Source organism: Paenibacillus sp. UMB7766-LJ446 (assembly GCF_030226665.1).
Classification (GTDB): domain Bacteria; phylum Bacillota; class Bacilli; order Paenibacillales; family Paenibacillaceae; genus Paenibacillus; species Paenibacillus vandeheii.
The window spans coordinates 634,385-749,727 of record NZ_JASOYM010000002.1; the positions used below are offsets into that span (position 1 = coordinate 634,385).

Consider the following 115,343-nt stretch of genomic DNA (forward strand, 5'->3'; position numbering starts at 1 on the left):
GGTGTCATACGGGGGCAGTCATTTTATGAGCTCAGCCAGCTTTTACTGGTTGAGCTTTTTGTTATGTGCCCAACATGGGCGCTATCTCTAGGGTTCAAGTCCCGAATGGCAAAGGCAGTAGTAGCCACGACATCAGATGGGCGCTGGTAACATGTCGCGGGACAAGAACATTGTGTCATTTCTGATTAAAGTGTTATCTAATTATTATCATGACAGAAATTATGTGGCAAGATAAAAGCACAATTCACTTTCTGAAGGCAAGAACTCAGTTCCATTGCTGAAAAGATTGGGAGTATGGTATCAATGTCGATTTAAAAATTATATCTATTACATTAAGCTCCCTCAAAATGATTCAGTTTCCTCACTCAGGCTCATGAATTCGCAGGATTTCACCCTGTGGTAAGTGTTCGGGAAGAAGTCATGGAGCAGCTTTTGGCTGGGGTGAGTAGAAAAGGGCATGCGCAAACAAAGGTGAGGCATCCATCACCTAAATTGTTCCATATATTGCACGTCTCCACTTCACCTTAGCGATTCTCGCTCCCATGTCTCAACGGGTCAAAGCCCTATCATTCCTTCGTCACATCTATCTAAGGGGTGGAGGTCGGTCTTTCTAACGGAACGGGTCCGAGCCCTTTTGCGTAATGTCTCCCGATACTCCGTGCTTCTTGAAATCCTACGAATGCATGAGCTGGTGAGGGTCGATTGATTCTATGCTGCCTGTGGGAAAACTTTGGTCGAATCGTAAGCTTCATTGTTTTTGGCCAGACCGACAAGCATACGCGCTAATTTACCGCACAGTTTCATAATGGATTTCATCTTTTTTAATTTCTTTTCCTCGACGTTGTAGTGGTGTAAAGCCCGAATTTCCGGGTTAGTCATCACCATGCTCATCGTCATGAGATACAGAAAATGGCGCAAACGGGGGCGCCCCCGTTTGCTCAGTACCATCTTTCCTCGCCATTTCCCGGAACTAGCTTCGGCTAGATTCAAGCCGGCGTGACGTAACAGCGAATTGCCGTGTGAATAACCACTTAGATCCCCAGCCTCACCAAGAATACCCGCTAAATTTGTTACATGGATGCCTCGGATTTCAAGCAGCTTCTGTGCGTAAGGAATAGGTTCGAGAATAGTATGGAGCTCATGCTCAATCTGCTCAAGTTGACGCTGAGCCAAGTCATATTCTTGAAGCAGTTGACCCAGATGAAGCTTGTAAGAACGGAGTGCTTGAGTCGTGCCCACACTGGATTTTGCAAGGGAAATAAGCAGCTCAGCGCGCTTTACTCCAGCATGGCGCTTCACATATTGCTTCCAGCCCAAAATAACTTGATTCGTAGTTAATTGACTGATCTCACTCGGTAACGGGAAGAGTCTGAGCGTGGCAATTGCACTGGTGCAGGTAAGGATCTTAAAGACCTGCCGCAACTCAGGAAAGACAATGTCTACCCAGCGATGAATCTGATTGACGGCACTGTTGAGGCGCTTGGTAACTGTTTCTCGATTAGCCATGAGAATACGTAGTTCTTCGTAAGTCTCGGAATGAAAACGAACAGGGGAGTAGTACCCATTTTTAATCATGTCCGCAATAACAAGCGCATCTTTGTAATCGCTTTTAGAGGGCGTATTATCTCGGTTTTCCTTGTTCTTTTTGACAAGATGAGGATTAACTAGAACAGCCTCAAAACCTTGATCGGAGAGCCAGCGTGCTAGGCTGAACCAGTAGTGACCGGTGGGTTCCATGCCAACCAAGATTTTGTTCAGTTGGTGGGTTTTGAGTAAGTCCTCAATCCAACGTTTGAAAAGCTCGAAGCCTTCACGATGATTTCCAAATTGGAGCGGATTCCCTAGAGCAATCCCACGAAAGCTGACGGCCCTGGCTACATTGTTGTTCCTTATACATATGTACAAAATACGAGTTTTGTGAAACAGTAATCAATCTAATAAAGATCATGATGATTTTTAACCCTTGTGATGATGAACCCTTTCAACTCACTGATTCAATTCGTTCCAATTGCAACTCTGTTCACATGGATAAATGTGGCTTATTCTTTTTACAACCCTCGAGATATTTTTAATTTCGTATGGATAAATATGTGATCCTGCATGTTTCTGTTACCAAACAAATAAGTTATCTCAAATATAATATGCACCCATTCCAACTTTAAAATGAGCACACATTATATTTGATACCGAATCTTTTAATTTATGCTACATCAATTTATTTCGCATGCACCCAAAACTCTATAATACTGTTCCAGGTATTGGATTCGTTTCCTTGCCCGACATAACGAATGAATTTTACCTGAATTGGTTCAAATTCAAATGTTTCATAGGCAGCCTGTTTTTGACTGGCCACGTTATTTAATACCTTTTGGTAATTAATACCATCTGTTGAAACTTCCAAATCGAAATAATTGGATCGCGTATGACCATTATAGAATTGAAAGCTTACCTGCCCTACTTGAGTCTGTTCATCAAGCTCCAACTGCAAGTATTGTCCCTCACCATCTGCAGACCATCTGGAGTCTGGATCTCGGTCGATCGTATGGATCGGCAGATTGCCGTCATCTGCACTTGCCGTAACCTTGGTTACGTTGACGAACGGTCCTTCCGGTTCGGCTATAGGCTCTTTGACTTCAAATTTCTCCCGTGCCTCGACCGTTACTCCATTAAAGACGCAGCTCACAATGACGTCGACAATTCCCGCTTTTACCGCATGGAAGGTAGTTCCGTCCGTATATCCGATCGTCTCATCACTCGACGTATACGTGACAGGAACGTTCAATTCCTCAATGTTCACGATCTCACCATTATCTAAAGTTAGAAATGAGGATAATTCCCCGCTCGTGCCTGCACTGATCGCATTACCTGCAACTCTCCATCCCGGAAGCACTTTATTCGGACTTATGGAGATATTCTCTGGAAGTACCGGTGTATCCGCTACCTTAAAATTCACTCGCACGTTCTGGGTATGACCCCGATACGATACAGTGATCTCTCCAGTTCCATTGGTCCCTTGAGGCTGTTTAATTTTAACCTTCGCTTCCTTCGTAAATGGTTTCGCAGAAATGATGGGCGTTTCCGTTGTGCCATAAGGTAAAGTGTGAACGTAATCCGTTCTTAAGAACTGCATCCCTGCTATAGCTTCGCCATTCACCAATAGGGATTGAAGCCCCAGTTGAATATCTTTGATTCGCTTCTTGCTCTGATCCTGATATAAACTTTGCGGAGATAAACGATCGCCTTCTCCAATACCTTCCGCCATATCAAATGGCTGCGTATTCGCATCCGGAATGGAACCAACAATATTGACGCTCACGCCGGTGTCCTTTCCTTTTGTTCCAATGACATAACCATTTCCGAATTGTTCTGATTCTACAATAACGCCGGATTTACTGCGATGTGCCGCCTGTCCGGTCGTATTCCAGAACACACTTTCCGTGGTAACGACTCCATGACGATTCGTTTCGGATGATCCATAATCCCGCGTAATGGCGGATATTCCGTCTCCGTTGACTACCAGGTTGTCGATCAGGTTCGCCATGCTCAGATACATATGGAAGTCGGTCATTAATGAAGGATTCTCGGAATACGACCCTTGCAGCACATTCCCGTTCGCAGAGAAGTTGGCATAAGTGAAGCTGTGTCTTGCGCCTATTGCCTTACTGTTCTTGATGAGATTATCATTGCCTATAAATTGATATAAATAACCGTTTCCATTCGCTCCACGATACTGCGGGTACTGCATGGTTACATGATCCACTGTGACGTTCTTCGTACGGTCCAGAATAATCCCCTTGGACAACAGATGATAATCTGCATTGCCAGCTGGCTTATACGTGTTAATATTACGAATCCAGCTGTTCGCCACTGCGATCACATTGACCGCTTTAGCATTATCAGCCTCGTATCCAGCCGTTCCAACGACTTTGAAGTCATCCTCACCAAGTCCAGGTTTCGAATTCTGATTGTTTGCGATTGAGAAATCCTCCAAACCAACCTCGACAATCGGATCAGCCGTCTGACTAATGGTAATGTCATCGCGCAGCTTCATTGGATAACGCGTCGGAATGTCTAGCGTAATCGTGTTATTCTCCGGATCTACCCCCACGATTTGGCGATAGAATAACGGTTCTACTTTACCGAGACGTGAAGACCATTTGTTTTGCATGCCCAACTCACGTAAGAACCCAGGCGTTGTTTCGAATGAAATGACCACATAATCATTCACCGCAAACCCGCTCGTATCATCAACGGGCAGCAGGACGGTTGGATCGGTAACGGACTTGCGCAGTTTCGTAGAGATCCCCGTTTTCTTCCAATCCCCGTTACCGATCCGGATAATATCCTTGTTTTTCATATTTTGCTGTGCATTATAGATATGAGTCTTGTTCATCCCGTCACCTTTCAGGACTACCCGACTTGCAGGAATGGTTAGTGAATAATCCTTGCCTGCCTGAGGGTTAACCTGATATGTACCTTTGGGAAGATACACGACACCCCCACCCAACGCAACCGCAGCATCAATTGCCTTTTGAATCGCCTGGGTTGCATCACGGCTCCCTGAAGGATCGGCAAAATAAGGTGATTTGGTAACGTCAATACGTTTGTTCTTGGTCGTTTTAGGTAGTTCTTCTTCCCCACGTCGATAACCGGCATACGAAAAGTCATGCAGAACTCTTCCTTGTTCATCCTTAAATCCTGGATACCAATCATTTGGGTAGAGTCTGCTTCGGCCATCCGTCCCTAGAGACAGGTTCTCACTCGCACGTTCAATAGACTGCTGTGAGTCACTCTCTGATGCTCGAACCTCATGGGTTCCAGGTACAGACAACCCAACAGCCAACGTAAATGCCAACCCTAACAAAGGCCATTTTTTCCGCATTCTTTCGTTCTCCTCCTTTTGGATTTCAGAGTATGTGAGCGGTTTCAAGAAAACCTGTAGTCACCTCCAATCCTGCTCAAGCAAGAGTCATGTGCATGCCTTCTCAGCATGTCATAACCGATTGTAGAGTACGAGGAAACGAAATTACATGAACAAAAACGACACTCCAATGCCCATTTTATACAATATAAGGATTTATTTAGAGGACACTGCGCGATTATACCGTTCTAAAGCCTGCTGTTGAATCTCAATCGCACGTTCAATCTGCAACGACTTGATTTGCTCGACATACATATCAAAGGAATCCACCGGCTCCATGCCAAAAATGATTTTAAGTGACATCTCATCCACCACCTTGTTCACTTCCTGCATGATTACGGACAACTCCGTGCTTTCTTTCTCGGTCTTGGGCAGGGTTGGCACCTGATGGAGAACAGCATCCGTGTTGGACCATAGCTGCACCGCCTCTTTCTGTTCCGGTAAAATATAATATTGTTCCATATATCGCGTATCCTGCACAAATGGACCAAAATAACTTGCTCTGGTGTACATCGCAAGAGCTTGCGCTGGCGACCACTTATCAGGGTTTTTCAGAATAGTATCCGTATACGTCGGATACCCGTCTTTCATCTCAAAGCTAACACCTTCTATTCCAAAGTTGAACAGCAAATGCCCCTCAGGCCCATACCCATAATCCAGCATGCGTGCTGCTTCCTCCACATGACGGCTGTTGCTGGATATGGCGACTCCACTGGAACCGATAGCCGGAGCGAGCTGACCGAATTTGGGGCGATCTCCTTTGTTCATGACAGGATATGGCGCTGGTACAAGCTGTGCATGGGGATCCGTCTCCTGCAAAATGGGCAGCCATGTACCGATCCCCGCTCCTGCATTCCAGATGCTCGCGCCGCTGCGTCCTGTTGTCATGTTGGTATCCTGAGTCTCCGAATCGACGGCAGCCAGATTCTTGTCAATGAGTCCTTCCGCATACCATTCACGAAACAAGGCTAGAAACGCCTTATATTCAGGTTCCTGTGCCCCAAACTTAATGTGGCCATCTTCCACGAAGAATCCTTTTTTAATGCCAAAAGCGCCAATAAAACCGCCGCCTTCGATACCGAACAACGGATTCGGAACACCGAGGAAAGTAAGCGGGGCATCAGCCCCCTTTTTGTCCTTGAATGCCCTAAGCATCGTATGCCATTCGTCGATCGTGGCTGGTACATCAAGACCGAGCTCATCCAGCCAGTCCTTTCGGATAATCGGCCCTTGATAGGTTCGCAGCTTGTCTTGTCCCTGAATAAAGGGAAATGCGTAATAACTTCCACTGGCTGTGCGAATCTGCATATCAATGTCCGGATGCTCGCTCAGGTATTGCTTCAGATGAGGTGCATGTTGATCAATAATATCGTTTAATCGCAGAATGTATCCGTCTTTGATCGCTTTCTCTGGTCCACCAGGATAATTACTCCACTCATATTCGATCATATCCGGCAGCTCTCCGGACGTAAGCAGCACATTAATCGCTTCTTTGGCCTGATTGGCGGGAGGCCGGATGAATTGAAGGTTGACCCCGGTTCTTCGCTGCCATTCCTGAAAAAAAGGAACATCATTGAAGCTGGATTTGATGCTTGCTGCATTGCCATTCAGTTCTGCCCAGTAGGTTAATCTCCCATCGGTGTTGAAAGCTGTAGTAGAAATAGTTCGAGATGCTGAAGCATCGGGTTGGTCATCCATCGCGGCATCCGAATTTGTCCCGTTCTGATCGCAAGCAGTCAGCATGCCGAGCAGCAGGAGTAGTCCTGCCACCTTTGCTATGAATGCCAACTTCCACTTTACATTCATATTCCGGTCTCCTTTCAAATCAACTGATTTCTTTATATTTACCAGGCGTAATGCCTTCGTATTTCTTGAATACCCGGATGAAAGTGGCTGCATCATTATACCCGACCAATCGGGATATTTCGTTGATGGATACCTGTTTATGCTCAATCATTTCTTTAGCCTGACGAATACGGCACTTATGAATACAGTCCAGCAGACCCTCACCGGTCTGATTCTTGAAGAGTTTGGACAAGTAACTGCCCTTCAGTTCAAAATGCTCACCAATGGCGTTGACGTTCAAATTCACGTCCGTATAGTTACTCTCAATATACTGTGTAACCTGGGTACTGAGATGACGCAGGGAATCCTCACGTTCTTGTGATACATTCGTTGCGCGCTTATCAGCGGCATAGGCACATACCTCCTCTAGCAAGGTCTGCAAAGCCTCCTGCATCTCCTGGATGGTATCCCCGGCAATAATGTCATCAATCCGGTACGGATATTGGGTTAATGTGATGTTATCCTTGTCCCCCAGATCATTGATGGCCTTTATCATCGTACCTACCAGGTTGAAAATCAGGCAACGAGCGAGTGTGAGCGACATGATCGGTTTATCAAAATTCCGCGCTGTAATCTCATTCATATAAGCGCTGGCTTGGTCGGTATCTCCAGCTTTGATAAAATTAAGAAGCTGCTGTTCCACCTGAAGCGGATAGTAGTAGCCAAACGGATCATCCGCCACTGCGTCGCTCCGCACATCCCCATAGGTAATGATGCCTTTCTTGCCAAGCACCATTTTATATTCCATCGCGTCCACTGCTTCCTGATATGCCTCGGCGATACCAATCCACGACGTATGGCGGCCGCTGATGGAAATCGTCAGTTCCATATCATAACGTTCCAGAAAGCGTTGTGCTTCTGCCGCAATGTGATGAAGATCCTGATTCCAGTCAGAAGAATCCGCTTTCATATTTACAAGGCAGACCATCATATCATCGACTTCCGCTACATATCCCGCGTGCTGACGTTCTGAAGTCAGTTCTTCAACAACGTTGGAAATAATGAGATGGATTAACTTGTTTCGTTCATTAATATCAATGCCCGGCAGCTTTCCATAGAGATTCTCTTCATTTTCGATGACAAATAGGATTACGGCAAACTCACTTGAATACAGCGGCATATGGAAAGAACGGAATGCATCTTCGTAGGGAACGAGTGTGTCCTGTTTTCCTTTCAGAAGCCGGTTAATCATATTGGAGCGCAGCACCTGTTGATGTTTCTGCAGCTGCTGGGCAATCTCATTCTTTTCTGATCGTGTGTTCATAATGACCTTTTGAATAAACCTCAGTTCGTTCCGATCAGCAGGTTCGTTCTGCGTAGTCTTGTCTTGTAGTGATTCCACGAGCTGCTGGATTGGAGAGTAATTCCGGCGCATGAAGAACCAGGTCAGTACACCCGCACTAATGAGACTTACCAAGATACTAATATACGTAAAATTGCGGACATACACTGCCTTTTCCCAATACAGGCTGCTGGGAATAATTAATGCGTACTTCAGATCGGATACCGCCGAGTCCATGTAGAACATCTCCGACTTACCTACCTTGGCGTTATCCAACTGAACCTGGTTGCCATTCATGAATGGCTTCAATTCCTCCGATCCCGGGCGATTGCTCATCAGAATCTCGTTATTCTGGTTCAGGATAAGCAGTGTTGCATCACTAAAACCCGAAATGCTCTCAATCGCTTCCTGGAATCTTCGCGTATCGGCCATGACCACAACTGTACCCGTCTCCTGACCATTCAAATCATCAGGCAGACGTGTAATGTAAGCAATGGCAGACTCCGCCGGACCTGCATTCTGATGCGGCAGAATGACGAATTGATTCGTTTCTGCACCCAGGATCTGATCCCGCCACGCTTCAAAAGACATTGCACCTGTGTTATGTAGGGTATGAAATGCCGTCCGCATATCCCGAATATTACCTGAACGGAGAATGGATTGGTCTTTTTTCCACACGACGTAAAATTCATCGATGGATGCGTAGGATGTTTTGTAGAGACGAAGTTCCTTTACCAGTTGGTACGCCGTATACGGCGCCTCCTTGGCCGGCTGATTGGAATACATCAGCGTTTGCAGGTTCGGACTCCACGTCATCTCCATATTTAACCGCTTCATGAGATCAACTTGTGTATCGATCGTATAACGCATTTGCTTCAATAAGGAATCGTTTGCCCGATGTATTTCACTCTTGAGTGTCTCATTGGCTTGCATGTAAATAACTAGGCTGATCAGAATGGGCACTATTAAAACAGCACTGTAGGAGACAAGCCAGGTCACGATTATACTTTCTCGTTTTTGCCACAAATATCGAATATTTAGCAACAACTCATCACCCAACTCTTCGTAGATTATCGATGTTTGGATCAGGAATTTATTATAACGGCAAGAGCACGATTCGGATATAGATAAAAAGTTCAATTCAATTGACGAAAAGGTGAGCAAGCACCGATTTTCCCCGTCAAATCAAGCACAAATAGCCCGAATAGACTAATTTCGTCTATCGGGCATTCGGTATCAAAACGTCAATGTATTTCATTTAATTTTTAAATAGATGAGAATGTTTTTTTTGAATATTCTTAGAGCATTTTTAGAAAATGCGATGCTTCCATCCGTTTAATTTGGCGCTGGCCTCCACGTAGAAATAGTCACCGTAAATGAGAGAGACATTCACGTTCTGACCTGCCGGTTTATGACCGGTTCCCTCCAGAAGCATACCTTCGTGCTCAGGAAGATCCCATGTTCCATAATGATCCCGCAGGGAATTCAGGATACGTTTGGCAACGGAAGCATAAAGCCTGCCTTCAGGATCAGTGAGTACATCTGCAAGTTCAAGCAATCCGGAAGCAGCAATTGCACCCGCGGAGCTGTCCCGTGGAATCTCTTCTCCTTCTTCGGGCTCTGCCCGGAAATCCCAATGTGGAACGCTATCCTCAGGCAAGTTGGAAATGAAGAAGTTCGCCACACGCTGTGCAGCAACCAGATATGCCGGGTCTTCTGTATAACGATACGTATTCGTTAATCCATATAAAGCCCACGCCGCTCCACGACTCCAAGCTGAATCTGGCCCTGCTCCCTGTCCCCCTATCGCTTCTACCCGTCCACCTGTCTCGGGATCAAATGAAACGATATGATGCACAGAACCATCTTCCCTGACAAAATGCTTCATGACCATATCCGCATGAGCCTTGGCGATATGGCTGAAACGGGGATCTCCACTTTCCTCCGATGCCCAGAAGAGTAAGGACAGATTCATCATCGTGTCGATGATTGACCAGCCCAGCATGTCTCCATTCCAGGCCCGGATGAAGCTGCCTTTGGTATTGAAGCGGCCAGCCAGGAAGTTGGCAGCAAATAAGGCACGTCTAGCTGCATCGGCATCTCCGGTGAGCTTGTATTTGATGACGGCCGTGGGCAGGAAATGAAAGCCCACATCATGGTCGAAGTAGTTATTTTCGAGAAACCGTTCCGATAGCCGTTCATCCCAATTCCATGCAGCCTCTTTATATTTCTCATCACCCGTCATATCGTACACTATCCATAATATGCCCGGCCAGAATCCCGAGGTCCACCAATCGATCCTCATGTCGTCATAAATGCCATTCGTACCTGCGACATGTGGAGACTTTTCACCTATAGCTGCAAGCATCTGGTCGGCTTTGGTCTTGATCTGATCCCACATGTCCTTGTCCACTTCATTTAATACGTTCATGTAACGTCATACCTCCTTACCATTTTTTCAATTCTCCGGTTTAACCTTTCAATGAACCTACCATGACACCTTTCACGAAAAAGCGCTGCAAAAACGGATAGATGCACAGGATCGGTATCGTCGCTACCATAATCGTTGCATACTTGATGGTTTCCCCGATCTGAAAGCGATCCCCGGCCGAGGCACCTGCTGACATGCTCTCCGTGGAATTGGCAATCAGTATCTCACGCAGCACCAATTGCAGCGGGAACAGCTCTCGGCTTTTGATAAACACCGATGCATAGAACCACCCGTTCCACTTATCTACCGCGTAATACAGAATCATCACGGCAATGACGGGCATGGACAACGGGATAATAATACGGAACAAAATGGTAAAGTGATTGGCTCCATCAATCTTGGCTGATTCCTCCAGACTGTCCGGAATGCCCATGAAAGACGTTCGCATGATGATCAGGTTAAATGTGCTGATGGCAAAAGGCAGAATGGTCGACCACAGCGTATCTAACAGACCAACGCCTTTGACAACCAGATACAGCGGAATCAACCCGCCGCCAAAGAACATCGTGAACACGATAAAGAACATGAACACCTTGTTCCACATCACGTTTTTACGTGATAGCACATACGCACCAAGCGCTGTCATGAACAGGTTAACGATGACGCCAAACACGAGAATAAACAAGGTATTGCGGAAACCTGTGGCTATGCCTGGGTTGGCAAGCACGCTCTTGTAAGCTTCCAGACTGAACCCGACCGGCTTCCACAGAAGACCCTTGTTCGCTAACAGCTGCGCCGAGTCACTCAAGGACGCGAATAACACGTAGAGCAGTGGATACAAGGTGACGGTAACAAGCAGGATTAGAAATGTATAATTCAAGATCGTAAAGATTCGGTCAAACCAACCGCTTTCCTTAATCAAAGTTACCACCTCACCATAAGCTGTTTTGACTCACTCTGCGGCTGATATAGTTCGCCGAAATCAGAAGAGCGAGATTGATGACCGAATTGAATAGACCGACTGCCGAGCTGTAACTCCATCCGAACTCCAGCAATCCCTTTCGATACACGAAGGAAGAGATCACATCTGCCGTTTCATAGGTTACCGGATTGTAGAGGAGAATGATTTTCTCAAACCCGACATTCAGCATATTCCCCATCCGGAGAATGAACATGATTGTAATAATAGGTAGTAATCCCGGCAGTGTTATGTGGAACATTTGCTTAAGACGGCTCGCACCGTCTATCTTCGCCGCTTCATACTGCTCCAGATCGATGCTCATTAATGCAGCGATATAGATAATCGATTCCCAACCGATCCGCTGCCATATTTCAGACAAGACATAGATTGGACGGAACAGCTCCGGCTTTTGCAGCATCGCCTGACCGTCATATCCGAGCATCATGATGAGACGATTAATTAATCCATCCGCGTTTGTGAAATCCGTAATAATACCGCATATGACAACAAGAGAGATGAAATAAGGCATATACGTTATCGTTTGAACGACCCGCTTGAACGTGCGCTTGCGTACTTCATTGATGAGCAGCGCCAGAATGATCGGTGCAGGGAATTCAAAGAGCAGCGTATACAAACTGATGAGCAGGGTGTTCTTAAGAACCCGCAAGAAATAGTAACTGTTAAAAAACTCTTCAAAGTGCTTCAGCCCAACCCAATCACTCCCCATAATACCCTTCATCGGAGAATAATCTTTAAAGGCAATAATTGCGCCGTACATCGGACCGTAATGAAATATTAAATAATATCCAATAACGGGAATCATCATGATGTATAAGTACTTGTTCATCATGAAGTCCCGCACGAACCGGCTTCTAAAGGATTGACGATTGCTCATGATGTACCTTTTCACCTCTTTTCCATCGGGAGGGCCAGTGCCCTCCCCTTTTACAATTACCGGTTGTTGTAGCGTTCGAGTGCAGCTGTCTGGATTTCAATAGCTCGATCCAGATGTAACGACTTCATCTTCGCGACATAACTCTCGAATTGATCCACCGATTCGTTACCCAGAATGATCTTGATGGTCATCTCATCGACGAGCGTGTTGATATCATTCATGATGGTTGCGTATTCCGAGCTTTCTTCAGGTGTAGGTGTGATTGAAGGCAGATTATATTTTGCAGCCTGCGTATTCTTCCATACATCAATGGCATCACGCTGGGTCTGCAATGCAAAGAATTGCTCGGCATAACGTTTGTCTTGAACGAATGGACCGTTATAACTGCTGCGGGCATATAGTGAAATCGCCTGTGCCGGAGCAAGTTTATCCGGATTTTTCAGCAGCAATTCTGTGAATTTCGGATAACCGTCTTCCATGTTGTAGCTGACACCCTCTTCACCGAAGTTAAAGAACATGTGTCCTTCCTCACTGTAGCCGTAATCCAGCATGCGAACGGCAAGTTCCGGGTCCTTGGCTGCCGATGTAATGGCAACGGTGCCTTCCGAGGCATAACCCTGGTTGAGCTGCCCGAATTTTGGAATGTCGCCTTTATTAAGCACCGGATATGGTGCAGCGACCAGAACGGCATCCGGATCATTTGCTTCTACGAGCGGCTGCCATTTGCCGATACCTCCGCCTGCGTTGCCGACACTGGCGCCAGTCGCACCAGAAGCGAGGTTGCCGTCAACCGATTTGGTATCCGCTGTCGAGATGTTTTTATCGATCAGCCCTTCTTTGTACCATTCCTGGAATAACGTCAAGTATTCTTTGAATCCCTCTTCTGACGGGCCAAATTTGACCTGTCCGTCTTCCTGATAGAATCCGCGGTTTACACCGAAGGCGCCAAGGAAAGCACCGTTACCGGAATCATTAAAGAAACGTGGCTTACTTACAACAGAGAATGGAGCGGCAGCGCCTTTTTTCTCTTTAAAAGCTCTCAGAGTCGTTGTCCACTCATCAATCGTTTCTGGAACGGGTAGTCCCAGTTCATCCAGCCAATCCTTACGAATGATTGGACCCTGGAAGACACGAAGATACTCATCTCCCCGAACGAACGGGAATACATAGTAGCTGCCACTGTCTGTTTTGACCATCTTGTCGATGTCCGGATTCTCCTGCAGGTATTTCTTCAGATTTGGCGCATACTGGTCAATCAGATCGTTCAGCTTGAGAATGTAACCATCGTTGATGGCTTTCTCCGGTCCACCGGGGAAATCTCCGATGAAGTTGTACTCCAGCATGTCTGGCAAATCCCCGGACGCCAGCATCACGTTAAAAGATTCTCTGACCTGACCTGTCGGAGGTGCCGTGAATTTGAGTGGCACGCCGGTTTTTTTCTGCCATTTTTGAAAGAATGGAATTTCGCTGTGCGAATTTTTGACCCCGATCAGGTTTCCGTTAATTTCACCCCAATACGTAAGCGTCTTATCCGTTTGAATCGGATAGGTAGTTGCTTCCGTTGATCCGCTCGGTGTCCCTTTATCAGTATCGCCCGCTTTACTGTCTCCGGACGAACACCCCAGGATCGTTGTACCTAATAACAGGATCATCAAACTCGTAGATAACACTTTTCTTCTCATGGACCTTATCCTCCACCTTTTGGGAATGTCTGTGCTCTACCTCAGATTAAGGGAGAGGTCACTGTAGCGATATTCGCAAAAGATCAAATGTCATGTTGATTTCGTCAGAAGCAAATGATCATTTAGCCAAAACGATAGACGAATTCTCTATGTACTCATCTGCAATGTCTTGAAATTGCTGTGTTGGCGCGGGTTTGTGACTGTACTTCTGACATCACAGAAAAACAGACCATGAACACTGTTCATAGTCTGTAACGTGGGTGAATATGAGTGAATTGGAACATAACGAATATATTGCGCCAGGGCTCGCCTTCTCATTTTTAGTCCCAGACGACTTCGGTACCTGCGATGAAATCATGTATTGCACGTTTGTCTTCTCGTACAGCAACCATGATGACACTTGCAATGAAACCAATGCCAAATGTGATTGCATATACAAGCCCAGCAACAACTACACGCATCAGCATCGTTCCGATTCCAGGGGGCTCATGTGTATCATATTTTCGAATTCGAATTCCGCAAATCCGCTTTCCTATCGTTCTACCGTACCAGAAAACGGGCAATAAAATGGAATACAATCCACTGATCAGTTTTGCTAGAGGCTCGTCATTATCGTAATTCCCTGTCAAGACACCTACAATAATAGCTAAAGGCAATGAAACGATGAGCGCATCCAAAAAGCTTGCCCCGAGCCTTATCCAAAACCCTGCTTTATACAAAAAGTTTCCTCCAAACTTTCTTTACTGAAAAACTAAAAAATACGTTATTCCTAACTCCTTTCATTCATTTGTTCTAACTCAACATATGTATGTACATATACGGAGAGTATAACAGAAAAATTTACAATATAGCCCAACAAAACACAATCAAATTCCCTTTCCCTATCTAAACACTTTTCATATGTATTAGGTTACAGAAAGAGACCATATTGAACATATGGCCTCGGCAATGCGGTGAATGGGAAGGTTACAGTTACTCGTGAAAAGCTTTCCAGAATGAACCCTCTGTATTAATGATATCCTTGATTTGGGCAAAAGGAATCGTAAATGTCGGAAATCCCGCCACGTAAGGAGCGATTTCATAAGGACTGAAATACACATGCAATGCATCACGTGAGACAAAAAACGGCTGATCCGGGCTAATTCCCTCATACGTGTCCGGAAAAACATAAGAGTATTGCGGGTCATTTTTGATCTGATCGCCTATAATTTTGCTGAGTACCTTCACATAGTCACTGTTTGGTTTAAATAAATCCTTGAGCTCATACATCTGACCGCTACTCAGATTAATAATCGCATAGATCATCGTAGGCATGCCATGTGCTGCACCAGCCGGGTAGTTATAACCCGTGAGTTTGAGTTGAAGCAATTGCTGCTGATAGAACGTAATATCAAAATCCCCTGTATACGTGTAATCCAGCTTCTGATTCGCAGGGATGGGCCTCACTTGAGATAGTGCCTTTAACTTGGCGTTGACTGCAAGCTGAACTGCTTGATCCGATAACCCTTCCAATTGCGGATAATACACGAGGTAATCGGGGTTGGGCTTATATTTCTCTTCGCGTACACGATAAGGTGGGTGAAGTGTAACGATTGTATTTTGCCGCCAGATGATCTGCCCTGCCCGGTTTACATAGGATACACGCTGGTCGACATAAGCCTTGATTAGATCCGGAGCTACCCATTCAAGTGTGCCCGAGCCTTCAACACGAGGGTATCCTGATGCAGGTCGCCCATTGAGATCCAGAAAGAACGTTTGTGTTCCATTCGTTGCTGAAGCCAGCCCTCCTTTGTAATTCGATACATCCGTATATACAAAATCCGAAAGCCTGCTGCCGCTGACATCCGCAATCGCATAGACCGAACCCATAAAAGACTGTTTGGGATCAATCGCTTGCCCCAGGGCCAGACGATGTTCTCCCAGATCTCGAATATCATTGTAGCCGGGTTGGATGGTAAATGTGCCCTGTGTATTAATAACGCCATAGCTGGAGTTGTAGTCCTCCGCTGTATTCACAATTGCGTACCCACCATTAAACGGAAAAGCCGAGGTGAAGCTAGGCTGAATTCGGACATGACCACTTTCGTCAATATAACCGTATTTACCCGATGTTTCTTTCTGAAAAGGAAGTAATCCGTCACCCACAGGTCCCACATAGGCATACGGGTACGTCGCCAGTCGCTGACCATTCCGATTGATTAACGCATATTCATTATCCTTGATCTGCACAACGGCCTTGCCATCCTGAAAATCGTTCGCTGAAGTGAACTGCGCCCGAATGACCTCATTTCCGGCTGTGTCCAAATAACCGTAACGACTGACTTCCCCACCTGGCTGACTGCTGTCTGAAAGGTAAAACAGCGCTCGGCCATCCTTCACATCGGCAATAAACGGATATGCCCGTTTGGTCAGCACATTACCCTGTTCATCAATCATCTTGAACCCTTGAGAGTCAATAACAATGGCCCGACCTTCTGCAAAAGAATTAATGGAATCGTATACAGGTTGAACAACAAATTGGCCGCTAAGATTGATAATGCCTGTCTTCCCGTTTTTTACTACGACAGCCATGCCATTTTGTTGAAAGTCTTGGGCATCGTCAAGGATCGGTTCAAGTCGAATACGACCTTGGGCATCCATATAACCCCACCGGGTTCCGGTTGTTGTTCTGACCGATATCGGAAATAGCCACGTCGTTTCACGTGCATGACCCTCTGTGCTCATCGCTTGTCTAATCTTCTTTTCCAGCTCAAGCAGAGCTTCCCGTGAAGGGTATGGGTCATTGAAACTTAGCGTTTTTTGGACAGAAACGAGTGCAGCGGTAAATAATCCGGCTTTATACTGAGCGTCCGCAAGATAGTACCAATAGAATGTATAATCTGGATGCTGTTCTGCCAATTGTTCGTAATACTTCACGACCTTAGGAAAGTAATACGGGTATACATCTGTTGCGGGAACCCATCTCCCATTCTGCCAACGGATGATCTCGACCCGATAAGCTTCACCTGTATCATGAATCCAGAGTGCAATCTCCACTTTGCCATCTCTGCCGTGGGGACCAGGCATATCAATGATTTCCGCATGGCTGTAATACAAATCTTCTGGCGCCAAATCTGTCAGTCCCGTTTCCGTCCAATCGTATACAGCAAGCTTCGACCAGATCGCACCGATCTGCCAGCCGACAATGAGATTATTTCTCGCCGTAGATGTCACAGATGCCGCTGTCAGCAAGGTAACGCCATATCCCAAGCCTTTAGTCAAAGACATCTTGATCCAGTGACCTTGGTAAAATTTCAGAACAAGCAGCATTAATTCTCCGCTCTGCTCATATACAGCAGCAATCTCCGGCATTCCGTCTCCGGTTAAATCTGAAGCATAAATGGCCGGATGTTGGACCGGTTTATCAATGGTGACGACAGTCGCGTCAGCCGGGATATGTTGATTAACAATTTGTGTTAACAGAGGTTCGCTCATGGACATGCCTGTTTCCTCCTTAAGACAGCATTCGCCTACTGGTATGGGTATGCATCATAAGCGAGGATATATGACATCTGAGCCAATATAACCGTTAGCTTTGGAGGTTCCAAAACCTGATTTACTTAAATGAAATAAAAAAATAGCAGAGGCTCACGCTTCTGCTATTCTTTATGTGTGAATCGGTTCAGGAGGATTCCTGAGTGCTGAGCTGTACATACTGTGTGACGCGGCAAAATTGAAGCAACATAAGATATTGCCTTTTTCCAAAGCGGTTTTTCGGCCCTCATCGATCATAAGTTCCAAAATTTCACGAAGAAAAGACATTTGGAATCTCGACGTTTCCGCAATTAACTGTTCCAACACTTTACTATCTCTCAATGTTCGAGTGTTCTGGTTGAATCATGAAGATGGCCTTTAAAATTAACTTGAACTCACGTTGTTGTTGTAGAAAACTTCAATTATAGGCCATATGACCCTGTGGATTATTAAACGATCTGTATTTTGAATCTAATCCTTGCCCCAAACGCTACTCCATTTAAATATGAAGCTTTTTATACCATATTTGTCAGTCGAAAACAAGGTTTCAATCGCCATAATATTGAATATATAGATGGTGCAGGCTTTTCGTATGAAGCCACTGGGATGAACATATACTCTCTTAGATAAGATTCGTAACATTACGAGTTTTTGATGAGAGGGGATCAACCAATGGTTAATGATACTTCACAGCCTAAATTCTTCACCCAAGAATTTACACAGAATCCTTATCCGGTATATGAAAAACTGAGACAGAATGATCCCATTCACAGAGTCCTGTTCCCTCACGGTGATTTCGGTTGGATTATTACCCGATATGAGGATGCGGTCGAGGTATTGAAAGATAATCGCTTCAGCAAGGATGTCATTAAACGTTATGGGCCGGATCAAGATAATATTTTTGTGCATAACATGCTTTTTTCTGATCCACCCGATCATCGTCGGCTGCGTGGACTTGTACAGAAGGCATTCACTCCAAGGCTGATTGAAGGCATGAGAAGCCATATTCAGGATATTGCCGACGATCTTCTGGATAATCTTAATTCCCAGGACAAGATGAATCTGATTGATGAGTTCGCTTTTCCGTTACCGATTATTGTCATCAGCGAAATTCTCGGTGTTCCTCTTGAAGATCAGGACAAATTCCGTCTGTGGTCGAATTCCATCATCGACGCGACAAGCGAGGAAAATTCCGAAGTGTTTGAGAAGCATGCCAAAGAGTTCATTGATTACCTGAATGCCTGGTTTGCCAAAGTACGTGAGCAGCCGGGCGACGATCTGATCAGTCAGCTTGTTGTGGCAGAAGAATCAGGAGAGCAGCTTACTGAAAAGGAACTGCTTGGTGTAGTCGCGCTGCTCATCATTGCCGGACATGAAACAACCGTTAATCTGATCGGCAATGGTGTACTTGCCCTACTGGAGCACCCGGAACAACGCGAGCTGCTGATTAAGCGGCCCGAGTTAATCCATAACGCTGTTGAGGAAATGCTGCGTTATAACGGTCCGGTTGAATTCAGTACGTCTCGCTGGGCATCAGAAGACATCGAATTTCATGGACATCATATCGCTGAAGGTGAACTTGTTATTGTAGCGCTGGATTCTGCCAATCGAGATGAAGCGAAGTTTAAGGATGCGGATGTGTTTGACATCACTCGCGAGAAGAGCGCCCATCTGGCTTTTGGCAAAGGCATTCATCTCTGTCTGGGAGCCCCTCTTGCGCGACTGGAAGGTGAAATTGCTATCAACACGTTAATTCGCCGTTTTCCCGATATGCAGCTTCAGGCGGATGTGAATGAACTTGAATGGAGACCTGGCATGATTGTTCGCGGTGTTAAGGAAATCCCGGTACAGCTTAAATAGAAATGTATTGGAGTAAGGAAAGCGAGGCACCTGGCTGCATGGAAATAAACACCATTGTTTTAGTCGTTTTTTTAATTCTTATTCTCATCTTATTGGTTCGTGTCATCAGCTTGCAGACCCAGCTGAATGAACTGAAGAGGGATGTAGAGCGCCTGGAGAATGGAGCAGGTAGTACTGTACACTTCCAACTTAGTCATAACGCTTCTTCAGTGAATGTGACTCCACCTCCACCGTCACAGGCTAATCTGACCGAACTTGATATGGAGCTGCAGGCACTTGCACAACAGGGCAAGAAAATCATTGCAATCAAAAAGGCTCGTGAAGCTAGAAACCTATCACTGAAAGATGCCAAAGAATACGTCGAGTCTCTCGAACGACAATAAGAGTGAGTTTGAATCGACCTTCCAACTCCCTGCAAAGGTTTTTGCTTCAGTTGATTCATTTTCGACTGAAAGTAACGATCTTCTTCGTAGGGAGTTTACTTTTTTCAAAAGACATGATAAAGTTATTTCAATATTTATAGAAATAAGAAATAAAGACGAAAGGAACGATTTTGATGCAATCCAATACGATTGATGAACAGGCCGTCAAAATTCATAAAGCTTTGGGCGAACAAACGCGATATAAAATTATTCAGATCCTTTCGGGTGAAAGCAACCTGTGTCCAGCTGATTTGGAAAATAGGCTTGTAACGGTAGCGCTCTCCACCCTATCTCATCACCTGAAGCAGCTATCCGATTGTGGTTTGTTGACCTCACAAAAGAAAGGCACGTATATTTATTACAGCCTGAACACAGAAACTGTCCAGAGATTCGCTCCTTATCTGTTGGATAGATAAATTTTTTGTCCAATATTTCTATAATACTAGAAATATAAAATCAACAATTAAATATTCGTTCTGGCACATTGGAATGCAGAGACTCATCGTAGTTGCATAACTATCCTTTTGTCAAAACACCCAGTACATTGGATGGTTTAACTGCTCAACCATGTCTCATCGGTTCATTCATAATATTGTGTTCCCGTTCTCTCGTCTTTATTTCTATATTTCTAAAAATATAATAATAACAAACAGAAAGAGGTTATATGCTCATGTCTAACACATGGAAAATCTATGTTCTCGCCTTGGTCAGCTTTCTTGTAGGGACCTCCGAATATGTCATTGCGGGTATTCTGGACAGGATCTCTGACACCATGAATATATCATTAATTGCTGCGGGACAGCTGATTACGATCTTTTCACTGGTTTACGCGCTCGGTACGCCCATCATAATCGCCTTAACATCCCGTATGGACCGACGCAAGCTGCTGCTCTACTTCCTTGGACTATTTGTCATAGGTAACGTCTTGGCCTTCTTGCTGCCTGGATACGGACTGTTCATCGCCGCACGAGTCTTGATGGCTCTGGGAGCCGGGGTGGTGGTTGTTACATCCTTGACGATCGCGGCCAAAATAGCGGCTGTGGGTAAACAGGCCAGCTCTATCGCAACGGTTATTACCGGATTTACCGCATCCTTGATCGTGGGAGTTCCTCTGGGAAGAATGGTTGCTGCAGCTTGGGACTGGAAACTTGTTTTTGCAGGTATCGCGATTCTGGGTGTCATTGCCATGATTGTTATTGCCATTACGATCCCGCCATCTGAAGGCGAAGCACCGGTACCTTTGAAAAAACAATTAGCCCTTCTTAAGCAACCTCGTATCGGCTTGGCGCTGCTTGTCAGCTTTTTCTGGTTAGGAGGCTATTCCATTGCGTATACTTATATTTCACCTTACCTGGTATCTATTGCGGGCATGAGTGAAGCGTTATTAAGTTCCGCTTTGCTGGCTTTTGGTATCGCAAGTCTGATTGGTTCCAAATCCGGAGGATACAGCGCCGATCGTATGGGAGTAAAAAGAACACTCCTCATGGGTATGGCCCTGCATGTCATAAGTCTGCTTATGCTGAATGTCACAGCTCATTCGGGTGCGGCCGTCTTCATTGTATTGATTCTGTGGTCCTTTTCCGCTTGGTCTTCCGGTCCAACACAGCAATATAATCTGGTGACGATGGCTCCAGAATCGTCTGGGATTATGCTGAGTCTGAACAGTTCGGTTATGCAACTCGCGATGGCTGCCGGTGCCGGTATTGGAGGAATTGCCGTCAGTGCTGTTTCATTGTCATCCATCACCTGGATTGGAGCTGTGGGGGTGGTCATTGCCATGATGATTATCATTCTTGCCTATGTCCGGGAGTTACCACTACGCCTCAGACCGAATCTTCCCATGTGGCATGATGGATTGTAAGGCCAACAATAAAAATCATCAAACGCAAAAAGAGAGGCACTGTGACTTTACAGTAAGCCTCTCTTTCTTATTCAGTCTGATGGATGTATTAGTTGTGCGGTTCGAAACGGTGCGTCAAGACTAAGGCGAACGTAAGTCTTATCTGAGCAAATTGGTCTTTGCGAACTCAATCAGCTCATCGCCACGTCCATTCAATACTGCCTTCATCATCCATAGGGTGAAGCCTTCGGCCTGTTTGATATTAATCTTCGGAGGCAGGGACAGCTCCTGTCGATTCACCACAACATCAATCAGAACAGGACCATCATGCATTAATGCACGCTCTACAGCCCCTTTCAGATCTGCCGGATCTTCAACCCGTATTCCTTCCAGACCCATCGCTTGGGCTACCATAGCAAAGTTCGGATTCACAAGCTCGGTACCGGACTCAAGCAATCCGGCAGCTTTCATCTCCAGTTCAACAAAACCCAGTGCTCCGTTGTTAAACACGACAACTTTAATAGGGAGATTATGCTGTTTAAGAGTCAAAAGATCACCCATCAGCATAGCAATGCCTCCATCACCGGACAAGGATATGACTTGTCTACCTGGATCAGACACCTGTGCTCCAATCGCTTGTGGTAGAGCATTCGCCATGGTGCCATGACTGAATGAACCCAGCAATCGGCGATTGCGGCTCATTTCAATATAACGAGCTGCCCATACGGTAGGTGTACCTACATCGCAGGTGAAAATCGCGTTTTCGGCTGCAGCATCGCTAATGACCTTGGTTAAGTATTGGGGATGAATTGACATTTTTCCGGGTTTCCCAACAGCAAGCTCATCCAATTCTTTACGAACTTTTTCGTAACGTTCCACGCTTTTATGCAAATGTTTGTCGCTGTGCTCTTCCGTCAGATAGGGCAATAACATTTCAATGGTAGCCTTCACATCACCGCACACGCCGTAATCCAGCTTCGTACGGCGACCAAGGTGTGAAGACTGAATATCTACTTGAAGTACGACTGCATCCTCCGGGAAGAATTGACGGTATGGAAAATCTGTTCCCAGCATCAAGAGCACATCACAGTCCATCATGGCATGATAACCGGATGAGTAACCGATTAGTCCCGTAAGGCCTACCGAATACGGGTTATCGTATTCCAGATATTCCTTGCCTCGCAGCGCAATAACCATTGGGGATTTCAAGCGATCACAGAGCTTCATGAGAGGTTCACGCGCACCAGCGCAGCCTGCCCCGCACAGCAACGTAATTTTTTTACCTTGATTCAAAAACTCCGCCAGTTTCCGCAATTCAGGTTCGGAAGGATGTACAACCGGATGGGTGGGATGGTATACATGCTCCGGCACTGGCAGATCAGCCGCTTCCAGGGCCGCTACGTCTCCTGGCAATATAATGACGGAAACGCCAGATCGCGCAACTGCGGTCTGCATCGCCATCGTAAAGGAACGCGGCATTTGTTTGGCCGTTGTAATGACCTCACAATAATGACTGCATTCCTGAAATAAATACTCTGGATGAGTCGCTTGAAAATACTCACTCCCAATCTCATCACTAGGAATATGAGCAGCGATGGCAAGTACCGGTACACGGTTCCGATGACAATCGTACAGACCGTTAATCAAGTGCATGTTTCCCGGTCCACTACTGCCCGCACATACAGCGATACTTCCACTCACTTGGGCATCTGCCCCGGCCGCAAAAGCAGCCACTTCTTCATGGCGGACATGAATCCATTCAATTTTACCCGAGCGACGGATGGAATCCAGTACCGCATTCAAGGAGTCTCCAACGATACCATAGATGCGTTTGATGCCTGCGTTCAATAATGCTTCGACCAGAACGTCTGCAATTGTTTTTTTCATGAAAGGTCGGTCTCCTTTATTCGCTTATTTTGAGTTATGTTTCCACCGCGTTAAACTACCTATTCTTTTACCCCAATTTTTTGAAATTAGAAACAAAATCATATGTATTTATGGATATATACAAAAATCCGCTTGTCATGGAACTGACAAACGGATCATGGTTACACGATGGTTTATAATGCTGTTCATTCATACTTTTGAATTGATTTACATCATTAAATTCACAATTAAATAGCAGGCATCACATTGCCGCCACTGACCGGGATATAGGCCCCAGTGATAAAAGAGGACAGGTCGGATGCCAGAAATGCTACCGCATTGGCAATTTCCTGATCTTCTCCCCTACGTTTCAACGGCACCGTTTGGATATATCCCTCATCATGTCCTGGCTCACTGTTGCGGTCACGTTCACTGATCGTCCATCCAGGCGCAACTTGGTTGACCGTTATCTGATGCTCGCCTACCTCTTTTGCCAGCACACGGTATAACCCGTCCATTCCGCGTTTTCCCGCCGTATATGCAGACTGGGTAGCAAAATTCTGCATCGCACATTCCGTATTAATACCAATGAATCGACCCGCTCTGGCTTCCTTCATAGCTGGAATGAAAGCTTTGGCAAGATATACACTTTGCATCACGCATGATTCGAACTGGCTTATATAATCGTCCGGTGATTGTTCCATCACTGTTGTCCAGGCATATTGAATGACCGCATTGGCAACCACGATATCTACATCTCCGAGGCTGGATTGAATTTCATCACGCATCCGAAATGCCGTATCCTGCTTTGTGATATCACCTTGAATAATGACCGTTTTCCGACCGATGGCTTTGATCTCACCTTGAAGCTCCCTGGCCTTCGCTTCATTATTTATGTAATGCAGCGCCAGATTTGCACCACAGTCTGCCAACGTACGAGCGATGACCCTTCCTAATTGACCAGTTGCTCCGGTCACCAGCGCCGTTTTACCTGTAAGATCCAATTTCATAGGGACAGTTTCCCTCCTCTGAGCTACATGTGTAGTATCGAAATTTAGTGATAAAGAAAGAAGGATTACAAAATAGATTAACGCTCGTTAGCATCAAAACAGAAAACGCTTTCGAGTTTTATGTTATTTCCCGTGCAGAACGAGATCGATTTCCTGGAAGCGACTAACTTCCTTTTCCCACCGTTCTTCTACATATTTGCGATGAACCGGGTGAACATTATATGCATCATACGCAGCCTGATCTGCAAATACCATTGAAAAACTGTAGTCAAACTCATTTTTTTCGCTCACCTGACGCAGGACCTGGAATTGCTCCACACCTGGAATATTCGTCAGGGCATCCGTACTTTCTTTCAGAAATGCCTCTGCTTCAGGTGTATCTTTGCCTGCGTAAAGTGTAAACGTTACCATATGATTGATGCTGCTCATCTCTATTTCCTCCTAAAGTATGATCTCACTCTGTTTCCTAGTGTACCTCCGTTTGATATGTAAGCGCAATAATTGTATGCAATTTTTTATTTATCGCTGTCAAGACACAAAGAAACCCCGAGGACAAATCCCCGAGGTTTCTTCGCAATCTATGGACAGACTAGTTTTTGATGTTGTATTTACGGTTAAAGCGATCAACACGACCACCGATGTCCACGTTTCTTTGTTTACCTGTGAAGAATGGGTGGGATGCGGAACTAGTGTCCACACGGATTACTGGATAAGAGTTACCATCTTCCCATTCCATAGTTTCGTTCGAGAACTTAGTCGAAGAACTCAGGAATTTGTAATCAGCACTTGCATCGAAGAAAATTACTGTTTGTGTCTTTGGATGGATGTCAGCTTTTGGCATAATCTATTTACACTCCTTTAATATGGGTACTTCTTAGAATAGAACTAAATTTTATTATACTCTTTTTTTGGACGAAGTACCAGTCGGAATTGAACAAACGATAAATATTTTACAATTCACTGCGATTTGCACAGGTTTTAGACTTCAAGTTAAGCCCTTTTCCAGCACATTCAGCATATATTCCAACGCTTCAAGTTCATCTCTTCCCCGTGTCTGCAATCTCACCACACTGCCATGTCGAATGGGAAGAAGCGCCATTCCGAGCAGGCTTTTGACATCTACACGATGTTCATGGTCAGCATCGGTAAATGACAATGAAATATCCGAGGAAAAACGCGACGCTTGAGAAGATACAGACATCAGATCATCCCGGTGGAAATCAGAGTGAATCCTAAATTCATGTGTTCTCACAACCTTCAGTTCCTTTCGCTAAGTTGCTATTCAACAAAATGAGTGTGTATGATTTTATATGTTAAAATCTTCAAGCATTATACCACGTTATGGAAGCTTGTTTAATCCTTTTATGGCGAAAAATACAAAAAAAGAAACCCTGAACATCAGGGCTCCTTCGAATGAATTCATTTTCCGTTTGGATACACCATTACTTTCAGACTGCCACTCTTGTTGTGCAATGCTCGTTCCATGGCTTGTTGTGTCTCCTCAAGAGAATAACGATCGGTGATCAGGGACATCACATCATGCTGGCCAGAGCTCAGAAACTCAATTCCTGCAGGATAGGTGTTGGCATAACGGAAGATTCCGTATATATCCACCTCATTGTCCGCGATAAAAGGAACATTCAGAGCAATTTCGTCCTGAGCAGGCAGTCCTACAATAGCAAGCTTGCCTCCTCGGCGGAGAGAATATAATGCAGACTGAAGCGCTTTCGGATTACCCGCAGTTTCCCACGCCGTATCTACACCGTCACCGTTCGTTAACTCACGGATTACCGCCAGCGCATCCTCGTTCCGCACATTAATGGTATGAGTGGCGCCCATACGACGAGCGGCTTCCAGCCTCACTTCCTCCAAATCTGTGACAATGATGCGCTCCACACCAAACGATTTGGCAGCTGCAACAGCCATCAATCCCACAGGTCCCATGCCCATAATGGCAAGCGTGGTTCCCGGAGCGAGTTTACTACGTCTTGCCGCATGAATGCCCACCGAGAAAGGTTCGTTCATTGCGGCCTCTTCAAAAGACAGATGATCCGGGATGGGGAATACCATATCTTCACGTATGGTCATGTACTGCACAAAAGCCCCATCCACCGGAGGTGTCGCCAGAAATTGCACATCGGGACACAGGTTATAACGGCCTTCTTTACATGCCGTACATCGTCCGCAGGTTACCCCAGGCTCAATCGCTACCCGATCCCCCGTTTTGAGCCGTGACACGTTCGAGCCAATCGCCGCAACAATCCCTGCACATTCATGTCCAAGTATAATTGGTTTCTCAACCACAAATCGGCCAATTCTGCCATGTTCAAAATAATGCACATCCGATCCGCAGACGCCAACGGCCATCACCTGAATGAGCACCTCGTCTTCGGCCGGCTGGGGTACAGCCTGTTCCTCGATGATAATGTGCCCGGGCTCTGTCATGACAGCAGCCTTCATGGTTTCTGGTAATTGATGATGTCCCATATGTTCCCTCCTTCTCGTGTATGCCAACGTTGTTCTTCCTCCGAAGGTGATACAGGTGAACGCTCCACTTCCTCAGATTTGTTCTGGCTCGTAGTTATCTTGTAAATGTTTAGTTCAGCTTATATCACTCTCGTATCCAGATTAATATATCGTTCTTCCTTGTTCATCTGCAATACCGCTTTTGCGATAGAAGTACGTATTGATCATATCTCTCCATTCCTTGGCATGCTCCGCCTGCCCAGCCTGTAACGTAGCTACCTTATCAAAAATAGTCGGATCAATCTTGCCTTCCAGCTGTCCCCATGTTTGTGCTAACACCGCTGCCTGCTCTGCTCCAGCAAAGTGTGTATCATAAATGTGCTGAATGACCGTTTTGCCAGAATGCAGGACATGGGTATACGGGACATGATGGAAAAATAACAATAGCTCGTCTGGACAGGAGGCTACGGATTCATATCTTTCGGCATTTTCCTGGTGGTATTGCGATGTATATCCCGTTCCACTGCTCACTGTCCGGTCCACGCCAATGCCGTCACAATCGGCAAAGTGATACGTTCCCCACTTGGAATATTCATAGCCATCCACATTCGGTCCATAATGATGCTCTGGATTAACCATCCAGCCTACACCGAGCGGAGCCGTATAATTTTCATAGATTTCCAACGAATTCAGAAGCATGCCAGAGATTAGACGAACGACCTCTTCGTCATGTCCAAACGTAAGTCTGACCCATTCTTCCGCGATCTCTTCCGATGACAGCTCCGGATTCCAGGCCAGTCTTCCATATCCATACAGATTCGCCTGAGCAAGCGGGTGTCCCGTCCAGCAAGCGTCTGCGCCGATATTGGAGACTGCGGCGAAGCCGCTATAAGGCCTGTTGTACAGAGAGCCGTCAGCAATACGTTTAATTTCAGAACCCGGCCCTTTGGCAAACGTATCAAAATTCAATACTTCTTTCCACTGTGGAATCAGATAACACAAATGCCGCTGCTGGCCCGTATACTCCTGCGTAATCTGGAATTCCAATACCTGATTCGTGTTCTCCATGGCCCCGAACAGCGGGGATACGGCCTCCCGAACCTGGAAGTCCATCGGTCCATTCTTGATCTGCAAAATGACATTTTCTGCAAAGCGCCCATCCAGTGGCTTAAAGTGGTCATATGCCGCCCGCGCGCGGTCCGTGGAACGGTCACGCCAGTCTTGCTTGCAGTTATAGACGAAGCAGCGCCAGATCACCAGTCCACCAAATGGACGAAGGGCCTCAGCCAGCATATTGGCTCCATCGGCATGATCCCGGTTATACGTAAATGGGCCAGGACGATTCTCCGAATCTGCTTTGATCAAATAGCCGCCAAAATCCGGGATTGCCGCATAGACCTTGGCTGTCTGAATGTTCCACCATTCACGGACCTGCTCATCCAGCGGGTCTGCCGTAAGCAATCCACCAATCTCTATCGGACTTGCGTAGTTGGCGCTCAGGAACATTCGGATGCCGTAGGCTCTGAATTCGGCAGCAACCTTTGCAACATCACCCAGGAAACGTTCCGTCAGGAACAGGCTCTCACGCTGGTGCACGTTAACGTTATTAATCGAAATAGCGTTAATACCTGTGGAAGCAAGCAATCTGGCATAATCCCGGATACGCCCAAGATCACGAGTGAATTCTCCATTTTCGTAGAAAATGGACTTCCCCGCATAACCACGTTCAATGCTGCCATCCACGTTATCCCACTGATTGATCATGCGTAATGCATTCACGGGCTGCTCCGCAATGTAGCTTAACCTTCCCGCAGCCGGTTTCGCATCGTTAGCGCTTTCTTGATCCAGGACAAGCTCTCTTAACAGATGAAAAGTACCATACAGCACACCTTGAGGGGTTTCAGAACCAATAAACAGTCTGCCCCGCTCCATATCTTCGCGGATCATATAGCCTTCCCCGTGTACAGCTGAGCGCTCCGTTTCGCTGAAGGCCTGAGCTACAGCTTTCGAGCCTGTCCATGTGCCAAGCCATATCCCTTGGGCCTCCTGATTGGCCAAATCCGGATCACCCACCTGGCTGGTAACTTCCTGACTAACTTTCGGCTTGATGCCAAAAAGCTTATCCAATCCCTGAGTCAGTTCAGTTATGGCTGTTGATATCATTTCCTGATCTTCCGCCGCCGACACGGTATGGGCCCAGACTGGAGCTGCCTTTCGGGCAGCTCCCTTCACTCCGGATTGACCTTGAAGATATCCAAGCCACGCATCATACTGCGGGCCAGAGATATTGGATTGAACGGTTGTGTTGCTCATTGTACAGCCTCCTTGCTGGCATAAATCTGCTCCAGACGATTACCTTTGCCTTCGAGCAGCCATAGAATTGATGTTACACCGCGCGGGTAATACTTGCTTCCGACCGCCACACCTGCCAAGATCTGGTCACTCCAGCACCAGTAGGATTCCTCTGGATGCAACAACCAGTTTACATGGGCAGCGTCAGCAGCCTTCCCTGTTTCATCCCATTCCACGTCGAGTAGTTCTCTTGTAATGAACTGGGACAGATATATTTTGCTAAGCCATGAGTTATTGCTCGTAGAGGACAGCTTCCAGCCTCCATCCTCAAATAGACAAGTACCAGGTACAAGAACTGTCTTAAGGTGGGTTCGAAGTGCTTGCAGGTAAGGTCCGAAACGGCCATTTACATCCAGCGCACCTTCACAGCCTGTAAAGTATGGGAAAACCAATCCTTCTATGGCCGGAATGATGCGGGAATCATTATTTTCAGCGATAACTGCCGGAATGTAACCACTGTCAGTTAACTGAGCTGCAATACTGGCTGCACAGCGATCTGCCTGACGTCCTGCGTGATGAGACAATTCAGCCAGTTTCTCCGCAGCAAACAGCTTCTCCAGTGCAACATAGACGGCCCAGCATTTGCCTGCCAGATAGATGTTATTCCGAGATTGTCCAAGCGATACATCCAAACTGTCATAGGTGGTAATTTCAGCTCCACCCTTGGTACGACTGCTATCCAGTCCCATCAGGCCATTGCGCTGTTGTTCATCCGGATGATCCCGGTTCAACATGCTTTCGAAGCAATCACGAATGACGGGAAGCATTTCTTTAACAAACTGCTGATCCTGTGTCTGTTCAATATATACAGTCGCACAGCAAAGCCAGTTCACAAGTTCCTCGTGGCTCATTTGGGAGAAGCAGTTATCGATGCCCACCAGTTCATAAGCCGAGTGTCCGGGACGCGAGAATACATTGGCTACGCCAATATCATGCGTGAACGTAATGCCGCCCGGGTATTCCTTTTCTTCGCCCGGGAAACGTACTTGATCCGTATAACTGTAACGCTTCACAAACCACTCCAGCTCATTACGCACCGTCCAAGGATTCAAAGCGAGCTCGAAATACAGCTGATCTGCGGTCAGATCCAGAGTATTCATCATCCGGTATTCGCCTTCATTTACGATCCAGAACGGTTCGCCGTCTGCATCCAGCAGCTGTGTACTTGCATAGTAGCTATGAATGGAATGGGCAAGCATAAATGACTGGTCCTCACTCAAAGCAGATACGCCAAGACGTTGTTCCACTTCAGCACAGGAAGCAGTCAACTCGCAAAAACGATCAAGCGCATATTGCCCAGCTTCCAGAATATCCGCAAAATAACGGGTATACCAGTAGGTCGTGTCCATACCCGAAGTAACGATCCCACCACGATAGAAACATACAGCGAATTGATACGTACGCTTCTCTCCGGCTGGAACGTCCATCATCAATGCAGCTGTTTCACCCAGACCGAAAGCCAGATTCTCACGATGTTTCTCCTGCAATATTTTCTCCAGCGTGAACCCGCGAGCAGGCCATAGTCCCTCATCCGCAGACAAAATTGCGGTTAGGCGCCCTTGTCCAACACCCGTTAACGCTCCACCCTCTGGTCCTCCGATGATACGCATCGCAGAGTAAGGATCATTCCCCTGATAGCCAAAATATGCTTTGCGCGATTGCTGCCCTTTCGAGTTATCAATCGTCATCTCGACCAGGACTGCAGGTACAAGCGCATCCATTAACGCATCACGATCGCCGCTGAGCGGTTCGGGTACAGGCCGCACAGGTGAATAAATACGGAAAGTCAGATCACCCGCCGTCCACGTATCTGTTCCCGAAGTGAATTCACGGGTGATATCCTCATCCCGAAACGCAGAAATCAGCGGACGAGACGTTTGAGCTGCAACTGCCGCTGGCGTGCTCGATTCACTTTGTAACGAGGCCGACGACGCCAGATCTGAATCCGAATTCTCTACTTTTTCAACATCGTACCGAACGCTCGCATCCTCAACGGCTTCGAAAAATGGTAAAGCTTCATAGTTTTCACTATCACGAGATTGTAAACCGATATATACATTCTGATCTGCTGGCTTGCCAAGCTCCAGGCCTAGTCCGCCTTTGGCTCCTTTGTATCCAAGCGTAAAGCTGGCAAAAGCCCCGATCGGTGAGTGATGGGCATTATAAAAGATGGATTTGGAAGTGCTCATGAACGATGACCCCTCTCAAAATGGTTTGCATACGTTTTCATTAGCCCCATCCTACCACGGGCATTCCACCATAGACCATGGTCAAATCAATCGGATATTTACCCAAATCAAGCTAATAGATTATAATACAATAAAGCGGTTACATCTGTTTCGATTCATATCTCCATCATTCCGTTCAGAAGCAACTTATAGATTCCACTATAATATATAATGATTGAGGGGGCCTTCCATGTCTTCCACCTATTTGCCTCCCGCTTTGGGAGAAAGTGTGCATGAGGTATTTTACCCGGATGTACAAACAACGGTGAATCTGTTCGCCATTCATTTGCGAAGTGTCGGGGCGAATTGGGATTATCCGGCGCATGAACATCCGCAATATGAGCTGAACTATGTAACGGAAGGCGAACAACACATGACTGTGAATGGCAAGCTGTATATTCAAAAGGCTGGAGAATTGCTCCTGATTCCTCCAGGAAGCATTCATTCCAGCCTGAGCCATAATGGCAAGGGTTTTACGTATTTTTGCATGCATTTTGATATAGATGACCAGTTATTTCTCTCCTTGCTTGCACGAATCAAGCAGGTTTTGTTCGATGCAGATAGTCCGGTTACCCGCCAGATCGAGCCTGTACTTCGCAAATTAATGTCTTCTGCTGACAATCGGGCAGCGAGTACGATGGTACAACGCATGCAGCTGCAATCGGCGGTATTTGAACTGTTTGGACATTTATGGGAAGCGGTCTCTCAGGAAGCCGCTCAATTGTTCACGGACGGATATGAGAAAATCGAGCTGGCTCACCAGATTCGTAATCGGCTGCAAGGGCTGGTAAGTCAACAATTCAAGCAAGGACGTGAGTCCGACAGCCATTATGGCATTGATGATATTGCAGCAGAGCTGGGCATCAGTTCCTCCCATTGTAACCGTGTATTTCGACAGGTGTATGGTCAATCTCCGCGCGTATATTTATCTGAAATGGTTCTGCATGAAGCCAAAGTTCTGCTGGGTAACCCCAAGCTGTCGGTTCAGAACATTGCTACCATGCTTGGTTATAAAGATATTGCCCATTTCAGCCGTCAATTCAAGCGCTGGTCGGGTGTTTCCCCAACATGCTACAGACAGGAGCAGCCTGCTCCCGAATGAGTATTATTCATCCAACATTAGTCCAGTCCAGAACTTAATTGCTATATGGTTAAACGTCGGTTCTTTTATTTTAACAGACGTTTAATCGTCTTCAGTTTGTTATCATACGGCGGATATAAAATTGAGAAGTTTAATCTGGTGCTCTTTTTAAGCACACTTTTCATATGAGAGAAGGCCTCCAGACTATACCGTCCATGATAAGCGCCCAAACCTGAATGTCCCACGCCTCCAAACGGCAGCCTTGGATTGGCTACATGCGTAATCGTATCGTTAATGCAGCCGCCCCCAAAAGAAACCTCTCGCATCACTTGATCCTGTAACTGTGTATCCGATGTAAAGAGGTAGAGCGCCAGCGGTTTGGGTCGCTTTACAATACCTGCAATCGCCTCACCAATATGGGTATAACTGATAATCGGCAGAATCGGACCAAAAATCTCGTCCTCCATCGAGGCGGCTTCCCACGATTCGGCATCAATAAAGGTCGGTTCTATAAAACGATCTTCCTCATCGGATTGACCGCCATAAATGACATGAGCCTGATCGCGTTCAATAAGGGTCGTGAGACGTTTGAAATGGGCCTTGTTGACGATTCGCCCATAGTCTCTGTTGTGCTGGATATCTGTACCAAAGAACGACTCTACCGCTGCTTTCATTTCGGCAATCAATGGAACTTTCACCTGTTCATGTACAAGCAGATAATCTGGTGCGATGCAGGTCTGACCGGTATTGAGCAGCTTTCCCCATATAATGCGCTGTGCAGCGACGTTTAGATCGGCATGCTTATCCACAATAACCGGACTTTTACCGCCAAGCTCCAGCGTAACTGGAACGAGATTTTTGGCAGCAGCCTCCATGACGATTTTGCCCACCGGGACACTTCCTGTAAAAAAAATATAGTCAAATGGGGCGTTAATAAGTGCCGTGGTGGTGTCTTTCGCTCCTTCAACCACGTGGACATAATTTGGTTCGAAGATGGAGGTTATCATCTCACGAATAACGGCGGAGACGGCTGGTGTGTTTTCAGATGCTTTGAGAACTGCCGTATTGCCTGCTGCCAACGCGCCAACCAGAGGTTCAATTAACAGCTGGAATGGATAGTTAAAGGGCCCAATAATCAAGACCGCACCATAAGGCTCAGGAATGATATAGCTTTTGGAACCGATCAGCGCGAGTTGAGTTTTAACCTTGACCGGTTTGACCCATTTCTTCACTTGCCGAATGGTATGCGAAATGCTATCCAGCATAAATCCGATCTCCGTTGTATACGATTCGAACTCACTCTTGCCCAAATCCTGATAGAGCGCCTCGGTAAGACGGGACTCATACTTTTGAATCGCCTGTTTCAATCGGGTTAAATGTGCAATGCGAGCCTCAGCGGAACGAGTAGCCCCTGTTCTAAAAAATTGCCGCTGCTGCTGTAAAATTTCTTCCACTTCAGGTTCGCTTAATTCCTGTATTGTACTCACGTAATCCAACTCCTCTATGAGTTAATGATGATCCGTTTAAACAAACGAACGAATCGCCTACATGCATGGGCATGTTAGCTGCTCTTGTCTATAAGCACTCCTCTTCCATCGCGGCCACCAGTTCCTTCAAAAGTTCCACCGAGGACTTTAACGAAGCAGAATAATATCGCTGTGTTCCCTTCTGCTCCACGGAGATAAGTCCTTTTTCAAGCAACAGCTTGAGATGATGGGATATTGCAGGCCGGGACAGGCTGAATTGTTCTGTAATTTCATTCACCGTCATGCTGCCCTTCTCGCTGAGCGCAAGTAAAATGGCCTGACGATGGTTGTCACTTAGTACCTGGAATAAGGGGATGCAGTTTTGAAAGATGGATAATGCTTTTTGTCCCATGGTTTCACCTCTAATAAGTTTCTAAAGATATTGTCTGTAGCGTCTATTCGTTTAAACATTTAAACCTAATGGCTATATTTTACTCCTCAAACCTGTGAAGAACAAGCTATGCCCGATAAATTATATATAAGTTAGATAAAAGCGCTTCCATACTACCATACAAGTATGGTAGTATGTCTTTGAAGGAGTTGAAGTTATGGAATATCCCCCTAGGTCTTCATCCAAAGCCGATTTATTATCATCCTTAATAAGCCCATCTTCGCTGAACAAACAGGCATTCTCTTCACGTGAGGCTGTCTACACGACGTTGAAGCAGTTGATATTGAGTTTGAAGCTGCCTCCCGGTACTGCTATCTCGGAAAAAGAGATCTCGCTCGAGTTCAATGTGAGTCGGACCCCTGTTCGAGAAAGCTTTGTCCGATTAGCACAGGAAGGTCTGCTGGAAATATATCCGCAGCGGGGTACCTATGTATCTCTGATTCAAGTGGATCTCGTGGAGGAAGCCCGATTCATGCGTGAACAGCTTGAGCGTGCCGTCATACGGCTAGCCTGTGTGCAATTTCCAGATGAATATATGAAAAAAATGGAGCAGAACCTTGAACATCAGCAGGAATGTATACTTGAACCGGATGATGAACGAATGTTCGGATTGGATGAGGAATTCCATAGCACTCTCTTTGCAGGCTGCAACAAAAAAAACACCTGGTCCGTGATCCAGCATATGAATGTGCATCTGAACCGGAGCCGAATGCTCCGCCTGTCTTCAGATCATCATTGGGATCACCTGCTTGAGCAGCATCGATCCATGGTTCAGGCGATACAACAGCATGATGCTCAAACGGCGGAGCACATTATGCAGGAACATCTGCACTTAACCGTCACAGATCTGGCTGTCCTGCGGCATACATACCCTTCCTATTTTCAATGATGATGGATGGATCTGTTCTGTTCTTTAAACTAATCTTGATGAGGTGAATGTGATGAGAATGGTTTTTCGCTGGTTTGGTGAAGGCAATGATACCGTAACGCTTGATCATATCCGGCAGATTCCCGGTGTCGAAGGCATTGTATGGGCACTGCACGATGTTCCGGCAGGTGAGGAATGGCCCCTGGACAAAATTCTGGCCGTCAAAGCTGCAGCGGACAAGGCCGGGTTACATCTGGATGTTGTTGAGAGTGTTAACATTCATGAAGACATCAAACTCGGTCTGCCTACACGTGATGAATATATTGAGAATTATAAAAAAACGATGGAAAAACTCGCCCAGGTAGGCGTTAAAGTCATCTGTTACAACTTCATGCCGATCTTCGATTGGCTGCGTACCGATATGCATAAGGAGATGGAAGATGGCTCTACAGCCCTCTTCTACGAGCACAAGAAACTCGCAGATATTGAGCCTCTTGAACTGGTGCGCCGGATTACCGAGAATTCAGCATTAACCATGCCTGGCTGGGAACCGGAACGATTGCAGTATTTAACAGGTCTGTTCGAAGCATATAAGGATGTAACAGAGGATCATATGTGGGAACACGCCCGTTATTTCCTGCAGGAGATCATTCCAACCGCTGAACGACTAGGTATTCGAATGGCTATTCATCCGGATGATCCGCCATGGCCGATCTTTGGTCTGCCCAAGATTATTACGAGCCAAGACAATATTCGCCGATATCTGAACCTGTATGATAGCCCTTATAACAGTGTAACTCTGTGCAGCGGCTCGCTTGGAGCCAATCTGAATAATGATATTATCGGCATGATTCACGAATTCAAGGATCGTATCCCTTTTGCCCATATCCGTAATGTCAAAATCTACGATAACGGCGACTTTATCGAGACCTCTCATCGCAGTCAGGACGGAAATGTCGATATTGCAGGTGTTGTGGAGGCCTATCACGATACTGGATTCGAAGGTTATGCACGACCGGACCACGGACGTCATCTCTGGGGAGAACAATGCAGACCGGGATATGGACTCTATGATCGGGCTCTGGGAATTATGTATCTGTGGGGCGTCTGGGATTCCCTGCAAAGGAGGTCAAAAGCATGAATGACTTTGTCAAAGAAAAATCAACCCGACTGGAAGGCAGAACAGCCGTAATTACTGGCGGAGCAGGTGTTTTGTGCCGCTCTATGGCTGAAGAGCTCGCACGGCATGGCGCAAGTGTAGCTATTCTGAACCGGACTGTATCCAAAGGGGAAGAAGTCGTTGCGGCAATTGAGGCTCAAGGCGGAAAGGCGATTGCTGTAGCTTGTGATGTAACCCAGGCCGATAGCGTTATAGCGGCAGCAGCCATTGTTCTGGAGAAGCTGGGCCCTTGTGATATCCTTATTAACGGAGCAGGTGGCAACCATGCCAGCGCCAATACCACAAATGAAATTTTCAAACAGGAAGATTTGGAGCAGCCCGATATCACTACTTTTTTTGATGTAAGTGTAGAGGGATTCCGTCAGGTGATGGATCTGAATTTTGTCGGGTCGCTCATCCCTACCCAGATTTTCGCAAGACAAATGATTGAACGTGATGTTCCAGCTACTGTCATTAATATTTCGTCGATGAGTGCCCCTTCGCCCATGACCAAAGTTCCTGCGTACAGTGCAGCCAAAGCCGCGATTAACAATTTCACGCAATGGCTTGCCGTACATTTGGCAGAATCGGGAATCCGGGTAAACGCCATTGCACCAGGGTTCTTCCTGACGGAACAAAATCGTAATCTGCTGCTGAAGCCGGATGGCTCCCCGACCGAACGTTCAAGCAAAATCATTGCGCACACGCCCATGCGACGCTTCGGTAAACCGGAAGATCTCTTGGGCACGCTGATGTGGCTGGCTGATGAACGGCAGTCCGGATTTGTTACAGGCACTGTTATTCCTGTGGATGGCGGCTTTATGGCCTACTCGGGTGTATGACCTCTATTCTATTTTACTTTTACATGAATTGACTGAATTGAAGATATGTATTGAATTAACCGAAGCCTGAAGCACGTATCCAGGTTTCGGTTTTTTTGCGTTGAAGAATAAGATGATCCAGCCTAGGAAAAGCTTGTTATAGTCCACAAATATGCTGGTGGAGCAAGAGCTAAATATTGGCTCCAAGCATTAACGTTTTCAATTTGTAAGATGAAGCGAAGGAAGGTGATACATACATGATGGAGGAAACATGGGTTGTTGCTGTGCGATCTATTATCGCCTTTCTGACCCTGATCATCTATACCAGGGTACTGGGCAAACAGCAAATGGGTAACTTGACGTATTTTGATTACATTAATGGTATTACGATTGGTTCCCTCGCAGGTACATTTGCGACCGATCTATCTTCCAAGGCATGGATTCATTTTGTGGCCTTGACCATTTTCACTATTATCACGATTATCTTTCAGTATATTACGCTGAAAAATCGTACCATCTCCAAGCTGATGGACTCCGACCCGACCCTGATTATCCAGAACGGTAAAATCCTTGAACAGAATTTGCATAAAATGCGTGTGAAATTCGACGAATTGACCATGATGCTGCGGCAAAAGGATGTATTTGACATCACCACACTGGATTATGCCATTCTGGAGCCGGACGGCAGCCTCTCTGTTGTTTTAAAACCTGAGAATCAACCGGTAACCGCGAAGGACATGCATATGCATCCTGCCAAGAGCAAGCTGATGACCGAGATAATCATTGATGGCGTGCTGATTAAGCAAAATCTGGCCGAGCGAAACAAGGACACGAATTGGCTCAGCGAGCAGCTGAAGAAGCAAAAAGTGACGATACAGGATATTGCTTTTGCCGCCATATTGCCTAACGATAAATTGTATATTGATTTGTTTAAGGATAAGATCACCGATAAAACTGATATGGGAGATTACGAAGGGCCTTTCTAAATTTACATGAAGGAGGCGATTGAATGAAAACGCGTTTCTGGTTGCTGTATGTGCTTCCGATATGCCTGTTACTTGTGTTCGTCGCGATCATGGCTACGGGAGCTATGCTCAAAAAGCCCTTTGGCGCTGATGATCGCTTGCTTGAATCTATACAAAAATTGGAGAAACAAGTTGAGGCCAAAAAATGGACTGAAGCCAAGTCTCAAATCGATTACGCGATGAAAGCCTGGGACAAAATCGTCAATCGTATTCAGTTCAGTGTGGAGCGAGAGACGATTTACGATATTCTGGGTACCCTTGCCCGGATAAGGGGCGGTATTGCCGCTCAAGATGATAAGGCGATCATAGAAGAAATTTATTTCTTTTATGTGCTTTGGGAAAATCTTGGAGATTGATTGACCTAAAGACAAGCAAAAAGGCACTTTCCTTTAACAATAAAGGAGGTGCCTTCTCTGTTTTTCTAAACGTTACGTCCGCGTAATCTACGAGATGTTGACGGCCTTGCCATGCTTTCTTTTCGGAAAAAGAGCGTAAGTGCTCCCTTCGCACACCACAGTGCAAACAGTGCAAATAACGTTCCCCAGAACAGCGCTGGGAGGAATGTCTGCTGAGCCAGATTCGCCGCGTCCCCCGCCCGCGAAGGTTGTGTCCAGGACATCAGCCCAACGTAGATGGCACTAACTACCGACTCTTCCAGTGTAAGAAAAGCCAGTAGCAAATAATAGAATTTCGCGATTCTGGCGCCAAAAATCATGATCACAATATTCAGGGCACTAAAGCCTGTAAGCCAGAGCATGCCGAATTCTCCCCTTACATAGAAGAGAAGCGACACCAGAGCTACACCTGTCATAATGCCAAGCCCCCACATATGCCGTCCTTTTCGGTATAGATAGAATAGCAACCAAGCAAAGAGGGATGCAGTAACATAGCCCGCCAAGGAAACCAAAATGGATCTGCCTGGTGTCAGCATGGATGAGTACGTAACGCCGCTGTGATCAGCATATAATTCAATGCGCAATACTTTCCCGGATAACACCAATGTCATCAGCGCATGGCCAAATTCGTGAATCATCGTATCCAGGTTACGGAACAATGAAGAAAACGGGATAAAGCGGGTCAGTATCGCTGAACCCATCAGAAACAGTATGGTTTTGAGCCATTTATTCAATCCGGTCCTACCTCCCTTGCCTCCGAGTAAAACTGCCTATCACTATATTACGTGGCTACGCTGTGTTCGTTTAGATCCATAAAATGTGCGGCGCAATATTGCATCCACCAGCAGAAACTCCGGTTATGTCCGATGAAAAAAGAAGACAGATCATAACGCCCCGTTCCTGTCTCCAGTGTAACCAGCAATCTGTTGCGCATCTGCGTCAGAGCATAAGTCACAAATCGATCGGCTACCTCATTTTGTACAAGTGTAACATAGGCATAAAGAGAATGATCCACCGGTTCATCGAGAGGGCTTACACCAGCGCAAGAAAACTCGGTACGTACGCCTGCTCTGTGAAGCAAAGTCAAGGCATCGACCAGCTCAGCATCCACTTCAACATCATTCCAAATCTCCGTTCTCTTCGCTGCCATCGTCTGCTTCTCGCGTTCCGTCCACTGCATTAACTCCTGTTTGCGTCTTCTCCATAGATGGGCAGGCTGTTGACTTAACAGCACTTCTTGTTCTTCAGGTAAATCCATTACATTTCCTCCCGTTCCCCGCATAATCTCCGTCACCTTGAACAACGAAAAGAGCACATCCCTGTGCTCTCTGCGTGGCAAAAGGCAAAGGAATGGCTGTGCCATTCCTCAGCATGTTGTATTATTGTACCTTTTTCGATGACTGGCATCAAATGGACTATCTTTTTCGTGAATTCAGCTTGTTACTGAAGCATAAAGTGCTATTCATTCAGGGCCAGTTTCAGCGCCTCCAAATTCTGCCGCATTACACCGATGTAGTCCATTCCTGCCGCGATTTCCTCTTCCGACAAACTTTCGATCGGGTTCAATACGGCCGTTTTGGCTCCTACTTCATTGGCGATGGTCTCTGACACTTTGGATGAAACCAACGTTTCGAAGAAGATCGTCTTCACCTGATGCTCCTTGGCAAAATCAATAACGGCAGCCATTTGCGCTGCGGAAGGCTCTTGTTCTGGAGACAGCCCGGCAATCGGTACTTGCTGCAGACCATATTCCTGTGCAAGATAGGCGAATGCAGCATGCTGTGTGATGAAATCTTTACGTTTGCTGTCTGTTACAGCCGCTTTGAAATCCTGATCCAGTGCTTCCAGTTTGGCAACGTAAGTGTCGGCATTTTGCTTAAATTGCTCAGCATGTTCCGGTGCAGCCTTTGCCAATCCAGCCTCGATATTACGTACTTCCTTCACGGCAAGTGCAGGTGACAGCCACACGTGGGGATCAAGTCCGCCGTGATCGTGGTCATGTGTATGTGCCTCTTCTGCTTCAGCGTCATGATCATGCTCCTCTGTCGTGGCGTCATCCGCATGATCGTGGGTGTCTGTTGTGTCAGCATGTTCATGCTCATCTTCTTCTGAGCCTTCCAGCAGATCAATTCCATGGCTCGCTTCCACTTGAATCAGTTTGGCATTGGCGAGACTGTCTGTAACTTGATCGATCCAGGATTCCATACCCGCCCCATTATAGACAAGTACATCCGCTTTCTCGATACTTGCAATATCCTGTGGTGTCGGCTCCCAGTCATGCGGCTCGGTACCTGCAGGAACGAGTGTATGAACATTAGCCAGATCGCCTGCCACATTTTTGGTGAATTCGTACATTGGATAAAAGCTGACTTCAACATTTAGTTTGGCCTCTTCGGTCTCCGCCGAAGCTGGCGTGTTAGCCGAGTTGGTACTGGAATCGGAAGCAGACTGGTTTTGTCCACAACCGGAGACGATGAGTGTAAGGCTGAATAACAGTGCGAGTGCTGATCTTTTATTAAATTTCATGTCGTGTATTCTCCCTTGAATGTATGAATAGCGTTGCGCGTTGTTGTTTTCTCGCTTTGCGATGGCGTTTACGGTTATATCTTGCAATCAGCTTTTGAGCTGATATTCCAATCAATAGAAAGACCAGCAGGATGAGAGCAATGGTTCCTCCCGGTGGTGTGTTTAAATGGTAAGAGGTGGTCAGTCCACTAAAAATACCGATTAAACCGGTAACGACGGCGATAACTATCGCTGCTGCAAAACTGCGTGACAATCTCAGTGCGAGGGCAGCAGGAAGCACGATTAATGCAGACACGAGCAACACGCCGACAATCGGCATGGCTGAAGCAACGGTCATTCCTGTCAGAACGGCAAATGCAAATGATAAACCTTTAACCTGAATACCTCCGATGGAAGCTGTCTCTTCATCAAACGTGAAATTGTACAATGGTCTTCTGAGCACGATGAAAAAAATCAGACCGATAACACACACAGCTGCCATAATCCACAACTGCATATCACTAACTGCAACGATGGAACCGAACAGATAAGAGCTAAATGTCTTGGAGAGACTCGTTTTCAGACTCATGAGTACCACAGCAAGGGCAAGCCCGGATGTCATAATGATCGCTACAGGGACCTCGCTATACGTCAGGTAATTTCTTCGGAGTTGTTCCACCAGCAATGCACCGATAATCGCAATCGCAAATCCACAGATTACCGGATCCAGGTTCATCACGGAACCCAGGGCAACTCCAGCCAATGAAACATGGGATAACGTATCCGCCATCAGCACCTGGCGTCGAAGCATCAGGTATACTCCCAGAATCGGAGCAATGACTCCAATCAGTCCGCCTGCCCAGAAGGCACGCTGCATGAATTCGTACTCAAACACTGCCATTCCTCACTTTCTTGCCGTTCCAGGGTAATGGTCCGGTCCAATCGGTCGCCCATTTCTTCCAGTCCGTGGGTTACCATAATAATGGTCAGCCCATGGACATCAGCATAATGGCGCATCAGATCATAGAACCCTTCACGGCTGCGTCGGTCCATCCCCGTAGTCGGCTCATCCAGCACGAGTACCTGGGGCTCGCCTGCCAAGGCTCTGGCAATGCAGATCCGCTGCTTTTGTCCACCCGACAGTTCACCAACTCGTGCGTTGCGGTATTCCCACATGCCAACTTCCCGCAAGCTGCGTTCCACAACAGCTTCCTGCTCGGAAGTGAATCTGCGGAACAAGCCGAGCTTACGGTAACATCCGGATCGCACCAGTTCGATCACCGTACTGGGAAATCCACTATTGAACGATGCGACCTGTTGGGGTACATACCCGATGTTCAGCTTACTGCCACGTACGGACTGTGCATCCATATGTACCGTGCCGCTCCAGGGCTGTAACAGCCCCAGCAGCAATTTCAGGATAGTTGTTTTCGCAGAACCATTGGGTCCTGTAATGCCCACGAACTCCCCAACATGGATATCCAGCGACAGTTGGTCAATGACAGGCTCTTTGCCGTATCCGAATACCACATCACGCATGGAAGATAAAATCATGGTTTTTCCTCTTTTCGTAAATATTACGATGTAAAAACGACAAAAAAATTTATCTTGTTTCCCGGTGAATCGTCATCTTCTTCAATCGTGGTGAATACTTCTTCAATTCGATCCGTTCTGGATGGTTACGCTTGTTCTTGGTTGTTGTATAGTTGCGATCTCCGCACTCGGTGCAGGCTAAAGTTACAATGACTCTCATGGATATGGCCTCCTTCTATTTATCTAATCGTAATGATTACTGTTTAATGATATTAGCCCATGCTTTTTCTTTTGTCAACTCCATGCTGGAAATGGATCTTTCAATTCTCGCCAATTCATCAGCATTTCTTTTTCTGTAAGAAGTGTCTCATCCAGCGTTCGTTCGATCTCCGCGCGGTCCATGTCTATCCCGATGAACACCAGTTTCGTTACCCGATCTCCCCACTGCTCATCCCAATCCGGAATAGGTGGAAGTGTATCACCAAAATGCATTTGTCGTTCTTCCTCACTCATCGCACCCACCCATAATCCGGCAGGCCCCAACTGCTTGGATGTTCCTGCGTGACTAAAAGACACCGCCATATGATTACGTGTTGCCAGCCACATTAAGCCTTTGGAACGTACGATACTTTCAGGCCACTTCGCAATCCAGCGCAGCAAACGTTCCGGATGAAACGGTCGTTTCCGGTGGTACACAAACGAGTGAATGCCATATTCCTCTGTCTCGGGTGTGTGTTCTTCTTTCATTAATTCGCGGATCCAGCCCGCAGACTGGCTTGCTTTTTCAAAATCAAATCGTCCGGTATTCAATATCTCTCTGGGGTCAATCTGTCCATGGGTTGTACGAATAAGTCGGGCCTCCGGCTGCATCGCATGTAATGCTTTCTCTAGCTTGATCAGCTCGTCTTCCGATACCAGGTCACACTTGTTCAAAATCAGCACATCACAGAATTCAACCTGATCCGTCAGCAGATGAACGATTCCCCGTACATCGTCCTCTCCGGCTTCCTGCCCCCGATCCCTTAACGTTTCTTTGGAATAGAAATCGCGCCAGAACTGGGCAGCGTCCACTACCGTTACCATCGTATCGAGCCGCGTAAATTCCGTTAAATCAATCCCCAGTTCTTCGTCAATGTACGTAAATGTCTGGGCAACGGGCACAGGCTCCCCAATGCCTGTAGATTCAATCAGTATGTAATCAAAAGAACCGTCCAGCGCAAGCCGCTCTACCTCTTTCAGCAAATCCTCACGCAGCGTGCAGCAGATGCAGCCATTGGACATCTCCACCAGCTTCTCATCAATGCGTGACAATCCACCGCCATCCCGGATCAAGCCAGCGTCAATATTAACTTCACTGAGGTCATTTACAATTACAGCAACTCGCATGCCCTCCCGATTATGGAGTACATGATTAAGCAATGTCGTTTTGCCTGCACCCAGATATCCACTTAATACGGTCACCGGAACTCGGGGTTGTACCTGTTGTTCTGTCATTTCAATGACTCCCTTCTATTTATCCTCCCAAAACGAATGACGGAATGCTATGTAGCTTCCACTCGACAATAGGCTGAATGTAACAATTGATTAATCGTAATCATTACGATTAATAATCCAAACTATACCTGAACCTTGTTTCTTTTGTCAACATGTTGGCATCCTCAGAAGTCTAAATCGTAAAAATGTTGATTAATTAAAGTGAACGAGTATGATGCGGACGGTACAAGCATATATTTTACCAAAGTCCCGGTTCTGGAGGTCTATCCCATGAAATTGGCAGCTAATCTAAAGCTCCTGTCATTCCTTATACCCTGTGCATTTCTTGTTCCCGTATTGATTACGATGGCTCCCGATCTGCAAGAGGCATGGAACAGTGAAGCCTTGCAAAATATGAAAACCATATTCATAAGTATTTTTCTCGAAGCGGCTCCATTTCTGCTCATCGGAGTGTTGTTATCTTCATTTATGCAATGGTTTGTATCTGAAGAAATGGTGAGAAGACTAACTCCCAAAAACCCCATTGGTGGTGTTCTGGTAGCGGGTCTTCTGGGTATTATCTTTCCCATCTGTGAATGCGGCATGATTCCGGTTGTCCGCCGATTAATGAACAAAGGCATGCCCGCCTACATCGCGGTCACGTTTATTCTAAGTGGTCCTGTCGTAAATCCAATTGTATTTACCGCAACCTTGCTTGCATTTCCGTCCCACCCGGAAATTGTGATTGCCCGTATGTTGCTTTCTTTTGCCGTAGCTGCCTGTATAGGGATGCTGACGTATATGTTCGTTCATCAAAATCCTTTGAACATGTCTAAACGACATGGATCAGCGAATGTGCATACTCATTCCGGATTTAAAATGGCAAAGCTTCATTCACATTCAGCCGATCATGATCACGTGCATGACAAAAACTGGCGCAGCTTTTTCATCCATGCCGGTGACGAATTTGTCGATATGAGCAAATACTTGGTGATTGGGGCACTCATTACAGCCTGCATCCAGACTTTTATCAGCCGCAGTGATCTCATCTCTCTGGGTAACGGGCCTGTTGCCTCTTATGCATTCATGATGGGCTTTGCGTATGTATTGTCTCTCTGCTCGACATCCGATGCTTTCGTAGCCTCTGCCTTCTCTCACACGTTTGCGTTAGGGCCGCTGTTATCCTTTCTCGTCCTCGGTCCAATGCTTGATTTTAAAAGCACACTGATGCTGCTCTCCACCTTCCGCACCCGGTTCGTTATTGGCTTGAGCCTGGCCATTATTATATTGGTTTTCGCCGGGTCGTGGTTGATTAACCTTTTGGCATGAGCATTTAAGAGTATGTTTAATCCCGCTTATCCGAGAAAGCAATTGCGAAGTCACGATCTGATCAAAAGAGGTGATTGATTACATGAACCATCCTGGTTATACGATGTCCAAAGCTCCTGTTTCAAAATCTCCCCCCATCCAATGGCATAACCTAATTCGTGCGTTGTGGATCGGCGGGTTGGCTGTATACATCATTCATTTGAATTCAAGCGATTCTCTTCATTATTATCTGGCACCAACAATGCAACGATTGCTTCTCTGCTGCCCTGTTCCCTTTTTGTTTATTGCTGCTATCATGGCCTGGCACGGACTGTTTGGCAATAGTCAGCTCCATTGTGATTGTGAGCACCCGCCTCCTTCGGGATGGATACGCAGCTCGCTGATTTATGGCTTGATTGCCATTCCCTTAATCTTAGGTTTTCTTTTGCCTGATCAGGCGTTAGGTAGTTCCATGGCCAGTCAAAAAGGTATGTCACTATCCTATGGAACTCCAGAGATTCGTCGAAAAGAGCCTTTGCCTGATGCAGCAGAACTGGACGTTAAGGATCTTTCAAAAAAAACAACGACTGTTGAATTAACAACGCCTGCCGCAAAAGTACAATTCGTACCCCCGGATGAGTACAGTCGTGAATTTGCTGAACTGGCAGAGAAGTTATATGCGGAATCGGTCATCAAGGTATATCCCGAAATCTTCTCCGAGACATTGGGTTCCATTGATATGTTCCAACAGCAATTTGCAGGCAAGGCTATCTCCCTTACCGGGTTTGTATACCGGGATAAAAGTATGGATCATGAATCTCATTTTGCATTAGGACGATTTCTGGTCATGTGCTGCCCCGCAGACGCGGCACCCTTTGGTGTGATGATTCATGTCCCGAATGCAGACAGCTTCCCTACAGACAGTTGGGTACAAATTGATGGCACCATTGGATCTGCTCAAGTGAACGGCGAGGACACCATTGAGATTCGTGCAACGAAGGTAACACCTGTCGATCAGCCCTCCACACCATATATTTATACCAATGCAGATTCCGTTATGGCATATGATAAGTTGAAGAAAAAATAAGAAAAACCCCGAAGCGATGGGTTACATCACTTCGGGGTTTTGAGTTTAATTTGAACATAAGATTAAACCTTGTTTGCCTGATCTTTGCCTGATCTATTATTCCGTTACGATATCATGTACCAGCACAGGTGCATCGGCATGATCCGAAATTGTAATGTTTTCTTTGATCTTCGCGATTACGTCTGCCACGTCTTCACGATTCGCATGGATCGTTACGAGGGATTCGCCAGCTTTAACCTGGTCACCCACTTTTTTGTTGAGCATCAAGCCCACAGCGAGGTCGATCTCGGATTCCTTCGTTGCACGGCCTGCGCCGAGCAGCATTGCTGCAGTACCGATTTCGTCAGCCACGATACCAGCAACATATCCGTCTTTATCCGCTGGCACTTCAACCAGATACTTCGCTTGTGGCAAGCGATCCGGATGATCTACAACCGAAGCGTCTCCGCCTTGGTTTGCCAGGAAGTCCTTGAATTTCTCCAGTGCTTTACCGTTCTGGATCACTTCTTTCAATTTCTCCTCAGCATGCTCCAGGGAGTCTGCTTTGCCAGCAAGGAATACCATTTGACGTCCAAGTGCCAGACAAAGTTCTTCCAGATCCTTCGGTCCTTTACCTTGCAGCGTGAGAATGGCTTCTTTCACTTCAAGCGCGTTACCGATAGCCAGACCCAGTGGTTGGGACATATCGGAAATGACAGCCATCGTTTTGCGGCCTACATTGTTACCGATGCTTACCATGGCATGTGCCAGTTCTTTTGCATCTTCCGTAGTCTTCATGAATGCACCAGCACCCGTTTTGACATCCAGTACGATGGCATCGGCACCTGCTGCAATTTTCTTACTCATGATGGAGCTGGCGATCAGCGGGATGGAGTTCACGGTAGCTGTAACATCACGCAATGCATAGAGCTTTTTGTCTGCCGGTGTGAGGTTGCCGCTTTGACCGATAACCGCGACTTTATGTTCGTTAACGAGTCGGATGAACTCTTCTTTCTCCAGCTCTACATGGAAGCCTGCAACGGATTCCAGTTTGTCTGTTGTACCACCAGTGTGACCCAATCCACGTCCGGACATTTTGGCAACAGGAACATCGAGAGCTGCAACGAGTGGTGCCAGTACCAGCGTTGTGGTGTCGCCTACGCCTCCCGTGGAGTGCTTGTCTACTTTGATGCCTTCAATTGCGGACAGATCAATCGTCTCGCCCGAGTTCACCATGGACATGGTCAAATCTGCGCGTTCCTTGTCCGTCATATCCTTGAAGAATATTGCCATCGCCCAAGCGCTGACTTGGTAATCCGGGATTTCACCTTGTGTATATCCTTGAACAACAAAATCAATCTCAGCTGTTGTCAGTTCTTTTCCGTCGCGCTTCTTAGCAATAATGTCTACCATTCTCATGATGATCTCTCCTTCGTTGTGGGTGTTTTACACGGGTCACTCCGATGGCAGAACAACCTTCCAACCGCTGTTATCCCCAGATTTTTCTGATTCCCTTTTCTAAAGGGAAAATCCGGTGATAAAGGCGGACGCTTCGCTTCTTCAGGTTTTTTCTGCCCTCTTCGTTATCGTGTAAAATTTATGGTTTTTGTAATTTGGAAACTTGGAGACAAAGGTGAACGCTTCGCTTCTTCAGAATCGATTCCGTTTCCTTCACTACGCTCGTGGAACAAAAGTTTCGATCAAAATCAATTGATTATTGAATATAAAATGCAACAATTACAGCGTAATTGCTGTTTCCAGTGCTACCACCATCATGTCGTTGAACGTTTTTTGGCGTTCTTCGGCTGTAGTTTCTTCACCTGTCAGCAAGTGATCACTTACAGTAAGGATGGTCAATGCGTTCACGCCAAATTTAGCAGCGAGTGTGTACAGTGCTGTTGTTTCCATCTCCACGCCCAGTACGCCGTGCTGCATCAATTTCTCAGTCACGGAACGGTCGTCACGATAGAAGGAATCGGAGCTGAATACGTTACCGACATGGATTTTCATGCCTTTGGCTGTTGCACGGTCATAGGCTTCTTTCAGCAGGGAGAACGTCGCGATTGGGGAGAAATCATATCCACCAAATACAAGCTTGTTCATGCTGGAATCAGTACATGAAGCTTGAGCAAGGATAACATCCCGAACACGTACATGCTCTTGCATGCCTCCGCAAGTTCCTACACGAATCAGGTTTTTTACGCCATATTCGCTGATCAGTTCGTTGGCATAGATGCTGAACGATGGAATCCCCATGCCAGAGCCTTGCACCGAGATGCGGTGCCCTTGATATGTACCCGTAAACCCGAGCATTCCGCGAACCTCGTTGTAACAAACAACATCTTCAAGGTACGTATCCGCAATAAATTTTGCACGCAACGGGTCCCCTGGCAAAAGGATTGTTTCTGCGATATCTCCGGGTTTAGCTCCAATATGTGTACTCATGATTAAATCTCCTCCAGTTATCCATCAGTTTGAATGAAGGCCAGGGACCGGAGCAGCCGAAGCTGCCCCAATGGTTGTCCTGTCCAATTGTATGTTCTAAGAAAATAAAAGCTTTCCCCAAGTTCAGTTAAAGATAAGAATTCGGACTACTTCAAATCCTTCAGGAAGCTTGTACCGTATTCCGGCAGTTTCACGCCGAAGTTCTCAGCTACTGTTGCACCAACGTCTGCAAACGTGCTGCGCAGTTCAAGCTTTTTACCCTCGCTGAAGCGCGGAGAGTACACAAGCAGCGGAACATACTCACGGGTATGGTCCGTGCCACGGTAGGTTGGGTCATTACCATGGTCAGCTGTGATGAGCAGCAGATCCTCGTCCGTCATTTTGCTGAAAATCTCAGGCAGACGAGCATCATACTCTTCCAGTGCTTGAGCGTAGCCTTGTGGATCACGACGGTGACCGAACAAGGCATCGAAGTCGACCAAGTTCAGGAAGCTGAGTCCAGTGAACGCTTCATCCATTGTTTCGGACAGTTTGTCCATACCATCCATGTTGGAAACGGTACGTACAGACTTCGTTACGCCTTCTCCATCGTAGATATCTGCGATTTTACCCAAAGCAATTACATCAAATCCACCATCTTTGAGCTCATTCATCACGGTACGGCCAAACGGTTTAAGTGCGTAATCATGACGGTTAGCTGTACGCTTGAAGTTACCCACTTCTCCTACAAACGGACGGGCAATAATGCGGCCCAGCATGTACGGATCGTCGAGAGTAATCTCACGACAGAACTCACAGATTTCATACAATTCTTTCAGTGGAACAACATCCTCATGGGCTGCAATTTGCAGAACCGAATCTGCGGATGTATATATAATCAGGGCACCTGTTTTCACATGCTCTTCGCCCAATTCATCGATGATTTCCGTGCCGCTGGCCGGTTTGTTCCCGATCACCTTGCGGCCTGTTTTTTCCTCAATGCGCTGAATCAATTCATCCGGGAATCCGTCTGCGAACACACGGAAAGGAGTATCAATGTACAGGCCCATCAATTCCCAGTGACCCGTCATGGTGTCTTTCCCTCTGGATGCTTCCTGCATCTTGGTATAAAAGGCTTTTGGTGCATCCGCTACAGGGACACCCTCAATTTCCTTGATATTGGACAGTCCAAGACTGGCCATATGAGGCATTTTCAGCCCTCCGCGTTCACGTGCAATGTGACCAAAGGTGTCGACATCGAAATCATCGAATTCTGCCGCATCCGGCGCTTCACCGATTCCCACTGAATCCATAACGATCAGATGTACTCTTTTGAATGTTGACATAACTTAAGCACTCCTTCCAATAATCCGGCTTTACAAGAACAGTCCGGCGATGATCGCAGACAGCACGCTGACAAGCGATGCACCGTAAAGCAGTTTCAGACCGAAGCGGGCCACCACGTTACCTTGTTTCTCATGAAGTCCCTTCACCGCACCGGCAATAATACCGATCGAAGAGAAGTTGGCGAACGATACGAGGAAGACGGATACGATCCCTGTTGTTCTGGCAGACAATGTAGTCTGTTTGGTCAGATCAAGCATGGCAACGAATTCGTTGGATACCATTTTGGTAGCCATAATACTTCCCGCTTGAATCGCTTCTTTCCAAGGAACACCCATAATGAAGGCAAATGGTGCAAACACATAACCAAGCAGTTCCTGGAACGAAATACCGAGTACTGCACTAAAGATCCCGTTAACAAGTGCGATCAAAGCCACAAAACCGATCAACATCGCTGCTACAACGATTGCAACTTTGAAACCATCCAAAATGTACTCGCCCAGCATTTCGAAGAAGGATTGTTTCTCCTCTTCCTGTACTTCCAATATATCTTCTTCCTCGGTAACCTCATACGGATTCACGATGGAAGCGATGATAAAACCGCCAAACAGGTTCAGCACAAGTGCCGTAACCACATATTTCGGATCAATCATGGACATATAGGCACCGACAATCGACATCGATACTGTGGACATCGCCGAAGCACACAAGGTGTACAGCCGATGTTTTGGCAGCAACCCAATTTGTTTCTTCACAGAAATGAACACTTCAGATTGCCCCAATACAGCCGAAGCAACCGCGTTATATGATTCCAGTTTGCCCATTCCGTTGACTTTGCTTAATACCAGACCAATATATTTTATAACAAAAGGCAAGATTCGGATATACTGCAATATACCAATGAGCGCTGAGATGACAACGATCGGCATCAATACACTGAGGAAGAATGGCGCGCCCCCACTGTCTGCACCAACGGTAGTCAAGCCACCGAATACAAACGAAATACCGTCATTAGCATAGCCAAGCAAACTTTCAAATACGTTTGCGAAACCGCTAATCAAAAAGGTACCCACTCCTGTATTTAACAATGCGTATCCCAATATAACTTGCAGAACAATCATGATAATTAGTGGACGATATCGGATCTTCTTCTTACCGTTGCTGACTAGATAAGCTAGTCCAAATACAACAAGTATACCAAGAAGGGCAATTAGGAATTTCATTCTATCTCTCCTTTGAAGGTAGTTAAGCCGGATGTTCATTCAGCTCAAAGGTTTCCCATAAATGTGAAGAATTAACCTTTCAGAAAACGGTTGAAGCGCTTACAATAAATTCGGTCTTTTGTGATCCTGTTATAATCAAAAAATGGAAAAGGAAAATCCGAATCAGATTTAAAACTTGTTCTTCACATCCGTCCAAAGCGAGATATGAAGAACAAGTTACCTTTTAAATCATCCAAGCATTCCATCTGCTGGAATTTATCGTGCTAAGTTACTCACGAATTAATAATTAGATGTAGATTGTTCGCCTTGCATGATTTTCACACCGGAACTTGCGCCAATGCGAGTTGCTCCTGCATCGATCATTTTTTGCATATCTTCCAGACTGCGCACGCCGCCGGAAGCTTTAACACCCACATCTGGACCAACGGTACGACGCATCAAAGCGATATCTTCTGGCGTTGCTCCACCCGTAGAGAAACCTGTGGACGTTTTGACAAAATCAGCTCCAGCTTTTACTGCTGCCTGACATGCACGTACTTTCTCTTCATCCGTCAACAGACAAGTTTCAATAATGACTTTCACCAAAGCTTTACCCGCTGCTGCTTCAACAACTGCACGGATATCCTGTTCCACAACGTCATCTTTGCCGTCTTTCATCGCACTAATGTTGATGACCATATCCACTTCAGTAGCACCTTTGGAGATAGCGTCTTTGGTTTCGAACACTTTGGTTTCGGAAGTGGAAGCTCCCAGAGGGAAACCGATAACGGTACAAATATCTACGCCAGTACCTTGAAGTTGTTCAGCAGCATAAGCTACCCAGCCCGGGTTAACACATACAGAAGCAAACTGATATTGTTTCGCTTCTTCGGTCAATTTTGCCATTTCACTTTGTGTTGCATCTGCACGAAGCAAGGTATGATCTATCATTTTGGCTAATTGTGGTGTAGTCATTTGAATCTCCCCTTATCTGAACTAGTTATTTTCTATATCCCTACCCTAACATGAACATATGTAAAAATCAATATGAACTTTTGTTCATCGTTGAAATCTTAATACATTCCATGAAAACTTCATTAAACAAAAGACTTCCCTTACCGGGAAGAAATCGTACAGTATAGCTTTTGTCTAAGAAAGCAAAACATCCGCCCATGTCGCGTGGCAGATGTTGTCATCCATTGAATTATAATCGGAGCAGAGCCTGAGCTGTGTATTGATCTGTTACCAAAATGTTGGCGTAATGACCTTTGAGCGCAGCATGAATGGCCTCTATTTTGCGCTTTCCCCCGGCCACGAGAATGGATTTCTCCTTATTTCGCAGCTCGGCCAGATCAATTCCGACGGTTCTGTTGTTAATTTCTTCACTGATCAATCGGCCCTCGGCATCAAAAAAACGTGAACAAATGTCACCCGCACCGGAATGCATCAGCAATTGTTGTTCTTCATCATTAAAATACCCCAGCCTGAACAAAAGTGCATCTTCCTTCACGGTACCTACCGTAAACATGGCAATATTCGCCTGTCGGCCAAGCTCCACAATTCTGCCAATATGTCGGTCTGCTTCCACCATTTTTTTGACTTCAATATTGTCGAAGATCACTGGCAAAGGCAAATATCGGGGAACTGTATGGAACGCTTCCGCAAATAAATGAACAATTTCTGCAGCATACGTATTCACATGGGAATGGCTTACGCCTCCCTTAAGTTGAACCACTTCCACGCCTTTAACTTGCTTGGGACGAAGCTGACGGGCTACGGCGTTCATCGTTGTCCCCCAGGTTACGCCAATAATATCCGCATCCTGCACCGTATCCTGTAAGTAATCTGCTGCTCTCTTGCTAATATGTTTCAAAATTTCTTCATCACTCTTCAACGGGGCAAAACAAACAAGCGCAGTATCCAGATTATACTTGGTCTTGAGCTCCCCGGCGATAATGTCGATATCCTCCAGCGGGTCCATAATTTCAATGCGAACGTAACCGCGATCTTTCGCATACTGAAGTAACCGCGATACGGTTGGACGTGACACACCCAGCCTGACCGCAATATCCTGCTGGCTGTAATCCGACTGATAATACAATTTCGCTGCTTCAATGCTTAATCGTTGCTTCTCCAGATCCATTCCCATATGCGCTCATCTCACTCATTCCTGTTATCGTTCGGATTTCACCTACACCTTTATATTATACATGATTGAGTACCAGGTCACTATCCAGGTATAAAACGTTACTAACGATGCATACTACATCGGTCGCTTGTTAATGTGAGCCCTTTGGGGCAAAAACATCATAGAGAGGAAGAACCGCATGTCTACATTATTGTATATTACTGCCCATCCTCATGACCATGAAACCTCCTTCAGCATGGCTGCAGGTAAAGCGTTTGTTGATGCATATCGTGAAAGCCACCCTTCGGATGAGGTCATTCATCTGGATCTGTATCGCTCAGATATTCCTCATATTGATGCTGATGTGTTCAGTGGATGGGGTAAACTTCAATCCGGCAGCGAATTGACTTCTGGAGAACAGGCCAAAGTTCAACGTTTGAATGAATTATCAGACCAATTCGCTTCTGCTGACAAATATGTTTTTGTGACACCGATGTGGAACTTCTCCTTTCCTCCAATTATGAAGGCGTATGTTGACTCCATCTGCGTGGCTGGCAAAACGTTCCGCTATACGGAGCAGGGCCCGGTCGGATTGCTTTCCAACAAAAAGGCACTGCATATTCAGGCCCGTGGCGGCATTTATTCTGAAGGACCTGCGGCCCAAATGGAATCCGGCCATCGTTATTTGAGTATTATTATGTCTTTCTTGGGTGTTCCGAAGCTTGAGGGGATTTTTGTGGAAGGACATAACCAGTACAAGGAACGCGCTGAAGAAATCAAACAGCAAGCCATACATGAAGCACGGACGCTCGCCAAACAGTTTTAATGCTTAAAATGCTTAAATAGAACAAGTACAGCAACAAACACAAAACCCGCATGCCAACCCATGGAATATTAATTCCATAGGGCGGCACGCGGGTTTTTATTTTTTTATAATAAACGTTAGAGCTTTATTGATGTCCAGCACTGGAACGGCTCATAGTTTCAAGTTTGCGAGTAATGGCATTGCGGTCTACCTTCAGTCCCCAGATGGCTTCAATAATCTGTTCTTTCTCTTCAGGACGATCAGCATGTTTGAGTTGCATTAACAGATCATGCATCTGTTCGTTAATTCCTTCAAATTGATTCCAAAGATCCTGTCTAACCTCGGTTGAATCCAGATGATGATTAGCATCCACTTCTTCTTTCAGTGCCTGCAGAATGGCCTGTTTCCACTCCTCATCACCCAGTTGTTTTGCTATGTTCAGGAGATCCAGATAATCGTCAACAAGAAGTGAGTTCAATTCAGCATGTGTTTTCATCGTTTATTGCATCCCCTTTTCATCTATTTACCCAGTATTATACTCGGTATTTCGGGATATGCAATACTTGTCGAAAAAAATTGTGGTCCTTTGTGCTTAACCTGAATCTCCAAGTTTTACTGGAAGTAGCGGTTTATATTGATGAATAAGCATTTTCATCTCGCTCACTTCACTATAATGATTTAGGACTTTAGTTGTCGCAATAGCTGCACGCGGTAGGCTTCACTTTCAAGAGACTGAATCTCTTTGTATTGTTCCGCAGTAAGCACTTTGGGCTCCCCTACTGCCTTGGCGATCATATACACCTTGGCGCTTTCCTCCACTACCTGGGTGCGGTAGTAGGCTTCGCGCAGGTTTTTGCCTGTGGTCACCAACCCGTGGTTTACTAGAATAAGCGCTGTGTGCTCTTCAACCTTTGCAGCCACCGCATCGGCAAGAAGTTTGGTCGTTGGCAGAACATAGGGGACGAAGCCAATATCGCCTACAAGTGCGGACTGATCAGGGAATAAATGTGGCAATTCATCGAAAACGAGACTTAGTGCGATGGTGTATGCCGGATGTGTATGCACAATGGCCTGAATATCAGGATTTACACGATAACTGTAGAGGTGCATTAATATTTCGGAAGAAGGACGTGTCGATCCGGCACGTGTCTCTCCAGTCGCAATATCAATTGCAATCCATTCCTCGGGTTCCAGATCCTCTAGTGCATAACCACTCGGGGAAAGCAGCATCGTTCCTTCGGAACGAGCGCTCAGATTCCCCCCTGGGCCAACCACCAATCCCTGAGCAACTGCTCTGCGGGCATATTTGGTCAATTCTTCCCTTACCTGTTGTTCAGACATGTTCTGCTCCACTCCTTTGACTTTTTCTATTCAGCAGTTTGCAGAATCGATTTTATCGTTCTAGTGCAAAATGCTCTTCTAATTGAATCTGTTCGCCAAGGTTTGATTCAAGTTCTGATAGATTTCGTAAGCTTCCTTCCACCTTGTGGTTTCTTCGGGCTCATAAGTCTCGGGAGAAAAAGAAGAAGCCATAATCTCCCGCACCTCGGACAAGCTGCTCACTTCACCGTGGGCCAGGAATTGCAGCATGCAATTGCCAGCCGAGGTTGCCTCTGCTGGGCCGGCTATCACCGGAACACCTGCTGCATTTGCCGTGAATTGGCACAATAAGCGATTATGCACGCCGCCACCGACCATATGAATTACCCGCGGTCGCGTACCCGTAATTAGCTCCAATTCATCCAGAGTCTGTCTGAACTCCAGCGCCAAGCTTTCGAGAATACAACGCACAATGGCTCCGGTCGTTTCAGGTATGGTTTGCCCGCTGGAACTGCACTGTTGCCGGATTCGCTCGGGCATGTTACCCGGTGCCAAATACACTCCATCTCCAGGCGATACATAACATTGATGAGCGGCTGCCGATGCAGCAAGCTGAACGAGTTCCTCATGGCTAAAACATTGATTCTCCCGTTCCCACTGTCGTTTGCACTCCTGCAATAACCACAGGCCTGAGCGATTCTTCAAGGTTCGCACTTTGCCATTTACCGTGCCTTCATTGGTGAATCCCAGTTGGCGGCTGCGATTATCCAATACAGGGGTGTCACGTTCCACGCCCATGAGTGACCAGGTGCCACAACTAATAAAAGCAAATTCCGAATCTGTCGCTGGAATAGCTGCCAGCGCAGATGCTGTATCATGTGATCCTACAGATATCACTTGCATCGGTCCAGTTCGCAACTCCTCACACAAGTCATCCGTTAACTGCCCCAGCACCGTGCCGGGCTGTACGAGAGGTGGGAATAGCGTCTCCGGGATACCCAGTCGGCCAATCAGCTGTTCATTCCAACGGGCCTGCCCGGCATGCAGCAGTCCGCTTGTACTCGCAATGGTGTACTCACAGGCCTGCTGACCTGTTAGATAATAGTTAAACAAATCCGGCATTAACAACATGCGCACATCCTGCCGGAGATCTTCAGCGTGCTCGCGTACACTTCCAAGCAGCTGAAATACGGTATTGATCTGTTGTGGCAGGACGCCAGACATGGAATATAGCTCTTCTTCATTCACCATGCGCAGGACTTCTTCCATCCACTTGGCATTGCGTGATTCCCGGTAATGACGCGGGTTAAAGCACAACCTTCCCGCCCCGTCCACCAATCCATAGTCGACTCCCCACGTATCCACAGCAATGGAACGGACAGGATGCGAGGTTCCTTGCATGCCCTTCACAATACCTTGTTTTAATTCGTGGAAAAGTCGCAGGAAATCCCAATACAACCCCTCCCCCAGCTGCACGGGTTCGTTGCTGAATCGATGCATTTCCTGTAACGAGAGCTTGCTCCCGTCAAAAGTCCCCCGGACTACCCGACCGCTTCCGGCGCCATAATCGGCAGCAAGCACATGTGTTGTCTGAATCCCCATTTCTCATGCCTCCTCGCTTCAGCGTCAAGCCGTTTGGATATTATCGATACAAAGGTCCAAAGACGCTGCATGCCCGGTAATCGGCACTCTCCGGTTCACTTGTACCGAATAGTCCCCAGGCACGCGGACGGAAAATCTCGGATTCCGGCACATTATGCATACTTACCGGGATACGAAGCATGGAGGCCAATGTCAGCAGATCCGCTCCGATATGTCCATAAGAGATGGAGCCATGGTTCGCGCCCCACTGATTCATCACTTCATAGACTGAAATAAAAGCCCCTGAGCCCGTCAGAACAGGTGCAAACCAGGTGGATGGCCAAGTCGGATCTGTCCGTTGATCCAGCGTATCATGTACATCCTCAGGCAGATCGACGGTGTAACCTTGAGCCACTTGCAGTACCGGACCAAGTCCTTTAACCAAATTGAGACGCGTCATCGTAACAGGCATGCCGCCCTTGGTCAGAAAATCAGCCGAATAGCCGCCGCCCCGGAAATATTCCACAGATGCTGGCCGCCAGGAGGTAGCTTTCAGGCAGTCCTGAACCTCTTCGTCTGTAATTTCCCAGAAAGGCTTGAGCACAGGTTCACCCGCTCTTGACTGTTGCCCCGTACCATCCAATGCTGCAGAACCGGAGTTGATCAGATGCAGAATACCGTCCTTTGCGTTTCCTTCCAGCTGATGTCCTGTCACGCGTTTTACCGAATCCGGACTCCAATAGGTGCGTACATCTGCGAAGATCTGCGCGGTATGTGTAAGCAGGGAGCCGAATAACATTGACACACCATTCAGGCTGTCGTTCTCCGTTGCCACCAGATAAGGTGATCGTTTGCCATTCCAGTCAAAGGAAGAGTTCAGGATGGACTCCAGAAAATCTCCGTTGGGTGAATGATCAGTCCATTGCCTTTGTCCCTGAAATCCCGAGACAATCGCGTGGTGGCCCATGGATTCCTCAGTGAATCCGAGCTCAGCCAGCTTGGGATTGCCAGCCATCAGATCCCGTACGATCTGGGTCATTTTCACAACCGTTTCCCATTCATACTCTTTGCGTTTGCGATCTGTCTGCAGATGGGCAGGATTGTTATCCGGTCCTTCACTGCAGTTCTCCTTCACCCAGGCCAGTGCCAGTTTATACTCCTCGGGATCGTAGATCTCCTCTTCTATCCGACGAGTCAGCTCACTCATATCCACATATTCGTTCCGCATGCCCAGATACTCCTGGAAAAAAGTATCGTTTACGATGGAGCCAGCAATGCCCATGGATACCGATCCGATGGAGAGATAGGCACGTCCCTTCAGGGTTGCAGCGGCAAGCCCCGCACGGCTGAACCGTAGCAATTTCTCGCGAACGTCATCAGGAATCGTCGTATCTCCTCCATCCTGAACATCCTCGCCATAGATGCCAAAAGCCGGAATTCCCTTCTGTGCATGGGCAGAGAGTACCGCTGCCAGATATACTGCACCCGGACGTTCAGTCCCGTTAAAGCCCCAAATGGCCGTAGGAATGGAAGGTGACATATCCATCGTCTCTGTTCCATAACACCAGCATGGTGTAACGGTAATCGTCACACCTACGTTTGAACGACTAAATAGTTCTGCTGCTGCCGCTGCCTCGTTAACACCGCCAATACAAGACTCGGCCACGACGCATTCAACCGGCGATCCATCGGGATAACGAAGTTCTGCTGCGAGCAGCTCGGCAACGGACGTCGCCATACGCATCGTCTGCTCTTCCAATGATTCGCGAACACCCTTGCGTCTTCCGTCAATCGTGGGACGAATACCAATCTTCGGAAATGCCTGTTTATAACGGTAATCCTGATGTGTCATACTAAAACGTCCTCCTTCAATGGTTTCATGGAATAGGTACGAATGACTTGTGACTTGTCCGTGTGCAGTTGGATGGGGAAAATTAAGGATACTCTTCCTACAGTTCACCGATACCCGAGGTAACACACTACCGTTGCATGCCACAAGGGCCACTTCTCTTTCTTGTTATGAATGCGTTTACAAATGCTTGATTAAATAAAACCGCTCTATATCATTGACTCCGTTATGCTGTCCTCTTATTGGGTATGAAGGAAGCGATGTGAGCAAAAATGAAGAGCGGTTAGACTGAAATAAATCAACTTTTTTATGATTAGGGTTATCGGTAACCCTAAGATAGCATGAGCTTATGTTGCTGTCAATTGGCATTATCCTATAGAATGGAAAGACTATGTTGCGGAAAGGTTAGATTCCATTGATCACCATTTATGATATTGCCAAAAAAGCCAACGTCTCCGCCATGACCGTCTCCAAAGTCATTAATCAAACAGGTCGCATCAGTCCGGCTACACGAGAGCGTGTGCAGCAGGTCATTGAAGAACTTGGTTATATCCCCAACTCCAATGCACGAAGTCTCGTGCTGCAACGGACCCAGATGCTGTCATTGCTGATTACGGATATTACCAACCCCTTCTATACAACTCTGGCCCGAGGGGCTGAGGACGCTGCCAATCTGCGCGGTTATCGTCTTTTGTTCAGTAATAGTGACGAGGATTATGACAAAGAGAAAAATTATGTGGACACGATCTTGTCTACCCGTGTGGATGGTGTACTGTTTGCACCTGCAGGAGATCGCTCGCTGAATCACTTGAAGCAGCTGCAGGAACGCAACATTCCGTTTGTCATTTTGGACCGTACTGTCCCGGGAATCACATCGGACGTTATCGCTGGGGACAGCCGAGACGGTGCGCTTCAACTGATTCGATATCTGACGAATCTGGGGCATCGCTGCATTGCTCTGGTCAATGGTTCTTCCGAGGTTTCGACTGCACGGCTGCGAGAAGAAGGATACATGGAGGGACTCCGAGAAGCCGAACTTCCTTTTAATTCAGGTTTAATCCTTCGAACAGGATATCGGGATTTCAGCGATGAAGAGGGTATTGACCGTTTGCTTGCACATCAGCACAAACCTACAGCCATATTTGCAGCAAACAACATGCTCGCCATTGGCGTCATTCGACTTTTACGTAAACGGGGGCTTCGAGTGCCTGAGGACATCTCGGTCGTCTGTTTTGATGATCTGGATCTGGCATCCGTCTTTGATCCATTTCTCACTGTTGCTGCACAGCCTGCCTATGATTTCGGGGCCATCGGCATGCAAATGCTGATCGATCGAATTGAAGGCAAGGCTCCTGAGGAGCCACAGAGCGTCATTATGCCGTCTGAACTGCGCATTCGCGCGTCAGCCTCGGTGCCTTCTGAATAAACAGGAGAGCAATTGAAGATCACCCCTGACTCGTGAGAAAAATAGTAGGTTGAAGCAAACACAAACAGGACGCATCGGAGAAGACCTCTCTGACTGCGTCCTGTTTTCTTTGTATGAAATGTACCTTATATACATGGATTCTATTCTATAAATTGAACTATCATTTACACGATAACAGCGATCGGAGCGTAAATATTCTTTAGTTCAATCTAGCCCTCGGATTGAAGTGCCAGAGCCACTTCACGAACCAAACCGGGGAACCAATCCATTAATGCTTCGAACGTATATCCTGCCTGCTCTGCTTTGGAAGTATCCATTGTCCAGGATTCCAAAATTCCGAAAGGTGACATATCTTCTTTGATCGTTTCGGACAGTACCTGGGATTGCATGCCGGTTACCGTTTCAATCAATTTCATCATAGAAGAGAGTGTTATAGCCCCTTTGGATGCAGCATTCACGGGTCCTGTAATGGATGAATGTCCCAGCCAGGCGAGAAATCTCGCGGCTTCCGTGGAATTAATGAATCCAATCTCGGCTTCCGGATTTGGCATGCCGATAGGTTTTCCTTTTTGCACATGTTCAATATGAAAATGAAGTCTTCGCGTGTAATCATCAATTCCGAGTACAATCGGAATACGCATCGCCGCCACCGGGAAATCCGCTTCCTGGAAAAACACAGCTTCCGCAAGACGTTTGCCCTCTCCATACGAGAAATCCTCATGGCTACCATATTGCACCGGATAGGTGTACGGATCAAAATCAGCTTCCGTAAATCCAGGTTTGGGATCTCCATATACCGAAAGAGTTGAAGTCAAAATGTATCTTTGGGTACGTCCTGCAAAAGCTTCGCATGCCGACTTCGCCGCATCTGGCGAGTAACAGATGTTGTCATAGACAATATCCCACATGTCGGTCTGCGCAACCTCGGCGAGAGATTTCGGATCTTCACGATCCATTTTAATCCGGTTAACCTCAGGTCCAAAGTCTACATCCGTTTTGCCGCGAGTTGCGACGGTGATCTGAGACTTACCTTCCCAAAGCAAATGATCAACCAGACGTTTGCCAAAGAAACGTGTCCCACCAAGTATAAGTACTTTTTTCATCCGATAAATCCTCCTAACCTGTTCTGGTCATGCGTATCTTATTGAAACCTTCATGAATGAAGTGCTGGCTGTGTTGTTGTAACTCACCGGGATTTCACAATATGGAGCATCGTATGTGCTCCCCGCTGGAATTCGTATGAAGTTTTCTCTTCACAAGTGATATATCCGCGTTCTTCCAGTATAGCCTTTAGTTCATCCATATGCTCATAACGTTTGCCAGACAAGTCTACCGTAGGAAAAATCCGCAGCTCCCGCTTGGTCACACGCAACAGCTCAAGAATCGTCTGAAGATGGAAACCGGCATCCAGGCGATCTGCATATGTAAACAGAAAATGCGCAGACAATGTCAGATCGAATTGTTCATCGACAAAAGGCAACTCCGGCAGTATAGAAGCCACATAACGGTCAGGAAAACGTCTCATATCTGCTACACAATCGATGATTGCACGTCTACGCTCTTCTTTCAAGCCCTGGATCGAACCGAAATCATCCCATCTATATTTGTCTTGTACCTGTTCCATTTGTTTCATCGTATGCTCTATGTCCTGAAGCCCCTTCACTTCCAGTCGGCCGCTCTCGTATTCATAAGCAATATCCGCTGCCATGGGATCTACACCCCACTCTCGCGCATGGCTACTGAAAGAACAAGCCCCGCCCGGACAATCGAGAATGGACTTGCCTTTAATCTCATCCACAGTCAGGTTGAACATCTTCATATATTCCTCGAAGGTTCGCCCGATAAAAATAATCTGTGCCAGCTCCAGGCCGGCTGCTCCGCTCTTCTGCTCATCTCTGCTCATCTCGTCTCAGCTCACTTTCCAGAATTAATCGTTAGGAAAAACAAGACCAATCTGCTGCCGGATCTGATCCATCACCTGCATGGTAACATAGGAACGTTCATAGGTGTTCATGTCCGATTCCCTTTTGCCCTGCTGAATCAGATTCACAAATTCCTCTACCTCATAATACATCGATGGGTGAATTTGCTCGGCAGTAAGTTTCTCTATCGTACCATCATTGTAGCGTATCTCTGCATGTTCAGGTGAACCAATTTTGTCAATGATGATGCTGCCGCGTTCGCCCATAATTTCGCTTGGAACATGAGAATTGGAGATTTTGGAGTACGTCACTACCGCTTCCATCTCATCATAATTCAGGATGACACTGCCTTGTCCGTCTACCCCGGATTCCAGCATCATCGCCTGGGATTGAACTTGGTTAGGCTCACCAAACAGTGTTATCAATGGATAGAGACAATACACACCAAGATCCATTAACGCACCATTAGCTAGATCGGGTTTGAACGCATTCAGGACGATTCCTTCTTTATACTTGTCATATCTGGAGGAGTACTGGCAGTAACTCGCCACATATTTACGAACCGGGCCAATCTTATGTAGGTGAGACTGTACCATTTTGAACGAGGGAACAAGGGTTGATTTCATCGCCTCCATGAGCAAAACTTCATGTTCTCGCGCTGTATCAATCATACGACGAACCTCTGCCCCATTGGCTGCCAAAGGCTTCTCGCACAAGACATGTTTGCCGTTTCTCAGAAACAGCTCTGCCTGTTCGGCATGAAAGGTATTCGGTGTAGCAATGTACACGGCATCAAACCCATCACTCGCCGCCATCTCTTCCAGATTGGTGAATCGATATGCAGCATCAAATTGATCTGCGAATGCATTAGCTTTATCTTCAGTTCTTGAATACACGGCGGTCAATTCGAATCCTTCGACTTGTGCAGCGGCCTCAAGAAGCCTCTCTGTAATCCAGTTGGTACCTACCACTCCGAAACGAACCATTCAATCTACCTCTTTCGTAAATAAATTACACACTTAAAACAGCTTGCCACCCTGTACATTGTAGCCTATATTTCATTCAGATTGAAGGGAGGCAGATTTCCAACATATTGATATCTTGCTTTTATGTATGATAATCCCTCGATTTCAACGAATCAGGGGTATAATGAGAGTTGAGGTGATCTCTATGGAAAGTTATAACCCCTATCAAATAGATCCTGTTCCTATAGACGACAAACAGTGGAAAGCCATTATCCACAACGACAGCAACTTCGACGGCAAATTCTATTACGGAGTCAAGACAACAGGCATCTTTTGCAGGCCTTCCTGCAAGTCGAAAGCACCGAAATATGAGAATGTCTCTATGTTTAATAACCCTGAAGAAGCATTGGAACGACATTTCCGTCCATGCAAACGATGCAAACCAACAGGTGAGCGAGTCCCCGATCAGGAGTGGATTTCCGTTGTAACAGACTATATTGAGCATCATTTTGCCGAGTCCCTGACACTTGATATTCTTGCAAACGTTAGTCACGGCAGTCCGTATCATCTGCATCGTGTGTTCAAACGGATTACCGGCCAAACGCCTGTGGAGTATATTCAGGAAAAACGAGTCACCGAAGCCCGCAATTTGCTCGAAAGCACCGGGCTTACGGTCACCGATATTGGCCGTCAGGTCGGCATAGCCAATCCGGCATATTTTATTACGGTTTTTCGAAAACATACTGGATGCACACCTGCAAATTACCGTGAACAGAGGCGTGATGAATCATGAAGACCAGCCTATTATACAAAGTACCCAAAACGTTGCTGAACAAAGGAACCGGGTTCCTTAATGGCTATACGCATACACTGAATCCCTACACAGGCTGCGCTTTTGGCTGTTCCTACTGTTACGTAAGGCAAATGCCAGTATCTTTATTTCGCAATGAGCCTTGGGGAAGCTGGGTTGATGTGAAACAGGAAGCCGCCAGTGTACTTGTCAAAGAAATGAAACGTGCGAAAACGAAAGGTAAAGTCACGATCTTTATGTCATCCAGTACTGATCCGTATCAGCCTGTTGAGTATAAGGAGCAAATCACGCGTTCCTTGCTGGAAGTTATGGTTGAACAACCGCCCGATTTTATATTGGTTCAAACCCGAAGCCCACTCGTGACTCGAGATATTGATCTGCTGCAAAAGTTGGGTGACCGTGTGCGTGTAAGCATGACCGTGGAAACGGACCTGGACGATATCCGCAAAAAGTTCAGTCCGGCAGCTCCACCAATTGCAGGCAGATTGCGTGCATTGGAACAACTTCGGGATGCCGGTATCCCCACACAGGCTGCTATTGCACCCGTATTGCCCAGCAGCGAACACTTTGCCGCCGTCCTGAGACCGCTTGTCCAGCGGGTATGCATTGACGATTATTTCATGGGGGATGGCAGTGAGGGCAAGCGAACACGGAGACTTGGCATGGAATCGCTCTACCAGCAAGTGGGCAAGGAAGATTGGTACAGCCCTGAAGCATACAAAATTGTAGTTCAACGAATGAAGGCTCATTTTGCGGAACATGAAATCTGGATTAGCCAGGCTGGATTCGAACCCTAATCATGCTTGAACATAAAATGAAAAATAGCCCTGCTTCCCACGTATTGGGAGTCAGGGCTATAGCTTTATCTTGATCGATTATTGATCGAGCGTGTACAATGGCAGATTTGCAGGCAGTGCAGCCGGGCGCTGACACGTGCTGTCCATTTTATAGAAAGTCTGTTCATCCGAAGAGTCATGGAACGCCCACATGGCTTCGAGCACATGATAGGCTAATTCTCCACTCGCGCGGTGATTGCGACCGCTGTTCAATGCATAAGCCATATCAGCGACACCGATACCGCGTGTATTTTCCTGATATCCCGGCAGAAGTGGAACTTCAGTCCACTCCTCATCACCCAGCAAACGGTAACGAACCGGACCGCCGAATGTATTTGGATCAGGAACCTGGAGGGTTCCATGGGTGCCATATACTTCAATCGGTGGCAATACACTGCCGCCAAATACGTCAAAACTCGTGATCAGCGTACCAATCGCTCCCTGTTCAAATTGCAGTAATCCAGCTACATGTGTTGGAATTTCGACAGGTACGGTTTGACCTCTCTTTTTCTCACTCGTAATCGTCCGCTGTTCCATCGCTTTGCCTGTCATGCCAGCAATCGACTTGATTGGCCCAAGCAACTGTACGAGCGCAGTCAGGTAATAAGGCCCCATATCAAACATCGGCCCGCCACCGGCTGTATAATAGAACTCCGGATCGGGATGCCAGTGCTCATGTCCACGGCTCATCATGAATGCCGTGGCTGCCACAGGTTTGCCGATGACCCCATCCTCCACCACTTTGAGAGCAGTCTGAATGCCCGAACCGAAGAACGTCTCTGGCGCACAGCCTACGAGCAGACCTTTGCGCTTGGCCGTTTCCAGAACTGCCTGACCCTCTTCACGTGTAACAGCGAGTGGTTTTTCCACGTAGACATGTTTGCCTGCTTCGAGCGCTCGCAAGCATACATCCGCATGAACGGCAGGAATCGTCAAATTAATGATCAGATCGATCTCGGGATCTGCCAAAATTTCATCTACCGTGTACACGTTAGGAACTTTATAGGCAGCTGCCTGCTCCTCAGCCCTGTTCCGGTCAAGATCTGCAACTGCAACAAGATCAAGCACCTCAAATCGATGACAGTTCTCCATATAAATACCGCTGATTTTACCACAGCCTATAATGCCTACTTTCATTGTTTTCATGCCAGGGCTCCCCTCGTTTTCCACTTGATATAGCGCTTCCAGAATGATTCTCAGATCACTGTTATGTGGGCCAATATATTTATCTCAACGGATACTATTTAGAATTAAATCAGTTGTTTTGGTTATCTGCCATTCCTGTGTATACCTCAGCGACTGCATCTGTGCGGCTTTGCGCGAGCGCTTTGCCTGCTGCAGTCCATTTGAAACCACTGCGCATCATTTCAGTAACTTGCTTCATTTCCACGATGTCTGCATGGTGTCCGAGCGAGTTGTAGAATACACGGCCAGCGCCCCAGCGTTTGGTCCAAACAACAGGCATATCCACCGGGCCATTTGCTGCATGAGGACCGTTAACGACTGGAAAACGAGTCGTTGCCAGTACTTCCACAGCAGGGTCCACATGCAGATAGTACTGTTCACTTTTCACCTGGAAATCTTCAATATGATCCAAGAGCGGACTGGAACCACGCTTCATGTTTACCGTGTACTCCACGCCGTCGTTCCCCGGATGCGCAACCCACTGTCCCCCCGTCATGAACTGCCAGTCGACGTTGTTGCGGAACGCATCACACATCCCGCCATGAAGACCCGCAAGGCCCACGCCGCTCTGAACAGCCGCAGATACGTTATTGACCAGTTCCTGTTCAATCTGCCCCATCGTCCACAGGGGAACGATCAGATCCAGACCCAACAGTTTGTCAGCGTCCGCATAAGCATTCAGTGTATCTGAAACCTCGACCTCGAATTGTTCTTCCTTCAAAATGCGTTCAAATATCGCTGCTACCTGCTCCGGTTCATGTCCATCCCAGCCGCCCCATACGATTAGTGCTTTGCTCATCACCGATCACTCGCTTTCCAGAAGTTAAGTTATTGTCATTCTAACGGACCTTGCACAAAATTAAGACCTCTCACAGGCCAAAACATCCAGGCTTATATCTAGTTCTTATTTCAAATGAGTGCCAACATGACGTGCACTTCACAGTTCCAGTGGTCGGACACTTACATTTCTTCTAGCGATACCCAGCGGCGCTCTGTAACGGAACGTTCGACCGCTTCCAATACCGCTTGACAGGCAACGCCATCTTGGAAACTTGGCTCAGGCTGACGTCCTTCGGAGATTGCAGTCACCAGCTCCAGCATTTCATGCGTAAACGTATGCTCGAACCCAATCGTATGACCTGCAGGCCACCAGGCCTCTGAATATTTGTGTGCCGGATCGGTTGCCAGAACACGGCGGAAGCCCTGCACATCTTCCTCGTCCTTTGTAAAATACACTTCCAGTTCATTCATCCGTTCAAAATCAAACCGGACACTGCCCAGACTGCCGTTAATCTCAAACGAGTTAGTACTGCGGTGACCTGCTGCGAAGCGTGTAGCTTCGAAGCTGCCCAGCGCACCATCTGCAAACCGCGCGAGGAACAAAGTGGCATCATCGACCGTTACCTCACCCTTTGGAGCATCTGCGTTCGAGCTGCCTTTGGCGCTAAGTCCGGTCATTTCCGAAGCAAGCGGCCGCTCCTTAATGAACGTTTCGCTCATCCCGATCACTTCCTTGAATTCGCCAACCAGGAAGCGTGCCAGATCAATCAGGTGTGCGCCTAGATCGCCATGGGAGCCGGAACCTGCCACTTCCTTTTGCAGACGCCATACCAGCGGAAACGAAGGGTCCATAATCCAGTCCTGAAGGAAAAACGCGCGGAAATGATAGATTTTGCCCAGACGTCCGCTTTGCACCAATTCTTTGGCCAATTGCACAGCCGGAGAGAAGCGGTAATTAAATCCAACCATGTGCGCAACTCCAGCTTCTTCTGCAGCCTGGAGCATTTCACGTGAATCAGCGAGCGATAGAGCCAGCGGCTTTTCACAGAACAGATGTTTACCCTGACGAGCGGCTTCCAGAGCGATTTCCTTATGAGCATCACTTGGAGCATTAATATCGATCAGATCAATATCATCACGTCGTACCAACTCACGCCAATCCGTTACACTTTCAGACCAGCCAAACTGGCTGGCAGCCTCCTGAACTCCCTGCTCGTTGCGTCCACAGATTACCGACATCTCGGGCTGCAACGGGGCAGACGGGAAAAACATCGGCAGGCTACGATAAGCATTGCTGTGGGCTTTCCCCATAAATTTGTATCCAACCATTCCGACACGAAGACGATTTGACATGGTCATTTCCTCCTTTGAGATAAAGCTATACAGGTTGAACTAAGAATATTTACACTGGTCACTACGATGACAGAACAACCTTTCGATCGCTGTTATCCCCAGATTTTTTGATATCCTTTTCAGAAGGGAAAATCCGGGGATAAGCGTATTCTTCCGAAGCAGCTTTCTTTCAGAAAGCTTTCAGGCGAACGCTCCGCTTCTTCAGGCTATTTCTGTCCTCTCCGTTTTGTAAATGTTTAGTTCATTCTATATAGCAATGTATTAATTGCGGATTGAAGATGCACGGATAATCAGCTCCGTAGGCAACAACTGCCTTGCAGTTACTGGGGCGAATTCAGGACTGGCAGTTGAAGCTCTTGCTCCCAATGATCCATGAATCAGCTTGGATGCAGCCAGTTCTCCCATTTCATAAAAGGGAACCCTGACGCTGCTCAGCGGTGGAACCGCCATCTCCGCAGCATCGGAGTCATCGTAACCCACGAATGCGGGGAAATCCTGAACCTTGATTCCGCGCTCGCGCAAACCATGCATAACACCGATCGCCATCCGGTCATTCGCAGCAAATACAGCATCAATCTCGTTAAGCCTGGCTGCAATGGTGGCAGCTGCCTCCACCCCGCTTCGTCTGCCGTAATTCCCCTCAAGCAGCAGGCTGGAATCTATATTCATTCCGGCCTCATTCAGTCCGATCTGAACGCCCTGAAGCCGCTCCTGACTGTTGGAATAACTATCCGGACCATTGAGAAAGGCAATATTCCGGTACCCCTGATCGGTTAAGTGGCGTATTGCAAGCCTGCTGCCCTCCACATGATCAGCATCCACTTCCATGAATGATTCGCCTGCATAGTGCTGATTCATTACGCAGAACGGATGCCCCTCCTGCTGAAGCTGCTGCATGGCTGCCAATTCCCCGTGATCATCTCGCGCGCCGAGAATGATGCAGGCATCCACTTTCTGACGGCGGAACAGATCCGTATAATTCATCACTTCACCCGGTGTCCTGAACATGACCAGCAGGTCCATGCCGCTGTCCCTGGCTTTGCTCCCAATGCCGCTCAGCATTTCCGAGAAGAAATATGCCGAGAACAAGTGCGCCTTCGGAACGTAGGGCAACACCACGCCAAGGTTACCGCTTTTACTTCTCGCAAAGCTGCGGGCCAGTGCACTGGGCACGTAACCCAACTGCTCGGAAGCTTCGAGCACCTTGCGACGGGTCTCTTCTTTAATAGGACCAACGCCATTAAGAACTCGGGATACTGTAGCTTCCGAAACACCGGCAAGATCAGCAACTTCTTTACGGGATGCCATGGATCTCACCTCCTTCATGTTTCCTGAACACATGCAAAACCGATGCAATCTATAAAATATGATATTTATGTACGCGCGTACATCTTCTCATGTGTTGTAACCGTTGTCAATGCTTTTAACATAAAAAAAGATGAGGATTTGTGTAAACAAATTCCCCATCCTTTTCTTACTATATTCTCCTGTAACTTGTCCCATATTAACAGCCGAGAACAAATTTAATTTAGGTCGTCACACCGTTACCAACGGATGATTGACTGAACTCCGCCTGTTCCAATATGGTGACATGACTCTGAATGCGATCCGAAGGTTCAGGTGTCGATTGAAGCTTCCGCACTTTGTGCAACACTTCTTTATTAGGAAGGAAATGCTGAGAACGGATGAAACGGATGGTTTTAGTTTTGGCACGCATAACGATGGAATCCGTCTCAGCCCGGTCATCTGCGAGGTAACGCACACCGCCTAAAATCTCACCCGGGGTTACACCCGTTGCCGCAAAAATAACATCCTCCGTGCCGATCATATCCTGCATCGTTAATACTTTGTAGGGATTGTCGATCCCCATCTGCAAGCAGCGCTGGAATTCATCTGCGTTGGCAGGCATCAGGCGACCTTGAATCTCTCCACCCAGGCAAGACAGTGCGGCTGCAGCAAGCACGCCTTCCGGCGCTCCACCTGATCCGACATACAGATCAATTCCCGCCTCCGGGAACGCAGGTGCCATCGCACCAGCAACGTCACCATCACTAAGGAACTTGATTCGCACTCCAACCTTTCGTAAAGTTTTGATCGTGCTCTCATGCCGGACACGGTCCAGAATCATAACAGTTAGATCTGAGATGTTTTTGTTCAATGCTTCTGCGGCTTTCTCCAATGTCACCTCAACCGGGTCTTCAATACTGACCTTGCCGACTAGAGCCGGCCCAACTGCCAGCTTCTCCATGTACATATCCGGTGCGTGGAGCAGGTTGCCTTTTCCCGCCACTGCAATAACCGATAAAGCGTTGTTCAGGCCCTTGGCTACAATCTCTGTACCTTCCAAAGGATCTACAGCCACATCAACCTCGGGTCCCTCAGCGTTGCCGACTTCCTCGCCGATATACAACATGGGTGCTTCATCCATTTCTCCTTCACCGATTACCACCGTGCCGCGAATGGACACGGAATCGAACATGGCGCGCATAGCCAAAGTAGCTGCCTCATCTGCACTATTCTTGTCGCCCCTCCCCATCCAGGGAGCTGAAGCTAACGCAGCCAATTCTGTTACTCGGACAATTTCCAACGCCAGTTCGCGTTCCATTTTTCCCACTTCCTTTCCAGTTTACAAAAGCATACATTGAAAGCGGTACTAAATCCATCGCAAATCCATATGAAATTGATCTAAAACGGGCGTAATAGCTCGCTTTTGGGAAAACGACCCATTCGTTCTCTCCTCGATAAATGCACACAGTTAAACACCTTTGAACATGCTATTTTACAGTTCTAATCCACCAATAACACTGGTTTGAAGCGGTCGATTCATCTTATATTTTTTGAAACTCCATATTCATCGCCTTGAGAGTCTAAAAAGGCAAATCCGAACAAATTAATGCAGATAACAAGGTATTAATAATATATAAACTGAATCTACTGAGAAAAATACTATACGTTCTCACATTCATCGAAAACGATTTTAATAGGCTCATTACAGCCATGATGCACTACTATAGGAACAATATTGATGAGGTTATGTGCAAGGTATGTTCTTCAAAGATTCGATCTGAAAAACCACCCAAATCCAGCTCTATACTCCCTTTGGACATGACTAGCAATATAGATACAGCTTATGGAGGTCATCGAAAATAATAAGTTTACATAATAATTACTACGTAAAATAATCACTTCGATTTTTAATGTTTTCCCTCAATAGGTCAATTTTTTCTACATTTTTATTCAGTACACACATATGATCTGAATTTTTGCCAAAACTTTGCAGGCTAGCAGGTTTCTATCTCAGTCCCCAGCATGGCAACTGCAATTTTCAGGAAATCCTCTCTTTGAATCTGCAAATGCCCATATCTAAAATGATATCCCCAACGTGCCTGTCCCCGAGTAAGGATCAGTTGGTCCAGCAGATCAGCGATCTTCACCTGCTGACAAGGATAATACTGGATATTCCTCCGATATGGCACAAAGGAATCCGACATGCGGTAGGTGTACACCTGATTGTCTGCTACACGTCCTATGGCGGTAAATGCTTGAAGCACTTTGCCCCCATGCAAGCTTGTTCGAGGCGAATAATAGATCAGCCAGTCGCCTGCATTCATTCTACGCAGAGGTGCTGCCTTGCCGTGACAGAGCTGAGCAAAGCCACCCTCTACGCCTTTCTCCACATGAGAGGCTGACACAACGCCGATCCAGTAGCGGTTTCCTTTTTCAGATTCCGCCTCGACCTCTAACTGAGAAGCCAGTTCACTCGTATTAATTTGCTTTATTTCTTTACTGGTGACCATCAAATTATGTTTTTCCAGTTCATTCATCCCTCTGCTCCCGTTCTTCCCATGCCGTCTTCAGACGCTCAAGCTGCAAAAAATGATGACGATAATGCATCTCGACCAGTATAAACCACTCGTCTGCATTCAAACCGCCGAATCTTGGATGTGGCAGCGTACATTCCGACGTTTTTCCTTCCAGCAGCAAGTCCATTTTCCGCATTTCATCCCTTACCTCAACCAACCCTTGAATTATTGATTCTCTTCCATCCGGTTGAAGCGGAGTATACTCCGGAGAAGCCGGAACGTGAATACGGATCGGCGGAAAACTCGCTTGTGCAAAAACAGCTTCGCCTGCTTCTGTTTTGCCCTGATTTTTCTTCTTATCAGCGTCCTCGTCTGCACTTATACAAGTTCGAACATTGGCTAAATGCATTTTCATCGCAGACTGAATTAAATGCTGGTACATCTGGCCGACCGACCACTCCATATCACTGGGTTTGTACCTTAACTGAGCATCACTCATCTTATCCAGTTCTTGTAAATAACGTTCCAGCGTCATCTCAAAATGACGTCGAATCTCACCTTTGTTCGTTGTTCTTGGCGTATTCATACAAATAAACAGCTCCTTCAATCGGTTATAAACCGATCATACACAAACACTACTGACAGCGTTATGTCAGTAGTGTTTAAGAAGATTACTTGCTTCCTCGCGAATACGTATCCTCAACGATTCGGGCTCCAAAACCATAGCTGACGCTCCCCAGCCAAGTATCCAATGCAGAACGTCTTCTGGATGCCTTACACGAAAATCTGCATATAATCCATCGGATTGCAGATCTGCTTTCTCCATGTAGAAATTGTTTGCTTCAATCACCCTGTCTGCAATTCGACCATGAAACCATACACGGACATGAACATCACGATTGTCAGGTGGTGAGTAGCTATGAATATCAAAACCCGAAGGAAGTTCGAACGGATCAGTGCTGATCTCCAGATCGCTCATGCGGGATATACGAAAATGACGAATCTCTTGTCGCAAATCGCATCGGGCAATCAGCATCCATGAGCCTTGCATCCAAAGCATCCCGTAAGGGGAAGACATACGAGCCGTCTTTTGCACGCTCTCATTAACCGTTCCAGGCTTATGATAATGAAAGCGGATTTTGAGCTTATGCTGCATTGCGGTTCGGATGACACCCATATGTTCGATTTCACGCTCGCGTGAATCACTGTCCGCTGAACGAAGTAGACGGATACCCTGTCGTATTTGTCCAACCTCTTCTCGAAGAGGGCCGGGCAGGATGGCCTCAATTTTGGAGCGGGATGTGAGGGATGTGCTCTTGTAATAGCTATCGAAGCGCTGCTCAACAAAATCAAGTCCGATCAGAAGAGTTACCGCTTCTTCAGCGGTCAAGCTGACCGGAGGCAAAAAGTATCCTTCCATAAGAGAATATCCTACTCCTGGTTCTCCCACTATAGGGACACCTGCCTCACATAACGCCTGAATGTCCCTATATATAGTTCGGACACTAGTTTCAAACAAGAGGGCTAAATCTTCCGCACGTTGCACCTTCCCACGCTGCAGCTCAAGTACGATGGCCAGCATACGATCTGATTTGTTCAAGAACCACCCCTCCTTGTATGTAATATCAATTACACCATCTTCATTGGACATTTATTATAAGTAACATATGGACAAATGAAAAGCATATGGACTGACAAGTCCTCACTGTGCCCGTGTCTACTCTTTTCGTAAGATATTTCATTGAACAACAAAGACCAACCCGCAGAGCGTAAGTTGGTCTATAAAAATTCTTGTGATACTGAAATTCAGATACAGTCTTTGTCCCCCTACTGCCATCACATTGCTCTATCCGCACCTTAGAGATAGTTAGCAAGCAATATAGATATAGCTTATGGAGGTCATCGAAAATAATAAGTTTACATAATAATAATTACGTTATTTTAAATTCAATTTTTTGATATTTTCTTTTAAAAGGTCAATTTTTTCCCCACCTTTATTCACCACATAAATATGGTCTGGCTTATCGTCCAGACTTTTACCGCTAATCATCAATTGATGCCCGCCTTCTATGTTGTATTTTCGAATATATAATCCCGATCCTTCATCTTCATAAGGGTACGCTGCAAAATCATTCCATGTCAGGCTGTCTCCTTTCTCAGCCAGAGTATTCAGTTCTTTTAAGGGAATGGATGAACCCGACTCCTCATGATCATTATTTGCCTGACATCCTGAACAAAACGCAACCAAAAGCAACAATACTAAACTGAGTTTTCTAGGAATAAGTTTTTCCATTATTGTTCCTCCTTCAAACAAAAAAATATTGGAATTATTTGTAATAAATATCTTACTTTCTTCAACATTGTACCAAAACATGAATACCGCATATTACATTTTTTTGAAATCATGTTGAACACATCCACGTATTCTGGACATAAATTACAACCAGGTGAACTGGCCGGAAAAGTATTTACAAGTTTAACTTCTTCGAGCATCATTAGTGCTTCTAAGCTTGACATGCCATATTTAAATAAATCCTTACGAACTTCTACATATAGTGAAGTTCCGGGGTACAGAGAGTATAAGGTAGCACTTGTTATTGCACCAAACTATGATTATCATTGGTACAGACAGGATGCTGATGGTGGCTGGTCACATAAACGTGGACTAACTGCTATTGATTTTAGAGATGCCAGCGGCAATTCGGTTCGTAATCCTCAAACAGCTGATCGTAATTATGGAAATGGCCTTAATTATTCCACTTGGGGCGGATGGTACATTATCAAATATTAATCGTTAACAATAAAGACCGGGCGAAGGAGGAGATATGCCCTCCTTCGCCCGGTCTTCTTTAATTCCGTTTTTCAATTACAGGTCATTCACTTTCTTCTCTTCCGTTGTTAAAAAGGATGTTGATAAACAGGTTTCTCGTGCAGTTCTTACCGCACGAAGTATTCCTCCATATCCGGTGCAGCGGCACAGATTGCCGCATAATCCCGCTTCAATCTGTTCCTGACTAGGCTGCGGATAGCGGTCCAGGAGCGCCTTGGTGGAAATCACCATTCCGGGAGTACAATACCCGCATTGGAAGCCGCCTTCCACGACAAAAGCCTGTTGAATCGGATGCAGCTCGCCTTCTTTTTCACCATGTAACCCTTCTATAGTTATGATCTCACTGCCAACACATTGATAAGCCATAACGAGACACGAATTGACCGGCTCTCCATCCATCAGCACCATACATGCACCGCAGCGGCCTACTTCGCAGGAAACCTTTGTTCCGGTCAGATTCAAATGCGAGCGCAGTACATCCACAAGGCGGGTTGTTTGGGCGATCTGCAATGGCTTCTCTTCCCCATTAACAACGGCTGTCCAGAAATTGTCCAACGGTTCAGTCATGATGGAATCACTCCTTCCCGAAGTGGTACGTCCAATGGTTGAATCAATTGATCTCTCGGAACAGGCAAACGATTAACCCATACCCCTGTAGCCTGATGAATTGCAGCAGTTATGGCTGGAGCAAGCGCCACCGAACCGATCTCGCCAATCCCCCGCGGTCCAAACGGATCACCCTCAGGTAGATCTTCAATGGCCTCAACCTCCAGATTCGTGTGAATATCCCGAATCGTCGGAATCAGGTAGGTGTCCAGATTGGTTGTCATATAGCGGCTATCCTGCATAACGGCGTCTTCGGTCAATGTAAAACCCAGAGCCATTACACTCCCGCCTTCGATCTGTCCGATGAATCCCATTGGATTGATGACAGGTCCAGCCGCCACCACATGTTTGGTATCCAGCAATTTGGCTTCCCCGGTTAGCGTGTTTACCTCCACCTCTGCGGCTACTGCCGCATACGTATATAGATAATGCCCGCCCACAACATTGTCCGGCGTGGTCGGATATTCGAAATGAGTATCAAAAGTCCATTCTTCCGCTTCTCCATGCTTCGCCAGATCTACGTAAGAAACAACAACTCTGGTATCCATCGTCGTATCATTCGCTGTACGTTCTGGAGGAAGCTGTCCCTTGCGCCATACACCCCCTATTCCAGTAATCAGTTCGTCAGCCGGAATTCCTGACAAGGTAGAGGCTACCGACAAAATTTTGGAACGAAAAGGACCCTGTAATCGCTGAAGAGCCATCCAGGCCATCGTTGTTGAACGCGAAGCGGTACTTGAACCACTATGCGGAACTCGATCCGTATCCCCAATGATGATGCTCAGATCGGATGTGGAGCACTGGAACAGATCGCAAAGCATCATTTCAAGAGTGGCAATGAGTCCCTGACCGAATTCTTCGTAACTAAAAGCCACTTCAATCTTACCTTCGGCATTCAGGGACAGCCGGCCCCCCGCCGGATCGGGAATGCCATAACCCAGGCCTGCCCCGTGCATCGCGATGGCTGCACCCACACCACGTTTGATCCAGGGAGGCAGAGCGAGATTTGCCGTGGGATGTTTATGTTTCTGCCATAACTCGGAACGGTCCATTGCCTCCCATACTTGCGACAGTCCATCCGTGACCAGAATCCGTTGATTCAACGGTCCAGGATCGGTCTTTTCCCTCATGTTGCGTCTCCGAAACTCCCAGGGGTCCATATCCATAATCTCGGCGAGTCGATCCATTTGCCCCTCCATTGCAAAGATCGCCTGATTACCACCAAATCCGCGAAACTCTCCCGACACCCCATTATTTGTATACACCGATACACCTTCCACATCCACATGGGGAATGGAATAAGGTCCAAGACAATGCTCTGTGCAGAAATTCAGGACAGGTGCTCCCAGCGTGGCATATGCCCCCGTGTCTGCGGTAATCCGGACCCGGTGAGCCTGGATCATGCCTTCACGGCTGATACCTGTCTGCATTTCAATTTTCATCGGATGGCGTTTCAGGCCTGCACGTACAGATTCTTTGCGGGAGTTGTGCATTTTCACGGGACGTCCGCTTCGTAAAGCAAGAAGTGCACCATACGGCTGCACATTCAGCTCATCTTTTCCACCAAAGGAACCGCCAATCGGAGACGAGACAACCCGGATATCCTCTTCGGGACAACCGATGATTCGGGCAAGCTGCATTCTATCCTTGTAACCATGCTGTGTAGCTGCATAGACATGAAGTCTCCCACTTTCATCAGGCACAAACAACCCGCCTTCAGTCTCCATATAAGCATGCATCTGGCGAGGGGTATAATACGTCTCACTCACGATATGTTCGCATGCAGCAAAGCCCTCATCCACATAACCACGCTTGATTTCGGTACGGTGCAGTACGTTGCCGGGGCCATGTTCATGGAGCTCTGGTGCACCAGGTGCCAGTGCAGCCTCCGGGCTGTCCAGCGGAGTCCATTCCTCATACTCTACCCGGATTGCCTCCAAAGCGAGTGCTGCACGTTCCGGGGAATCCGCAGCAACTGCGGCAATGGCATCTCCGACATAACGAACAACATTCTCGCAAAATACAGGCTGATCCGGGGTGGCAATGCCGAAACGGTTCAAGCCGGGTACATCTTTGGAGGTAAGTACGGCAAATACACCCTCCATAGCCGCAGCTCCGGTAATATCAATAGACAATATGCGGGCATAGGGGTAGGCGCTTCGAAGGACCCTTCCGTGTAACATACCAGGCAGCGTCATGTCTGTCAGATATTGAAGCTGTCCTGTCACTTTGCCAACCCCATCTGGCCGCAGATGCCAGCGTTTTCCACTACTATCCCGATTCAAGAGCATGATCTCTCTCCCCTTTTTCTTCAGAAAGCGGTTAGGTTCACGCTTCGCTTCTTCAAATTGGTTTTTCTCCTATGAGCGAAGAGCTTCCCAGAGTCCGGCACCGAGCATATTACCTGCTGTCTGCTTACGGTACTGTTCTGTAGCGAATGCATCACGATAAGTTACAAATTCCGACACGACTGCAGCAGCCAGTGCTGGAGCCTGCATGATAGAAACCTCGCTGCCAAGAAGCAGCTTTTCCGATTCGGGAAGCCGCATGGCCATGCCTGAACCTCCACCTGCAGCAATCGCGATCTTATTCCAGCGGCCATCTGTGCCCACTTCACCGTGAAATGCAATCGTCACCAGTGATGCTGTAAAGGTCTCCCGTCGACCCAGCTTACGGTAAAATGAAATCTCACGCGCTATAGACATCGGTTCACTAATGCTATCAATGAAAGGTATACCTTTCATTGGAATATGAATGGCGATTAACACATCATTCGGGTTGCGACTACCGTCACGGCCACCATTCAACCATGATGAAAGACTGTGCATCTCCATGCCATGGTCCGACATCCAGTATAACTGTGCATCGTATACGAGGAGTGCAGGGATGGCGTCCCCCACTCCGGATACAATGTTTCCGCCAATCGTCGCCAAGTTGCGAATAGAGGGAGCTGCTATGGCATTCATTGCAGACTGTACTAAGGGCAGTTGTTGCAGATGAATGTCTGTAGCACATTGATTCAATCGCGTCAGTGCTCCAATGACCAGATCATCTCCATCCACATATACGCCGCTTACACCTGGAATACGAGCTAGGCTAATCATGTGCTCAGGTACAGGAATAAGTCCGCTTTCCCACTGAGTACGCAATAATGTCGCTCCTGCTGCAAAACAATACTTTCCTGACAGCTCACTCTTTAAAGATTGAAGTTCGTCCAGACTAATTGGCTGCCAAACCGTTGGCTGCGCTCCAGACCCGTATGCCGGCATAACCATCCTTCCATCTCCCTTCTCTACCTGGAATCCGCGGGGTGTTGGATACGACCGAATGATCCAAATAATTCTTCAAATCATATGGGACTGCAACCATAAGGTCAATTATCTTTACATCATTTTGGATAAATGTATAAATCCATTGTTTGATTTGTGCCTGATGCATGGTTTACTCTCGAAAACTAACACAAGCCAATTCATAACTAACCGGATAAAAATAATAAAGAGGCCAACCAGATGGTCTGGCTGACCTCATTACAGCAAGAAATAACACACTAGGAACCGCTCCTTCTGCTGTATTCTCCATTCATTTTATCCCATTCACATACTCCAAAATGCGCTCCAGCTCTGGTTCGGTATCCGCATCCCAGAAGCTAAAATCAGATAACGATACATGCTTGCCCGCATATTTGCTATTACGCATGATTTTTCGTGCTCCCTCATCACCACTGAGCGACAAAAGAGCCCCTAGCATATGCACACGAAAGGCAACCGGAGGCTTGCCTCCACCACCATCCGTAGCTGCTGCATAATCACACAGCTTGTTGGCGGTTAACGCCTCAGCAACCCTGTTTATATCCTGTGCCTGTAACAGCGGTTGATCCGCCAAAATCATCATGACACCTTCTGGTCTGTATGCCATTGCAGACAGAATGCCACAGTGAAGGGACATAGCCATACCGTATGCATAATCTGTACAGATTGCAATCTGAAGCCTCTTCCCCGTACCTGGAGTACCGCCATAGGATGCCCCATGAAGCCATACGGAAGGGATCCATGCCAATGAATCCTCAGGTTTGACCACACAGATGACCTGCTCCAAATCGGAATTCAAGGCAGCTTCCAGGGTCCATGCCGCCAAACATCTTCCATCAGGCATGACAATAGACAGTTTATCCCTCCCCAGTCGGCTGCTCTTACCCGCCGCTAGCACGATGCCCGTCAGTCGCATGCCTAATCCCCCTCTGTACATTGCGACGCTCTGCAGCCGCCGCCGCACGTTTACAGGCAATAAGTTCTGCTGCGATACTGATCGCGATCTCTTCCGGCCCATCGGCACCAATGGTCAAGCCGACAGGTGAATGCAGATGTTTTAGTGGAGGGAGATCATTCAGCAAACGTGCTGTCCGCGTTCTGGAGCCCATAATGCCAAGATAGGCATAACTCCGACCCTCAAGTAATTCAAGAAATTCCCGTTCTCTCGGAAATTGATGACTCATCAATAGGATATAATCCCCAATTTGGATATCCAGTACAGGCATAACCTCATGAGGAAAACCGCAGACAAGCTCAACATCCGGAAACCGTTCAGCAGTACACAAGCTTTCTCTCCAATCAGCCACCACCACACGAAATCCTGTTGATTTGCCCAGACGGGCGACAGGAATCACATCGTTTCCGGCTCCAATAATAATCAGACGGGGTTTGGGTGCAAATTGGGCAGAGATCTGTTGTGGGATACCCCAGCGATTAACCTCTGATAAACTCACTCTCGGAGGCGCATTCTCTCCAGAAACAGATGCAACAATAGAAGATTCAGATGGATGAATAGCGACCAAGGAATGGCGTAATACGGTCTGGCGTTCCGCATCCTCAGCGAGCTTTATCTCATAACGAATCCGCGAATAATGATTGTAGAATGAACGGGTTAGCTCCACAACTGATCCAGATTGAAAATACGTATGCATATGGGACAAGATCGACCTAAGTTCACCACATACCGGCTCTATAAGCACTATAATTAACCCGCCGCATCCTATCATTCCCCCCCAGGACAGATCATCTTCGGGACGCATATCATACTCCACGAATTCCAACTGCTGCGAATCCAGCACACGGAGCACCCTGTCCTGCAGATCACTCTCCAGACAACCCGGACTGATGCTGCCATACATCGCACCTTCTTCGGTTAAAAGCATAGAGACTCCCTGCTTACGGTAAGCATGACCTTCTACCCTAACCGCTGTTGCTAGGACACAACGCGGTTCACGCGCTGCAATTGCACACAGATCATGCATTTCCATGAATGTCTCCATCCTTTCAGGGATTTAATTAGATGCGTTTCATCAATCTTGCAATACTTTTATCCGATTCACGAAGCACGATGCCACGATCAATCGTTTGAATCTTCCGGCTTTTGAGCACGATGCTTCCATCAATAATAACGGTATCCACACAGCTGCGAGTTGCGGAATAGACTACACGGGAGTACACATCGGTCTCATAGGAAGGATACGTATGGAAATCATCCAAATCCAGCAGCAGCATATCTGCCTTTTTACCTATTTCAAGACTGCCGATCTCCTTGGACATGCCGAGCACTTCTGCTCCACCCATTGTAGCCATGCGCAGCACCGTCCGGGCATCCATCACTGTTGGGCCATGAGGTATCTTTTAAATAAGCGCGGTCAGGCGCATTTCCTGAAACATATCGAGGTTGTTGTTACATGGCGCACCATCGGCACCTATTCCTACCGCAATCTGGCGATTCAGCAGATCAGGAATATCTGCTATACCCGAGGAAAGTTTCATATTTGACCCAGGACAGTGGGTGACTTTCACGCCGCGTTTGCGAATAATCTCCTTCTCTTCCTCACTAAGCCACACACAGTGTGCAAGCACCAGTCTAGGGGTAGCCAAGCCAATATGATCCAGATAGATGATGTTGCGCATGCCGCGTTCGTGTTCAACCAGTTCGATCTCGCCACGGTTTTCGGAGGCATGGGTGTGCACTTTCACATGGTATTTATTCGACAGGTCACGTACCTCAACCAATAATTCCTCGGTGCACGAGACGACGAAGCGTGGACAAAATGCATACTGAATGCGGCCACCACCGAATCCGTTCCATTTCTCCAGCAAGTCCACACTCTGCTGCAGCGAAGTAGCTGTATTTTCTCGCAGCGGTTCAGGAACTTCATCCCCGTGATCCATCATCACTTTGCCGGAAATCACCCGAATGCCGCTCTGTGCCATCGCCTGAAAAGCCGAATCGGTATGATGCACCGTCTCCATATCCAGAATGGTCGTTGTACCGCTGGAGATCAATTCACCCAAGCCGAGCATCGCAGAGTAATAGACAGATTCCTCATCATGCGCTGCCTCAAGCGGCCAGATGCGTTGACGCAGCCAATCCATCAGCTCCAGATCGTCCGCACGTCCGCGGAACAAGGTCTGACATAGATGAATATGCGTCTGGATAAATCCTGGCAGCAGCACTTTGCCCTGAGCATCAATGACCTGATCTGCCTGAACATCAATATGCTCTGCGATCTCTTTAATTTTGTTGTCCTCAATCAGCAGATCTCCCGTAAATACATCCTCTTCTGCATTCATTGTGACGAGCTGAGCGCCTTTCAGCAGGATTGTTCCCATGATAATCTCCCCTATCCGTATCTATCTGCGTACATTTTATTATTTTTACGATCCGCACATTGAAGTTTCTGTTCACACTCCCTCAGGAACGTTACCAGCCGATAGCCATTCCATCTCCCCTGGGGTCTGCTGCGCCGCTGATCATGCCGTCTTCACGGATGACGATGCCCTGCGACTGTCCCATGATCCCATCCCACGGTACTCTGGATTCGACGTTATGCCCCCATTGAGCCAAGGTGATACATACGTCGTCATGATAGCGGTTCTCCACTCGCATCGTGTCGCCTTCCTCGCCCCAGGTGCGTCCGTACACCCAACGTGGGAGAGCGATCGCTTCCTGAATGGTCAGGCCATAATCCAACACGCCCGTAAGAACCGATAACTGTGTCTGAGGCTGGCCCTCTCCGCCTTGTGTGCCAACAAGCATATAAGGCTTTCCATTACGTGTGACAAGACCAGGCATTAGCGTGTGAAAAGAGCGTTTATTCGGCTCCAGCACATTGGCATCCTTTGGATCAAGCGAGAAAAAGGACCCCCGGTTCTGCATAATCACCCCAGTATCCCCAGGCACATAGGCAGCCCCAAAATCAAAATACAGGCTTTGAATAAACGAAACAGCATTGCCTTCATTGTCCACAATCGCCGCATATGCCGTATCCTGGCCCATCGTTTTGGACAGAAAAGGCTGCGCCACAGGGGGGGCGGACTGAATCTCGTTCCACAATTCATCTCCATAAACCTTGGATAACAGATCCTTCACCGGAATATCCCTGAACTCCGGGTCTGTGAGATAACGATCACGGTCACGAAAAGCCTTTTTGACCACTTCAGCCATCAGGTGATAAAACTCGGGGGACGTGCGCGCCACGGAAGATAGATCAATATGTTCCAGCATATTCAACATCATTAGCATCGAGAAGCCCTGTGAATTGGGCGGCATCTGGTGAACTTGATAGCCACGGTAATCGGTAGTGATTGGCTTCACCCACTCTCCCTTGTGAGCAGCGAAATCCGCTGGGGCAAGCATGCCGCCATCTTCACGTATAGCCGAAGTTAGCTGCTCCGCCAATTCCCCGGTATAAAAAACATCGCGTCCACCTGCCTGAATCAGGCGAATGGAAGCGGCCAGCTCAGGCTGCAAGAGTAGTTCACCTTCCTGCAAAAGTGTACCAAAAGGGGCAAATACCGCTCGAAGCGGCGTATGCCCCATAATGAAATCCTCATCACGCTCCAGCCACAGGCGCAGATTCCGGGATACAGGACATCCCTTTTCCGCATACTGCGCAGCTGGTTCAAGCAGCTGCTCCCACTTCAACTTCCCGTAGCATGACCAGACCTCCCACCATGCATCCACCATTCCCGGAACGGTAATGGCACTGAGCACGCCTCGTTGAGGAATGGTATTCATCCCCATCGCTTTGAACGTATCAGCATGAATGCCTGCTGCGGAACGGCCGCTTCCGTTGTAGGCAGTTATATCACCACTTGCTCCGTCGTGGATCAGAAAGAACGCATCTCCGCCAAGTCCTGTCATGTGCGGGTAGACTACGCCCAATGCGGCACTTACAGCAACAGCAGCATCATAAGCGTTACCTCCCTGCTGAAGGATTGAGCTGCCCACCGCGCTCGCCAAATAATGCGGGGAGGTGACCATCACCTCTCTGGTTATCGGCATTTGATTCAGCATAAGGCCTCCTCCTTCCCGGCATATACATCCAGCGCTGCCTGTACCGCATCCCCTGCCGGCAAGGCGTGACGATGACGCAATAGCACTGCTTCCAGTGCACCTAATACATGCAGTACATTTTTCCGCTGGCAGCTGAATCCCATCGTACCAATACGCCAGATTTTTCCCTTCAACGGTCCGAATGAACTAGCTATCTCAATACTAAAATCATTCAGAAGCATGCTGCGTACCGATTCTCCATCCACACTGTCTGGAATTTCAATACAAGTGACCACCGGAAGTTTACTGGACATATCCCCATACAGTTTGAGCCCCATTCCCTGAATCCCTGCAACCAACGCTCGTTCATTGATCCGATGTCTCTGGAAACGGGTCTCCAGCCCTTCCTGAAGCAGAATACGCAATCCTTCGTGAAGTCCGTAAAGCATGGAGGTGGCTTCCGTATGATGATTCAATCGTGCTGAGCTCCAGTAATCTTGCAACTGGCTCAGGTCAAAATAGTTACTGGCAATCGTGCGACCTTCAGCCCGAGCACTAGTTGCATCCCGCAGTCCGCGCTCAACCGTTTTACGGCTCATGAGTTTCTTCTCCACACGACTGTTATACGTTAAAGGCGCCATCCCGGATGGAACGGACAGACACTTCTGTGTTCCGCCCATCACCGCATCCAGATGCCATGCATCTGTCTTGACCGGTGTACCGCCAATGGTAGCAACTGCATCTACAACAAGTAAAATATCGAGTTCACGACAGGCTTTGCCAATCTCAGCGAGAGGCTGCATTTGCCCGGTTGATGTCTCGCCATGAACCATCGCGACCAGACTTGGCTTATGGACATGGATCACCTTCATTACCTCTTCCGGATCAAATACCTTTCCCCATTCTGTTTCAAAAAAAATAACTTCGGCACCACAACGTTCCGATATTTCCACAAGTAAATGCCCGAAGCGTCCATAGATCGGGACCAGCACCTTGTCCCCTGGCTGGATCAGACTGACCAGCACGGCTTCAATCCCTGAGCGGGATGTACCATCTACTGGATAACACCACTCATTATCTGTCATGTATAGTTCACGCAGCATCGCCATCGTCTCATTCATCAGGGAAGTGAACTCCGGATCAAACTGCCCCAGGATCGGGAAGGATAATGCCCTCAGAACTCTTGGGTCGACCTCAACTGGCCCCGGTGTCATGATCGTCCGCAAGGAAGGGGACAATTCTTTATAGTTGGACATCTTCACTCAACTCCCGTAACCGTATTTATAGAGCAGCTGCACCAGGACCCGAAAGCCTTTCATCAGGTCCTCTTCAGCTGTATATTCAAGGGGATTATGGCTAATGCCATCTTGGCTGGGCACAAAGACCATCGCTGTTGGGCAAGCCGGCTGAAAGATCTGCGAATCATGTCCTGCGCCGCTTGGCATGTGTATATAGGACAGCTGCTCCACTTCACAGATAGTGCGAATGTCTGCAGTCATCTGTTCGTTCATCGGAATAGGTGTGACTGATAAGTGTTCTTCCCAGTTCAGTCCGAGCTGCTGCTCGGCTGCGATGCGGCTAAATGCCTGAAGCATATCCTGCCAGCATCGGTCAATGCTCTCTTGCCTGATGTGCCGGATATCCAGTGAGAATACAGCTCGTGAAGCAACAACGTTGCCGACACCCGGTTCTGCGATTACTCGTCCCACGGTGGCTACAAGCGGTTCTCCTGCTTCCAGCGCGATACTTCTTACAGCTGTAATCATCTCGGCTGCACCTGCAAGTGCATCCTTGCGCCAGAGCATTGGTGTAGTTCCGGCATGATTGGCCTCACCACTTACTGTAATGCTAAAGCGTTTCTGACCTACAATATCCGATACAATACCAATTGAGTGGCCCAATCGTTCAAGGACTTGGCCTTGCTCGATGTGAAGTTCGATAAAGGCACCGTACGTGTGTGAAGCCGCTCTATAACAACTATCTGGTCCAAAGCCTGCATCACGCATCGCCTGTGCAAAGGTGATGCCCTCTTGATCCTTCAAATGATGGACATCTTCCAGAACGGAGACGCCCGTTATACTTCGCGATCCCCAATAAGCAAACGGAAATCGGCTGCCTTCTTCTTCACAGAGCGAGACCACCTGAAGTGTTCGTTTCGGGGCACCGAAATGGTTTTGCAGATACTCCAGTGCAAGAACTCCCGCAGCTACGCCATAAGCACCATCATACTTTCCGCCATGTACGACAGTATCGATATGTGATCCTGTAACAATTGGCGCATCTTCCATTCCTGTTAATGGACCTGTTCCCTTCAATGTGCCATACAGGTTGCCAGATTGATCGAATTCGGGAGCCAACCCTTTCTGCTGCATTTTTGCCGCAAGCGCATGCTGCGCTTCACACCATGCTTTGTCGTACAACAGACGTGTAACTCCTCCCTGGGAATCAGCGCCATATGCGGACAACCAGTCCAGCATGCTTTGCATCTTCACCTGCTCCAATAGCGGCAAAGGCTGGATGGGACATTCCGTACCAGACGGCGTGTGCATTTCAAAGTCCGTCATAATACCCCCTCCGTTCCTTCTATACCAGCTGGAACAGATGAGTTAGCACGGACAAACCGTCCTACAGGTGGATCGGATAATCCTGTTTTTGAACTGTATACTCGCTCACCCCGGCAGAACACATCTGCAATGCAGGAAGAAAACGTACGTCCCACATAAGGACTCTGTTTATGGGTGTAGAGCAGGTCATCCGTATTCAGGGTTGTAGTCTTCTCCCAATCAATCAGTACCAGATCCGCATCCTTGCCGATGGCGATTTCACCTTTACTATCCAGCCCAAGCCTTCTGGCAGGTTGCAGAGCCAGAACTCTTCCAAGCAACGGAAGGGCTATATTTCGCCGAAGATGTCCTTCCTCCAGCATAAGCAGCAGCGTACTTTGCGCCCCGGAGATTCCACCCCAGATTTCGAAGAAATGATCAGATTTTTTCATCGAGGGAGGACAGGGTGAGTGGTCGGAAGCAATAACATCTATCAGGCCCGCTGCAAGGGCATCCCATAACTGATCTTGCTCAGCCTGACTACGCAATGGCGGCGCGCACTTAGCTACAGCACCCAACCGGACAACATCCTCATCAGTCAGACTTAGGTAATGCGGGCATGTTTCAGAAGTTACATCCTGTCCGCGCCGTTTCGCCTCTGCAATCAGATCAAGCGCTTCCCGTGTACTGATATGAACAAAATGCAGTGCACATCCGGTCTGCTCTCCATATTGCAGCGCTCGGGTTACCGCTCGAACTTCTGCTTCAGCTGGACGAGATTGCACGTAATCCATTGGGCCGATGCGTCCTGCTGCAATACTTCTGGTCGCAAGTTCAGCAACCATCGCTTCGTCTTCGGCATGGAGCGCCAACACGCGGTTTAGCTTTGCAATCTCGTACATGCCATTCAAGAGTGTGTCCTCATCGGCTCTGGTGAAGATATCTTCCCCTTCTCCGCCGGGTTCGGACATAAATGCCTTGAATCCAGCCGCTCCCATATGGGCCAAAGGAGCAAGCTCGGCCCGATTACCGGGAACAAGTCCTCCCCAGAACGCATAATCAACATAGGATTGACCGTCGGCTGCTTTCATTTTCATCTCCCACGCATCCGGTCTAATTGTTGGGGGGACACCATTGAGCGGCATATCAACATACGTCGTAATTCCGCCAGCAGCCAGCGATGCTGATCCCGACTTGAACCCCTCCCAACTCGCGAGTCCGGGCTCATTGAAATGAACATGAATGTCCACTGCCCCTGGCATTACAGTAAGGCCAGCCGCTTCTATCATTTCCGTATCTTCATCACCCACCAGCTGTGGGGACAAAGCGATTATTTTTTCACCAGCAATCCCAATATCCAGTTCTGCTACGTTATCTCTCAATACAACCCGGGCCCCCCGGATGATCCTATCTATTTTTGCCATATGGATGCCCTCCCTGATCAGAACCGGATTCATGCATTTCAGCTTCCCCGGTATGTACTGTAACCTCCTGGAGCAATCAATAAAGGTATGTGGTAGTGGCTTGCAGCATCGGATACGGCAAACCGAATCGGCACAACTGTCCATAACACCTGCCCTAGTTCCTCAAGAGATCGCTGTGCATAATAATCCTCAACGTTGAACTGAAGCTCATACACCGCCTGCTCAAGCCTGCCGCTGTCCAGCAATGGCGCATTCAGACGCCCATCGGCATTGGTAACCGATTCAGCTACTTTTATTTTGGTTTCTTTTTCACCATCTCTGCGCAATACATACAGTTCAACCCGCACGCCTGCAGCCGGAACGCCCTTGGAAGTATCCAGCACATGCGTAGTAATCCGTCCTCCAGCCACTGACATCATGCCTCCCCTTCTTTCTTAGAGAAACCGATGTCATTCCCCAGATCGTCCCTTGTCATCGAGAAGCCTTGGAACCCATAAGGTGGTCTGGGCTCGGTAAATACTTTGCCCTCTCCTTCTTTTACTTCCTCCAACACCGTCTCCCATGTCCGATTGTTGGATTCGAATGATACTTCACTGAGCTGTCCAAATCGACGCAAGAGCCTTGATCCAATCTGATAAATCAGATGCTGAATGGATGCGGAACGACACGTATGGAACACTGCAGCAGCTACATCTCTTACCTGCTCTGCCGCTACATAACGCCCGCGCTGATCATCCATGCCATCTCTCGGATCTTCATAACGCCAATTGATATTCAGGAAAATGAATAGCGGACGGTCCCACGTCTCTGGTAAGGTGGTGTATTCATCCTTGACAAAACCGGCAAATTCGCTGCCCTTGACCTTAATCAGTCTGATATCTGCAACACCACTGAAATGATTGCTCAGCTCAACCCGACTTCCATTTCGCTGCGCTTCAATGGCAGCTGTCGCTCGTTCATTCTGGGAATAACGGAATACCAGCTCGCTTGCGCGAAGGCTTCCCTCTCTGCGAACAGGCACATCTTCAAAAGGGATCTGATCTGCTGTCATCTGAACTTTGCTCATCTGTGGATAGGTCTCCAGAAAACGTTGGCTGACGTAAGCGAGGAAGCCCTCCACTGTAGCTCCGGTGTAATCCGCAGCATGTACTAGAATGAAATTCTTCATTGAATCCGTGGCAACAACAGGGGAATTATCTCCTTCTATAAAAGAAGGCAGAAATTCGTCACCTTGGACGGCTACTTTAATGTTCAAACCGAACAGGATATTATTGCGTCCGGTAAATGGAGATTCCGGAATCGGCTGGATGCCCGTCAACGGCTTGGCGTATGAACGGTACACCCATACATCCCCTTTGCCGTAATACATCGTCCGCTGCTTCACTTCGGATGGTTTAAACTCACTTTCATGTTCATGACCAATCTGTACCAACCACTGCTCCAATCGAATGGAAGCAATCTTGAATACCTCTTTCAGAGCGGTTTGGAATTCTTCCTGCCTGCCACGCTGATTGCGCCTACGCATGGACTCCAGGATGGACTGAGCCGTATGGCCTTTCACGGCTAATATAAAAGGAAAGCCGAATTGGCTTGTATATTCTTTATTTAACTTACGAAGTTCGTTATACTGCTCCGGCGAGAGTGAATTAAGCCCTGCACCAGCTTGTTCTTGCACGGAATTGCTGCTCATACTGATTCGCGCCCCGAGATCCGGGTGATTGCAAAGCAACTGCAGCTTCATCTTTTCATCGGATGTCTGAACCACGTTCTTCATCACATTCATCATTTGTTCAAAAGAGTCAAATGGCCGTAAAGGCCAGGAACGCTCCGCTACCCAGGGTGATTCTTCGAATAGTCCGCCAAACGTATGTACGAACTGTGTGATAGACCAGCTGTTAACGAGTTTAATGAAGTCGCTCATGTTAGAACCTCCGGTCTTCAGTAGATTATTGTTCTTCATTTTAAGTGTCCCTCTGTATTGCGACAACAATATTTACGCAATTTTGTAATATAACATAACATCAGATATGTGATTTGTTTGCAATGCACGGGATTTGATTCATTGAATGCAGTAAAAACCCAAAAAACCGCACTTCCTCAAGGGAAATACGGTTTTATCTGACATGCCAACTTCATTGTTATGCTGCACAATGCTTTTTCTATGGCCCAACTTTAGATTAATGATGCTGCGCCTGAAGTCTTGCTGCTGTTTTGTCCCGCACAAACTTGCGGAAGGTGAACACCAGTTTTAATTTCAGCAAATCATTGGTCTTCTTAAAGTCCATTTGCAGCAAACTTCCGACTTTCTCCATCCGATAGGTGACGGTGTTCCGATGCACAAACAGCTGCTTGGCAGCTTCGTTAATGAGTCCATCATTCTCGATAAAAGATTCCAACGTATTCATCAGCACCTGATTGGGATCGCCATCCCTGGCCAGTAAAGGTTCAAGTACTTTATTGCAGTAATTCTCCATGATGTTATCCGGTACATGTTGGAATACATAGGCGAATTCCAGCATCTCGAACTGGAGAGCCCGATCCTTCATTCCAAAACGGCGAGCCAGTTGGCGGGTATCCAAACATTCCTGATAGGCTTCACGCAGCGACTTCGGCTCATGCTTCATTTTACTGATCCAGAATCTTGGTGCGGATTCTCCCTTGGCTTCCTGTGCAGCAAGCACATCTCCGAATCGACTCAGCAGGAAAGCTGACAATTCCTCACCGTAGTCTCGCCCCGTTGGACAGGTGTAAATGGAAAATATGCCATCTTCGATCTGAAAATGCTGTGAGGCCGTGAATTGCATAAGCGGATTGTACTGCAATTCACGGTGGATCTGCTTCAACAGCTTCCCTTCTGCAAAAACAGACGGTTCCAACGTGATCAACACGCATTGATAGGTTCCCTGGAACAGGTGAACACCTTTATTCTCGCTAAGTCTCGTTAGTTCATCTACTGTCATTTTGTTATCCAGATACTGGCTCAGCAAAGTACGCATCTCATCCTGAACGGTCGGGTTAATGTGCTCCCGATAGGTCATATCCATATAGAATGCCAGGACATCCGCAGCCTGCTGAAACAGTTCTTCTTCCGCTCTAAGTGACAGCGCCGAGTCTGTAAAGACGAGCAAAAATCCGTATTCTTCATCATTCTGCTTGATGGGTACCCGGTGGCAGCTTCCCTGATTCCATTTCACCCGGTGCATGACGGATTTCCAGGGCCAGCCCTGCACTACCGAGTCTCCGGCAATGCCTTCACTGCCATATAACACATGTCCACGGGAGCCAATAACTGCAAGGGGGTAATTCAGTACGGTGGCAAGCTCGGCAAATACATTCCGATGCTGTTGTTGTTGCAGTGCAAACTGCATCAATTTTTTCTGTTTCTGCACCACTTCATGCAATAAACGATTGCTGCGTTCATGTTCAGCCTTGAATAACGCATTCATCTGGTCGGAAAAGGTGAACTGAAACGGCAGTTCGAGCAGCGGTAAGCGCAGCCGGTCCGCTTCTTCAATAATCCCTTGGGGAATGGACTGCCAGAAACGTCCCAATTTAATGCCGAGTCCGGCACAACCGCGTTCATTCAGACGGCGCATCAAACGAAGTGCATCGGTCTCATTGTCTTTCATAATGAACGCGGTTGTGAACAGCAGCTCTCCGGATTTAATCCAATCCGCTATATCTGGAGCGTCCATGACGTTAACGGATTTCATCATCCGTGAAGTCCCTTCCCCACCTGCAACCAGTCTGGCCTCAGACAACGGGTATACCTGTAAAGCCTCTTTAACCGTAAGCTGCATGGACATTACCTCCCATATATATAACGCATAAAGCGGTTTTAATCCTTGAAATGGACATGAATAAAGGATAAACTCTTGATTTGTCCCCATATTTTTGAAATTCGCCTTGTTTATTGTTAAGTATTATAACATCATTTTCAATTGAATAGCTTACATGAGAAAAAAAATAAAACCCATGACATCATTGCAGCAATCGTTGCGCAACTGGCATAGGTTTTATTTTAGAGTTGATACATATTGAATTCCCAAACGAAAGATCAGATTTCCAATGTTTCATGACTCAACCACAGTTTCATCCGGGACAGTACCTCTTTCATATTCAGCGGTTTACTAAGATAATCCGAGGCTCCTGCCGCGATACATTTATCGCGATCCTCTTTCATGGCTTTGGCAGTCAGAGCAATAATAGGGAGCTGCTTGAGATTTAATCTCTCCCGGATCTGGCGAGTGGTTTCATAACCATCGAGCTCTGGCATCATGATGTCCATCATGATAATATCAGGCTTTGCTTCCCCACGATCCAGCATCTCCAGACATTCGTATCCATTCTGTGCGGTGATTACATTCATCCCATATTGCTCAAGGGCATTCGCTAAGGCATATACATTTCGAATATCATCATCGACAACCAGGACTTGGCGCCCATTTAGTAACGATTTTTCCAGTGGAGTCAGCAGCATCTCGACGTTTGTTGAGTTCACTCCTGTCGTGCTGTGCACTTCAGGAACAGTGACAGCAACCTCGTTCAAGAATAATCTGGAGTTCTGCATAACCTCAGGCTCTTCTCTTCTAAGCGGTAGGAATAGGGTGAAGACACTTCCTTGTCCCTCGCGGCTCGTTGCCGAGATTGATCCACCCAGCAGATTGGCAAGGGATTGAGAGATCGACAGTCCTAGTCCGGTTCCGCCGTATTTTCGGGCTGTGGCTCCATCTGCCTGCTTGAACGCATCAAAGATCTGCAACAGCTTGTCTTCAGAAATGCCAATTCCGGTATCACTAACCGAGAAGGCAATGACTTCCGCCTCTACCCCGTTTTCTTCAGGGTTGGGCAGACCGACTCTGGAGATCGTTAAGGCGACTTCACCTTCACTAGTGAACTTGAATGCATTGGAGAGTAAATTTCGCAAAATCTGGTGTAAGCGCATCTCATCGGAAACAATCGTTTCTGGCAAAGGACTTTGCAGCTGAATCCGGAAATCAATTCCTTTTTGCTCAGCCGTTTTCAAGAAATATTGATTCATCGCTTCGGGCAGGCTCCCAAGATAGACATCATCAAAATCAACTTCCATCTCCCCGGCTTCCACTTTGGAAAGATCGAGAATGTCGTTAATCAGGTTGAGCAGATCCTTGCCTGACGCATGGATCACCGAAGCATATTTTTGTTCTTCACTATTTAAATGCTGATGCTTGTTCTCAGCCAAAATCTCAGACAGAATCAGCATACTGTTCAGCGGAGTGCGCAGTTCATGTGACATATTCGCCAGAAACTCAGACTTGTAACCAGAACTTGTCCGCAGCTGATCAGCTACTTCTGCAAGCTCGCTGGCAGAGGTCTCAGCCACATCTTTTTGCAATTCCAAACGCTCGTTCAGCATGTGCAGTTCTTCTGTCTGCATATGTAACTCTTCCGTCTGAGACATCATCTCTTCGGTCTGTGCTTGAAGCTTCTCCGATTGTGTCTGCAATTCTTCATTTAATACCTGGGACTCATCATACAAATGCTGTAATTCCATCCGTGTGACGGTGGAATGAAGCGATACTCCGAAGATTTCAATTAGTTCGGTTAGCAGCTTAGTCTCCGTTGATTGGATCGGCTTCATAGAAGCCAGTTCGATGACAGCTATTGTTTTACCTTCAAATACGACTGGGGCTACCGTGAGTGATGCAGCTGAAGCATCACCAAGTCCCGAAGAGATGCGAATATAATTTTGCGGCAAGTCGTTCATCTGCAAAACTCGCTTCTCAATTGCACTCTGCCCCACTAATCCCTCACCCGGTGCAATGGATACTTTACCGAGGGAACGCTCTTTCTCTCCATCTGCTGCATAGGCAGCCACACGAATGAGACGATTCTCTTTCATCGCATATAACACGCCATAAGGAGCTTCCAGCAGAATCGTGACCTGGTTGAGGAACAACCGTGACAGTCCCTCCAGACTTGTTGGATTCTGTAGGAGTGTAGCTATGCTCGCAACACGATCCTTAAGCCGATTCTGTTCCTGTACTGTATCCAGCAATAAATTCGTTTCTTGACCCAAATCACCGACTTCATCATGTGTTCGTACAACAATACGCTGTGTAAGATTGCCACCTTGAGATATATCGCTGATGGTTTGTTTGACTTCACGCAGCGTCTTCACAATATTGCCCGAAATCACCAGAGCTGCAGCAACAGATAATCCGGCGACGACAGCCCATAAAGTATACATTATCGTCAGCAGTGTGGAACTTCGCTCTGCAAGCTCGTTTACCCGAATTTCTGTCAGGCCCATTTCCGTGTTGCGGAAGGTTTGGAACTGAGACCTCAACAAATCAATTTCGCTTTTCCCTGGATCGGACTGGAAAAACTCAACAACTTTCTCCTGATTCCCTTGCTTTTTCAGCGCTACCGAGGCTGCTCCGGCAACATCAATCCAGCGGTTAATATGTATTTTGATGTTTTCCAGACTCATCTGCTGGGATGGGTTATCGCTGATCAGCTCGTAAAGTTCAGCATAATTGGAGGTCCACTGGGTCATTGCTTGCGTGTATGGCTCCAAATAACTTTCTTCACCAGTAAGCATGAATCCCCGTTGTCCTGTTTCCATATTCAGAACATTTTTTTCAATTGCGTTGGTCAAGTTATGCACTTCCAGGTCGTGGTGGGTGATAAAATCAATTTCCTTCTGCGAGGCATTAATTTGGGCGGACAGAAGCATTAAAACAGCCCCAAATAACAGCACCACCACGAGATAGCCCAAAACGATTTTGGAGCGTATCGTAAATCTTCTCTTTTTCGACAACGCAGAAACCTCCAATGAAATAAACAATTCCGCTCGATTAATAAAATAGTTGCATATGTAGTTTATATGTATACGTATATACTGACAAGCATTAGTTCAAGAACCTCCGAGCGAGAAAAACGACCTGCGGATGCAGGTCGCTTGATTATTCGAATGAAGTTCACTAGATGAGGATGAATTAGGCTTTCGGGGCAATCATCTTCGCCGGATCAACATACTGATCGAATTGCTCTTCCGTAAGCAGACCTGTCTGCAATGTTGCTTCTTTCAGAGACAGTCCTTCCTTGTGTGCAAGCTTGGCAATTTTGGCTGCATTCTCATAACCGATATGCGGATTAAGCGCAGTAACCAGCATAAGCGAATTATTCAGATTGTGTTCAATCTGACCGAGGTTAGGCTCAATGCCCACCGCACATTTATCGTTGAACGCCACAATAGAATCAGCAAGAAGCTGAACAGATTGCAGGAAGTTATAGATAATAACCGGTTTGAACACATTCAACTCAAAGTTCCCCTGACTTGCCGCGAAGCCAATCGCCGCATCATTCCCCATTACTTGCGTAACCACCATGGTCATCGCTTCGCTCTGGGTCGGATTCACTTTACCCGGCATAATGGAACTGCCTGGTTCGTTCTCCGGAATGCGAATTTCTCCCAAACCACTGCGCGGGCCGCTAGCCAGCCAGCGAACATCATTGGCAATTTTCATCAAGTCAGCTGCAAGCGCTTTAACTGCACCGTGAGCGTACACCACTTCATCATGACTTGTAAGCGCGTGGAATTTGTTTGGCGCTGATACAAAATCCTTGCCGGTATGCTTGCCAATTTCCCTGGCTGTATAATCACCAAAGTCAGGATGTGCATTAATTCCGGTACCCACAGCAGTACCGCCAATAGCGAGTTCTTTCATATAATTCACACTATCACGAATCATGCGTTCACTCTTGTCCAGCATCGCTTCCCAGCCGCTGATCTCCTGACCGAGTGTAATTGGCGTTGCATCCTGAAGATGGGTACGTCCAATTTTGATAATGTCTTTGAATTTTTCCGATTTGTCTGCAAAAGTGGCTTTCAGCACCGCAATCGCCGGCAAAAGCTGATCTTCAACAGCAAGTACGCCTGCAACATGCAGAGCCGTTGGGAATGTATCATTAGAGCTCTGGGACATGTTCACATCATCATTCGGATGCAGACGTTCTTCCTTGCCCTTCTGTTCAAGCAGCTGATTGCCCAGATTGGCAATGACTTCATTTACGTTCATGTTGGACTGCGTTCCGCTACCCGTCTGCCACACCACGAGCGGGAAATGATCATCAATCCGTCCTGCAATAATTTCATCAGCTGCATAAGCAATAGCATCCGATTTGGCAGCTGACAATTTACCTAATTTATGGTTACTTGCAGCAGCGCTTTTTTTCAAAATGGCCAGGGCACGTACCACTTCCATCGGCATATGCTCGCGACCAATCGGAAAATTCTCCTTGCTGCGCTGCGTTTGAGCTCCCCACAGCCTGTCGGCTGGAACTTTCATCTCACCTAACGTATCTCTCTCAATGCGGTATTCCACTTGCTTGTCCTCCTCCAAAAAGATGGTTTGGGTCTCTACAACAATACGTATACATTCTTTTCTACATCACATCTTGCATCTGTTAATTCCAAAGTCGTTTTTGGAATTTACACAAAATGCTCTTCATGAACAAAGCCTGTGTATCTCGTCATATTATACATGATTGTCTGCTTGATTTTCACCTTTTCGACAAAATTGTAAGCGTGCCGCAAAATGTGCGAACGTTTATTTTTACGGCTTGATTGGGTACAGACGACTGGTTTGTTCGAATAATTCACCCGGCTCAAGACCGATAAGACCGATCTCTTCAGCAGGAATGCCTTGTACATTCGGAGCATTAACCAGGTTCATCTGTGGCTCAGGGCAGAAGAAGTCACCAGCCATGTTGTTATTCCAGATCATCCAGTGCTTGTAGGACGTCCCTACATCGTACACCAGCTTGTCACCGGTACGATTATCGGTAAGCTCCATATAGTTACGCCCATTCTGCGGTTCTGCCGTGTAGTGGTTGTCCATGGCTGCAAAAAACGGACTAACGCCTTTACCCTTTAATTGCTCTTCCTCCGGTGTAAGCGGTTGAAATTGTCCCGTAGGCAAAGAACGTTCATTCAATTCACGACGCTGACCAATTGTTACTTTGGCCGTGTAATCGGATGCCTGGCTTTCCGGTGCAAAAGGTACGCTAATAGCTGTATGGAATGCGAACAAATTCGGCATACGTTCCTTTCCGTTATTGCGGACATTCAATTGCTGCTGAAGTCCCAGGCTGCTCAGTGAGTAACGGAGCGTCACAGTGAAGGTGAATGGCAAGTATTTGTAGAACTCATGTCCATCCTTCACTTCCTGACTAAGCAGAACGTAACTCTCCAGCTCGTCAGATCCATAGCCCTCCACCTTCCACTCGACGTTATGCAGGAATCCGTGCAAATGGTTGCCTGTAGCCGGTTCGTTTATAGGTAGTTGATAGACTTTACCATTCCAGGGGAAGCGACCATCCTCATAACGATTGGGTGGGGAAAGAATCGGAATTCCGTATACGGCAGGTGCAGCCATAAACTCGTCCATACGTTCCAGGTCTGGCTCACGCAAATACCTGAATCCTTGCTCAGTATCACGGAACGCGACAAGGTTAGCACCCACGCTCGGAAGGACAGCCGCTTCGAATTGATTAAAGCGAAGCCAGACGGCAGGTATACCTCCAAATTGTTCTTCGAAAGCTGCATTTTGCTGTGTCATCGTTATATGTACCTCCTGCATACTAAGGTTATATTATACGGCTCGACTATATCATGACCGCGCATAAAATACCAATCTATGATAGAGAACAAATTCATGATGGAATGACAAAAAAGACAGCTACGAAGCTCCGTCGCTGTCTCCATCCGCTTATACTGCTGTAATGGAATCACTCCAGATTATACTGGAATGTCATGTCTGGCATCGGCTTTATTAATCCACATATTTGCCGTGATCCGGTACGGCGGTCTGTTCGAAATCCAGATCGAGTCTCTCCAGCGAATCCTTCAGCATTTCGCCAGTTAAGGAATGCCCGTGCCCGGTAACGGCGACTAATGGCTCCAGTCTTCGAATAATCTGAACCGATCGATGGGCTGCTTGCCAATCCGTTGTAAAATATGCGGGTGGACCGTGCAACTGTTTGTCCTGAAGCAGCACACTCCAGAGCGACTCCTGCTTCACGGTGACAATCGCGTCTCCGGCAATCAGGATACGGTCTTCTTTCCGAAATAGCGAGACATGCCCCGGTGTATGACCGGGTGTATGCAGCCATTCCCATCCAGAGACACCTGGAATTGAATGGTCTTCAGGCAGACTGAATATCCGATCATCCAGATTAATAGCTTCATTGGGATATGCAAATGACAATCGTGCCATCAAACCGCCACCTACGGAAGGATCGGCAGGAGGGTAATCCTTTACACCTGTTAAATAAGGTAATTCCAGCGGATGTGCATACACTGGAACACCCCAGAATTGTTCCAGTTCAATGACGGTCCCCACGTGATCAAAGTGACCATGTGTCAAAATAATCGCCGACGGCGGACCTGGAAAACGCTCTGATGCCACATGAAGTATCTGATCCGTGAAACTTGCCATTCCAGTGTCCACGAGCACCCAGTTCCTGCTTCCCGGCTCACCGATGAACACAACATTAACGAATAGTGTACGCAGACTGAGGATATCGTGCCTGACTGCTTCAAGTCCCGTCATTCCTGCTGTAATCAAATTGTCAGATGCCATTCACGGTTACCTCCCATTCAGGCGGATTGTCTCTCTGGTTCCATTCATCTGTCGTAGACTTCCCTTTTTCTGGAGCATCTATTCCTTCATACCAATAAAATAGACGGTGGACACCCTGTTTCAGGCATACACCGTCTAGTATAATCAGCTACATTCCATAATAGAACAACAATATCTCGGACAGTTACGCCGGATATGCTTCCAGTGCCGCATCAAGCAACTGATTGTACATATCGTCATCGTTTTCCAACAGCTCGTCCATACGCAGCAATTCCTCTTCATCACCGGATTGTTCAGTGAAATGAAGACTATAGTCCCAATCCTTGCCGTTCTTGCTCATAAACGTAATTTCATAAACTGACTTTTCGCCTTCTGCACGAAAAACCGTATTCCCTACAAAATTCTTCTCATCTTCACGACGCATCTCTGCACGAATAATCTCAATATTCACAATCGTTTCTCTCCTTTAAACTTTCATCTGTTGCAGGTCTCCACAATTTATGGTAAACCTGTTTGGTAATTATTATTGGTTAATTGTACAATATATATCGTAGCAACGTATACCTTATTCAATGAGGGAACCAAACTGACTCCTTACATACCTGTAATGAGGACTATAATAACAAACAGCTACGATATTATACCAAACGGGAGGAAAAAATAGCATGAACAATTTCGAAACGAATTTACAACAATATGCCGAACTGGCTGTCAAAGTCGGTGTCAATGTCCATCCCGGGCAGACTCTCGTCGTGAACGCACCAATCTCGGCAGCACATTTTGTGCGCCTGATTGTCAAAGCCGCTTATGGCACAGGTGCCAAGCTGGTCAAAGTAAACTGGAGTGATGAAGTCATCACACGTCTTCACTATGATCTCGCACCAGAGGAATCCTTCTCCATTGAACCAAAATGGTTTGCAGGTGAAATGACTGAACTCGTAGAAGAAGGTGCCGCCATTCTGCACGTTATCGCAGAAAATCCGGACCTGCTTGCGGGTGTTCCTCAGGAGCGGATCGTGACTAGTCAGAAAGTTCGCGGTAAAGCATTGGAGAAGTATCGTTCCTATCAGATGGCGGACAAATTCAGCTGGTCCATTGTGGCAGTTCCTTCCCCTGAATGGGCAGCGAAAGTATTCCCTGATCTTCCGGCTGAGCAGCAAATCGATAAATTGTGGGATGTTATCTTCAAAACCGTTCGCATTGGTGAGCAGGATGCTGTCGCGGAATGGAAAACACATTTGCTGAATCTCGACTCCCGTGCTGATCTGCTCAACGAGAAGAAATACAAAAGGCTTCACTATACTGCCCCTGGCACAGACCTGACTATCGAGCTTCCAGAAGGACATCTGTGGGTATCCGGTGGCAGCATCAATGAGCAGGGACACGTGTTCGTTGCCAATATGCCTACCGAGGAAGTGTTCACTGCTCCACTGAAGACCGGAGTTAACGGCACAGTTCGCAGCACCAAGCCACTGAGTTATGGCGGCAACCTGATCGACGGCTTCTCCATCACTTTCGAGAATGGTCGGATTGTTGATTATACTGCTGAACAGGGACTCGATTCACTGAAAAGCTTGATTGAAATGGATGAAGGTGCGCATTATCTCGGCGAAGTAGCTCTTGTTCCACATCAATCGCCGATTTCCGATACGAATATTTTGTTCTACAACACCCTCTTTGATGAAAATGCATCCAACCACTTGGCGATCGGTAATGCGTATGCCTTCTGTCTGGAAGGCGGCAAAACGATGTCCAAAGAGGAATTGATCAAGAATGGCTTGAACTCCAGTCTCACTCATGTGGATTTCATGATTGGATCAGGAGAAATGAACATTCACGGTGTCACTTCTGAAGGTAGTGAAGAGCCAATCTTCCTGCAAGGCAACTGGGCTTTTTAATTAAACAGTACAATTAAATAAACGGTGAATTGAGAGAGAGGATCATTCCTCTCTTTTCCTGCGTATGCGGGTCATTCATGATATGGAGGAACCTTATATGTTGAGTTTTGAACAAAAACTGGATCGTTATGCTGAACTGGCCGTAACAGTAGGCGCTAATGTTCAACCCGGACAAATCTTTGTCATCAGCGCCATGATTGATACAGCTGAATTCGTGCGTTTGTTGGTACGCAAAGGTTACGAGGCAGGAGCGAAGAAAGTCATCGTCAAGTATGGAGACGAAACAGTCAATCGGCTGCGGTTTGAAATGGCGCCCGAGGATTCGTTCCAGGACCCGCCCAAATGGCATGCCGCAGAACTTGAGGAGCTGGCAGCGAACAATGCTGCGTTCTTGACCGTTTTGTCATCCAGCCCCGACCTCTTGAAAGGCATCGATCCGGAGCGTATTTCCACCCACCAGCGTACCTATGGTCAGGCCATGTCCAAATACCGTCAGTATCAGCAGGCCGACAAAATGAGCTGGACAGGAGTGGCCTGTCCTTCACTGGATTGGGCCGCAAAGGTCTTCCCTGATCTTCCCCCTGCCGAGCAGATGAAACAGCTCTGGGAAGCCATTTTTGCCGCTGTAAGAGCTGATCTGGAAGATCCTGTTACGGCTTGGGAGCAGCATATTGAACGTTTGGAGCACAAAGCAGTTGCCCTGAACAGTAAAAAATATAAAGCTCTGCATTTTGTCTCACCGGGGACCGACCTTACCGTTGAGCTTCCTGAAGGGCACATTTGGGCGCAGGCGGGAAGTATTAACGAACAAGGTACCCGTTTTGTGGCCAACATTCCGACAGAGGAAGTGTTCACTGCGCCAGCCAAATATGGAGTGAACGGCACAGTTTCCAGCACCAAACCGCTTAGTTACGGCGGAAGCATCATTGATCGCTTCTCCCTTACGTTTGAGAATGGACGCATCATTGATTTCCACGCCGAAGAAGGTCAGGATACACTAGAAAGACTCATCAATATGGATGAAGGCTCGCATTATCTCGGCGAGGTCGCTTTGGTGCCCTTCCATTCTCCAATCTCGGAAAGTGGTATTCTCTATTACACAACGCTGTATGATGAAAATGCTTCATGTCACCTCGCGATCGGCAGCTCTTATGCCTTCAATATGGATGGCGGCAAGACCATGTCTACTGACGAGCTGGCAGCTCGCGGCATGAACTCCAGCATTACACACGTGGACTTCATGATGGGTTCATCGGAAACAAATATTTACGGGATGACAGCAAATGGTGAGCGTGAAGCCATCTTCCTGAACGGCGACTGGGCTTTCTAAGCCATTTATATTGTTCTACTACGATTATTAGATAACACATAGAGGCTGCCCTTCTGACCATGATTTACTGGTTAGTGAGCAGCCTCTTCTCTGTTTTTGGTATATTTTTTCTGCTTCTGTCGGACTAACCTCCCATTGTATCGCTTCCATATAATGTTGTAAAATGAAATGATACCAATGTTTGTGGATTGTTCACCAGAAAGGAGAACATCATGGCCAATCGGCTCCAATTACTCTTAGCCTCGGATTTCCATAATTTGGGCCCTCAGCTTCAAGAAGAAGTGTACTACGAATACTATAATATGGTTCATGGTCTCATCGTTTACATCATCAAAGAACGTGCAGCAGCAGAAGATATCATCCAGGAAGCTTTTATCAAAATCATTAAAAACAAACCGATCTTCGACAACGAAGTCAAACTGAAAGCATGGCTGAAGGTTGTCACACGGAATACCGCCATTAATTATCTGAGAAAAAATAAAAATAACCGTAACCAACTCGATACGGATAGTGTTTTTATAGATATGGAGACAATTAATCAGACGGCAGCTTCCGTGGAGAGCACGGTGGAAACTCAAATGATGCAGGAATCCATCGAGTTCTATCTGGAACAGCTTAAACCGGAATATCGTGTTCTCGTAGAGCTGCGCTGGAAAGAAGGTCTTTCCTATAGGGAAATGGCCGAGCTGCTTGATACATCCGAAGAAATTGTGAAGCAACGTTTGTTCAGAGCCCGCGGAAGTATCAAGAAGAAATTACATAAGGAATGGGGTGGAAGTATTGAGCAAAGGCAAGTCCGATAAGCATATTGATTCATTCGATTCAGAGCTGGAAGACGATTTTTTCGATGCCGCGTTTGATATGGCTTTTGACGAAGCCTTCCATCAGGCTGTAGCTGCCACCCCGACTGTGTCCAACACCGAACCCATGCGTCAATCCTGGCTCCAAGTTCAAAAGGAAATCGCCCGAATTGGCGGACGCAAGAAAAGAATGCGCACCATACGATTATCTGTCATTGTGGCTGCGTCCGTGACCATCGGCGCCGTCATCTTCAGTCTGCCTTCCGGGACACAAGCTGTTTCCCCCTTTGTTCAATCAGTTAAGGAGTGGGGTAATGGCGTAAAATCCATTGTTATCGAAGATCGTACAACTCAGTTGGGTGCTGATCCATCTACAGCCAAGACCCCCCCGCCTCCTGAACGGGGAATCAATGAAGCTCCCACATTTTCCAGTGCAGATGAACCACCTGAAGAAGACGATGGAGAGATTAAGCTCCCCTTCTATGAGGAGTCACACATGCTTGAACCAATTATAGTAACAAAGGATATCGCACGATCGGGATTTAAGGGTGACTTTCTGCTGTCAAAAGCCATACCGAAGCGGTTTACAAAGATCAAATATGAACTTATGCTGGACACCCTCTATCCCGTCAATCCGGAAAATTATTATGAATCTGAACGCATGAGAGTTCGTTATACTGGTGTAGGCAAAAATGGTGAAGAAGAAATCATTCAGTTTGATTATGCCTATGTTTTGCCGGGTCAGGTCATTGAGGGGCCCATGCTTCGCGAAACAAGTATCGTCAAATTGGCAGATGGCAGCGATGCTTTTATGTACCTCGGGCCCCCCTATAATACCTTTCAATGGATGATGGGTTCTGTAAACATGAGCTTATTCGGAACCGTCTCGGAAGAGGAAATGACTGCTATTGCCAATGACCTGCAAGAACAAAAATTTCCGGGCAGTACCCAAAAATAAATTAAAATAACACGTCGCTTGAAATATGTGTTGACGTCTCAGGTTTGACTCCATCATCTGCCGTATGAAGACTGACGACTCGATAGTAATATCCGGTTATAACGGTCCAGCTCGATTGGGCATTGAGGGATTGCGTTTGGGTTTTCTTCTTGAAACCGGATTGATAGAGTATCCATGCTGATCCTGTCCAGCGTTCAAGTCGATAATCGACTTGCAGTGATTTCATTTCCGAGAAGGTCGTTGTTGTTGTATTTACAATCGCGGTCAACCCCCCTCCAGGTGTAATAGTCCCCACTGCCTGATAAATATATTTCGGAGAAGACAGTGTATTAATACTTGGTTCCAAGGGCGGTGGTGGTGGAGTAAGTGCGTGAGGTTTGATACTTGGACTGGCGACAGCTACCCCCGTGGTTGTTGGTATCGCAAGGACCATAGGTGCTGATAGTGCTGCAACAATCATGACTTTTAGCACGGACGTTATTCTCAAATTCCGCATATGTATCCACCCTTCACTTCCAAATTTTGTTTTTGTGTAAATATTAAACGGATGTAGTGGTTTGAAGGTTTCAAAAAAAATAAAAGACGCTCCGACATTCATGTTGGCAGCGTCTTTTGGTTCTTTAATTGCATCTTTGGGTGAATACTTCCAGAATGGATGAAACCTAAATAATTCCATTCCGTATCCACTTGATAACGTCTATATGAATTGATTCTCACGTGAATCGTCTCGATTTGTTAGGTCCCTCATCAAAATAACGATAACGATGAATCAGACCAAATGACAGGCTACAAAGTGATCGGCACCCACGTTTCGATACGCAGGAATTTGCTGCTTGCAAACATCTTCTGCCCATGGACAACGTGTATGGAACTTGCAGCCAGCTGGCGGATTCACCGGGCTGGGAATATCACCTTTGAGCACGATTCGTTCCCGTTTCAATTTGGGAATTGGTACGGGTACAGCTGATAGTAAGGCTTTCGTATACGGATGCAATGGATTGCCGAACAATTCATCTCTGGAAGCCGTCTCGACCATCGAGCCCAGATACATCACTCCGATGCGGTCACACAGATGTTCCACCACACTCAGATCATGCGAAATAAATAAGTAAGCAAGGCCGCGCTCTTGCTGAAGTCGTCTGAACAGGTTAATAATCTGAGCCTGAATAGATACGTCCAGTGCAGATACCGGTTCATCTGCGATAATCAGTTTTGGATTTAAGATCAAGGCTCGGGCAATCCCAATCCGCTGGCGCTGTCCTCCAGAGAACTCATGGGGAAAGCGATCAATATGATAGGATGACAAGCCACAGGCTGCGAGTACCTCCTTGACCAAATCACGCACCTCACTTGCAGTCGCTAACCCGTGATCCAGTACTGCCTCCCCGATCGCATCACCAATGCGTATGCGTGGATTCAGTGAACTGTAGGGGTCCTGGAAAATAAGCTGAAGCTGCGGACGGATCTTCCGCACTTCCTGCATGGACAACTGGTGCAAGTCTACACCTTGAAATCGAATCTGTCCCTCCGTTTTCTCTGTTAAACGCACGATCGTTCTTCCAACGGTGCTCTTGCCACTACCGGATTCACCGACTAATCCAAATGTCTCGCCTTCATGGATGGTGATGCTGATATCGTCGACCGCTTTCACATGAGCTACTGTGCGATTTAATAGACCTTTGCGCACCGGGAAATAGGTTTTGAGATGTTCAATTTCCAATAAGGGCTCAGACATGGCTCAATGCCTCCTCATACAGCCAGCATGCAGCTTTCTGTCCGGGTCCAAGCTGTTTCAGCGTCGGCATTTGCGTAGTGCATATTGACATACAGTGTTCACAACGATCAGCAAAATGGCATGATTGCTTCAAAGATAATGGATCAGGTACATGGCCGGGTATAGAATACAATTCATCCTGCCTTTGATTAATAATCGGCTTGGAGCGAAGCAATCCCTGGGTATATGGATGTTTGGGAGACTCAAACAATTGCACAACTTCCCCTTCTTCCACCACTTTGCCCGCATACATCACAACGACGTAATCCGCCATTTCCGCTACAACTCCAAGGTCATGCGTAATCATCAGGATGGAGGTTCCTGACTGGGATTTAATATGTTGTAACATATCCAGTATCTGTGCTTGAATGGTCACATCCAGTGCGGTGGTTGGTTCATCCGCGATTAACAGTTTTGGGTTACATGAGATGGCAATAGCAATCATAATGCGCTGTAACATGCCTCCACTCAGCTCATGCGGATAGCTGTTCGCAATCTGTTCCGGGCGTGAAATACCCACTTCGCCGATCAGCTCAACTGCTCTGGCGCGTGCCTGCTTTTTGCTCATTTTCAAGTGTACAATCAGCGGTTCCATCAGTTGCTCACCGATTTTAAGTACGGGATTCAGCGAGGACATTGGTTCCTGGAAAATCATTGAGATGTCGTTGCCCCGGATGGCACGCAGTGAGGATTTACTTTCACGGAGCAGATCCAGTCCACCAAAACGGATTGCACCGCCTACCACCTTGCCTGCCGGTTCTTCGATCAGTCCCATGATCGACATGGCGGTTACACTTTTGCCACAGCCCGATTCACCAACAATACACACCGTCTCCCCTTCGCGCACATTCAGACTTACACCATCCACCGCTTTAACATTGCCCTCTTCCGAGTAAAAATGAGTTTCAAGTTGTTCAATTTCAATCATGTTTTGCATGGGGAATGCTCACCTTCTCTTCTGTTTGGGATCTAATACGTCTCGAAGACCATCACCAAAAATGTTAATCGCAATAACGGTTACGAAAATGGACAGCCCTGGCGGAATCCATAACCACGGATGCTGCTGAAAATCAATCATGTTGTTGGCTGCATCGATCATATTGCCCCATGTAGGCGTTGGCGGCATGACACCCAGTCCAAAAAAGCTGAGTACCGACTCGCTGAGAATGGACCCTCCGATATTCAGGGTAGCCATGACGATGAGAAGAGGTACGATATTAGGCAAAAGATGATGAAATAGTTTGCGTCGGTCACGCAAGCCCAGAACAACAGCAGCCTGCATGAATTCCCGTTCCCGCAAGCTTAACATCTGACCTCGTACCATTCGTGCCATACCGGGCCAGTTGACAAAGCTGAGCATCAACATGACGATATACATTCGAGAATCCGGCGGAACCTTCCAATCCGATAGCAAAGCGCCGAAAATGAACAGCAGCGGTAATCCGGGAATCGTTAGCAGCAAGTCGGCAATCCGCATAATGACCTGATCTACAATGCCGCGATAATATCCGGCGATGGCTCCAAGCAAGGAACCGATAAATACCGATAGAACCATGGAGGCCAGACCAACGGTGAGCGAGATACGACCAGCCATCAGCACACGGGTCAGCACATCCCTGCCAAGCGCATCCGTACCAAGCCAGTGATGAATGCCTGGTCCTTGTTTCATCGCTGCCATATTAATCTTGTTATCGGTATAAGGTGAGAACAGCGGTCCGATGAAACAAGCCACAAACATCAGCAAAACCACGATGAGTCCGCCAACAGCCAGCTTGTTTTTGAGTAGTCTTCGCATCGACAATTTCCATAAAGAAGACTTGGCAGGAACCTGTAAAGGTAAGACTGTATCTGCTGTACTTCTCGTTACAGACGATGAGGAGGTTGTCATTTTCATAGCCCCCTATTGTAAACGGACCCGCGGATCTGCGATGTGATAGAGCACATCAGACAGCAGCGTTCCAATGACGGTCAGGATGGCGATAAACATGGTAAAGCCCATCAGCAGCGGATAATCCCGCAGTGAGAAGGACTGCATATATAACTGACCGATCCCGGGCCAGCTGAATATTTTCTCAATAATCAGTGATCCGCCGAATAAGGACGGCAGCTCGAATCCAATTAGTGTAATTGCAGGCAAAAGAGCATTGCGCAAAGCATGGGTGTATAACACTTTGCTTTCTTTTAAACCTTTGGCTCGTGCTGTTCGAATATAATCCTGCTTGATAACATCAATCATGTTACTGCGGAAGTAACGGGTAAGCGAGCCTACTCCAAGCAGGGTCATGACAATTACAGGCAGGGTCATGTGCTGAATCACCTCTTTGACATAAGCCAGACCGGTGGCATTACTTCCTGTGGTCATCATGCCGCCTGGAGGCAACCATTTTAAGTCGACCGCCAACAGCTTAATTAAAAACAATCCGATAAAGAAAGATGGCACGGACATCGCAGCAAATATGCCTATCATCACGAAAGTATCAAACCACGAGTACTGCTTGTAAGCAGCAATCACGCCGATAATAACCGCAATGAACCAGGTCAGAAACGTGGTCACCGCAGCCAGCAGGAATGAATTCCAGATATACTCGTTAAACAGCGCGAGCACGGGCTTCTGTTGTGCCAATGAATATCCGAAGTCCCCGTGTAAAGCATTTTTCATCCAGATGAGATACCGTTCGATCACTGGTTTGTCCAGTCCATACAATTCGCGGAGCTCGGCCTTGCGTTCTGGACTCAGCTTAATGTTGCTGGAGATATAGTCTCCAGGAGTAAGGGCATACAGGCTGAAAATCAGAACGGAGGCGGCCAGCAAAATAAGAACCATGTATGTCATCCGTTTCACAATGTAAGTGCTCATATCAGGCTCCTTATCAATGCATCCCCTGCATCTGCGACAACGCAAACACAAGGGACGTTTGTTTATTTCGGTATTTATGTTTTTGAATCTATGCGACCGCTTATTTCAGAGACCATTCCGGCAAGCTGGTTGCAATCCCGCGGTATGGACTGACAGAGAGCCCATCGATCCGACCGTTATAGGCATAGACTGTCTTTTTGTAACTGGTGAAGATGACAGGCAGCTCATCATTGAGCAACTGATACAGCTCTTTGTATACTGCCTTGCGTTCCTCTATGTCTGTCGTAGCCAGACCTTTGTTATATAATTCTTTCACTTTGGGATTGTCGTATCCTTTAAGCTCACCATCCACAAATTGCAGCACTCCGTCCGAAGGATCCGTTAGCATCGCTGTGGAGAAGGAAGCCACATCATAATCGCCGCCCTCCACTTTGGAGACAAGCGAGTTGAAATCGGCAAACACTTCAGGCTGGAACTGCACGCCAATCGCTTCGAAATTTTCTTTGGCTACAGCTATGAAGATATCCGTGGCCGGACTTTTGGTTCCGAGGAAATGAAGGGACAGCTTCTTCCCGTTCTTCTCACGGATACCATCGGCTCCAGGTGCCCAGCCTGCATCATCCAGCAATTGATTGGCTTTGTCCGGGTCGTAGGCGTATGGATTAATGCCCTCTTCCGTATAAGACCAGGAGATAGGCGAAGTCGGGATGTTGGCAACAGCACCTGCGCCCTGGTTAGCGTCCACATAGATGGACTGACGGTCCAGGCCATAAGTGAGGGCTTGCCGCACCTCTTTTTCCTGAAGCTGTTCATGTTCCAGATTGAGCTGTAAATATCCGTATGTACTTGGTGTGTAAGGCAGAAGGTTAAGATATGGGATATTTTTCAGCTTATCAATATTTTCCTGGGTAGCCGTGAACGAAGTGAAGTCGATCTCTCCGGTCTCAATAAACTGCCAGGTATCTCCTTCCGATGTTTTATATATGAAATGCTCGGTCTTTGGTTTTCCCTTGTAGTAGAACTCATTAGCAACGAATCGAACTTCCTGACCAGGGATGAACTTTTCAAGTTTGTAAGGGCCATTGCCTACAGGTGTTGCATGAAGATTTTTAATGTACTCGAGCTTCCCGAATTGATAATCTTTGCCGTAGTAGGCTTTGGACAACACTTCAGAGCCCAATGTAAGCAAAGCAGTAGCGTTAGGCTGTTCCAGTGTGACCGAGATCGTTACCGGATCAATGACTTGAATACCCTCAATGTGATCTGCCTTTCCTTCCGTATACGCTTTGCCACCTTTAACCTTGGTCGAGAAAATATCAAATCCCCCGTCATAAGATTTGTCATGCAGAATGGTCCATGTAAAAGCGACATCATCTGCTGTGAGCGGTGAACCGTCACTGGACTTGGAATCTTTTCTTAGATGAAACGTGTATGTACGCTGATCCTCGGACACATCCCAGCTTTCAGCGAGATCGGGAACCGGCAATCCTTTCTCATCTACGGTCACAAGCGAAGCAAAAAGCAATGAAGCAACGTTGCCATCATAACCGCTCTGATGGAAGTATGGTGTGAAAGCCCCACTGGGATCCGTAAGTCCCACAATGATCGTATCGGTTCTCTTTTTTGCCGTCTCAGGTAATTGATTCAGATCCGTCGCCTGAAATGGTGTATCCAGTGCTGCTGCAACTGGAGTCGCTTGTGTGGCCGAATTCGTTGTTCCGCTTCCAGAAGAAGTGGTCTCTGCTCCCCCACCTCCTGCACATGCAGATAACACAATCGTACTACTGATGATTAATGATGCCACGGATAAACCCTTCATTCTCATAAAATCCTCCCCAACTCATAAATAATCCATATTTTTCTCGCTCAGCCATTCCTAATTCCCGAAATAATCCAGAATATATATAATTCCTATGAAATTAGTAAGGTATAAGTTCGATAAGCCCTATTATAAGAATCGTATTCGGTTCTGTAAATAGAGAACCACAAAAAAATATTTATATTAAACCCATTAATATCCACTTTAAAGCGATAAAATAGCCGTATGTTTTGCGCGGATTTCCTGAATAAATTTCAGTTCGGCCACAACAAACATACGGCTGTATCGGAGGGATTTTTTTTTCTAAAAACCACATTTTGATAAACGTTATTGCTCCAGATAATTCATGACATTCGGTAAAATTTGTTCCAGTGCATGAAGACGAAGTGAATACTCAACCAGGCTCTCTCCTTCAAAATGCGCATAGACAAGTCCAGCTCCACGAAGCTTGGAAAGATGGTCATGAGTAATTCCTTTGGAGAGCTTCAAGTGACGAACAATCTCTATGAACGAACGCGGTCCCTGATGCAGAAAACGCATGATTTTCAGTCTATTTTTCTCTCCCAAACTGCGAATCACACGCAAATGATGGGTCGGGATATACTCGTCGTCTCCCATATACAATCTGGCGGAATAATGACACAACAGGGTATCCCCAAAATGCAGAATGACATTTAGCGGCTGAAAATGAAATTGCGGCACCAGCAGCAATGTTTCTAGCCCCTTCATATCCCGAAACATCAAACCGTTGGTTGCCTCGTCCAATACATTCTCCTGAGGAGCTTGTCGCAATTGCTCCTTACGGCTTAGAACCTCTTGCCTTAATTGATGTATGATCGTTGGATCAAGCAAACGAAAATATTGCTCATTCCACCCTTTTAATACATAAGTCATTCGAGTCTGGAAAGCAGCGATATCATCCGTATACGGGAAACTATAACGGGCAAAAATGTCACGGAGCTCCGGCACGGTTTGCTTACTGAACCATTCAATAAAATCCTCCGGCTCCTCATCTTTCATTCTCAAACAGACAAGCAAATACATCCATTTCCAATCATCATCCACTTTCATATCTTGCAAAATGTCAGTAAGCTCCGAACTTAGCTGCCCTTCTGTTTCTTGCGCCCAGGCTATAGATAAATCCATTTTTTTATGTGATTTCCGGCAAATATATGTATGCAAGCTGGCCATGAATTCAAATACAGGCGTAAATCCAACCTCAATGCGATAGCTCAAACTTAACCTCTCCTATCTTGCAAAGTCGTTCCATTATACCCTGTTTGCAGCCGTGCATGCTACGATTAAAGGGCAAAACAAAAGCCGCACAGTGAAATCATTCACCGCACGGCTTCTCTATAGATCGGGATCTCCTGTCACCCAAAAATGATACCTTGATCAGGCTCCTTCGCCTTCAACCATCAGATCAAGCTTAATCACATTCACACGTGAAATCCGCTTATGCTCGGTCTCTTGAATAACAAAGACATATCCGCCATACTCTACCGACTGCCCCACTTCTGGAGGGATGGCCTCTACTCTGGAGTATAACCAGCCGCCAATCGTATCATAATCCGCCCGGTCCATATCCAGCCCAAAGCGCTCACTAACCTCTTCAATCAGCATAAGGCCGTCAATGGAGTACTCCATCTCATCCACTTTCTCAATGGAAGGACGCTCTTGGTCAAATTCGTCCTGAATCTCGCCCACAATCTCTTCCATGATATCTTCCAGCGTCACAAGGCCGGAGGTTCCTCCGTACTCATCAATCAGGATGGCAATCTGTGTCTTGCTGCGCTGCATCCGCTTGAGCAGGTCACTGATCGGGGTAGAATCGGGTACCGCTAGAATTGGTCGAATCACCGAGATGGTATCTGTAAGCTGTGACCGCATCAGGTCTTTAATGTGAATAAAACCGATAATATGGTCTTTGTCACCGTTATATACCGGATAACGGGTACGCATGCTTTCACTGGCGATTTCCAAGTTTTCCAGCATGGACTGATTGGCATTCAGACAGATCATTTCCGTCCGCGGAATCATAATTTCACGGGCGGTTGTTGCCGTAAAATCAAATATATTATCAACAAGCGCCAATTCAGTATTGTCAATTAAACCGCTCTTATTGCTTTCTTTCATGAGAATGCGTATTTCATCTTCACTATGCGCCGAGTCATGTTCCGAGGCCGGTGCCATTCGAAACACTCTCAGCAGGCTGTTCGCCATACCATTCAATGCCCAGATAAAGGGATACATTAATTTGTAAAAGAACGTAAGCAGCGCCGCAGACCATAACGTAATCGTCTCTGATTTGCGGATTGCCATCGTCTTGGGAGCAAGTTCCCCGAGTACAATATGCAAAATTGTAATAATAACAAAAGCAATCACAATGGAAATTCCGTGTACGTATACCGGACCCATTCCAAATGCAGTTAACATGGGCTCTAACAGGTGAGCAATCGCCGGCTCTCCCAGCCACCCGAGTCCTAGTGAAGCAAGCGTTATGCCCAATTGGCAAGCGGATAGGTAAGCATCCAGGTTGCGTACAATATTGGAAGCATACATCGCGTTTTTATTGCCTGTTTCCACCAAAGCTTCAATCCGGCTACCACGAACTTTGACCATCGCGAATTCTGCCGAGACAAAGAAACCATTCATCAATACAAGCAAAGCAATTAAAAATAAATTTAATATACTCGGTAAGGGGTCACTCAAATTATCATCCTATTCGCCGTCATTCTTCGGCAAATAGGTCCACCTCCTTCGAAATTGTAGGATATTTGCCATTCTGCCGCTCATATGCAGTTTCAACTTCCCAATGCGTTCACCTCCACCTTCTTCTGTCGAATAACAAGGATATGCTTCTTTTATTATATAATTCTACACTACACAGTCAATCCGTGTCCTATGACAACGAAATGAAGCTTACGGGCTATTTCGTTAACAAATGTACCGAATTCGCAGTTTTTTTTACGTTTTACTAACAAATATATGCATGTTCTTGCTTATGGTTTAACCTTTCTCTTACGCTCAGATGATAAATCAGCTATATACTTCCAATTAGAACAACAATTTGATTTCGGAGGTATGCACATTGAAAATTAATCATGCAATGAAATGGAACGCGTTGCTGCTTAGTGCAGCTGTCGCAATTACAGCAGTGCCTTGGCAAGTCCATGCGGAACCCCTCTCCACGCAGCAACAGACGGCACCTGCCGCATTTACCATTCTTCCTATTGACCGTGCTCAGATTCTGGCAGGACAAAAGCTGGATTTCCGGGTTGAATTGAATGGGGCCAAGCTGAAATCCGGAGATATCAAAATCCAGATTAATGGTTTGTCACCAGACAAATACTTCGGTAAATCCGGTACATGGACAAGCAGTAACGATCTGAGCACAGAGTACACTATTCGGGATGTTACCTTTCATGAGAGCGATTCCATTGTGGTAACCGCCGAAACGACTGCTACAGGCAAGCGTACATATTCACGGGTCGTATACCAAGTGTTCGATCCTTCCAAAGACACAGCCACACTGACAAACGGTGAGCAGGCCAAAAATGTCGTTCTGATGATCGGTGATGGCATGAGCGCGAATATTCGCACCGCTGCTCGCGTGGTATCCAAGGGCATTCATGAAGGTAAATTCAATGGCTGGCTGGAGATGGAACAAATGGAGTCCATGGGTATGGTCACCACGTCAGGTATGGATTCCATCGTCACCGATTCGGCCAATAGTGCTTCCGCTTATGCAACCGGTCACAAAACGGCTGTAAATGCCGAGGGTGTCTACCCGGACAATACGCCAGATCCTTTTGACGATCCAAAGGTGGAAAACATCGTTGAGTTGGTCAAACGGACACGCGGCATGGCTACCGGCCTTGTAACGACAGCGGATGTAACAGATGCCACACCGGCAGCGATGGCCGTACATACGCGTAAGCGCGGGGAACAAGAAGCAATCGCCAGCATGTATCTGAATGAAGCCAACCGACCGGATGTTATTCTGGGTGGTGGACTGGAATGGTTCCTTCCAGCGAATGATGGTGGAAAACGCAAAGATGGACGTAATATTGTGGAGGAGTTCAAAAAGGAAGGATATACCTACGTTACAGATGCAACGAATCTGGACAAGTCTGGCTCTACCAAATCATTGCTTGGCTTATTCCGCAAAGGCAACATGAACGTATATTATGACCGGGAATATACTCAGCCTAACAACGCAGAGATTGTGGGCAAGGATACGGATCAGCCAACGTTGATGGAAATGACCGACACCGCCCTTCAGGTGCTGGAGCAGAATAAAAACGGATTTTTCCTGATGGTCGAAGGAGCATCCATTGATAAACAGGCTCACACCATGGATTTTGAACGCTCGATATGGGATGCGATTGAATTCGATCAAACGGTCGGTCGTGTTAAGACCTACGCAAAGGAACATCCGGACACGCTCATTATCGTTACATCAGACCACGGTCATTCCCTTACGCTTAACGGAACGTATAACACGGAAGCCGCCAAAGGAAAATCTGGCGACGAACTCCGTGAATTGATCGGCACATATGCGGATTCCAAATTTCCGACGTATGTGGATGAAGACGGTGATGGCTTCCCGGACAACCCGGACTCCGAATGGAAAATTGCTGTAGGCTGGGGCAATATGCCGGACAACAATGAGGATTATCTTGCCAATCCGGTGCCAATTAGTCCTACTATTCAGGACCCTAACGTGAAGGACAAAACATGGTATATCGCCAACCCGGATAAAGACCCGGACGGTGTCCACTATACAGGTAACCTGCCTCATGATGAAGGCCAGGAAGTCCACACATTCGATGATGTGCCAATTAATGCCTCGGGACCCGGGGCTCGCTTGTTCACCGGTTATCTCGATAATACGGATGTATTCCGCAAGATGGTAACCGCATTGAAGTTGGATGCATCCAAGTGAAAAAAGGTTGAACAAACAAAGAGTATCCTCGCTCATGTTCAGGCATGGCGGGAGGATACTCTTTTTTCATGACGATATGGATGAGAATTGGATAGCACGCCTATCCGCAGCTCTACGGCTTCTGTTGCTTTTATTCTGCTTCTAACTCTACAGGAT

Annotated in this window: 96 protein-coding genes and 2 pseudogenes (1 of these 98 cut by a window edge); 22 read left to right on the forward strand and 76 right to left on the reverse strand. The window is 47.0% G+C overall.

The window, feature by feature from the left end; all coding sequences use genetic code 11:
* Window positions 1-708: 708 nt before the first annotated feature.
* The 10 genes and pseudogenes from QP794_RS07620 to QP794_RS07665 form a co-directional block, all read right to left on the reverse strand.
* Window positions 709-1,881 (reverse strand): annotated as a pseudogene (locus QP794_RS07620) (IS110 family RNA-guided transposase); the annotation flags it as partial.
* A gap of 334 nt (window positions 1,882-2,215) precedes the next feature.
* Complete coding sequence (locus QP794_RS07625; protein WP_285075665.1) at window positions 2,216-4,882, reverse strand: discoidin domain-containing protein; 2,667 nt, start codon at window positions 4,880-4,882, stop codon at window positions 2,216-2,218.
* Between the two features lie 195 nt (window positions 4,883-5,077).
* Window positions 5,078-6,727 (reverse strand): extracellular solute-binding protein, encoded by a 1,650-nt coding sequence (locus tag QP794_RS07630; protein ID WP_285075666.1) that lies wholly within the window; start codon window positions 6,725-6,727, stop codon window positions 5,078-5,080.
* 19 nt (window positions 6,728-6,746) lie between these two features.
* Entirely contained in the window at window positions 6,747-9,074 is a 2,328-nt protein-coding gene (locus tag QP794_RS07635; protein WP_285075667.1) for a helix-turn-helix domain-containing protein, read from the reverse strand.
* A 283-nt stretch (window positions 9,075-9,357) separates the two neighbouring features.
* Window positions 9,358-10,449, reverse strand: a complete 1,092-nt coding sequence (locus tag QP794_RS07640) for a glycoside hydrolase family 88 protein (RefSeq protein WP_483311885.1) — start codon at window positions 10,447-10,449, stop codon at window positions 9,358-9,360.
* Window positions 10,450-10,519: 70 nt separating this feature from the next.
* Complete coding sequence (locus QP794_RS07645) at window positions 10,520-11,401, reverse strand: carbohydrate ABC transporter permease (RefSeq protein WP_285075669.1); 882 nt, start codon at window positions 11,399-11,401, stop codon at window positions 10,520-10,522.
* Window positions 11,402-11,411: 10 nt separating this feature from the next.
* Window positions 11,412-12,335: an ABC transporter permease gene (locus QP794_RS07650; RefSeq protein WP_285075670.1), complete on the reverse strand. Its 924-nt coding sequence runs from the start codon at window positions 12,333-12,335 to the stop codon at window positions 11,412-11,414.
* A gap of 56 nt (window positions 12,336-12,391) precedes the next feature.
* Window positions 12,392-14,017 (reverse strand): extracellular solute-binding protein, encoded by a 1,626-nt coding sequence (locus QP794_RS07655; protein WP_285075671.1) that lies wholly within the window; start codon window positions 14,015-14,017, stop codon window positions 12,392-12,394.
* A 320-nt stretch (window positions 14,018-14,337) separates the two neighbouring features.
* On the reverse strand, window positions 14,338-14,736 hold the full coding sequence (locus tag QP794_RS07660) for an RDD family protein (RefSeq protein WP_285075672.1): 399 nt from the start codon (window positions 14,734-14,736) through the stop codon (window positions 14,338-14,340).
* Between the two features lie 253 nt (window positions 14,737-14,989).
* Window positions 14,990-17,497 carry a WG repeat-containing protein gene (locus QP794_RS07665; protein WP_285075673.1) on the reverse strand — a complete coding sequence of 836 codons (2,508 nt, stop codon included), beginning with the start codon at window positions 17,495-17,497 and terminating at the stop codon, window positions 14,990-14,992.
* Window positions 17,498-18,202: 705 nt separating this feature from the next.
* Between QP794_RS07665 and QP794_RS07670 the strand changes: the two genes are divergently transcribed.
* From QP794_RS07670 to QP794_RS07685, 4 genes are all read left to right on the forward strand, one after another.
* Complete coding sequence (locus tag QP794_RS07670) at window positions 18,203-19,390, forward strand: cytochrome P450 family protein (RefSeq protein ID WP_285075674.1); 1,188 nt, start codon at window positions 18,203-18,205, stop codon at window positions 19,388-19,390.
* Between the two features lie 38 nt (window positions 19,391-19,428).
* Complete coding sequence (locus tag QP794_RS07675) at window positions 19,429-19,773, forward strand: hypothetical protein (protein WP_285075675.1); 345 nt, start codon at window positions 19,429-19,431, stop codon at window positions 19,771-19,773.
* Between the two features lie 173 nt (window positions 19,774-19,946).
* Window positions 19,947-20,228 carry an ArsR/SmtB family transcription factor gene (locus QP794_RS07680; protein WP_024631952.1) on the forward strand — a complete coding sequence of 94 codons (282 nt, stop codon included), beginning with the start codon at window positions 19,947-19,949 and terminating at the stop codon, window positions 20,226-20,228.
* Between the two features lie 254 nt (window positions 20,229-20,482).
* The gene (locus QP794_RS07685) at window positions 20,483-21,673 is read left to right on the forward strand and encodes an MFS transporter (RefSeq protein WP_285075676.1); all 1,191 of its coding nucleotides are present in this window, start codon (window positions 20,483-20,485) and stop codon (window positions 21,671-21,673) included.
* Window positions 21,674-21,811: 138 nt separating this feature from the next.
* Here the strand turns inward: QP794_RS07685 and poxB are convergent, their stop codons facing one another.
* From poxB to QP794_RS07725, 8 genes are all read right to left on the reverse strand, one after another.
* On the reverse strand, window positions 21,812-23,539 hold the full coding sequence (poxB, locus tag QP794_RS07690; RefSeq protein WP_285075677.1) for a ubiquinone-dependent pyruvate dehydrogenase: 1,728 nt from the start codon (window positions 23,537-23,539) through the stop codon (window positions 21,812-21,814).
* Window positions 23,540-23,766: 227 nt separating this feature from the next.
* A complete protein-coding gene (locus QP794_RS07695; RefSeq protein ID WP_285075678.1) occupies window positions 23,767-24,528 on the reverse strand; it encodes an SDR family NAD(P)-dependent oxidoreductase in 762 nt (253 codons plus the stop codon).
* Between the two features lie 123 nt (window positions 24,529-24,651).
* Window positions 24,652-24,957, reverse strand: a complete 306-nt coding sequence (locus QP794_RS07700; protein ID WP_285075679.1) for a Dabb family protein — start codon at window positions 24,955-24,957, stop codon at window positions 24,652-24,654.
* Between the two features lie 160 nt (window positions 24,958-25,117).
* Window positions 25,118-25,369 carry a type B 50S ribosomal protein L31 gene (locus tag QP794_RS07705; RefSeq protein ID WP_024631957.1) on the reverse strand — a complete coding sequence of 84 codons (252 nt, stop codon included), beginning with the start codon at window positions 25,367-25,369 and terminating at the stop codon, window positions 25,118-25,120.
* 144 nt (window positions 25,370-25,513) lie between these two features.
* Window positions 25,514-25,729: an HPr family phosphocarrier protein gene (locus tag QP794_RS07710; RefSeq protein WP_285075680.1), complete on the reverse strand. Its 216-nt coding sequence runs from the start codon at window positions 25,727-25,729 to the stop codon at window positions 25,514-25,516.
* Window positions 25,730-25,947: 218 nt separating this feature from the next.
* Window positions 25,948-27,015, reverse strand: coding sequence for an NAD(P)-dependent alcohol dehydrogenase (locus QP794_RS07715; protein ID WP_285075681.1), 1,068 nt, complete (start codon window positions 27,013-27,015; stop codon window positions 25,948-25,950).
* 141 nt (window positions 27,016-27,156) lie between these two features.
* Window positions 27,157-29,307: an alpha-glucuronidase family glycosyl hydrolase gene (locus QP794_RS07720; RefSeq protein ID WP_285075682.1), complete on the reverse strand. Its 2,151-nt coding sequence runs from the start codon at window positions 29,305-29,307 to the stop codon at window positions 27,157-27,159.
* Entirely contained in the window at window positions 29,304-31,535 is a 2,232-nt protein-coding gene (locus QP794_RS07725) for a glycoside hydrolase family 52 protein (RefSeq protein ID WP_285075683.1), read from the reverse strand. Before QP794_RS07725 ends, QP794_RS07720 begins: the two co-directional genes overlap by 4 nt.
* Window positions 31,536-31,764: 229 nt before the next feature.
* Between QP794_RS07725 and QP794_RS07730 the strand changes: the two genes are divergently transcribed.
* Window positions 31,765-32,676 (forward strand): helix-turn-helix domain-containing protein, encoded by a 912-nt coding sequence (locus QP794_RS07730; RefSeq protein WP_285075684.1) that lies wholly within the window; start codon window positions 31,765-31,767, stop codon window positions 32,674-32,676.
* 65 nt (window positions 32,677-32,741) lie between these two features.
* On the opposite strand, the gene QP794_RS07735 is transcribed toward QP794_RS07730, so the two are convergent.
* Entirely contained in the window at window positions 32,742-34,133 is a 1,392-nt protein-coding gene (locus QP794_RS07735; RefSeq protein WP_285075782.1) for an aldehyde dehydrogenase, read from the reverse strand.
* A gap of 97 nt (window positions 34,134-34,230) precedes the next feature.
* Window positions 34,231-34,533 (reverse strand): ArsR/SmtB family transcription factor, encoded by a 303-nt coding sequence (locus QP794_RS07740; RefSeq protein ID WP_285075685.1) that lies wholly within the window; start codon window positions 34,531-34,533, stop codon window positions 34,231-34,233.
* Between the two features lie 196 nt (window positions 34,534-34,729).
* On the opposite strand from QP794_RS07740, the gene QP794_RS07745 reads away from it, so the two are divergent.
* From QP794_RS07745 to QP794_RS07765, 5 genes are all read left to right on the forward strand, one after another.
* Window positions 34,730-35,461 carry a GntR family transcriptional regulator gene (locus QP794_RS07745; RefSeq protein WP_285075686.1) on the forward strand — a complete coding sequence of 244 codons (732 nt, stop codon included), beginning with the start codon at window positions 34,730-34,732 and terminating at the stop codon, window positions 35,459-35,461.
* A gap of 52 nt (window positions 35,462-35,513) precedes the next feature.
* Window positions 35,514-36,581 (forward strand): mannonate dehydratase, encoded by a 1,068-nt coding sequence (gene uxuA / locus QP794_RS07750; RefSeq protein ID WP_285075687.1) that lies wholly within the window; start codon window positions 35,514-35,516, stop codon window positions 36,579-36,581.
* Window positions 36,578-37,441 carry an SDR family oxidoreductase gene (locus tag QP794_RS07755; protein WP_285075688.1) on the forward strand — a complete coding sequence of 288 codons (864 nt, stop codon included), beginning with the start codon at window positions 36,578-36,580 and terminating at the stop codon, window positions 37,439-37,441. The genes uxuA and QP794_RS07755 overlap by 4 nt, the downstream gene beginning before the upstream one ends.
* Window positions 37,442-37,677: 236 nt before the next feature.
* The gene (locus QP794_RS07760; RefSeq protein ID WP_285075689.1) at window positions 37,678-38,406 is read left to right on the forward strand and encodes a DUF421 domain-containing protein; all 729 of its coding nucleotides are present in this window, start codon (window positions 37,678-37,680) and stop codon (window positions 38,404-38,406) included.
* Between the two features lie 23 nt (window positions 38,407-38,429).
* Window positions 38,430-38,801, forward strand: coding sequence for a DUF4363 family protein (locus QP794_RS07765; protein WP_285075690.1), 372 nt, complete (start codon window positions 38,430-38,432; stop codon window positions 38,799-38,801).
* 65 nt (window positions 38,802-38,866) lie between these two features.
* Here the strand turns inward: QP794_RS07765 and QP794_RS07770 are convergent, their stop codons facing one another.
* The 7 genes from QP794_RS07770 to QP794_RS07800 form a co-directional block, all read right to left on the reverse strand.
* Window positions 38,867-39,574 carry a M50 family metallopeptidase gene (locus tag QP794_RS07770; protein WP_285075691.1) on the reverse strand — a complete coding sequence of 236 codons (708 nt, stop codon included), beginning with the start codon at window positions 39,572-39,574 and terminating at the stop codon, window positions 38,867-38,869.
* A 47-nt stretch (window positions 39,575-39,621) separates the two neighbouring features.
* Window positions 39,622-40,098 (reverse strand): hypothetical protein, encoded by a 477-nt coding sequence (locus tag QP794_RS07775; protein WP_285075692.1) that lies wholly within the window; start codon window positions 40,096-40,098, stop codon window positions 39,622-39,624.
* Window positions 40,099-40,298: 200 nt separating this feature from the next.
* On the reverse strand, window positions 40,299-41,366 hold the full coding sequence (locus QP794_RS07780; protein ID WP_285075693.1) for a metal ABC transporter substrate-binding protein: 1,068 nt from the start codon (window positions 41,364-41,366) through the stop codon (window positions 40,299-40,301).
* Window positions 41,356-42,246 (reverse strand): metal ABC transporter permease, encoded by an 891-nt coding sequence (locus QP794_RS07785; RefSeq protein ID WP_024631973.1) that lies wholly within the window; start codon window positions 42,244-42,246, stop codon window positions 41,356-41,358. The genes QP794_RS07780 and QP794_RS07785 overlap by 11 nt, the downstream gene beginning before the upstream one ends.
* The gene (locus tag QP794_RS07790; protein WP_024631974.1) at window positions 42,192-42,899 is read right to left on the reverse strand and encodes a metal ABC transporter ATP-binding protein; all 708 of its coding nucleotides are present in this window, start codon (window positions 42,897-42,899) and stop codon (window positions 42,192-42,194) included. The genes QP794_RS07785 and QP794_RS07790 overlap by 55 nt, the downstream gene beginning before the upstream one ends.
* A 49-nt stretch (window positions 42,900-42,948) precedes the next feature.
* Window positions 42,949-43,098 carry a 50S ribosomal protein L33 gene (rpmG, locus tag QP794_RS07795; protein ID WP_024631975.1) on the reverse strand — a complete coding sequence of 50 codons (150 nt, stop codon included), beginning with the start codon at window positions 43,096-43,098 and terminating at the stop codon, window positions 42,949-42,951.
* Window positions 43,099-43,172: 74 nt separating this feature from the next.
* On the reverse strand, window positions 43,173-44,372 hold the full coding sequence (locus tag QP794_RS07800) for a GTP-binding protein (RefSeq protein ID WP_285075694.1): 1,200 nt from the start codon (window positions 44,370-44,372) through the stop codon (window positions 43,173-43,175).
* A 270-nt stretch (window positions 44,373-44,642) separates the two neighbouring features.
* Between QP794_RS07800 and QP794_RS07805 the strand changes: the two genes are divergently transcribed.
* Both QP794_RS07805 and QP794_RS07810 read left to right on the forward strand, forming a co-directional pair.
* Window positions 44,643-45,680 carry a permease gene (locus tag QP794_RS07805; protein ID WP_285075695.1) on the forward strand — a complete coding sequence of 346 codons (1,038 nt, stop codon included), beginning with the start codon at window positions 44,643-44,645 and terminating at the stop codon, window positions 45,678-45,680.
* Between the two features lie 82 nt (window positions 45,681-45,762).
* Window positions 45,763-46,746, forward strand: a complete 984-nt coding sequence (locus QP794_RS07810) for a TIGR03943 family putative permease subunit (protein WP_285075696.1) — start codon at window positions 45,763-45,765, stop codon at window positions 46,744-46,746.
* Window positions 46,747-46,842: 96 nt separating this feature from the next.
* Here the strand turns inward: QP794_RS07810 and QP794_RS07815 are convergent, their stop codons facing one another.
* The 6 genes from QP794_RS07815 to QP794_RS07840 form a co-directional block, all read right to left on the reverse strand.
* Window positions 46,843-48,144: a pyrimidine-nucleoside phosphorylase gene (locus QP794_RS07815; protein ID WP_094937904.1), complete on the reverse strand. Its 1,302-nt coding sequence runs from the start codon at window positions 48,142-48,144 to the stop codon at window positions 46,843-46,845.
* Between the two features lie 318 nt (window positions 48,145-48,462).
* Window positions 48,463-49,170 (reverse strand): purine-nucleoside phosphorylase, encoded by a 708-nt coding sequence (deoD, locus tag QP794_RS07820; protein ID WP_024631979.1) that lies wholly within the window; start codon window positions 49,168-49,170, stop codon window positions 48,463-48,465.
* Between the two features lie 146 nt (window positions 49,171-49,316).
* Entirely contained in the window at window positions 49,317-50,495 is a 1,179-nt protein-coding gene (gene deoB, locus QP794_RS07825) for a phosphopentomutase (protein WP_079344643.1), read from the reverse strand.
* Window positions 50,496-50,525: 30 nt separating this feature from the next.
* Window positions 50,526-51,716 (reverse strand): NupC/NupG family nucleoside CNT transporter, encoded by a 1,191-nt coding sequence (locus tag QP794_RS07830; RefSeq protein WP_024631981.1) that lies wholly within the window; start codon window positions 51,714-51,716, stop codon window positions 50,526-50,528.
* A 279-nt stretch (window positions 51,717-51,995) separates the two neighbouring features.
* Window positions 51,996-52,670 carry a deoxyribose-phosphate aldolase gene (gene deoC, locus QP794_RS07835; RefSeq protein ID WP_079344641.1) on the reverse strand — a complete coding sequence of 225 codons (675 nt, stop codon included), beginning with the start codon at window positions 52,668-52,670 and terminating at the stop codon, window positions 51,996-51,998.
* A gap of 229 nt (window positions 52,671-52,899) precedes the next feature.
* On the reverse strand, window positions 52,900-53,838 hold the full coding sequence (locus QP794_RS07840) for a DNA-binding transcriptional repressor DeoR (RefSeq protein ID WP_285075697.1): 939 nt from the start codon (window positions 53,836-53,838) through the stop codon (window positions 52,900-52,902).
* A gap of 184 nt (window positions 53,839-54,022) precedes the next feature.
* On the opposite strand from QP794_RS07840, the gene QP794_RS07845 reads away from it, so the two are divergent.
* Window positions 54,023-54,649: an FMN-dependent NADH-azoreductase gene (locus QP794_RS07845; protein ID WP_285075698.1), complete on the forward strand. Its 627-nt coding sequence runs from the start codon at window positions 54,023-54,025 to the stop codon at window positions 54,647-54,649.
* A gap of 124 nt (window positions 54,650-54,773) precedes the next feature.
* On the opposite strand, the gene QP794_RS07850 is transcribed toward QP794_RS07845, so the two are convergent.
* The 4 genes from QP794_RS07850 to QP794_RS07865 form a co-directional block, all read right to left on the reverse strand.
* Window positions 54,774-55,124, reverse strand: coding sequence for a hypothetical protein (locus QP794_RS07850; RefSeq protein WP_079344637.1), 351 nt, complete (start codon window positions 55,122-55,124; stop codon window positions 54,774-54,776).
* A gap of 182 nt (window positions 55,125-55,306) precedes the next feature.
* On the reverse strand, window positions 55,307-55,969 hold the full coding sequence (locus QP794_RS07855) for a class II aldolase/adducin family protein (protein WP_285075699.1): 663 nt from the start codon (window positions 55,967-55,969) through the stop codon (window positions 55,307-55,309).
* Between the two features lie 78 nt (window positions 55,970-56,047).
* Complete coding sequence (locus QP794_RS07860) at window positions 56,048-57,550, reverse strand: rhamnulokinase (RefSeq protein ID WP_285075700.1); 1,503 nt, start codon at window positions 57,548-57,550, stop codon at window positions 56,048-56,050.
* A 40-nt stretch (window positions 57,551-57,590) separates the two neighbouring features.
* Window positions 57,591-59,381 (reverse strand): L-fucose isomerase, encoded by a 1,791-nt coding sequence (locus tag QP794_RS07865; RefSeq protein ID WP_285075701.1) that lies wholly within the window; start codon window positions 59,379-59,381, stop codon window positions 57,591-57,593.
* Between the two features lie 412 nt (window positions 59,382-59,793).
* Here QP794_RS07865 and QP794_RS07870 point away from each other — a divergent pair, with 412 nt between their 5' ends.
* The gene (locus QP794_RS07870; protein ID WP_285075702.1) at window positions 59,794-60,804 is read left to right on the forward strand and encodes a LacI family DNA-binding transcriptional regulator; all 1,011 of its coding nucleotides are present in this window, start codon (window positions 59,794-59,796) and stop codon (window positions 60,802-60,804) included.
* 209 nt (window positions 60,805-61,013) lie between these two features.
* On the opposite strand, the gene QP794_RS07875 is transcribed toward QP794_RS07870, so the two are convergent.
* From QP794_RS07875 to QP794_RS07885, 3 genes are all read right to left on the reverse strand, one after another.
* Window positions 61,014-61,907, reverse strand: a complete 894-nt coding sequence (locus tag QP794_RS07875) for an NAD-dependent epimerase/dehydratase family protein (protein ID WP_285075703.1) — start codon at window positions 61,905-61,907, stop codon at window positions 61,014-61,016.
* 83 nt (window positions 61,908-61,990) lie between these two features.
* Window positions 61,991-62,707, reverse strand: coding sequence for an SAM-dependent methyltransferase (locus QP794_RS07880; RefSeq protein ID WP_285075704.1), 717 nt, complete (start codon window positions 62,705-62,707; stop codon window positions 61,991-61,993).
* Window positions 62,708-62,731: 24 nt separating this feature from the next.
* Window positions 62,732-63,712 carry a Gfo/Idh/MocA family protein gene (locus tag QP794_RS07885; RefSeq protein ID WP_285075705.1) on the reverse strand — a complete coding sequence of 327 codons (981 nt, stop codon included), beginning with the start codon at window positions 63,710-63,712 and terminating at the stop codon, window positions 62,732-62,734.
* Window positions 63,713-63,896: 184 nt separating this feature from the next.
* On the opposite strand from QP794_RS07885, the gene QP794_RS07890 reads away from it, so the two are divergent.
* Both QP794_RS07890 and QP794_RS07895 read left to right on the forward strand, forming a co-directional pair.
* Window positions 63,897-64,484 carry a bifunctional transcriptional activator/DNA repair enzyme AdaA gene (locus QP794_RS07890; RefSeq protein ID WP_285075706.1) on the forward strand — a complete coding sequence of 196 codons (588 nt, stop codon included), beginning with the start codon at window positions 63,897-63,899 and terminating at the stop codon, window positions 64,482-64,484.
* Window positions 64,481-65,299 carry an SPL family radical SAM protein gene (locus tag QP794_RS07895; RefSeq protein WP_285075707.1) on the forward strand — a complete coding sequence of 273 codons (819 nt, stop codon included), beginning with the start codon at window positions 64,481-64,483 and terminating at the stop codon, window positions 65,297-65,299. Before QP794_RS07890 ends, QP794_RS07895 begins: the two co-directional genes overlap by 4 nt.
* Window positions 65,300-65,377: 78 nt before the next feature.
* Here the strand turns inward: QP794_RS07895 and QP794_RS07900 are convergent, their stop codons facing one another.
* The 9 genes from QP794_RS07900 to QP794_RS07940 form a co-directional block, all read right to left on the reverse strand.
* Complete coding sequence (locus QP794_RS07900) at window positions 65,378-66,484, reverse strand: Gfo/Idh/MocA family protein (protein WP_285075708.1); 1,107 nt, start codon at window positions 66,482-66,484, stop codon at window positions 65,378-65,380.
* A gap of 109 nt (window positions 66,485-66,593) precedes the next feature.
* Window positions 66,594-67,322: a ThuA domain-containing protein gene (locus tag QP794_RS07905; protein ID WP_024631996.1), complete on the reverse strand. Its 729-nt coding sequence runs from the start codon at window positions 67,320-67,322 to the stop codon at window positions 66,594-66,596.
* 161 nt (window positions 67,323-67,483) lie between these two features.
* Entirely contained in the window at window positions 67,484-68,656 is a 1,173-nt protein-coding gene (locus QP794_RS07910) for a Gfo/Idh/MocA family protein (protein WP_285075709.1), read from the reverse strand.
* Between the two features lie 261 nt (window positions 68,657-68,917).
* Entirely contained in the window at window positions 68,918-69,964 is a 1,047-nt protein-coding gene (locus tag QP794_RS07915) for a LacI family DNA-binding transcriptional regulator (protein WP_285075710.1), read from the reverse strand.
* Window positions 69,965-70,184: 220 nt separating this feature from the next.
* Complete coding sequence (gene glpX, locus QP794_RS07920; RefSeq protein ID WP_113054670.1) at window positions 70,185-71,261, reverse strand: class II fructose-bisphosphatase; 1,077 nt, start codon at window positions 71,259-71,261, stop codon at window positions 70,185-70,187.
* A gap of 676 nt (window positions 71,262-71,937) precedes the next feature.
* Entirely contained in the window at window positions 71,938-72,480 is a 543-nt protein-coding gene (locus QP794_RS07925) for an EVE domain-containing protein (RefSeq protein ID WP_285075711.1), read from the reverse strand.
* Entirely contained in the window at window positions 72,473-73,045 is a 573-nt protein-coding gene (locus tag QP794_RS07930; RefSeq protein WP_079344607.1) for a DinB family protein, read from the reverse strand. The genes QP794_RS07925 and QP794_RS07930 overlap by 8 nt, the downstream gene beginning before the upstream one ends.
* 66 nt (window positions 73,046-73,111) lie before the next feature.
* Window positions 73,112-74,059, reverse strand: coding sequence for a helix-turn-helix transcriptional regulator (locus QP794_RS07935; RefSeq protein ID WP_285075712.1), 948 nt, complete (start codon window positions 74,057-74,059; stop codon window positions 73,112-73,114).
* A 336-nt stretch (window positions 74,060-74,395) separates the two neighbouring features.
* Window positions 74,396-74,752: a hypothetical protein gene (locus QP794_RS07940; protein WP_285075713.1), complete on the reverse strand. Its 357-nt coding sequence runs from the start codon at window positions 74,750-74,752 to the stop codon at window positions 74,396-74,398.
* Between the two features lie 111 nt (window positions 74,753-74,863).
* Between QP794_RS07940 and QP794_RS07945 the strand changes: the two genes are divergently transcribed.
* Entirely contained in the window at window positions 74,864-75,250 is a 387-nt protein-coding gene (locus QP794_RS07945; protein ID WP_285075714.1) for a hypothetical protein, read from the forward strand.
* Between the two features lie 75 nt (window positions 75,251-75,325).
* On the opposite strand, the gene QP794_RS07950 is transcribed toward QP794_RS07945, so the two are convergent.
* From QP794_RS07950 to QP794_RS08035, 18 genes and pseudogenes are all read right to left on the reverse strand, one after another.
* Window positions 75,326-75,856, reverse strand: coding sequence for a (2Fe-2S)-binding protein (locus QP794_RS07950; RefSeq protein ID WP_285075715.1), 531 nt, complete (start codon window positions 75,854-75,856; stop codon window positions 75,326-75,328).
* Entirely contained in the window at window positions 75,853-78,186 is a 2,334-nt protein-coding gene (gene pucD / locus QP794_RS07955; RefSeq protein WP_285075716.1) for a xanthine dehydrogenase subunit D, read from the reverse strand. Before pucD ends, QP794_RS07950 begins: the two co-directional genes overlap by 4 nt.
* A gap of 69 nt (window positions 78,187-78,255) precedes the next feature.
* Window positions 78,256-79,170, reverse strand: a complete 915-nt coding sequence (locus QP794_RS07960) for an FAD binding domain-containing protein (protein ID WP_285075717.1) — start codon at window positions 79,168-79,170, stop codon at window positions 78,256-78,258.
* Between the two features lie 304 nt (window positions 79,171-79,474).
* The gene (locus QP794_RS07965) at window positions 79,475-80,119 is read right to left on the reverse strand and encodes a nucleotidyltransferase family protein (protein WP_285075718.1); all 645 of its coding nucleotides are present in this window, start codon (window positions 80,117-80,119) and stop codon (window positions 79,475-79,477) included.
* Window positions 80,085-81,203, reverse strand: coding sequence for an XdhC family protein (locus QP794_RS07970; protein WP_285075719.1), 1,119 nt, complete (start codon window positions 81,201-81,203; stop codon window positions 80,085-80,087). Before QP794_RS07970 ends, QP794_RS07965 begins: the two co-directional genes overlap by 35 nt.
* Window positions 81,204-81,219: 16 nt before the next feature.
* Window positions 81,220-82,542 (reverse strand): annotated as a pseudogene (locus QP794_RS07975) (5'-deoxyadenosine deaminase).
* Window positions 82,543-82,633: 91 nt separating this feature from the next.
* Entirely contained in the window at window positions 82,634-84,229 is a 1,596-nt protein-coding gene (gene ggt, locus QP794_RS07980) for a gamma-glutamyltransferase (RefSeq protein ID WP_285075720.1), read from the reverse strand.
* The gene (locus QP794_RS07985) at window positions 84,223-85,464 is read right to left on the reverse strand and encodes a pyridoxal-phosphate-dependent aminotransferase family protein (RefSeq protein WP_285075721.1); all 1,242 of its coding nucleotides are present in this window, start codon (window positions 85,462-85,464) and stop codon (window positions 84,223-84,225) included. Before QP794_RS07985 ends, ggt begins: the two co-directional genes overlap by 7 nt.
* A 6-nt stretch (window positions 85,465-85,470) precedes the next feature.
* A complete protein-coding gene (locus QP794_RS07990) occupies window positions 85,471-86,772 on the reverse strand; it encodes a Zn-dependent hydrolase (protein ID WP_285075722.1) in 1,302 nt (433 codons plus the stop codon).
* Window positions 86,769-88,175 carry an allantoinase AllB gene (gene allB / locus QP794_RS07995; RefSeq protein ID WP_285075723.1) on the reverse strand — a complete coding sequence of 469 codons (1,407 nt, stop codon included), beginning with the start codon at window positions 88,173-88,175 and terminating at the stop codon, window positions 86,769-86,771. Before allB ends, QP794_RS07990 begins: the two co-directional genes overlap by 4 nt.
* 38 nt (window positions 88,176-88,213) lie before the next feature.
* Window positions 88,214-88,594, reverse strand: coding sequence for a hydroxyisourate hydrolase (gene uraH / locus QP794_RS08000; protein ID WP_350338854.1), 381 nt, complete (start codon window positions 88,592-88,594; stop codon window positions 88,214-88,216).
* A complete protein-coding gene (pucL, locus tag QP794_RS08005; RefSeq protein WP_285075724.1) occupies window positions 88,591-90,096 on the reverse strand; it encodes a factor-independent urate hydroxylase in 1,506 nt (501 codons plus the stop codon). Before pucL ends, uraH begins: the two co-directional genes overlap by 4 nt.
* A 256-nt stretch (window positions 90,097-90,352) precedes the next feature.
* Entirely contained in the window at window positions 90,353-91,975 is a 1,623-nt protein-coding gene (locus tag QP794_RS08010; RefSeq protein ID WP_285075725.1) for a PucR family transcriptional regulator, read from the reverse strand.
* A gap of 257 nt (window positions 91,976-92,232) precedes the next feature.
* Window positions 92,233-94,977, reverse strand: a complete 2,745-nt coding sequence (locus tag QP794_RS08015; RefSeq protein ID WP_285075726.1) for a CHASE3 domain-containing protein — start codon at window positions 94,975-94,977, stop codon at window positions 92,233-92,235.
* A 178-nt stretch (window positions 94,978-95,155) separates the two neighbouring features.
* Window positions 95,156-96,544, reverse strand: a complete 1,389-nt coding sequence (gene fumC, locus QP794_RS08020) for a class II fumarate hydratase (RefSeq protein ID WP_285075727.1) — start codon at window positions 96,542-96,544, stop codon at window positions 95,156-95,158.
* A gap of 231 nt (window positions 96,545-96,775) precedes the next feature.
* Window positions 96,776-97,780 (reverse strand): aldose 1-epimerase, encoded by a 1,005-nt coding sequence (locus QP794_RS08025; RefSeq protein ID WP_285075728.1) that lies wholly within the window; start codon window positions 97,778-97,780, stop codon window positions 96,776-96,778.
* A gap of 213 nt (window positions 97,781-97,993) precedes the next feature.
* Window positions 97,994-98,803, reverse strand: coding sequence for an MBL fold metallo-hydrolase (locus QP794_RS08030; protein ID WP_285075729.1), 810 nt, complete (start codon window positions 98,801-98,803; stop codon window positions 97,994-97,996).
* Window positions 98,804-98,987: 184 nt separating this feature from the next.
* Window positions 98,988-99,254 carry a hypothetical protein gene (locus QP794_RS08035; RefSeq protein WP_024632021.1) on the reverse strand — a complete coding sequence of 89 codons (267 nt, stop codon included), beginning with the start codon at window positions 99,252-99,254 and terminating at the stop codon, window positions 98,988-98,990.
* A gap of 214 nt (window positions 99,255-99,468) precedes the next feature.
* On the opposite strand from QP794_RS08035, the gene QP794_RS08040 reads away from it, so the two are divergent.
* From QP794_RS08040 to QP794_RS08055, 4 genes are all read left to right on the forward strand, one after another.
* Window positions 99,469-100,701, forward strand: coding sequence for an aminopeptidase (locus QP794_RS08040; RefSeq protein WP_285075730.1), 1,233 nt, complete (start codon window positions 99,469-99,471; stop codon window positions 100,699-100,701).
* A gap of 97 nt (window positions 100,702-100,798) precedes the next feature.
* Window positions 100,799-102,031: an aminopeptidase gene (locus QP794_RS08045; protein WP_285075731.1), complete on the forward strand. Its 1,233-nt coding sequence runs from the start codon at window positions 100,799-100,801 to the stop codon at window positions 102,029-102,031.
* Window positions 102,032-102,243: 212 nt separating this feature from the next.
* Window positions 102,244-102,834, forward strand: a complete 591-nt coding sequence (locus tag QP794_RS08050) for an RNA polymerase sigma factor (RefSeq protein ID WP_285075732.1) — start codon at window positions 102,244-102,246, stop codon at window positions 102,832-102,834.
* Window positions 102,812-103,789, forward strand: a complete 978-nt coding sequence (locus tag QP794_RS08055) for a hypothetical protein (RefSeq protein WP_285075733.1) — start codon at window positions 102,812-102,814, stop codon at window positions 103,787-103,789. The genes QP794_RS08050 and QP794_RS08055 overlap by 23 nt, the downstream gene beginning before the upstream one ends.
* A gap of 1 nt (window position 103,790) precedes the next feature.
* Here QP794_RS08055 and QP794_RS08060 read toward each other — a convergent pair whose 3' ends face one another.
* The 8 genes from QP794_RS08060 to QP794_RS08095 all read right to left on the reverse strand — a co-directional run bounded on the left by QP794_RS08060 (window position 103,791) and on the right by QP794_RS08095 (window position 112,951).
* Window positions 103,791-104,285, reverse strand: a complete 495-nt coding sequence (locus tag QP794_RS08060) for a hypothetical protein (RefSeq protein WP_285075734.1) — start codon at window positions 104,283-104,285, stop codon at window positions 103,791-103,793.
* A gap of 273 nt (window positions 104,286-104,558) precedes the next feature.
* Complete coding sequence (locus QP794_RS08065) at window positions 104,559-105,524, reverse strand: ABC transporter ATP-binding protein (RefSeq protein WP_285075735.1); 966 nt, start codon at window positions 105,522-105,524, stop codon at window positions 104,559-104,561.
* The gene (locus QP794_RS08070) at window positions 105,517-106,500 is read right to left on the reverse strand and encodes an ABC transporter ATP-binding protein (protein ID WP_285075736.1); all 984 of its coding nucleotides are present in this window, start codon (window positions 106,498-106,500) and stop codon (window positions 105,517-105,519) included. Before QP794_RS08070 ends, QP794_RS08065 begins: the two co-directional genes overlap by 8 nt.
* A 9-nt stretch (window positions 106,501-106,509) precedes the next feature.
* Entirely contained in the window at window positions 106,510-107,451 is a 942-nt protein-coding gene (gene opp4C, locus QP794_RS08075) for an oligopeptide ABC transporter permease (RefSeq protein WP_285075737.1), read from the reverse strand.
* Between the two features lie 12 nt (window positions 107,452-107,463).
* A complete protein-coding gene (locus tag QP794_RS08080; protein ID WP_024632030.1) occupies window positions 107,464-108,420 on the reverse strand; it encodes an ABC transporter permease in 957 nt (318 codons plus the stop codon).
* A gap of 100 nt (window positions 108,421-108,520) precedes the next feature.
* Entirely contained in the window at window positions 108,521-110,245 is a 1,725-nt protein-coding gene (locus QP794_RS08085; protein WP_285075738.1) for an ABC transporter substrate-binding protein, read from the reverse strand.
* A gap of 321 nt (window positions 110,246-110,566) precedes the next feature.
* Window positions 110,567-111,475 carry an ArsR/SmtB family transcription factor gene (locus tag QP794_RS08090; protein ID WP_285075739.1) on the reverse strand — a complete coding sequence of 303 codons (909 nt, stop codon included), beginning with the start codon at window positions 111,473-111,475 and terminating at the stop codon, window positions 110,567-110,569.
* Window positions 111,476-111,634: 159 nt separating this feature from the next.
* The gene (locus QP794_RS08095; protein ID WP_285075740.1) at window positions 111,635-112,951 is read right to left on the reverse strand and encodes a hemolysin family protein; all 1,317 of its coding nucleotides are present in this window, start codon (window positions 112,949-112,951) and stop codon (window positions 111,635-111,637) included.
* A gap of 379 nt (window positions 112,952-113,330) precedes the next feature.
* On the opposite strand from QP794_RS08095, the gene QP794_RS08100 reads away from it, so the two are divergent.
* Window positions 113,331-115,187: an alkaline phosphatase gene (locus tag QP794_RS08100; RefSeq protein WP_285075741.1), complete on the forward strand. Its 1,857-nt coding sequence runs from the start codon at window positions 113,331-113,333 to the stop codon at window positions 115,185-115,187.
* 147 nt (window positions 115,188-115,334) lie between these two features.
* Here the strand turns inward: QP794_RS08100 and QP794_RS08105 are convergent, their stop codons facing one another.
* Window positions 115,335-115,343, reverse strand: partial view of a sigma-70 family RNA polymerase sigma factor gene (locus QP794_RS08105; RefSeq protein WP_285075742.1) — the final stretch only. The gene runs 1,563 nt beyond the window's last position; the window shows 9 of its 1,572 coding nt (coding positions 1,564-1,572); its start codon lies off the right edge, out of view; its stop codon occupies window positions 115,335-115,337.

What these genes read in the sequence shown, in the direction of transcription:
- QP794_RS07785 (WP_024631973.1), bottom strand. Translation starts at nt 42,246, where the DNA reads ATGGCAGTGTTTGAGTACGAATTCATGCAGCGTGCCTTCTGGGCAGGC.
- QP794_RS07725 (WP_285075683.1), bottom strand. Translation starts at nt 31,535, where the DNA reads ATGAGCACTTCCAAATCCATCTTTTATAATGCCCATCACTCACCGATC.
- QP794_RS07970 (WP_285075719.1), bottom strand. Translation starts at nt 81,203, where the DNA reads ATGGAGACATTCATGGAAATGCATGATCTGTGTGCAATTGCAGCGCGT.
- QP794_RS07900 (WP_285075708.1), bottom strand. Translation starts at nt 66,484, where the DNA reads ATGAAAACAATGAAAGTAGGCATTATAGGCTGTGGTAAAATCAGCGGT.
- opp4C (WP_285075737.1), bottom strand. Translation starts at nt 107,451, where the DNA reads ATGACAACCTCCTCATCGTCTGTAACGAGAAGTACAGCAGATACAGTC.
- QP794_RS07720 (WP_285075682.1), bottom strand. Translation starts at nt 29,307, where the DNA reads ATGAGCAACACAACCGTTCAATCCAATATCTCTGGCCCGCAGTATGAT.
- QP794_RS07715 (WP_285075681.1), bottom strand. Translation starts at nt 27,015, where the DNA reads ATGGGACATCATCAATTACCAGAAACCATGAAGGCTGCTGTCATGACA.
- QP794_RS07755 (WP_285075688.1), top strand. Translation starts at nt 36,578, where the DNA reads ATGAATGACTTTGTCAAAGAAAAATCAACCCGACTGGAAGGCAGAACA.
- QP794_RS07710 (WP_285075680.1), bottom strand. Translation starts at nt 25,729, where the DNA reads ATGTCTGTATCTTCTCAAGCGTCGCGTTTTTCCTCGGATATTTCATTG.
- QP794_RS07640 (WP_483311885.1), bottom strand. Translation starts at nt 10,449, where the DNA reads ATGTGGGATCAGATCAAGACCAAAGCCGACCAGATGCTTGCAGCTATA.
- QP794_RS07765 (WP_285075690.1), top strand. Translation starts at nt 38,430, where the DNA reads ATGAAAACGCGTTTCTGGTTGCTGTATGTGCTTCCGATATGCCTGTTA.
- QP794_RS07810 (WP_285075696.1), top strand. Translation starts at nt 45,763, where the DNA reads ATGAACCATCCTGGTTATACGATGTCCAAAGCTCCTGTTTCAAAATCT.
- QP794_RS07680 (WP_024631952.1), top strand. Translation starts at nt 19,947, where the DNA reads ATGCAATCCAATACGATTGATGAACAGGCCGTCAAAATTCATAAAGCT.
- QP794_RS07915 (WP_285075710.1), bottom strand. Translation starts at nt 69,964, where the DNA reads ATGGCATCCCGTAAAGAAGTTGCTGATCTTGCCGGTGTTTCGGAAGCT.
- QP794_RS07930 (WP_079344607.1), bottom strand. Translation starts at nt 73,045, where the DNA reads ATGAATACGCCAAGAACAACGAACAAAGGTGAGATTCGACGTCATTTT.
- QP794_RS07775 (WP_285075692.1), bottom strand. Translation starts at nt 40,098, where the DNA reads ATGGATTTACCTGAAGAACAAGAAGTGCTGTTAAGTCAACAGCCTGCC.
- QP794_RS07740 (WP_285075685.1), bottom strand. Translation starts at nt 34,533, where the DNA reads ATGGGACAAAAAGCATTATCCATCTTTCAAAACTGCATCCCCTTATTC.
- QP794_RS08045 (WP_285075731.1), top strand. Translation starts at nt 100,799, where the DNA reads ATGTTGAGTTTTGAACAAAAACTGGATCGTTATGCTGAACTGGCCGTA.
- allB (WP_285075723.1), bottom strand. Translation starts at nt 88,175, where the DNA reads ATGGCAAAAATAGATAGGATCATCCGGGGGGCCCGGGTTGTATTGAGA.
- QP794_RS07895 (WP_285075707.1), top strand. Translation starts at nt 64,481, where the DNA reads ATGAAGACCAGCCTATTATACAAAGTACCCAAAACGTTGCTGAACAAA.
- uxuA (WP_285075687.1), top strand. Translation starts at nt 35,514, where the DNA reads ATGAGAATGGTTTTTCGCTGGTTTGGTGAAGGCAATGATACCGTAACG.
- QP794_RS07705 (WP_024631957.1), bottom strand. Translation starts at nt 25,369, where the DNA reads ATGCCAAAAGCTGACATCCATCCAAAGACACAAACAGTAATTTTCTTC.
- QP794_RS07855 (WP_285075699.1), bottom strand. Translation starts at nt 55,969, where the DNA reads ATGTCTGAACAACAGGTAAGGGAAGAATTGACCAAATATGCCCGCAGA.
- QP794_RS07790 (WP_024631974.1), bottom strand. Translation starts at nt 42,899, where the DNA reads ATGATTTTATCTTCCATGCGTGATGTGGTATTCGGATACGGCAAAGAG.
- QP794_RS07840 (WP_285075697.1), bottom strand. Translation starts at nt 53,838, where the DNA reads ATGGATCTGGAGAAGCAACGATTAAGCATTGAAGCAGCGAAATTGTAT.
- QP794_RS07700 (WP_285075679.1), bottom strand. Translation starts at nt 24,957, where the DNA reads ATGAGCAGCATCAATCATATGGTAACGTTTACACTTTACGCAGGCAAA.
- QP794_RS07890 (WP_285075706.1), top strand. Translation starts at nt 63,897, where the DNA reads ATGGAAAGTTATAACCCCTATCAAATAGATCCTGTTCCTATAGACGAC.
- glpX (WP_113054670.1), bottom strand. Translation starts at nt 71,261, where the DNA reads ATGGAACGCGAACTGGCGTTGGAAATTGTCCGAGTAACAGAATTGGCT.
- QP794_RS07685 (WP_285075676.1), top strand. Translation starts at nt 20,483, where the DNA reads ATGTCTAACACATGGAAAATCTATGTTCTCGCCTTGGTCAGCTTTCTT.
- QP794_RS07985 (WP_285075721.1), bottom strand. Translation starts at nt 85,464, where the DNA reads ATGTCCAACTATAAAGAATTGTCCCCTTCCTTGCGGACGATCATGACA.
- QP794_RS07875 (WP_285075703.1), bottom strand. Translation starts at nt 61,907, where the DNA reads ATGAAAAAAGTACTTATACTTGGTGGGACACGTTTCTTTGGCAAACGT.
- QP794_RS07670 (WP_285075674.1), top strand. Translation starts at nt 18,203, where the DNA reads ATGGTTAATGATACTTCACAGCCTAAATTCTTCACCCAAGAATTTACA.
- QP794_RS07830 (WP_024631981.1), bottom strand. Translation starts at nt 51,716, where the DNA reads ATGAAATTCCTAATTGCCCTTCTTGGTATACTTGTTGTATTTGGACTA.
- QP794_RS08025 (WP_285075728.1), bottom strand. Translation starts at nt 97,780, where the DNA reads ATGACACAGCAAAATGCAGCTTTCGAAGAACAATTTGGAGGTATACCT.
- QP794_RS07805 (WP_285075695.1), top strand. Translation starts at nt 44,643, where the DNA reads ATGAAATTGGCAGCTAATCTAAAGCTCCTGTCATTCCTTATACCCTGT.
- pucD (WP_285075716.1), bottom strand. Translation starts at nt 78,186, where the DNA reads ATGCTCTTGAATCGGGATAGTAGTGGAAAACGCTGGCATCTGCGGCCA.
- QP794_RS07780 (WP_285075693.1), bottom strand. Translation starts at nt 41,366, where the DNA reads ATGAAATTTAATAAAAGATCAGCACTCGCACTGTTATTCAGCCTTACA.
- QP794_RS07880 (WP_285075704.1), bottom strand. Translation starts at nt 62,707, where the DNA reads ATGAGCAGAGATGAGCAGAAGAGCGGAGCAGCCGGCCTGGAGCTGGCA.
- QP794_RS07860 (WP_285075700.1), bottom strand. Translation starts at nt 57,550, where the DNA reads ATGGGGATTCAGACAACACATGTGCTTGCTGCCGATTATGGCGCCGGA.
- QP794_RS08050 (WP_285075732.1), top strand. Translation starts at nt 102,244, where the DNA reads ATGGCCAATCGGCTCCAATTACTCTTAGCCTCGGATTTCCATAATTTG.
- QP794_RS08070 (WP_285075736.1), bottom strand. Translation starts at nt 106,500, where the DNA reads ATGCAAAACATGATTGAAATTGAACAACTTGAAACTCATTTTTACTCG.
- QP794_RS07885 (WP_285075705.1), bottom strand. Translation starts at nt 63,712, where the DNA reads ATGGTTCGTTTCGGAGTGGTAGGTACCAACTGGATTACAGAGAGGCTT.
- deoB (WP_079344643.1), bottom strand. Translation starts at nt 50,495, where the DNA reads ATGTCAACATTCAAAAGAGTACATCTGATCGTTATGGATTCAGTGGGA.
- QP794_RS07815 (WP_094937904.1), bottom strand. Translation starts at nt 48,144, where the DNA reads ATGAGAATGGTAGACATTATTGCTAAGAAGCGCGACGGAAAAGAACTG.
- QP794_RS08040 (WP_285075730.1), top strand. Translation starts at nt 99,469, where the DNA reads ATGAACAATTTCGAAACGAATTTACAACAATATGCCGAACTGGCTGTC.
- ggt (WP_285075720.1), bottom strand. Translation starts at nt 84,229, where the DNA reads ATGCTGAATCAAATGCCGATAACCAGAGAGGTGATGGTCACCTCCCCG.
- QP794_RS07655 (WP_285075671.1), bottom strand. Translation starts at nt 14,017, where the DNA reads ATGAGAAGAAAAGTGTTATCTACGAGTTTGATGATCCTGTTATTAGGT.
- QP794_RS08030 (WP_285075729.1), bottom strand. Translation starts at nt 98,803, where the DNA reads ATGGCATCTGACAATTTGATTACAGCAGGAATGACGGGACTTGAAGCA.
- QP794_RS07800 (WP_285075694.1), bottom strand. Translation starts at nt 44,372, where the DNA reads ATGACAGAACAACAGGTACAACCCCGAGTTCCGGTGACCGTATTAAGT.
- deoD (WP_024631979.1), bottom strand. Translation starts at nt 49,170, where the DNA reads ATGAGTACACATATTGGAGCTAAACCCGGAGATATCGCAGAAACAATC.
- QP794_RS07940 (WP_285075713.1), bottom strand. Translation starts at nt 74,752, where the DNA reads ATGGAAAAACTTATTCCTAGAAAACTCAGTTTAGTATTGTTGCTTTTG.
- QP794_RS07675 (WP_285075675.1), top strand. Translation starts at nt 19,429, where the DNA reads ATGGAAATAAACACCATTGTTTTAGTCGTTTTTTTAATTCTTATTCTC.
- QP794_RS07945 (WP_285075714.1), top strand. Translation starts at nt 74,864, where the DNA reads ATGTTGAACACATCCACGTATTCTGGACATAAATTACAACCAGGTGAA.
- QP794_RS07695 (WP_285075678.1), bottom strand. Translation starts at nt 24,528, where the DNA reads ATGAAATTGGATCTTACAGGTAAAACGGCGCTGGTGACCGGAGCAACT.
- QP794_RS07905 (WP_024631996.1), bottom strand. Translation starts at nt 67,322, where the DNA reads ATGAGCAAAGCACTAATCGTATGGGGCGGCTGGGATGGACATGAACCG.
- rpmG (WP_024631975.1), bottom strand. Translation starts at nt 43,098, where the DNA reads ATGAGAGTCATTGTAACTTTAGCCTGCACCGAGTGCGGAGATCGCAAC.
- QP794_RS08085 (WP_285075738.1), bottom strand. Translation starts at nt 110,245, where the DNA reads ATGAGAATGAAGGGTTTATCCGTGGCATCATTAATCATCAGTAGTACG.
- QP794_RS07950 (WP_285075715.1), bottom strand. Translation starts at nt 75,856, where the DNA reads ATGACTGAACCGTTGGACAATTTCTGGACAGCCGTTGTTAATGGGGAA.
- QP794_RS08060 (WP_285075734.1), bottom strand. Translation starts at nt 104,285, where the DNA reads ATGCGGAATTTGAGAATAACGTCCGTGCTAAAAGTCATGATTGTTGCA.
- QP794_RS07760 (WP_285075689.1), top strand. Translation starts at nt 37,678, where the DNA reads ATGATGGAGGAAACATGGGTTGTTGCTGTGCGATCTATTATCGCCTTT.
- QP794_RS07625 (WP_285075665.1), bottom strand. Translation starts at nt 4,882, where the DNA reads ATGCGGAAAAAATGGCCTTTGTTAGGGTTGGCATTTACGTTGGCTGTT.
- QP794_RS07630 (WP_285075666.1), bottom strand. Translation starts at nt 6,727, where the DNA reads ATGAATGTAAAGTGGAAGTTGGCATTCATAGCAAAGGTGGCAGGACTA.
- QP794_RS07665 (WP_285075673.1), bottom strand. Translation starts at nt 17,497, where the DNA reads ATGTCCATGAGCGAACCTCTGTTAACACAAATTGTTAATCAACATATC.
- poxB (WP_285075677.1), bottom strand. Translation starts at nt 23,539, where the DNA reads ATGAAAAAAACAATTGCAGACGTTCTGGTCGAAGCATTATTGAACGCA.
- QP794_RS07960 (WP_285075717.1), bottom strand. Translation starts at nt 79,170, where the DNA reads ATGGTTATGCCGGCATACGGGTCTGGAGCGCAGCCAACGGTTTGGCAG.
- QP794_RS07910 (WP_285075709.1), bottom strand. Translation starts at nt 68,656, where the DNA reads ATGTCAAATCGTCTTCGTGTCGGAATGGTTGGATACAAATTTATGGGG.
- QP794_RS07745 (WP_285075686.1), top strand. Translation starts at nt 34,730, where the DNA reads ATGGAATATCCCCCTAGGTCTTCATCCAAAGCCGATTTATTATCATCC.
- QP794_RS07925 (WP_285075711.1), bottom strand. Translation starts at nt 72,480, where the DNA reads ATGAATGAACTGGAAAAACATAATTTGATGGTCACCAGTAAAGAAATA.
- QP794_RS07990 (WP_285075722.1), bottom strand. Translation starts at nt 86,772, where the DNA reads ATGACGGACTTTGAAATGCACACGCCGTCTGGTACGGAATGTCCCATC.
- QP794_RS07865 (WP_285075701.1), bottom strand. Translation starts at nt 59,381, where the DNA reads ATGACACATCAGGATTACCGTTATAAACAGGCATTTCCGAAGATTGGT.
- QP794_RS08080 (WP_024632030.1), bottom strand. Translation starts at nt 108,420, where the DNA reads ATGAGCACTTACATTGTGAAACGGATGACATACATGGTTCTTATTTTG.
- QP794_RS08010 (WP_285075725.1), bottom strand. Translation starts at nt 91,975, where the DNA reads ATGCAGCTTACGGTTAAAGAGGCTTTACAGGTATACCCGTTGTCTGAG.
- QP794_RS07730 (WP_285075684.1), top strand. Translation starts at nt 31,765, where the DNA reads ATGTCTTCCACCTATTTGCCTCCCGCTTTGGGAGAAAGTGTGCATGAG.
- QP794_RS07845 (WP_285075698.1), top strand. Translation starts at nt 54,023, where the DNA reads ATGTCTACATTATTGTATATTACTGCCCATCCTCATGACCATGAAACC.
- QP794_RS07850 (WP_079344637.1), bottom strand. Translation starts at nt 55,124, where the DNA reads ATGAAAACACATGCTGAATTGAACTCACTTCTTGTTGACGATTATCTG.
- QP794_RS08065 (WP_285075735.1), bottom strand. Translation starts at nt 105,524, where the DNA reads ATGTCTGAGCCCTTATTGGAAATTGAACATCTCAAAACCTATTTCCCG.
- uraH (WP_350338854.1), bottom strand. Translation starts at nt 88,594, where the DNA reads ATGATGTCAGTGGCTGGAGGACGGATTACTACGCATGTGCTGGATACT.
- pucL (WP_285075724.1), bottom strand. Translation starts at nt 90,096, where the DNA reads ATGAGCGACTTCATTAAACTCGTTAACAGCTGGTCTATCACACAGTTC.
- deoC (WP_079344641.1), bottom strand. Translation starts at nt 52,670, where the DNA reads ATGACTACACCACAATTAGCCAAAATGATAGATCATACCTTGCTTCGT.
- QP794_RS07650 (WP_285075670.1), bottom strand. Translation starts at nt 12,335, where the DNA reads ATGAGCAATCGTCAATCCTTTAGAAGCCGGTTCGTGCGGGACTTCATG.
- QP794_RS07965 (WP_285075718.1), bottom strand. Translation starts at nt 80,119, where the DNA reads ATGCGACTGACGGGCATCGTGCTAGCGGCGGGTAAGAGCAGCCGACTG.